The following is a 115343-nucleotide window of genomic DNA, read 5'->3' as shown; positions in this document are numbered from 1 at the left end:
GCAGCCATGTTGATGCCATCGGCATTAAACAGCGTCGCGGTGTGATCCTGAATCACTACCACACGAGCACCCGCCTCATCAAACAGGCGTGCCGCTTCGCTGCCGACGTTACCGAAGCCCTGGACCGCAACGCGTGCGCCTTCAATTTCAATACCTGCACGGCGTGCCACTTCGCGTCCCGTAATAAACACGCCGCGACCGGTGGCTTTTTCACGCCCCAGTGAACCGCCCAGATGAATCGGTTTGCCCGTGACAACGCCGGTAATCGTTGTGCCGTGGTTCATGGAGTAGGTATCCATCATCCACGCCATCACTTTGCTGTTGGTCCCGACGTCTGGCGCAGGAATATCTTTTTGCGGCCCGATGATGATGCCGATCTCGCTGGTGTAACGGCGGGTCAGTCGCTCAAGTTCACCGTCGGACAGTTTGAACGGATCAACGCGGATACCGCCCTTAGCGCCGCCATAAGGCAGGTTAACCGCCGCACATTTGATGGTCATCCATGCGGAGAGCGCCATCACTTCATTAAGGTCGACATCCGGATGGTAGCGAATACCGCCTTTTCCTGGGCCGCGCGAAAGGTTGTGCTGAACGCGATAGCCTTCGAAATGGCGAATTGAGCCATCATCCATCTGGAGAGGAATATCAACAATCAACGCACGTTTTGGATGACGCAAAGTATCTATCCAACGTGAAAGATCGCCCAGATAGGGCGCAACCCGGTCGATTTGCTGTAAATAGGTGGACCAGGCAGATGTGCTGCTTTCAGACGCATAAGATAACTTATCCATAAAAAACCTTTCTTAATGAAGTTATTTATTGTGTGGAGCCGTGGATGGAGAGCGCATTGCATTGCGCCGACATAATCTAACACTACTGAAACAAATAAGATGTGGCATCAGCCATGACACAACGCAGTAATGCCCTGTTTTGGGGCAGGGTAAGTGAATAGATTAGTATTGCTGGCCCCTTACAGACGAATAAAGATGCGCGTGGAGTGCGTAATTTCTGCATAAGACAGGAAATATCGCTATCTTTCAAATCTTTGAGGGCGTTCAAAAAGTTAAATAATTGATCGTAACCATGTTGACTTTACTGCACCAATTAAGTGCATGAGAATAAGTAATCAAAGGATTACATAAAGTAATGGATTGGACGTTAATAGCGCAGGCTAATCAGGTATTTAGAAAGGAGAGAGGGTCAGGGCTGGGGAAGGGAGAATAACGGGCCAGCGCAGTGGCTGGCCAGAATGAGTTTTACTGATGCAGAGCCTGCTCGGCTTCTTTCAGTTCCTGGCGAGCGTCAGCCAGTTTATCTTCGCGCTTCTGGATCTTGCTGGCGCTGCGGCCTTCAGCTTTCGCTTTAGCCAGTTCCTGTTCGCGTTCCTGTACCTTCAACTTTTTCTCTGCCACTTTTTCCTGACGCTGCTTTAGCAGACTGCTTTCGGTACAGTTCTGATTTACTTCGCTCAGCGCTTTTTCAAGGCCGGCAACCTGATGGGTATTATTGTGCTGGCGGGCAAAAGAGAGCTGAGTCTCAATCTCCTGCTTTTTGGCTGCACAACCGGTCAGGTCAGAGGCCGCGTGAGCAGCAGTAAAAGTGAGTGGTAACAGGAGAAGGCTGAAGGTCAGTAAGGTCTTTTTCATCTTAGTCTCGTCAATGAGTCAGGGTTGTGGCACCAGTATACGGAACCACCTTAAGAGATTCTTAACGAAAAAAAATATTTACTGGCGCGGAAAAACGGGGGTAAAGAAGGCGCTGCCTGCTGTCAGGCAGCGCTGGAGGCGTTGGATTGAGCAAATTGCAGGTTACAATCAGGTCCACTGAGCATTACCGGATGGCCATCCAGACTCTGCTGTTCAAAATAGTCCTGCATCTGCTGGCTGATGCCGGCACCACACCACATCACATGATGCTGATGAAGGTCGGTTTTAACGGCTGGCAGCCCGGTTGCACGCGAGTCAACCTCGACATTAAAGCCCATCGCAGTAAGACGAATGGCTTCAAGCCAGATTTCGGTTTTATCAAGTACGCTCACCGCTTCCAGAAACAGAGGAATAGAAGATTCATTGCGCGATGAGGCGCGCATGACTTTATCCGCCTGCTGCTGCACGGTTTGCTCAAAACGGTTGAGGCGACGTGACGCTCCCCGACGGAGATCGGCGTAAAGCCAGGCGCTCAGCGGCCGCAGGAGATTAATGACGAAATCATCACCGCTATAGTGGCTGGACATCGTGTGCATCTGGCGTGAAAGCGACAGCGGTGTGCCAAATTCCAGTTGCCAGAGCAGGTCGCCTTTGCGCGCCGCCCAGCCATAGGTGGTGACCGTCGAAGCAGCCTGCTGACCTTGCCAGATTTCGTCGAGTGTCGCGCCAGTGGCTGTTAAGCCAACCAGGGTCTGGATTTCACTGAGGTGATGATCACTCCAGCGTTCCTGATACTGCTGCGGCGTCAGTAATCCCTGCTTCATCCAGCTCTTCAGGTTAGCGGGATGGGTGCCGGTTAGGGCGCAAACAGTATCGGTGGTATAAGAATGCATATCGTGCCCTCTGTAGAGGGGAAGGCCGCCGGGATTAACCGGGGATGAACCACTACTATGAACCTTATAACAGCCAATTAACAGAGGCAGAGTTAAGGCAAATCGGCGCTATGTGCCTGTGACGCTACGCTTATTCGTTGTTATTCTCCGATTAAATTTATGCTGATCAGCAGGTTAAAAGCGATGCGATCAGGCAATAAAAATACTGTGTATTTATTCAGTAAATATTCTTTACGCAAATATACCGGGAAATCGGTACTTTTAAGCCTCTTTTAAGAGCATGCCGACTCTTATCCCCCTTACATCCTCCCGCTAAATTGCTAAAATAGCGGGTTCTGATGATCAGGAGAAAGAGTGCCCAATGCGTTATCGTTTTAGTCTCGCCGTTGTAACGGTTGCTGCTGTACTGACTGGCTGTGCAAAACATGCCGCCAGCGATGCGCCAGATGAATTTGCTGCTGGCCCGACGCAGATTGATGTCTCACACATCAAGACCCGCGCAGATGATGGCTCCAGTGTATTCCTGACTGTAGATGGTAAAGACGCCGGCAGATTGCCTAACGGCGAAAGCATGCTGCTGCATGTTCCGGCCGGAAAACACCAGGTCGGTGGCTATGTACCCACTCTGTTTGGTATGGGTCGGGTGACCATTGCACCGGTAGAAGTGACCACGTCACCGGAAGATGTTAAAAAAGTGGCTTATACGGTCACACGCAACAAAGCGACCTTTGTTGAGAACAAGGACGAGCAGGGCTGAGTGGATGACGGCGGAGAGCTGCGCTCTCCGCTGGAAGGGCTGGCACTATAAGCCCAGTTCGCTCAGTGAAGCATGGTCGTCAGGGCGTCGGCCCTGCGGCCAGTGAAACAGCCGCTGTTCTTCACTGATTTTCAGATCGTTGATGCTGGCATAACGCTGCTGCATTAAACCCTGCTCATCAAAGGCCCAGTTCTCGTTGCCATATGAGCGATACCACTGCCGTTGCTCGTCATGCCATTCATAGGCGAACCGCACCGCAATCCGGTTCTGGTCAAAACTCCACAACTCTTTAATCAGCCGATACTGCTGCTCCCGCTGCCATTTTTGCTGAAGGAAGGCGATGATTTCTGCCCGGCCGGTCAGAAAGGTATCGCGATTGCGCCATTTACTGTCCGCTGAATAGGCCAGAGCGACTCGCTCCGCATCCCGGCTATTCCAGCCATCCTCAGCCAGCCGGACTTTTTCAATCGCCTGTGCAGCCAGGGTAAATGGCGGTAGAGGCGGACGTGTATTTTCCAACTTTCTCTCCTTAACAGCGCAGGCAAACGCATTGTCAGCATTCGTTACAGTCGTATCAGAGTTCCAGGGCGTGAATCTGGCAGACGGCTCGCGCCGCTTCCTGACCTTTTTTCACGAAGTGCTGAGTATAGAAGTCGATAAACTCGGCCGATGGCTGGAAATTATGCGGCGTGAGTGACACCGAGAAGACGGGCACATTGGTTGCCAGCTGTGCCTGCATCAGACCACTTACCACAGCCTGCGCGACGAAATCATGGCGATAGATGCCGCCATCCACCACCAGTGCTGCACAGACAATCGCATCGTAGTTGCCGGTCTGCGCCAGGCGTTGCGCCAGCAGCGGCATTTCAAAAGCGCCCGGCACATCCCATGTTTTAATCTCATATGAGGTACCGCGGCTTTCCAGTTCCTGTTCGAATCCTGTCAGAACCTGAGAAACGATTTCGCTGTGCCAGTTAGCTTTAATAAAGGCGACTTTCAACGGCTGCATGACTTACTCCAGTAAAAGGTGACATCCAGTGGTAACGGGCCAGATTGCGCCCCTGCACCCCGAATCAAAAATAGTGCGCCCGGCAGGCCAGTAACCTGCTGACAGCCTTCACTATACTGTAATGTAAAGAGTCTGTGTCCATCATTGTGATTATATGTAAATAACTGAGCGATGGATTACCCGCTTATGCTGCAGGAAAAGCCTGCAACGTCTCCTGCAAAGCATTCAACACGCACGCTTCAGCCCGCCAAACCGCCTCACACCCTGTTGTTTGCGTAACAGCTTCCAGTTACGTTATTGCTTAAATAAAATACTGGATATTTGAACAGGTGTTTGTATAATTAATCGACTGCCCGCCGGGTATTGGTAGCGTTAGCGAGGGGTGAACCCATGATGATTTCAACTGAAAGCCTCAAATCTCTGGAACAATCGGTCACAATGAGCAGTCGTGAACTGGCTCAGATGACCGGTATTACACACGGAGAAGTGAAGCGGTTAATCAAAAGTCTGGAGACGGCTCAGCGTCTCTCCCAGCCGCTCAGCGTGAATGAGTATGAGCGGGAAGGGGAAGTGCGTCAGGAGTACAGTCTGTGCAAGCGTGACTCGCTGCTGGCCGTGGCACGCCTGTCGCCAGGCTTCACTGCAGAAGTGCTGGATCGCTGGCAGGATCGCGAGAAGACGACCCATCTGCCTGACTTTACCAATCCGGCTGAAGCCGCTCGCGCCTGGGCTGAGCAGTTTGAACAGCGTCAGGCGGCGGAGCAGCAACTGGCTCTCTCGGCACCCAAGGCGGCGTTCTTTGATAACTTCGTTGAGGTTGATGACTCGCTGGGCTTTCGGCAGCTCTGCAAAATGCTGAAAGTGAAAGAACCGGAGTTTCGCCAGTTTCTGCTGGAGCGCAACATTATGTATCGCGCAAAAGGCACCCTGACGCCGCAGCACTACCATATGCAGGCCGGCTACTTTACGCTGCATACCGGCACGGGCGAAAATCAGCACGCTTTCTCTCAGGCACGTTTTACGTCTAAAGGGGTGAAATGGGTCGCCAGTCTGTGGGCAGGGCATCTCTCTGCTCAGCCAAAAGGCGCAGCTGCGTAACCGTTCCTGTGATCTTGCGGGCTGGCACGGATGTATAAGTGCTGGCAGATGTGCAGGTAGTAGATGTGCAGAAAAGTGCAGATATAAAAAAGGCCGCAACAGAGTGCGGCCTTTTTTGATCGTTAATGATCGATTATCGGGCAACTCACCAGCCTTTAATCGCATCACCCTTGTAAACTTCTTCGGCTTTGGCCGCCACCTCCGGTGACTGCAGCGCTGACTTCAGCTTCTGAATTTTATCGCTGTCTTTATTATCTTCACGTGATACCAGCGCATTGACGTAAGGCGATGAGGCACTTTCCATAAATAAGCCATCGCGGTGCGCTGATAATCCAGCCTGAGCCGAGAAATTAGTATTAATGATCGACAGGGTCACGTTGGGATCGTCTAAGGTGCGGGTCAGCTGTGGGGTGTCCACTTCAACCAGCTTCAGATTTTTTGGATTTTCGATGATATCCAGTGAGGTCGGTAAATAACCCACATCCGGTTTAAGTTTAATCAGACCCTGCGCCTGCAGCAGCAGCAGGCTGCGTCCCAGCGTGGTGGCTTCGTTAGAGATGGTGATAGTGGCACCATTCTGCAGCTCACTGATGTTCTTGATTTTGTGCGAATAGGCAGCAATCGGGAAGACGAACGTTTTACCCACTACCGCAAACTTATAGCCGCGCTCTTTAGACTGTGATTCCAGATAAGGCAGGCTCTGGAAAGCGTTAGCATCAACTTCTTTGTTATTCAGCGCTTCATTTGGCAGCACATAGTCATTGAAGTTAAGCACTTCGACATCCAGCTTGTATTTATCTTTCGCCACCTGCTTTACCACCTGCCAGATTGCTTCATCAGGCCCGGTATTAATCGCTACTTTAACTTTGTTATCGTCATCTTTTGAGCAGGCGGATAATAGTAGAACAGAACTGGCGAGTAATGCCGTAAACAGACCTTTCATTATCAGAAATCCCTCAGGTGGTTGATGGCTTCAAAGATAATACAGAACTCACAGGTTGCGTACTGACTGAGGAATATATCTTATAACCACAACGCGAATATTGAACATTAATTAATCAGCAATTCAGCCAGTCCGCTAATGGCCGGTTTTCATCCCTCTGTTCGCTGGCGGAAAATTCCTGTTAACAGGCTTATTAAAACGCAGGCGGGCATCAACACAGTTTTCTTCTAAGCTTACTTATTGGTCACTACTGGCATTCTATTGATTATTAACAGGGATTAACCATGTCGAAGCAAGATAACGAAATTAACGCGGTTGAAGTGATGCGCAGCAGCCAGGCCTGGAACGGTGACGTTCTTGAGGCCTATCCCACCGGCGAACCTGAGCTGACTGTTATGCGGCTCTCACTGCCTGCCCATACGTCATTGCCCTGGCATACCCATCCAATGCCGAATGCGGCGTTTATTCTTTCCGGCACCCTGATTGTTGAGGATAAAGAGAGCGGCGAACAGCGTACCTTCCATGCGGGTGAAGCCCTCAATGAGACGGTCAACAGCGCGCATCGCGGTTACACCCTGGATGAGCCAGCCGAACTGGTGATTACCTATGCCGGTGTAAAGGGGCAGGAACTGACCGAGCCACTGCCGGGCGAGCCGGAAGAGTTTTAAGCGCACTTACTTCATGACGCACCACGGTAGTGTCGCCCGCTGCCGTTTAAAAACCCTGCTCAGACTTGATTCGGATCAGTAAAGGGTGCGCCTGCACAGACCAGGATTAAACGCTCTCTGCTTCATCCACACCAATTAAAAAGGAATTTTCATGGATAAGAATGTTGCTCTGCTGCTTGCCCCTGGCTTTGAAGAAGCTGAGGCTATTATCACTCTCGACATCCTCTCACGCCTGGGCGTTCAGGTTACAACCCTGGCCTGTCAGCCCTATCGCGAAGTGAACAGTTATCATCATGTGAAGGTTGTCGCCGATGAGCTGCTGGAGGCGAATCGGGACAGGCTGTTTGATGCGGTGATTGTGCCGGGTGGTCCTGACGGCAGCAAAAATCTGGCGGCAAATGCGGCAGTGATAGATTTTATTCGCCGCCATGATGAGGCGGGCCGCCTGGTCTGCCCAATCTGCTCCGCAGCGGCCAGAGTGCTGGCGCCACAGGGTCTTTTAAGGGGGCGTCGCTATGTCAGTTCTGGTACGTCATCAGAAGGTGTCACCGATGGCGTTTACGTTAATGCCTCGGTAGTGAAAGATGGCAATTTGCTGAGTGGACAGGATCTGGGCGCGGCGTTTGATTTCGCCTTCGCGATCGCTTTTATCCTGACTGGCGAGGCTGATAGTGCCACCGAGCAGGCTGAACATATCAGTCACAAGCTTAAGGTGGATTTCGCTAAGCTTTAATGAGCGGTGTTTCGCGCCCTTAAAGCGAGATGCTGGCAGGGCGCAAAGTCATCCGCGACAGAAAAGGCATTTACTCCCCGCCAAACCCCGCTTCCCGCAGTACCTTTTTTGCCTGCTCCGATTCTAAAAAATCCGCCAGCCGACGCGCCTCGGGTGTAATGACTGCACAGGCGTAGCGCGCAACAGAATTGAAAGCCGCAGGGATATCAACAACTTTCAGTCCGGCAATCTGGCTCAGGGCAGCCCGATGGCTGGCATAACCGATAAACAGATCCGCCTGATCCTCCAGGATAATCCATTCTGCCGCCAGCCTGCCTGCGGGAATCGGTGCAGAGTCACGCCCACCCACCAGTGCCTTTGCGCGCTGGCGCACCGCTTCACCGGCTTTGCCCATCCGGGTGAAAAGGGCCTGCGCGTAGTCGCCAGAGGGATCGGCTGTGGGCGTAGAGGTTGCGATCCGCAGTGTGTCGCGGGTCACTAGCTGATACCAGTCGTCTCCCGCCTGTAGCCGATCGCTGCGAACCGTGATGCAGAGTTTATTAGTCGTGAACGGTATGACTGCCAGCGCTCGCCCAGCGTTCAGCAATTTTTGCGGATGCTCCTCACTGGCTGAAGCAAAGAGATCGCAGGGCTCACCGGCTTCAATCCGTTCGCGAAGCAGACCGGCGGGGCCAAACCGGGTTTCAACTGGCTCAGGAAAGTACGCCATCAGCGCGGGCCAGACCGCTTTCAGGCTGCCCGCCGCCAGTACGCGCATCACTCTGTTCCCTGATAAGCGGTGCGATAGAAGCGCTGATACCACTTATTGGCCAGCTTATTCATGTCCACATCCTGAAATTTCTGCGGATAGAGTTTTTTCGCCATCCACAATTCTCCAATCCCCATCGCTTCCGGCATTGGATAACCCCATGCTTTGGCGTAGTCCGGCATCAGCCAGACGCGATGATTTTTTACCGCGTCGATAGCCTGCCACTGTGGTGAACTGTTGATTTCATTCACGACGGAGGGATAACGCTCCTGCACAAAAATCACCTGCGGATCCCAGGCGATGACCTGCTCCATCGACACGGTTTTGAATCCCTTTACAGTCGCTGCGGCGACGTTGACCGCGCCCGCATGCAGCATCATCAGGCCGGTATATTTTCCTGAGCCGTAGGTGGTCAGTTCCGGGTTCGCCATATAGGCGCGAATGCGTTTTTCCGCCGGAACATCCTTCAGGCGATCGCTGACGATTTTGTGGCCCTCATCGGTGGCCGTAATCAGCGCTTTTGCTTCTGCCGGTTTATTGATGATCTCGCCGATAAGCGAAATCCCTTCACGTAGTCCTTTGTCATAGGCCATTTCCTCATCGCGGATAGACGGGTTCATTTTTGCCTTTTCACCCGGCTCGTCATGACGCAGTGAGATAGCCACCACCGGAATGCCCAGCACGGTAATGCTGTCGATCATTTCATGCGGCGCATAGTTGGTTACAAACACCACCTGCGGATGCAGCGCCACCAGTTTTTCGGGATCAACATGCGTCAGATCCCCCAGTGTCGCTTTCTGATTCAGCTCAGGAGCCAGGCGGGCATAGCTGTCGCCAAGTTGCTGCTTCCAGTTCGCCATCACACCGACGATTTTATCGGTCGCGTTCATCTGCACCAGCAGGTTAAGCGTCTGATGCTGAAGCACCACAATACGATCAACACGGTCAGGAATCGTGACCTGACGGCCTGTCTGATCGGTTATCTGGCGCGATGCCTGGGAAAAGAGCGGAAGGAGTATCAGTAAACCGAGTGTGCATGCCTGCCAGAAGCGCTTCATTAACTATCCTCAAAATACGTTATGCATTGGATTATATAGCGATAAGTGATGGGCGTCACGGTCCGGGTCTGCATTCCGGCATAGATGTGAGTACGAAAAGAGACTGACTGAGGGTTCTGATATCTCTTGCCTGTCCGGCACTGATAATGTGCAACGCCCGTTACTGACTCACCATCCCGGTGCCTTCTGGATTATGCTCTCTCTATTTCTCTGATTTTACGTAAGTTAATTTCTGGCACGCCATTTGCTGAAGTCTGAACAGTAAGCAGCGTTCGACACAATTGATAGCAAATAGCTGGCTAGGGTTCCGGTTCACGCAGGTGAATGTCTGGTCCGAGAGCTGGCGACCTCTGCGAGGTTACACGGCGGGACAAAAGCCCGGGAGACAGCGGCACCAAGTGGTGTCTTGCGCTGCTCCCGTTTTTTTGTGCCAACCAGAGGTCAACCATGAAGAAATCACCCCTCCTGACGCTTATTCTGTCGCTGACGCTGCTGGTCAGCGCGCCATCTTTCGCCGCGGTCAAAAAAGAGTTCAATATCTGCTGGACCATCTATGCGGGCTGGATGCCGTGGGGCACCATCAGCAACGAGAAAATCATCGATAAATGGGCCAGCAAATACGGCATCAAAATTCATATCACCCAGCTCAATGACTATATCGAGTCGATCAACCAGTACACCGCGGGTCAGTTCGACGGCTGCACCATGACCAACATGGATGCCCTGACCATACCTGCGGCGGGCGGCATTGATTCCACGGCGCTGATCACCGGCAGCTTCTCCGATGGCAATGACGGTGTGGTGCTGAAAGGCGCAAACAAAAAACTCAGCGACCTGAAAGGGATGTCAGTCTATCTTCCTGCGCTGTCGGTTTCGCACTACCTGCTGGTTCGCGGTCTGGAGAAGGCCGGTTTACAGGAAAAAGACGTTAAGGTCGTGAACACCTCCGATGCCGATATCGTCTCCGCCTTTGGTACCAGCGGCGTGCAGGCGGCGGTTGCCTGGAATCCGCAGCTTTCAGTGATCAAGAAAACCCCACAGACCACAGAAGTGTTCAGCTCTTCGGCCGTGCCGGGCGAACTGATTGACATGATGGTGGTGAACACCGAGACCCTGAAAGATAACCCCGCGCTGGGTAAGGCACTGACCGGAGCCTGGTTTGAGATGATGGCGAAAATGCAGGCCGGAGATGCGCAGGCGCTGAGCGCGATGGCTGCCGATTCCGGTACTGACCTCGCCGGATACAAGGCGCAGCTGAAAACCACCCACCTGTTCTGGACCCCAGCCGAAACCCAGGCATTTGTTTCTTCCCCCGATCTGGCGAAAACCATGCAGCGCGTCGCCGCGTTCTCCTTTGATAAGGGATTACTGGGCGAGGGCGCACAAAGCGCTGACTTCATCGGTATGAGCTTCCCTGGCAACATCACCGTCGGTGATACAGCGAACATCAAACTGCGCTTTGACGACAGCTATCTGAAGATGGCCGCTGCGGGCAAGCTGTAATCACCGATCTCAGGAGTATTTGCCATGCGCCACATCAACCGCTATCCCCGGCAGGGAATGCGCCTGACGCTGATGCTATTACCTTTTGTGCTGCTGATCGCCGTCTGGTTTATCAGTTCGGCGGTGCGTCTTGAAGCCAACCCACACGACAAACTGCTGCCCGGCCTGTCACAGATGATCGCCGCCATTGATCGGATGGCCTTCACACCGGACAAGCGCAGCGGCGAATATCTGCTGTGGGCGGATACGTGGATTAGCTTAAGCCGTCTGCTGACTGGCCTGGCGATCTCTTCACTGATTGGTCTCTGCATCGGTGTTGCTGCGGGCGTCTTCCCGATGAGTCGCGCGGCGCTGTCACCCTTTATGACCGTGGTGTCGATGATCCCACCGCTGGCGCTCCTGCCGATGCTGTTTATCGTCTTCGGGCTGGATGAGCTGTCAAAAGTGATGCTGATTGTTATCGGGATTACGCCGATGCTGGCGCGCGACCTTGAACATCGGGCGCGGGAAATCCCCGCAGAGCTGTTTATCAAAGCACAAACTCTGGGGGCGAACAGCTGGACGGTGGTGCTGCGGGTTGTGCTGCCGCAGCTCTTGTCGCGGCTGATCACCTCGCTGCGCCTGTTGCTGGGATCCGCATGGCTCTTTCTGATCTCCGCCGAAGCCATTTCCGCAACCGCCGGACTGGGCTATCGCATTTTCCTGGTTCGTCGCTATATGGCGATGGATGTGATCATTCCCTATGTCATCTGGATCACGCTGCTGGCGTGGCTGATGGATCTCGCGCTGCGTCAATTGCACAAAGCCTGTTTCCCCTGGGCGGAAGGAGGCCGGGAATGAGTTTTATCGATATCAAAAATATCTGGCAGGAGTATGGCGACCACGTGGTGCTGGAACGCATCAATCTGCAGGTCAAAGAAGGTGAATTCTGCTCGCTGGTGGGGGCGTCCGGCTGTGGTAAGTCGACGTTTTTACGCCTGCTGCTGGGTCAGGAAAAGCCGACACGGGGATCGATCACGCTGGATGGCGAACAGCTGCGCGCGGAACCCGATCGCAGCCGTGGCGTGGTGTTTCAGCGTTATTCGGTTTTTCCTCATCTCAACGTGCTGGATAACGTCGCCATTGGCCTCGAACTTCCGGCTTCACCGTTTACTGGCCGGCTGTTTGGCACCCGAAAACGCCATGCCCGTGAGCAGGCAAAACAGATGCTGGAGAAAGTCGGGCTGGGCCATTCTCTCGATAAATATCCGGCGCAGCTTTCGGGCGGGATGCAGCAGCGGCTGGCGATTGCGCAGGCTTTTGTCATGCAGCCGCGCGTACTGCTGCTGGATGAGCCCTTCGGCGCGCTGGACCCCGGCATCCGCAAAGATATGCATGCGCTGCTGCTCCAGCTCTGGAGCGAAACCCGCATGACGGTGTTTATGGTCACTCACGACCTTGCCGAAGGCTTCAATCTTGGCACCCGGCTGCTGGTTTTCGACAAAGTGCGCATCGATCCTCAGGCCCCCAATGCCTGGGGCGCGCGTATCACTTACGACATCCCGCTTAATGAAACGCGGCTGTCGCAGCTGGCAACCGGCAGTAAAAACAACATTTATCCCCTCAAGGAGACCGCTCAATGACCGCACTTTTTCATTCAGCTCCGAGCCTGCGCGAAGAGCAGCTGCCTGGCGGAGGGCACACCTCGCTGATTCTGCGCAAAGGGCAAATCCTGCGCCTGACCGACATCGAGGGCGGCGCGAACGTCAGCATGATGATGCTCAATCCCCACGAGAAAAGTGAACGCCTGAATCTGCCGGATACCCTGAAAGGCCAGCATACGGCTCGCCTGACCACCGGGCACTGTTTCTACTCCGACATGGGACGCGTACTGGCCGCGATTGTGGCGGATAGCTGCGGCTGGCACGACCCGTTTGGCGGCGTACTCAACGCGGCGGAAACGCACGATAAGTATGGAGCCGGACGCTATCAGGAGCTGCGCAACGGCTTCTACCGCAACGGCACCGATAACCTGCTGGTTGAGATGGGCAAATGGGATCTGGGTCTGGAAGATCTGCTGATGGTCGTCAACTTTTTCAGCATGGTCACGGTTGATGAGAAGGGCCGCTTCCGGTTCAGCGCGGGCAACAGCTGCGCCGGCGATTTCACTGAACTGTACGCACCCATGGACGTGCTGATGGTGCTGACCGCGCTGCCACATCCGCAGGATCCCGCCGCTGACTATCTCCCGCGTCCGGTCCAGCTGAGCTGGTATCAGGCCGACGATATGCAGGCCGTCAGCGAAGCGATGGTCACGCGTGGTGAAAACCAGCGCGCGCTTCATAACACCCAACTTTTTGCCCTGTAAGGAGGCTGCGATGACCCTTATCAACTCTGATCGTCGTCCTGAAGATGCCGTCTATCGCCACGTGATACCGGCAGGCGAACCCTGGCTGTTCGAAGTGAAAAAAGGGCAGACGCTGCGCCTGCTCGACCTCGAAGGGAATCAGGCAATTGATACCCTGTTCTATAACAGCGATAACCCGCGGGAACGCTACGATCCTCAGCGCACGCTGCGTCGTCAGGGAAACGTCTATCTGACCACCGGCAGCGTGCTCTATTCGAATCTGGGCAATCCGCTGCTGACTATCGTCGCCGACACCTGCGGTCGTCACGATACCCTGGGCGGAGCCTGCTCGCAGGAGAGCAACACCGTGCGCTATGCCCAGGATAAGCGCTACATGCACAGCTGCCGGGATAACTTTCTCTGTGCCTGCCTGCACGATGGCCGCCTTCACAAACGTGATATCGGTGCCAACATCAATTTTTTCATGAACGTTCCGGTCACGCCAGGAGGCGGTCTGACCTTTGAAGATGGGCTATCGGCACCCGGCAAATACGTTGAGCTGGTAGCCGAATGCAATGTGATGGTGCTGATCTCCAACTGCCCGCAGCTGAATAACCCCTGTAACGGCTGGAACCCGACGCCCGCCGAAGTGCTGGTGTGGAACTGAGTCAGCGTTGCCATGGCGACAAGCGGGACTGAGTTTCTCAGCCTTTTGCGTCAGACCTCTCAACACACCACCGGCGTACGCCTGTTACGTGCCGGTCAGCCCCGGGGACGGCCCCAGGGAATATCGAATTTTGCGGGACGACCCGCATCCCTGAGAGTTCGCTTATGTTTGATACCTTACTGATTGCTAATCGCGGTGCTATCGCCTGTCGCATCCTGCGCACGCTGCGTGTCATGCAGGTGAAAGGGGTCGCCGTTTACTCTGAAGCCGACCTGAGCAGTTTACATATCCGCGAGGCGGATGTGGCGCTAAGCCTTGGCGAAGGCCCGGCTGCACAAACCTATCTGGTGACGGAAAAGATCATCGCCGCCGCGCAGCAGAGCGGGGCGAAAGCGATTCATCCTGGCTACGGTTTCCTTTCGGAAAACGCCGCCTTTGCTGAGGCGTGCGAGGCTGCCGGTCTGATTTTTGTCGGCCCCACACCGCAGCAGTTGCGGACTTTTGGCCTGAAACACACGGCCCGCGCGCTGGCCGAAGCCGAAGGGGTGCCGTTGCTGGAAGGCAGTGAACTGCTGGCGGATATCAGCGAAGCCCGCCGCGCCGCAGAGAGGGTCGGCTATCCGGTGATGCTCAAAAGCACCGCGGGCGGCGGTGGCATCGGTATGCGTGTCTGTCGTGATGCGAATGCGCTGTCAGAGGCGTTTGAAACGGTCCAGCGCCTCGGCCAGAACAACTTCAGCGATGCCGGGGTATTTCTCGAAAAATATATCGAACGCGCCCGACATCTTGAAGTGCAGATTTTCGGTGACGGAAAGGGCGAGGTAATCGCGCTGGGCGTACGCGACTGCTCGGTACAGCGGCGTAACCAGAAAGTGATCGAAGAGACGCCAGCGCCGAATCTGCCCGCAGGTATGGCGGAGGCTTTATGCGCGGCGGCTATCGCGCTGGGAAAAGCGGTGAACTATCGCAGCGCCGGAACGGTTGAGTTTGTCTATGACAGCGCGGCGCAGCAGTTCTATTTCCTTGAAGTGAATACCCGGCTGCAGGTTGAACATGGCGTCACGGAGCAGGTGTGGGGTGTTGACCTGGTGCAGTGGATGATTGAGCTGGCAGCAGGCGATCTTCCTCCGCTTCATGCGTTAGCCGCCACGCTGAATCCTCAGGGCCATGCTGTGCAGGCGCGAATTTATGCGGAAGATCCGGGGCGGCAGTTCCAGCCTTCGCCCGGGCTGTTAACCGAAGTCCTCTTTCCGGCAGCCGACGGTAAAACCCTGCGTATTGACCGCTGGGTGGAAGCCGGCTGTGAAGTCCCGCCATTCTTCGACCCGATGCTGGCAAAAGTTATCACCTGGCGCCCCACTCGCGAGGAAGCCATCGCCACCCTGGCACAGGCGCTGGCGGAGACCCGTTTCTATGGCGTAGAAACCAATCGCCTCTATCTGTTGCAGATTCTGGCCTTCTCGCTCTTCACGGCTGGCGAACCCTGGACCCGCTGCCTGGAGCAGCTCGCCTATCAGGCGGCAACGGTTGAAGTGGTGAGTGCCGGAACCCAGACCAGCGTTCAGGATTATCCCGGACGTCTGGGATACTGGGCGGTGGGCGTGCCGCCGTCGGGGCCGATGGACGATCGCGCACTGCGTCTGGGCAACCGTCTGCTGGGCAATGAGGAGGGTGACGCCGCGCTGGAAATCACCCTGAATGGACCCACCCTGAAATTTAACACTGAGATTCAGGCGGTGATCTCTGGCGCGCCGCTCACTGTCACACTGGATGGCGTCGGGCAGTCAATGAATTCTGTATTTACCATTCCGGCCGGGACAACACTGAAGCTGGGCGCGATAAGTGGCGCTGGCGTCAGAAGTTATCTCTGTCTGAGCGGCGGCATTCAGGTGCCGGACTATTTAGGCAGCAAAAGCACCTTCACCCTTGGTCAGTTTGGCGGACATGCCGGACGGGCACTGCGTAGCGGTGACGTGCTGCATCTCGCTCCGCGTTCTGCGAGCGCAACCGGATCGGAACTGCCCGTCGGACTGCACACAGAGCTTGCTACGGTGCGCACGCTGCGCGTCATTTATGGTCCGCACGGTGCGCCTGAGTTTTTTGCGCTGAAGTATATCGAGACGTTTTTTGCCACAGAATGGGAAGTGCATTTTAACTCCAGCCGGACCGGCGTTCGCCTGATCGGGCCAAAGCCAATCTGGACCCGCGACAGCGGCGGTGAAGCAGGGCTGCACCCCTCAAACATCCATGACAACCCGTACGCGATCGGCGCGGTCGATTTTACAGGTGATATGCCGGTGATTCTGGGGCCGGATGGCCCGAGCCTTGGCGGGTTCGTCTGCCCGGTGACGGTAATCGAGGCTGACCTCTGGCAACTGGGACAGCTCAAAGCCGGTGACAAAGTGCAGTTTGTCGCGGTGGATATTCCTACCGCCCGCCGACTGGCAGAGGGCCGACGCACCGAGCTGACCACGCTCCAGCCACAGGAAACAGACTGGCAGCCTGCGCCGCTGATTTCTCCCATCGTGATGACCTGCGGCGCAGCGGATAAACGCCTGGTGGCGCGCCTCTCTGGTGATACGCATCTGCTGCTGGAGGCTGGCGAGCCGGAACTGGATCTGGTGTTACGTTTTCGCATTCATGCGTTGATGCAGGCGCTGGAAGCGCAATCCCGCAACGGTATTATTGATATCACGCCGGGGATCCGCTCGCTGCAAATCCACTTTCAGCCGGAGACGCTGACGCCCGACGTGCTGCTGATGTGGGTGCGCGGTGAGTGGGAGAGGGTCTGCATGAGTGATGACCTTCAGGTTCCCACACGCGTGGTGCATCTGCCGCTCTCCTGGGACGATCCGGCCTGTCAGAAGGCCATCGAAAAATATATGACCACCGTGCGGCAGGATGCGCCGTGGTGCCCGAGTAATCTTGAATTTATCCGCCGTATAAACGATCTGCCGGATGAGCAGGCTGTCTGGAACACGGTCTTTGAAGCCAGCTATCTGGTGATGGGGCTGGGCGATGTCTACCTCGGCGCGCCGGTCGCCACGCCGCTGGATCCCCGTCATCGGCTGGTGACGACAAAATATAATCCGGCCCGCACCTGGACGGCGGAAAACTCGGTTGGCATCGGCGGTGCCTATCTGTGTGTGTATGGCATGGAGGGGCCAGGCGGCTATCAGTTTGTCGGCCGCACGCTGCAGATGTGGAACCGGTATCATGAAGTCGCTGATTTTGGCGGTAAACCCTGGCTGCTGCGCTTTTTCGATCAGATTCGTTTTTATCCGGTCCCGGCCAGTGAGCTGTTGCAGATTCGCCGCGATTTTCCCCTCGGTCGCTATCCGCTGCGCATCGAGCACAGCACGCTGCGGCTGGCGGAATATCAGGATTTCCTCGCCCGTGAAGCGCAGAGTATCGGTCGGTTTCGCGATCACCAGCAAGCCGCATTCAATGCGGAACGTGACCGCTGGATCGCCAGCGGGCAGGCCCATTTCGACAGCCAGGAAAGTGTGGCCGATGAAGGCGGCGACGCGCCGCTGCAGCCGGGCGAGCAGGGGGTTGAAAGCCCGGTTTCCGGCAATTTATGGCAGGTGCAGGCGACGGCGGGCAGCCGGGTGCGGGAAGGCGATACACTGGTGGTGCTGGAGTCGATGAAGATGGAGATCCCTCTTCTGGCGCCGTGCGACGGCATTGTTCAGCAGGTCAGCGTGCAGCCAGGCAGCGCTGTACGTGCAGGGCAACGCGTGGCGGTGATTGTTGAGGATAATGCGGAAAGATGATGACACCTGATCGCCTGGTGGCGCAGTGATAATCTGACCCTGTGCCCGCTGATGGTTTCAGACTGGCGGACGCAGGCGAGTCCGATCACGGCGAAGGGCTATTCGCAGCTCGCGCCCAGTTGGCTTAACCAGCTGATCATCGCCTCACTGCCTGGCTGGCTCAGGGTGCGTTGCGGCCAGACAAGGTAATAGGGTTTGCTCAGCGGCAGGCAAAGATCATCCACTACCACCAGATCGCCCCGTGCCAGTTCCGCCGCGATAAGGCGTCGCTGCCCCAGCAGCACACCAGCTCCCGCGACAGCCGCATCAATCGCCAGCGAGGTCAGATTAAAGCTGAACGCGGGCTGCGGCAGAGGTTCGTCCATGCCTTTAGCCTGAAACCAGCTTCGCCAGTCCGGCAGAAAGCGGCCTTCATTACCCCAGTCGAGGTGGATCAGCGGCGCCTGGCTTAAGATTGTTTCCGGCGTAAAGCGATGTAACAGAGCAGGACTGGCCACCGGCAGCACGTCATCATGAAACAACTTCAGCTTATCTGACTGCGGGTAACGATCCTCACCAAAGCAGATCACAAAATCGGCGGGCATCGCGGTGAAATCGACCTGAGAATGCGTACCGTGTAACGAGAGATCGATATTCGGGCAATGGTCGCGCCAGCTCGCCAGCTGGGGCAACAGCCATTTGGACGCCAGCGCCGGTAATGTGTAAACGGTGAGTTTTGGCGCACTGGCCGCATGGCGGATGTTTTGCTGACCGAGATGCAGAATATCAAACGCCTCGGTTACATAGCGCAGATACTGTTTGCCGATTTCGGTCAGCATCACGCCGCTCTGCGTACGTAAAAACAGGGCGCTGCCGAGTTGCTCCTCCAGCTGGCGAATCTGCTGACTGACTGCCGCCGGGGTTAAGGCAAGTTGAGCGGCCGCTTTTGCCAGGCTGCCCAGTTCGGCAGCCACTTTAAATGACTGTATGACGCTGATCTTTGGCAACCTTGGCAATTGGGCAGGCATTAACACTTCCTTATCAGGGCATTAAGTTTTTATCGTTACGCAGCGTTGCAGGCGACCGGTAGAGTAACATCACACCTGCTCATCATGAGAATTGTTGCTATGTCTGGTTCCCTTGTCCGTCTCGATCTTCATCCACTGGCCGATCATGGCTGGCGTCAACGTTGTCGTGAGCAGTTAAACCAGTCCGGCGCGCTGGTACTGCGTCAGTTTTTAAAACCACACGCTTTAGAGGCGATCATCGAAGAGGGCAATGCACAACGTCACCAGGCTTATCACACCCGCAGCAAGCACAATGTCTATCTGATGAAACCTGATGACGCTTTCAGTGCTGAGCATCCGCGTAACAGGGATGTGATCAGCACCAAAGGCTGCATCACTGATGATGTTATCGCTGCTGACTCGCCGCTGCGTCAGCTTTATAATGATGAGTTGTTCAAACATTTCCTGTGCGATGTACTGGGTGAAAAAGCGCTCTATCCCTATGCTGACCCGCTTTCCTCGATCAACCTGCACTATGCATCACACGGTCAGGAGCTGGGCTGGCACTTCGACAACTCCTCATTTGCCATCACCTTACTGGTACAGAAACCGCTGGCGGGCGGCGTGTTTCAGTATGTGAAAGATCTGCGGGATGCTGATGCCGGTGAGATGAACTTTGCCGGTGTCGACGCAGTGCTGGAAGAACGCCAGACCGTTGACGCGCTGGAGATAGATGCCGGGGATCTGGTGCTGTTTCGTGGCCGTAATTCCCTGCACCGTGTGACCCCAACTGAAGGCGAGGTCACCCGTATGCTGGCCGTGCTGGCTTACAATACGCAGCCGGATATTGCGTTGTCAGAAACCGCGCGTATGACCTTTTACGGCAGACTATGACATCATGGCGTGTCTGCAAGGGCACGCCAGCCGCGCAGAAAGATTTGCTGCGTGCGGAAAGCCACCAATGCACGCCAGTCCGCATCTTCTGGCCAGAACCCCTCGACCAGTTGCTGCTTTATCACATGGCCGCCCGCACTGGCAGGATCGCCATAGAGGTGCAGCCAGTGATCTTCACGCACCCGCTGATGCATATCCTGACCCTCGTAAGTCCCGCATTCCACCACCAGAGGCAAAATCCGGGTGTCAGCCAGCGACGTCAGCAGATAGTGCGACAGATAGCCGGTTGCCGTTGCTGTGATTCCAGTTACACTGTCACGTCCGGCACCAGTAAACAATAAGGTCAGCCACTCACCGTAAATGACTTTGCCCCAGTCATGCGCCGGATAACGCTGCTCCGCAATAGAGAGCAGCATCGGATGCCCCCATGCGCCAGCCCCGGTATGAAGGTCAAAGCTGATGATGGTTTTCGCTACAGAAAGATGCTGGTCAACGATCGCCGCCATCGTAAGGTGTGACCAGCAGGGCTTCTCACCGCCGAAAAAAAAGCCGTCAGCAAAACTATACTGTCCGGCTTCTGTGACACGTTTAACCGCCTGCCAGCCTGCGCCCTCGAGTGCGTCGGCCAGTTGCCGATCGGCGCTTGCACGGTCGCCATGATAAATACCGTGCCACTGTGCATAATCCGGGTTAGCAGGAGGTGGCTGACTGAAATCGATAAAGTTACGGTTCAGATCAATATTGTCTTCGTTCACGCGCCGTAAATGCGCCGCGCCCCATGGATTGAGCAGATGAATCAGCAACAGCGCGGTATCAGCGGGCAACGCTTTTTCATCCAGCGTCTCGAGCCAGGCTATCTGGCAATCGGAACCATAATAGCCTTCAACGCCGTGAGTGCCGGAAACGACCAGCATCAGACGTGATGCGCTGGCCGGTCCTATCCGTGCCACGTCTGTATACAGAGCTTCTCCCAGAGGACCAGGCAGAGGATGCGGATAAGAGGTCGTCTCAGCACCTTTGCTCTGCGTCGCTGCCATAAAGCGCGCGCGCTGAACGTGGTATTCGGGCAACGCCATAGTCTTCATACTCCTGCGATTCTTCACGTTGTGCGGATCAGGGATAAACATTGAATTTAAAATATTTTTTGGTGAGCTGGTCATAAGTCCCGTTTTTATGCATCTCCGCCAGTGCCGTGTTAATCATCTTCAGGTTTGCCTCATCTCCTTTGCGTAGCGCGATACCCACGCCATCACCAAAAATGACTTTATCCACCAGGGTCCCTTTGATGGCGTACGGCTTGCCTTCGGCTGAGGTCAGGAATCCCTGTTCAGCAGAGACCGCATTGGCCAGGCTGCCATCAAGACGCCCGGCGACCAGATCCGGATAAACTTCCATCTGGTTAGGATAGGAGATGACTTTAACGCCCTCCGGCTCCCATTTGGTTTTGGCATAGGTTTCCTGGATGGTGCCCTGTGCCACACCGATCGTCTTACCGCGCAATGAGGCAACATCGGTCGTCAGCGTGCTGGCAGCCGGTGCCAGTAAAGCACTGGGCGTGTTGTACAACATATCGCTGAAAGCCACCTGCTGACGACGCTTATCGGTCATCGACATCGCTGACAGGATGGCATCAAATTTCTTCGCCTGAAGGGCAGGGATGCTGCTATCAAAACCCATTTGCACCCACTGGCACTTCACCTTTGCCTGAACGCAGATGGCATTGCCCAGATCAACATCAAAGCCCTGCAATGATCCATCAGCCGCCTTGAATTCAAACGGTGGGAACGTAGGGTCAACGCCAAAGCGCAGGGTCTGCTGCGCCAGTGCCGCGTGACTAACTGTTGTGAGCGAAAACAGTAATGCGAGGGATAAGCTCTTTTTCATGTTTTAATTCCCGGATGCAAATGAATTTAAGCGCGACATTCAAATTTAATAACATGCGACCTGTTTTCCTGCCAGCGAATAAACCACAATCATCCAGATTAAAATCTTATGTTATTAAGTGACTGTGCGAATTATTTATACGGAGTTAATTTTTACTTAATGCTGTGCATTAAATGTCTGAGCCACACCAGGGTGTGGCTCAGGTCCGGGCCTGCAGCCGCAGGCGCTGGGATAACAAGACAAGCCCCAGCGCCAGTTTTACAGGTTATCGCGCAGCAGTGATTTATCAGGACAGGGAATTAATTAATGCGCCTGCGTTAAACTGAATTGTCATTAGCCAGACAGTAAATATTTACCTTCCCGCGCTGCATAAAATAAAGTTTATGGGATTTAAATCAGTTCAGATAAATTAACGGTTAGCCCATCAGAATAATGTCATGGATGCGCTTATTTTCTGCTGGAGTGCGCTAAACGTTCATGCAGGAAATCTATAAACGCGCGTACTTTTTCTGGCACATGACGCGTATTAGGGTAGAGCGCGTAAATTCCCTGACGGGGGAATTGATGATCGGGCAGTAGCCGTACTAATCCACCTTTTTCAATCTCATCCTGTACCAGCCAGGCGGGCAGAATCGCCACGCCAGCACCGGCTAAAGTAAAAGCGAGCAAAGAAGAGGCACTGTCAGCCGTGATCATGGCAGGCTGAAATGCGCTCATCAGCACAGACTCGCCTTCGGGCGTGATCACCTGCCAGCTGAGTGGAGTCGATAAACGGCTATGCGCAATCCATTTTGCTGACGCGAGATGTGAAAGATCCCGGATAGACGCTTCATTCAGGCTGTTGAGATAACAAGGTGCAGCGACCGCCAGGATATCAAACTGATCGATAAGGCGGGCGTGATGACTGGAATCGGCAAGATGCCCAAGTCGTATCGCCACATCGAAGCGGCCGGCAATCAGGTCGTCATTTTTTGATGAAGAGACGTGATGTATGCGTAACTGCGGGTGTTGGGCTGCAAAGTCAGCAAGGGCAGGGACGATCACACGAGCGCCATATTCCAGAGTGGTTGTGATCCGGAGTGTCCCGCTTAATCCAGCGTGATCACTTCTCACATCCTCTAATACGCTTTCCGCATCCTGTAGAAGCTGAAGGCAACGATGATAAAATCTTTCACCCGTATCCGTGGCTGAAACGCGTCTGGTGCTCCTGATAAGGAGCGAGACACCCAGCTCCTCTTCGAGATGTTTAATATTGAAACTCACAACGGCTTTAGTTAACCCGAGTGTCTGAGCTGCACCTGTAAAACTGCCTGCCTCGACAACTGCGACAAAGATCCCCAGCCGTTGCATATTGATCATCCTGAACTCCGTTAGCGACATCTCATTGTCAAAATATCTTTGACAGTGTAACAACAGAAAGTGAATTTATCCCGATAATTTAAGCACCTATACTGCGCGCCTTACGCTGATCTGTCTGGGAAAAAAATGAGCTATCGTGTGCGCGTAGCCAGTGTCTATTTGCTGGGATTTTTTATTGATCTGGTCAACATGTTTATCGCCAATGTTGCTTATCCAGAGATTGGCAGACATTTTGATGCCCCCGTTAGCCAGCTGGCATGGATCAGTAATGGCTACATCTTAGGCCTGACGCTGGTCATACCGCTCAGTAGCTGGCTGGTACGGCGCATGGGCGCAAAACGTCTGTTCATGCTCTCACTGCTTATTTTCATTGCGGGCACCTGTGGTGTGGGGGCATCAGCGTCAGTTTCTCAGCTCATCGCCTTCCGATGGATACAGGGCATCGGCGGCGGACTGTTGATACCCATCGGTCAGACGATGACCTATGCGTTATACAGGAGCAATGAACGTGCGAAGTTATCGTCAGTCGTGATGTTAATTGCATTGCTGGCACCCGCCTTTTCGCCAGCTATTGGTGGAATAGTGGTTGAGAGCCTTAGCTGGCGCTGGGTTTTTCTTGTGAGCCTGCCGCTCGCGGTTGCGGCATTGCTGCTGGCGGGATGCTGGCTCAAAGCAGACAAACCGGCGAACTCATCTGAACCACTGGACCTGGTGGGTTTAGTCAGTGGTTGTGCCGCGCTCACGCTGATCCTTCTCGGACTGACATACCTGGGCGATGCTGACAGGCTTTATCAGGGGGCGATGATGCTGCTTGCTGGCGTCCTTACTCTGGCGGGCTATGTGTGGGACGCACTTCGAAAAAGCCATCCACTCATTAACCTGCATCTGATAAAGGATCCGCTCTTACACACCGCAATGCTGATCTATCAGTTTATACCAGGCGTGTTCACCGGCGTCAGTATGATCACTATGCTATACCTGCAAAATCAATTAGGTATGCATGCCAGCATTGTCGGCGCGCTCATGCTGCCATGGTCTCTGGCTTCCTTTGCGGCAATTAGTCTGACAGGTAAGACGTTCAACCTCTGGGGACCACGCCCGCTATTTATCACCGGCTGTCTGTTTCAGGCGCTGGGTATTGGCCTGCTGGCGCTGACTGGCCAGACATCGGACACCTTAGTCTTTGTACTTGCTTTCGCCTTGATGGGATTTGGCGGCAGCCTGTGCAGCAGCACGGCCCAGAGTTCTGCTTTTATTCACATCACCGACAGCGAACTTGCTGATGCCAGCGCACTCTGGAATATCAATCGCCAGCTCAGTTTTTGTCTCGGCGTTACGCTGGTCAGCCTGCTGTTCAATCTGATTGCGAATAGCGGCATGCCTGAAGAACACGCTTATCACCTCTGTTTTGTTATAGCGGCATTCAGCGCTGTGATTCCGCTTCTGTGCTGTTTACGCATTTCAAATCAGAAGGTTATTTCTATGCTTAAAAGGGACCAAAAATGAACCGTTATTTTAAGGAAGTACTGGACGCCCACGAATTGATTCGCAACTGGCTGGGTAACAAAGAAGCACATGATGAGGTTTGTGAGGAACTTTTAGCGCGTTTTAGTCCTGCATATTCCATGGTGACACCGGGCGGTGCCTTACTGGATTTCACGACACTAAATGGGTTTTTCCGCACTCAGCGCGGTGCACGTCCGGGTTTAGCGATTGATATCTGCGACATGCAGATGGTTGCTGAGAGTGAAGGAAATGCCACTGTGGTATATAAGGAGTTGCAGCAGCTTCCGGGTCAGGAGGTCACGCTGCGGTTTTCTACGGTTGTGTTCGAGGTAAATGATGCTGGCAAGGTTTTGTGGCGACATCTGCACGAGACTTCGTTACCTAAGCCATAGATGCTGTCGATTCGCAGTGTGTAAGGGCGCGACGGGTTGAGAGCAACAGCGTGCAGGCTGAACCGCGTTTCTTGAACCAGCGATGATCGCCGCTGTCTATGCTGAACCGATCGCCGTGAGAAATACAGCGGTGGTGAGGCGACGGCTTTATTGATCGCGAAAATTCATCACCAGAGGCCGTCATACTCATACAAGGGGCTTCAGCAGGTTGTCTGAAGCGCCCGGATAAGGTTAGATTAGAGCTTTAGCCTCTATGTTACCGCCGCGCCTTAAGTGCGCATAATCTATCTTATGTTAAATTACATATCGCACATGTCTTAAGTAAGCTCAATTCACCCCCCTTCGGGTTTTCACTTTAGACACTGGAGGATGTATCGCTACTAATCTGCAAGATTATTTATTGGATGATTACTACGGACGGCACGCTCTGACGTGTACGGGAGCATCCTGCTCAGCGAGAGCTTCCCGGCGCCTCCTGTTCAGAGAACAGCGTGATAATATCCCGCGAACCATGTAGCAGCCTCTCTATACGGACTTCGGTGTCCAGCACCCTGAACACGATGAGATAGCGCCCGTAAGTACAACTTCTGACGCTCTGTCCCAGTTCCGGTCTTTCTTTGTAGATAACCGGCGACTCGGCTATCAGCAAGCATTGCTGGTATAGTTCTTCCGTAAAGCTCACCGCGCGCACCGGGTTATCCTGCGCGATATAATCACCGATGGCCTCCATATCCTGTTCTGCCAGAGGCGAAATACCCAGTTTCATTACGCTTTACCACCTTCGGCCTGCCGCCGATATTTTTGCGACAGGCGACCAAATACCTCTTCCGCGTTTTTGCTTTCGCCGCTGTTTATACCTGCGCTGACCGCTGTTTGCAGAGCATCAAGTTTCATCTGCTGCTCCCGTTCTTCCAGTGCCCTGAGGCCCGCACGGATCACTTCACTGGTGTTGTTATATCGCCCGCTTTCAATCTGTTCGCGGATGAACGCTTCGAAATAAGGACTGAGTGCTACGCTGGTTGGCATGATTCCTCTCCCACTGAAATACTATCAGTTATTAACTGTTAGTATTTCAGAGTTACTCTTCTCTATCAACTTTCGGCTTAACACCCTTCCACAGGTTTGCCGGATGTTTACCTGCGTGTAACTTTGCGTTGACCAACCCCGCGACCTTATAGCATCGCCAGTATCCTGCGCAGATCTTTGCCTCTTTCCCGCATTTGTGTTGTCATCCCGTGACGGAACGCTGACCTGTAAAGTAAAAACCCCAACAATTTAGCTGGGGTTATGATGGGTCGTTACTCTTTCGCTATCGGCGTCTCGCTTACATCAATCTTAGTTTCGCCCTGAATGCCCTTAATGCGTTTCTCAACGTCATTAACCTGCTCGCTGCTGTGCAGCAAGGTGTACGTCAGATCAAATGTTGTGCTCGCACCCGGCTGCAGCTGCTTCACACGTTTTTGTTCACGTTCAATGGTGACCGGATAGGCGTAACTGGTACCAGGTTCGATGCCGGTCACGTAGCCCTGTTTCAGAGTGTCGGTATTTTTCCATAAGGTCAGCATCGGGAGCTGACGCGTATCGAACTGAATGGATGCGCCGCTGTTGCCCGCTTTATTTATCACCGCAGCGACGGTCTGATGATTGCTGTCTGAAAGTGGCTTGATGTTGAACACCATCTCATCGAAGTCTTTGGTCGGACCTTTATAGGTCTGCCACTCTTTTAACCCGGCTTTCGCGTAGTCATTGAATGGGCTGATGCCGGATATCGGCGCCAGGAAGCGTGCGCCCTCTTCCAGAATAGGTTTGCCGAAGTTGCTGTGATAGATGATCTGGTAATCGTGCGGATAGTCGGCGTGGTTGGTTAACACATCATGCAGGCTGAAACTGTTGCTGCCTGGCACGTAACGCAGCTCGGTCATGGTCTGCAAATCAGCTTTCTTAAAGGTGCTCTCTTTAATCAGGCCGCGAATACGAATTTCGTGTGGTGCCGCATCGGCCACTTCAACTTCCAGCTGAGAAACCGGCGTATTACCCGCTTTACCGTGCAGCGTATAGATTCGGCCTTCATCGGTGACCGGATGGCCGGTCCATTCGTAGCCGCAACGCACCATCATCTCGTTGAAACCATCCAGCCAGCCCAGACCGTTGCGGCTCTCAAGATTGATGTAGGCAGGATTGACGACCTCTTTAACTGGTGAATCCCAGCCCATGCGGGTGCCAAAGCCTTCAACACGCAGTAAGTTCATGCCACGTGTCGGGCTTAGCGTAATCGTCAGGCCATCCTCACTGCGGATCGTCAGAATTTTACTGCCTTCCTGCTTGCCGCCATGCAGGACTTTCTGCTCGATGCTGAACGGTTTGCCCTGAAACTTCAGCTCACTGCTGGAAATCTTCCAGTTTCCTTGCTCAGTGCCCTGTTCAGCACTCGTCAGCACCCAGGTTTTCGCCGCTGCAGAGCCTGAAACCAGCACTGCCAGTACCGTTAACGCCAGTTTAATCTTCATAAGTCATCCCATTTGCTGAATCGTTTTTTCATTCCGTAAGGGAAATTTACTTAATGGGACTGAAGATAAACGTGATGATGCTCACCTGTTGAGAAAAGGCAGTGAGTTAGCCCTATTATTGTGGGCCAAATCACAGTGATTACGGCCAGAGAGGAATAACTACAGCGAACCAGGTGAAATTTGCTGACATTAGCTTTATACGATTCAGCTCAAAATGAGGGTTCTGATAAAGGACGGCTGGTGAAGCACCATAAAAAAAACACGAAAAAAATTCCTCAACCGCGCAACTTTTTCCATTTTTAAACGAACCTGTTATCAGGGACGTCAGACAACTCCGTCTGTTCGTCAATGGAGAGAGTAAAGCCAATGAAAAACACCCTGAAAACCCTGGCCGTCGCTACGCTGCTGGCACTGAGTGTTCCGGCAACATCTGCTTTTGCAGCGTTACAGGTCGGTGAAAAAGCGCCGGACTTTAAACTGGAAGCCGCGCTGGCCGGTAAATCGACCACCTTCTCATTGCAACAGGCGCTGCAGAAAGGCCCGGTTGTTCTCTACTTCTTCCCAGCTGCTTTCAGTGCAGGCTGTACGCTGGAAGCACACGATTTTGCTGAAGCGACCGATGAATTTAAAAAGCAGGGTGCGACCGTCATTGGCGTGACCGCGGGCAATACCGATCAGATTGCGAAATTCTCGCAGCTTGAATGCCGTGACAAATTTACCGTCGCAGCCGATCCCGGTGCCAAAGTGGCGGCAGAATATAAGAGCACCATGGAGATGAAAGGTCAGAAACTCTCAGACCGTACCTCTTACGTGATTGCGCCCGATGGCAAAATCCTGCTGAGCTTCACCGATAAAAATCCTGATACGCATATCCAGAAAGCGATGGATGCCGTTAAAAAATACCGTCAGGCCAATCCGGCATAACTTCATCTTCAGAGCAGGTACATCATGCTGACTGCGATTGCAGCCGCCTTCCTGGGCGGCATTATTCTGAACCTCATGCCCTGCGTGTTTCCGGTGATCTCGCTGAAAGCACTGAGCCTGATCCGCCATCACGAATCACCTTCCCACGCCAGAGCCGAAGGCCTGGCCTTTCTGCTGGGCGTAGTCGTGACGATGGTCGCTCTGACCGCAGTTCTGTTGCTGGCCAGGGCGGGCGGTGCATCGGTGGGCTGGGGATTCCAGCTGCAATCGCCGCTGGTTATCGCCGCGCTGATTCTGGTGATGCTTGGGTCGGCACTGAACCTGCTCGGTCTGTTTGAAGTAGGATTATCGGTTCAGCGGGTTGGCGAAGTGGGAGGCGATCGCGGTGGTTTAGTCGGTTCAGCTCTGACTGGCGCGCTGGCCATCATTGTCGCCACTCCCTGCAGCGCGCCCTTTATGGCCAGCGCGGTAGGCTATGCGCTTACCCAGCCTCCGCTAATCAGTCTGGTGATCTTTATTTCACTGGCGCTGGGCTTTGCTGCGCCCTTCACCCTCATCTCATTCTTCCCGGTGCTGGCGCGAATTTTGCCAAAACCGGGTGCCTGGATGATCACGTTAAAGCAGGGGCTGGCGTTTCCCATGCTGGGCGCGGTGGGCTGGCTGATCTGGGTACTTGAACGTCAGGCGGGATCGGCGGCGCTGGCTGCCATTCTGGCCTGCTGTTTACTGTTTAGTTTCGCCGCCTGGCTGTATGGCATGGCGCAGAAACGCCGTATGATGGGACAGCGTCATTGGGTGCTGCATGTGGCGACCGCATTCTTCCTGGCGCTGGTCGTGGTGCCGTTACTGAACCTGAACAGGTTTGCCGAAGCTCCGGCTGAAACGGCAACCGCCTCACAGGTTGCCGCCGCTGTGGCGTGGTCGCCCCAGAACGTTGATGCCATCAAAGGTCAGGGCAAGCCAATACTGGTGAACTTTACCGCATCATGGTGTATTACCTGCCAGGTTAACGATCGTACTTCGCTTTCGACGCAGGCGGTAAAAGCGGCGATGGCGCGAACCAACACCATTTATATGGTCGCGGATTCCACCAAATACAATCCCGATGTTGAACAGGCGCTGAGCGATTTCGGACGCGGTGGATTACCGCTCTACGTGGTCTATCCGGCTGACGGCGGTAAACCTGAGGTACTGCCCCAGGTGCTGACGCCTGGCATTGTGATTTCAGCGCTGAATCAGGCAACAGAAAAAGGAAATAAATCCTGAGATTACTGATGAAACGATTGCCTGGCGCGTGGCCAGGGCGCGGCGACAGCATGCTGAACTGCTGATGATCGATGCCAGAAACTGATCAACGCGCACAGCAGTGGCCAGCATTAATGGCCCGGGCGCAGGCGGGTGACAGAGCTGCCTATAACCAGTTACTGAAAGCGATGGTTCCTGCCATCCGGGCATTGGTATGCAAAAAAATCCGTGATGAGGGACTGGTTGAGGATGTCATTCAGGAGACGCTGCTGGCGATTCATCGGGTGCGGCATACCTACGATCCGCAGCGTCCGATACTCCCCTGGGTTGCTGCCATCGCCTCTGCCCGGGCCATAGATGCGCTGCGCCATCGCGGCCGTCGCCAGGAAGTACAGGATGAGGAAGAGCTGCAACGGCAACCCGCTGCAAGTGCAGAGTCCTCAGCCGATACGGATATCCTCTCCGGTTATCTGGATAACCTTCCGCTGCGCCAGCGAGAGATCGTCGAATCCGTGCATCTGCGCGAGCAGAGCCTGGCGCAGACAGCAGCTGAAACCAATCAGTCGCTCTCTGCGGTTAAATCTCTGTTGCATCGCGCAATGGTCAACCTTCGTAAATATGGACGGGGTCATCATGAGAAATCATGACCAGTTAATTAATCAGCTCAGCGCGTCTGCCCAGCCGGTGCAGCGCGTCTGGCCCACAGCCTGGCGCGTTGCGGGCTGGATTGCCCTTGCCCTGCCCTGTGGCGCGCTGACCAGCTGGGCATTTCACAGCCGTTTCACTGACTGGTCGCAGCCTGGCGCGTTTTTCGCGCTGGTTGCCCTGCTGCTGTCACTCATCATCGCGGGCAGCACGCTGGCGGCAGCCTTTACGCTGAGTATTGCAGGCAGAAAACCGATCAGCCTGCGCTGGCCGCTGCTGATGGCGATGATGTGGCTGGTTCTGAATCTGATCAATATGTCATCTTCAGCACCGCCATCGGGCGCGAACCGGTTGGGTGAAGGGATGCACTGCTATCTGTTTATGCTGTCGGCCAGTGTACCGATGATGCTGATGTCCGTGTTCGCCCTGCAGCGCACCCGATCCCTCTATCCGGCGCGCAGTCTGGCGCTGAGCGGCTGCGGCAGTGCGTTTACCTCATCGATGCTGCTGTCGTTGTGCCACGATACCCATCTGCACGCCATCGATTTTTCTATGCATCTGGCTGCGGGCATCACCATCGTGGCGCTGACGGTGCTGGCAGGCCGCCGCTGGGTCAGGCTGGGAGAGTAATGGCACGCCGCTTCCGTTCCTCCTGAAGATGACTCCGCGCCCCGTTCAATGAAATTCTGTCAGGAGCGCGGACTGGGTAATTTTATGCATTTTCCCCCGCGCGGCTACGGCCCAGATCCAGGGTCAGAGAGACCGCACCGACAACCAGCATCAGCGCCATAATCAGTGAAAACGAGAAAGCGAGATGCGTGTAATGCGCCACATAGCCAATCACGGCTGGCCCGCTCAGTACCCCCAGGTAACCCAGAGTAGTAATGGCAGGCACGGCGACCGCCTGCGGCATCACCGTCTGACGCCCAGCGGCGGAGAACATTACCGGCACGATATTGGCGCAGCCTGCGCCGACCAGGGTGTAGCCCAGCAACGCCAGCGGCCAGGAGGCGATAAAGGTCACCATCGCCATGCCAGCGGCGGCAATCAGTGCGCCGCCCAGCACAACCGGTAAACGTCCCAGCGATGAGATAATCCGATCCCCGGTCAGACGCGCCACGGTCATCGCAATGGCAAAGCAGGTATAGCCCAGTCCGCCCAGTGATGCCGGAATGGCCCGGACGTCGGTCAGATAGACAGCACTCCAGTCCAGCACGGTGCCTTCGGTCAGGAAGACGGCAAAGCAGATGATGCCGATAATCAGTACGCTGCCGCGCGGAACAGCAAACACCGGGCCTTCAGCGGGGTTCGCGTAGGTCAGTAAGCCCGATGCGCTGACCAGCGTCATGATAATCACCGCCGCGACCGCCAGCAAACAGCCGGTCAGCACGCTAAATCCCATCGCCAGCAGCAGCGTCATAAAGCCCGCCCCGGCAATGCCGCCCACGCTATACATGCCGTGAAAGCCTGACATGACTGGCTTTTCCGCCTGCTTCTCCACCAGGATCGCCTGGATGTTCATGGCGCAGTCGGTTACTCCGATGCCGACGCCAAAAACCAGCAACGCCAGCGCCAGCAACAGCGGGTTGCTCAGCACCGACAGCCATGGCGTACTGATGATGACCAGCGCGACAGCGACCAGAATCACCCGGCGGCAGCCAAAGCGGCTGGTCAGCCAGCCCGTCACCGGCATCGCAATCAGCGCGCCGACGCCAAGACAAAGCAGCAAGGTGCCGAGTTGCGCCTCATTAACGCCGGTATTGCCGCGGGCGAAAGGCACAATCACCGCCCAGGTCGCGGTGATAAATCCGGCTATAAAAAAGATGATGCGTGTTGCCAGTGTGGAAGAGACGTTATTAGCCATTGCATTCCTTTGAGGGATGTCGTGAAGAGCTGACAGGACCGAGAGATCGCTATTGACTCCCTGCCCGGCAGTGAACGATTATGCTCACTATAGCTCGATTGTGAATATTTTGAGGTTTATATGCTCGATTATGCAGCTTTCCCACAGCAGCGACAAGCGCTGATTCGTGAGATATTGCAGGACAAAGGACGGGTGGTCTGCGCTGACCTGGCACGGCAATTGGCTGTATCAGAGCACACTATCCGCCGCGATCTCCATGAACTCAGTAAAGAGGGTTTATGTAAAAAGGTCTATGGCGGTGCGGTGTTACAGCTTCAGGAGGCGGGCAGCTTTGTCAGCCGGAAAGCTCACGATCACGCAGCAAAAGCCCTGATCGCGCAGCGCTGTGCCAGCCTGGTGAAAGCCAATAGCTGCATCTTTATTGATGCCGGTACAACCAATCTGGCGCTGGCACAGGCGCTATCACCAGATTTGAATATCACCGTCGTCACCAATGCACCCGATATTGCTGTGCTACTGATCAACCATCCTGCTGCGGAGGTGATTATGCTGGGCGGGCAGATACAGAAGAGCACCGGCGGCGCGGTCGGGCAAACCGCGATCAACCAGATCCAGGGGATTCTGTTTGATCAGGCGTTTATTGGCGGCTGTGCCATGAGTCCGGAGGCCGGTCTGACCGGTTTTAACTATGCGGATTGCGAATTCAAGAAAGTTGCCATGGCGCAAAGCAATCAGGTCATTGTCGGGCTGACAGCGGATAAAATCCCTGCCGTAGCGCGATTCAGCGTGGCGAAATGCCGTGAAATTTCAACGCTCGTCGTGGAAGAGAAGCTCGATAAAGAACTGCTTGAGGCGTTTGAAGCGGAAGAGATAACGCTTATTACTGTCTGATACGGGGTGATGAAATAAATCGTGTCGCAGACGAACCCGATCAACGCACCCTGCCCTGCCTGTACTAATAGTCGACAAATCCGCACCCGGTGCTGCCAAATCCCAGGCTTTGGCGTAGGCTGAAAGCTGGTTGGTTTCACTACACAGGAGATCACGATGCAAAATGAAATGACAGCACAATGCCACTGTGGCGCGGTGGCGTACCGGGTGACGCTAAAGGATGGATTTAATACGGTGCGCCGCTGCAACTGCTCGTTTTGCCGGATGCGCGGCGCGGTGGTGGTATTTGCGACAAAGGTGGAGCTGACCCGGGGTGAAGCGCAGCTCACAGAGTATCGTTTCAACAGCAAAGAGGTGGGCCACTACTTCTGTTCCGTTTGCGGCATTTACACCTTTCATCAGAGCCGCTCACAGCCCGATCAGTTCGGGGTGAATGTCGCCTGCCTTGAGGGGGGTTCGCCGTTTGATTTCACCGATGTCCCTGTCTCCGATGGTATCAATCATCCAAAAGATGGCGGCGCGGGCGGTGTAGCCGGTCATCTGATCTACACCCCCACGCAATCCTGAACGATCGCAGGCTGAACTACTCCCGTGTGGGCTTGCCACTGAAGCGAGTAATCGGCTTCTGCTCTTCACGGTCAATCTGTTGTGAGAAGACTTCAAGCGCCGCGAATATGGGGCGCAGTCCGCGCCACAGATCCTCATCATTGAGTAACCGGATAATGCCGCGGATGCCCGGCGCGGCTTTTTCCTGACGGGCCTCATCGCGCGCCGGTTTAACGGCCATCGCGGCATCGCGAACGGCCAACAGCAGATGATTAAACCGTTCTGGCGGCACGCTGCCCAGCGTCATCATCAGTAGCGAGAGATTCTGTAGCGCGTTCTGCGTACCCGGCTGATTAAGGCCCGAAACCAGGATTTTCCCCACCTCGCTGTTTGATTTAACCAGGTCGTTCGCCAGCCGCAGAAAACCGTGCTGGTGAAGATTTTCGATTAGCTCATCCATCGCCTCCCGGGCGGTCGGCTCAGTGCGTGTTGGCGGGACCTGATATTTCATCCGTTCTGCCATTAGAATTTCTCCGGTTTTTCGACATGTTCAGGCGGTTCCCGATAGCCTGCCTGCTGCCATTTTTGCTCTATCGGCAGGTGATCCAGCGGCGTACGACTGCCGTGACGGAAGTTGTGTAGTGGCACCGGATTAGGCTGCGACCGGCGATCAACGCGCTTCATATTTACGGCAATCTCTTTATAAGCTGGTGTGTTGACGTCGGGATCGTGATGTTCGCCGGTCAGGGCGTTGACGCCATCTTTGCCATGATGAATCGGCATAAACAGCACGTTGCCTGCCACTCGCTCAGTGATCACAACAGGCACATCCAGCGATCCGCGCCGCGAGGTAATGCGCACCCACTCTCCTTCGTTCAGCGCGCGCTCGGCGGCCAGCTCCGGTGAGATCTCAACAAAGGCATTAGGCGACAGCGACATCATGCGGCCACCCTGCCCGGTCTGATTCATCGACTGGAAATGCTCCAGCATCCGGCCATTATTCAGCAGCAGATTATACTGTGAATCCTCCTGCTCGGCGGGCGGCTGCCAGCTCAGCGGATAGAGTCGCGCTTTGCCATCCGGGAAATTAAACCGTTCCGTGTAGAGTCGCGGCGTGCTTTCGCCTGCGGCGCTGACGGGCCAGAACTGGGACTGCCAGCCGACCAGTTGCTCATAGCTGACACCCGCGAAAATCTCTGCGATGCCTGCCGCTTCCGCCATAATCGCGCCTGGGTTCGGGTAATGCCACGGATGACCGAGACGGGCGGCGAGATCGGTAAAGATCTCCCAGTCGGGCCGACAATCACCCAGCGGCTTCATGGCGGGTGAAAAGTGCTGTATCCGCCGCTCGGTGTTCACAAACGTGCCCTCTTTCTCCACGCTGGGCGCACCGGGCAGCACCACATCGGCAAATTCGGCAGTGCGTGACATGAAAATGTCCTGTACCACCATAAATTCCAGCTTGCTGAAGGCGGCATGCACCGAAGTGGCATCGGCATCCGCAAACGCCGTCTCTTCACCGGTGATATACATCGCGCGAATTTTGCCTTCACCGGCCTGCTGCACCATTTTGAAATTATCAGCACCAGGCTGATCGGAAAGCGCTTCAGGTGAGACGCCCCAGGCACGCGCCCATTTTTCGCGCACCGCTGGGTCAGTGACTTTTTCATAGCCGGGATAGAGATTACTGAGGCAGCCAAAGTCGCTGGCGCCCTGTACGTTGTTGTGTCCGCGCATCGGATAACCGCCGGTGCCAGGCCGGCCATAGTTACCGGTGACCAGCAGCAGGTTTGACAGCGCCGTACTGGTGTCTGCCCCGTAGCTGTGCTGGGTAATTCCCATCGCCCACAACACACAGGCGCTGCCCGCCTGGCCGATCATTTCCGCTGCTTCAATCAGTTCTGATTCACTCAGTCCACATGTCTCACTGGCAAAGGCCAGCGTAAAGGGAGCGAGTGACGCGCGGTACTCATCAACCTGGTTGACCCGCTGGGCCAGAAAAGCCTCATCCGCATAACCGTGATCGAACATATATTTTGCCATCGCCGAGGCCCAGACCAGGTCAGTACCCGGTCGGATGCGCAGATAACAGTCAGCACGTTCCGCCATTTCATGACGGCGCGGATCAACGACCAGCAGTTTCTGACCGCGATGTTTGTGGCTCTGTTTGATGTGTGAAGCAATCACCGGATGGTTCTCGGCCAGGTTGCTACCGACCAGCACGATCAAATCGGTCTGTTGCAGATCCTCAATCGTCCCGGCATCTCCGCCGTAGCCCACCGTGCGGAACAGTCCTTCTGTGGCCGGGTTCTGACAATAACGCGAGGAGTTATCAACGTTGTTGGTGCCGAAAATTAAACGGGCGATTTTTTGGGTCAGATAGGCTTCTTCATTGCTGGCCTTGCTGGAGCCGATAAAGCCAATCGCATCGCCTCCATAATTCTGAGCGATACCCTGTAATCCTTCGGCAACCCGTTGTAGTGCTTCATCCCAGCTGGCAGGCCGGAAGTGGCCATTCTCGCGGATCAACGGCGTAGTCAGGCGCTCCGGGCTGTTGACGAAGTCCCAGCCGAACTTACCTTTAACGCAGGTCGAGATGCCGTTGGCCGGGGCTTTGGCGACCGGCTGAACTTTCAGGATATGGCGGTCACGGGTCCAGATTTCAAAGCTGCAGCCTACACCGCAATAGGTGCAAACGGTTTTGGTGCGTTTGATCTCCGACTGGCGCAGCGCCACATCGATTTTCGAAACGCCGGTAATCGGCTCCATGCCGATACTATTTTCCAGCGTTTTAACAAAGTCGATCAGCGGACGCTTCAGCCCTTCATCCATCGCGGTAAAGGGGCCTGCGTCTGGCTGCATGGTTTTTTCCAGCAGCGCATTGCACGGGCAAACTGTGACGCAATGTCCGCAGCTTACACAGCTGGAACCGGCGATTTCCGTTCCACCATCCCAGAGCACGCGAGGATGCGCCTGGGTGTAGTCAATCGACAGCGTCTCATTGACCTCGACATTCTGACACGCTTCGACACAGCGACCGCATAAGATGCACTGGTCAGGATCGTAGGTGTAAAACGGATTGGAATGATCTTTTGCGTAGGGCTTGGGCTCATGAGGATAGTACTGAATCGGAATGTGCATATCAGCCACGGCATTATGCAGCGTGCAGTCACCGGTGTTGTGCTCACAGACGGTACAGTAAAGCTCATGACGGTTGAGCAGCCGATCCATTCCCTCCTGCTGCGCGGCCTTAAGCGCACTGCCTTCACTCTGCACCTCCAGCCCCTCTTCAGTGCGGAGCGTGCAGCCGCGAACCCGCTCGCCGTTGGCATCTACCCAGCAGACATCACAACTTTGCAGCGGCGGCAACGCCGGGTGGTAACAGACATGAGGTAGTTTTTTCCCTTGAGCATCCAGAAAATCGATTAGCGGTTGATCAGCTAACCCTTTTAACCGTTCACCATTGTAGATAATGGTGCAGTAATTTTGACTCATATAAGCCTCATGACGACATTGCGACGAGCTACCGAATGGAAAATCTCCCTCTATTTAAAGGGTTGCTTCACAAGCTTAGTGAGGATTAACAGCCGCGCCATGAATACCGCTACGCTTATCAAGGTTACTTGCTGATAGTTAAGGCTTTTTTAAATGTAATGAGTTCTTACCGGGTAAAAACGGGTCAGGTTTTACCCGGCTGGTCGTCAGAATCTGGCACCAGAGGCTTCGCGTTGATAAGCATTGGCCGCACAATGGTGAAGTTAAGGGTTAATAACTAAACATAATGTATGTTGTAACTATATAATTAATTATCTTATTTCGCTATAAGACGCAGGGTAAAGATCGGTACGCTTATCAATCCGTCGTTTTGCCCTCAGGCAAATTAATTATCAGGACCGCCGCGAGTTAACAGACTACTTGTGAATTAATTACGTACCGCCACTAACTTATTCCAGTACATATCAGGCTGAAACGATTTAATCTGGATAACGGGTTTATGGATTATTTTAGCTATTAAACGGGACTATTCTCCTGCCCGTGAGTGAGCGAACAATTTATGGCATAGCTATGTCGATCAAATGACAGTTATCAGCATTGACGCCCAGAACAGTGGCGCTCCACCCCAGTGTTGACGCTCACATTTTAGTCATACCTATCAGCCATTTATCTTAATTTTAACAAGCTGATAATTATGAGATGATAATGATAACTGTTATGGTAATATCCTGTTAACCCTGCCCGACACTTTCTCATCAGGGCCTCTTTACGCGTCATGCTTAATTAAATTATCAGTAAATACCTGGCTGAAATGAGGTCCCTATGAATCCCATCGTTTATATCGTTGACGACGACGCTGCTGTGACTGCTGCACTGCGTAATCTGCTCACTGCCGACGATTACACGGTTATCTCTTTTTCTTCGGCTAATGATTTCCTGGCTCACGCTTTTACTCCCCTTCCCTGTTGCCTGATTCTGGATATTAATCTGCCTGGCGCAGATGGATTTGATGTCGCACAGGCATTGATCGATCGTGGCTACGCCATTCCCACTATTTTCTTAACCGGCTTCGGGACTATTCCGGTCACGGTGCGGGCGATGAAAACCGGTGCTTATGAGTTTCTGACTAAACCTGTCGATCCCGATCGTATTTTGCAGGCGGTTGCAGAAGCCTTACAGATCGCCGGGCAGAATATGGCCTCTTCCGAGGAGCGAAGGGAGATACTGGAGCGACATCAGACCCTGACACCGCGTGAAAGCGAGGTCATGCTGCTGGCGATTAGCGGCCTGCTGAATAAGCAGATCGCCGCCGAAATGGGCGTTAGTGAGATCACGGCTAAAGTCCACAAGCGGCGGGTGATGGAGAAGATGAAGGCGCGGTCATTAACCGATTTGGTGCGGGCGGCAGAGCGGCTCAATATTGATCATACCCGACGCCGCTAAGGCCAGGCAGACACCTGGCCTCAATACGATTATCCCAGTGGCAGAGTGAACCAGAAACGGCTGCCGCCTTCCGCCCGGTTCTCTGCGCCTAATTCACCACAATGCTTTTTGATAATCCCTTTGCTGATGGTTAATCCCATGCCCATGCCACTTTTCTTCGTGGTGTAGAACGACTCAAAAATCCGTTCACGCACCCCATCCGGCAAGCCGCAGCCGCTATCCAGAACCTCAAAACGCAGCGTGTCCGGCGTCGGGTTCTCTGACGTCAGCCGCAAAAGCGCCGCGCGCGGTAAATCGTCGGACATGGCATCAATGGCATTGATTACCAGATTCAGCAGCACCTGCTGAATCTGAACGCGGTCGCAATAGATATCCGCCTTTCCGGCCCTCAGTTTCAGCTCCAGCGAAATTCCGCGTCGCTCCAGCTCCACTCGGGAGAGCGCCAGGATATCGCGGGCGATCAGATGGAGGTTTTCCGAGGCAAAGCTCGATTCATGATTGCGGGTCAGCGCCTGCAGGCCACGAATTATCTCTCCGGCACGTTTTCCCTCTTTGATAATTTCATCCAGACTACTGCTGGCATTCTCCAGCATCACCGGTTCACGCTTTAACCAGCGCAGGCTGGCACCGGCATTGGCCACGATCGACATCAGTGGCTGGTTAATTTCGTGCGCGATTGAGGCAGTCAGTTGCCCGACTGTGGTGGCGCGGGTTACACGGGCCAGATCCGCCTGTGCCATGCGCGCGGCATCTTCTGCCTGGCGCTGCGAGGTGATATCAGAAATGGTGCCGAAGTACTCTTTCACCTCGGGGAAGTTTTCTACCGGCTCTCCGATACCTTTGATATAACGGCATTCCCCATCCGGCCTGAGCACACGGAACTCAGCCTGCATACTACGTCCCTGACTGACGCTGTGGGTCACCAGTTCGCTGATGCACTCATAATCATCGGGATGAACGCGGGTCAGAAAATCTGCCATCGACAACCCTTTTTGATGGGCTGGCAGGCCCAGAATACGGCCATACTCTTCAGACACCATCATCATGTCCTCTGCCACTTCCCAGCGCCAGGTGCCGGTATGGCTGATCTTTTCGCCGAGCATCAGCGAGGTTTTGCTGGCGCGCAGCTGCTTTTCAACCCGTCGCCGATGGTTGTTCTCCTCCAGCAGTTCAGCGTAGAGGCGCGCCGTCTCCAGCGAAACTGCCGCCTGAGCACTCAACGTTTTAATAATGTGGGAGTGCTCAGCCGTGAACGCATCGGGCATCAGGCGATTCTCAAGATAGAGCACCCCAACCATATTGGCCTGCCTGAACATCGGAACACATAACACCGCAGCGCCCGAGGCCACCAGGTAAGGATCCTGACTGAACGGACTGAACTCTTCCGGCTTGCCAGTACGTATCTCCTGACCGGTACGGATCACCGCGGCCAGTACCGATAGCGGCAGGTCAGTTGCGACGGGGCGCTCTTTGACAATCTGCACCCGCACGCCATCAGCCGTGCTTTCTGCCCAGGCCTGCGTTTCCGGAAGCGTACCATCCAGAATCCGGATAAGCCGACAGCGCTGGGCACCGGCCCGCTCCAGCAGGATGCGCATCAGGGTATGAATCAACCGATCAAGGTTGATCTCCTCCGTCAGGGCGCGCACGGCGGTCAGCACACTCTCCAGGTCGTAGAACGAGGCATCCTGCGTAAAGGGAATGGTCGCCACTGCACTGTTTTGCATCGGCGTGGTCAGATGCGGATAGTGCTGCTCAAGCTGGCGCACCATCGCCAGCGCGCCCCAGCTCTCCCAGCTTCTCATCGACGCTTTAACGTAGGCATCGGCGGCGGTATCTAGCTGTAATGCTTTGCAGTAGCGGCCAGCCAGCTGATTCGCCAGCGCATGAATGTGCAGATATCCCCCCTGGCGGGAGAGACAGATCGCATTTTCATACTGTTTCAGCACCTCGCCCGTGTTGCCCGCAAGACGGGCACACTCTGCCCTGAGCAGGGCATATTTATCAGCAAAGAGTCCGGGATTGAGGTCGGCCCAGCCCGCAAATTTGTCCAGATCGCAGCGCAGCGTGTTGCTGTCAGCCGCACCGGGCTGCAGGCTCAGCGATAGTGCGCTGTAAAAATGCATATCCATCAGGTAGATGTAAGCGGGCACTGCGCTGGTCAGCGGACGAATTTCTGCAAAACAGCGCAGCGCCTCCCGATATTCTGCCGCAAAGAAATGCGCCATTCCCCGATACAACCCCGCCCAGAACAGCACCATCGCTTTTGGGCCAGAGATCACGCCCGGCTCGCTGCCCGCCACCATCGGCAAAGCCCCATCGCGATCGCCTGCCCTGAACCCGTTGCTGTTCCGCAGTTGCATCACCAGCTGCTTCTGCATGACCAGCACGTTCTCAACATCGGGATAAAAGGTTTTGCGGGTAAAAGCGAGTCCGCGCTCAATGGAGGTCATGACCGACTCCAGGTGATCGCCGCGTGTCAGCGTGTTCATGATCTGATGACGCAACGAGAGGCAGGCAAAGGATCGGTCACCGTGCATCACCGCGACGCGAAAACTTTCACGGGCACTCTCTACGGCGACATCCAGCGGCTGCGTCCAGATCCCCAGTTGATCCAGAGGCAGCAGCGTGCGGGCTTTATAGCGGGTAAAGTCATGCCGCTCCACCAGCTCACGGGCCACCCGACCACAGGCATAGCCAAAATGCCAGGCCTGATAGCGTTCGCTGATCAGCACGCTGAACCAGGCGAGACCAAACGCAGAAGCACCGGTCACGCCGTGATCCAGCGTCATCTCCAGCATCCGGCAGACCAGCAACAGATGCAGCTGCGGGCAGTCGTAGGCGGAGACAAAGATGGTGCTGGCCATCAGGTTCAGCACCGACTCAGTTTCCTGATCGGTGTTGCGTGGCAGGTGGGAAAAAGCCGCTTGCGGGGAATCGCCGATCCGCGCCCTGATCGCCTGCCAAGCGGCGTCAATCTCCGCGTCGTCCGGATCACGCCTGAGATGCACACCAAAGACAGCCAGCCAGGCGAGCGCAGTTTCCAGCGCCAGATGGTTGTCGGACTGACGCATATGAATTTCAGCAGAGAGACAGGCTGCCATCGATTTTTCACTGAGCGTGCCTGGCTCACTCAGCAGTCGGGTACAGAGCTTTTGCGCGGTCGTGAGATTACCGTGCAGAAATTCGCACTCCGCCTCATCGATGCCCAGCATAAAGTCATTGCCGGTCACCATCCGCTGGCTGAGTTGCTGGGCGCTGCGCAGATAGCGCAGCGCCGAGAGATAATCTCCGGCACGTTTCGCTCCCTGCGCAGCACGTAAACAGAGGGGATAATAGCGTTCACGATCTGCGACACTTAGCGGCAGTTCAGCAATCATGCCGATGTGATAAGCCGCGCGGAACAGCGTCTCACTGTAATCGGCATTTACAACCGCGGCCGACAGCCATGCCGCCGCCTGCTGATGAAGAGAGTGTTGCTGCAGGAGGTCGAGCAGTAAAAACGCTGCGTTATGCACGCGGTCGTGGGTAAAGGCGTAGTTCCCGCCAGTCAGGGTTATAAAACGGCCGCTGACGGCAGGCTCAAGCTGCTGCTGAATCCGCGATACGGACGTCGCGTTGATATGACTTAACAGCGACAGTTCACCGCTGGCCCCCAGACAGGCCAGCGAACCCAGCAGCTGGCGTGTAGCCTCCGGCATCCGCGCCAGCTGATTTAATACCAGCGTCGCCACATTGTCGGTGTACTGACGCGCAATCAGCGCCTGGCTGTCGTAATGCCACTTCAGCGGGTTCTGACGATAGACAATCACCCCATCATCCACCGCCTGACGGAAGAACTCCTGCATCGAGAGCGGATTACCGCCGGTTTTCTCAAAGATAATCTGTGCCAGCTCACGATTGCCGCCGGGACGGGTATGCAGCATTCCCGCCAGCCAGCGGGTGATGCTTTTAACACTGAGCGGCTGCGGCGTCAGCGCCACGACACGTGCCGCTGATGCTCTGAGGCGCAGCAGAAACCCGGCAATCATCGGACAGGGCATCGACTCACCCTCCCGGAAGGCGAGCACCAGCATAAAAGGCAGATGCTCATTACGGGTAATCAGATTTTCCAGCAGTTGCAGCGTGGCATTGTCTGCCCAGTGAACATCATCAATCAGCATCACCAGCGGACGGCCCGGCGTGGCAAAGGCCTGGATAAGCGCAGACGCCATCTGATTAAACTGCTCGCGGGCGTCCGGAGCATGGCGCACCACCGGCTGCACTGTCCGGATATTCAGCAGCTGTTTTAGTTCAGGCACCAGTTCAATGGCTAAATCGGTATAGCCACCCAGCAAGCGCAACAGGCGAACCCGCCATTTGCTTAGCTCCAGGGCTGACAATCCCAGCAGATAAAGCGTGACTGTGCGAAACGCTGAGGCGACTGCGGCATAAGGTGCGGCAGGCGAATGTTGATCGGCCTTGCTGGCGGCCAGCAGAATCTGTCGGTGCTGCAGGGTTTTCAGGGCGGAAGCGATAATGGCGGACTTACCCGAGCCGGGCGCACCGCTCAGCATCACCAGGCTCTGCGTGCCGGTACGGTTGACCGCATCCAGCGTCGTCAGCAGCACGCGAGCCTGCGGATGTTGCGTGAACAGTGTCTCGGGCCGGAAACTGGTGCTGAACCGCTCCTGCAGACCGGGCGTGAACGGCGCAATGGTGTTTTCTGCGGTCAGCGTCGCCTGACAGCGGCGTAAATCAGCCATCAGCCCCTGCACGGTCTGATACCCGTCAGCAGGTGACTTTGCCAGCAGACGCAGCAGAATCACAGAGAGCATCGGCGGCACATCCTCTCTGACCTGTCCGGCTGGCCGGGGTGCGCTGGCGATGTGATGATGAATCCACTCCGCCTCCCCCGCATCCGGTGAGCCAAACGGCAACTTACCGGTGAGATACTCATACAGCACGACACCCAGACTGTAGAGATCGCTGAGGCTGCTGACCGGATGCGGTGTGCGGCCGGTATGTTCAGGTGACATATAGGCCAGCGTACCGCCTGAGACGCGCAGGCTGTTTTTTTCCGCCGATTGTGCCGCCAGCGAGGCGAGACCAAACCCGCCCAGCCGGAACCGGCCATCGTCGCTGATAAAAAAATGGCCCGGCTTGATATCCCCATGCACGATGCCCTGATGATGCGCCTGGCCGAGCGTGTAGCAAAGCTGCAATGCAACCTGCAGGAAGTCAGCGATTTTATCGGGAGGGGTCGCGAGGTTATTCGCCAGGCTGCGAAACGGAAACGTGGGGTAGATCAGCGCATAGCGGTTGAGGTAACGGGTGGTGCCCGTCGCGGTGATGGCCCAGCGGGGCGAAAGATAAGCGGCCAGCGCTCGCTCATTTTTCAGCCGCTGCGTCGCCTGAAACGTGACGTCATCACTCTGTCCGGTGGCGATTATCAGCGACTCACCTGAGTGACGGCGCGCCAGCATCCAGAGCAGGCAGCCATCCTGCGCCAGCGGCGTCAGCGTGTCGAAATCTTCAATCGCGATCCCTGCGTCGTCACTCTCCTGAAAATTAACCGAAAGCATGCTCATCAGCGCACTTTTCCCTGAGATAACTCGCTACGGATCAGTGTCAGCAGCGTATCAACATCAATCGGCTTTCGCAAAAAAGTCACGGCACCCAAGGCAATGGCATACCACAGGGTGGTCTCTTCCAGATCTGCTGAGATAAAAATCACCGGTGGCAGACCTGCCCGCTGTTTCAGAATAGTGAACAGCTCAAAGCCGGACATGCCCTTGAGTCCGACATCGATGATCAGCATGCCCACCTCTGAAAGCGCATCGTCATCGCTCAGCAGCGCCTCACCTGACTCAAATAGTCGGGTCGAATAGCCGTCTGAATGCAACAGATTGCTAAGTCCACTGCGGACCGCGCGTTCATCGTCCACAATGACAATACGCTGTGAAAGCGCCATGCAGTTATCCTCTGAAACGCCTCATCGTACGGCACGCGAGGACTTAAGGGTGGTCATCGCCATCGGGTGGCGGTGTCCCACTGATTTTTGGCACACACTCATGGCGAAACCACTTCAGCGTCACCGGCTGACGGCGGAACAGACGCGTAACCAGCGGAATCAACTGCTCACCCACCAGCATGCCAAACAGCCCCACTAAAGCAATAACCGGCGGTGCCGGAGAGTTCACGTTGATCAGGGCATAGATTACCCCGGCAAGCAGCCCCACCGTGAGAGAAATAATGTAGGATTTCAACATGTTCAGCTTACCCGCGAAACAGGTGTAACAAACGGCGCATCGGATTGCTGCAGGGTGGTCGCATGCTCTGCGGGCAAGACTGCGTGCACCAGCGCCCCACCCAGCAACATCCCCAGCAACCCCACCAGCGCAATCGCGGGCGGAGCCGGTGAACGCACCTTTAGCAGGCCGTAAAGCAGGCCAATCAATACCCCTGCAGCCAGAGAAAGCAGTAAAGGATTCATAACCGGACTCCTGTTATGCCTGCTGACCGGCAGAAGAAAGCCGATCAGCAGGACGTCCCTTAGCGGACCGGTGCGTGAACCGGTGCCAGGGTACGGTGTTCACTTTTCTGACGTGACGGCGCTTTGTGTACCATGGTGTAGGCATAATCCACACCAATGCCATAGGCACCTGAATGCTCTTTGGCGATGTTCATCACCGCATCGTAAGTGTCACGGTTGGCCCAGTCACGCTGCCACTCCAGCATGACCTGCTGCCAGGTGACCGGCACCACACCCGCCTGAATCATGCGCTGCATCGCGTAGTCGTGCGCTTCTTTGGTGGTGCCGCCTGACGCATCCGCCACCATATAAATCTCGTAATCCCCTTCCAGCATTGCGCACAGCGCAAAGCTGTTGTTACACACTTCCGTCCAGAGACCGGACACCACCACTTTTTTCTTGCCGTTCGCGGCCAGCGCATCACGCACTTTCTGGTCATCCCAGGAGTTCATTGAGCTGCGCTCCAGAATGTCCTGACCCGGAAACACATCCAGCAGTTCAGGATAGGTGTGGCCCGAGAAGCTTTCGGTTTCGACAGTGGTAATGATGGTGGGGATATTGAAGACTTTCGCCGCCTTCGCCAGCGCAACGGTGTTGTTTTTCAGCACCTGGCGGTCAATCGACTGCACGCCAAAGGCCATCTGCGGCTGCTGGTCGATGAAAATAATCTGGCTGTTATGTGGCGTGAGGACTTCAAGCTTAGCGTTGGACATGCGTTCACCCATAGAGGTTATGTAACGGAATTTTCGCCAATTGGCGCGGAGCAAAAGGACGGTCAGTGCAGGTTTAACGTCCTGCTGCTGGCTGTCTGGTCGCAGTGTAGGGCGACGGGCGAAGGCAAACTATTATCTCTGCGTATAACTATACGAAGGTATAGGTATCCCTCTGTATAACTAGACGACGCATTAACCCGCTCACCATAATCCGGCTTATTCGTGCCCTGTTATCTGCGGCACTTCCTGTCCCGCACTACGTCGGACAACCCCGTTGAGGAGGATCTATGGTTACGCTGGGTAAAGCAGAACTGATACTGACCCATGGCAAATTTCATACTGTTGACCGCAGCAATCCGGTGGCAGAAGCGGTTGCGATTCGTGATGGCAAATTCGTTGCGGTAGGCACACTGGCGGAGGCGATGGAGTATCACTGCGACGGCACTAAAGTGATCGATCTGAAAGGTCACACCGCCGTGCCGGGCCTGAACGATTCCCACCTGCACCTGATACGTGGTGGTCTGAACTACAACCTTGAGCTGCGCTGGGAAGGGGTTCCGTCGGTTGCCGATGCGCTGCGGATGCTGAAAGAGCAGGCGCTGCGCACGCCGTCACCGCAGTGGGTGCGTGTGGTAGGCGGCTGGACCGAGTTCCAGTTTGCCGAGCGCCGGATGCCGACGCTGGATGAGATCAACGAGGCGGCCCCCGATACGCCAGTCTTCGTGCTGCATCTTTATGACCGCGCCCTGCTCAACCGCGCAGCGCTGAAAGTCGTCGGCTACACCAAAGAGACACCGAACCCGCCGGGTGGCGAAATCCAGCGCGACAGCAACGGCAATCCCACCGGCCTGCTGATCGCCCGTCCCAATGCGATGATCCTCTACGCCACCCTGGCCAAAGGACCGAAACTGCCGCTGGAACAGCAGATCAACTCGACCCGTCAGTTTATGCGCGAGCTGAATCGACTGGGTCTGACCAGCGCCATTGATGCGGGCGGCGGCTTCCAGAACTATCCCGAAGATTACGAAGTGATCGCTGAACTGCATCAGAAAAAGCAGATGACGCTGCGTATCGCCTACAACCTCTTCACTCAGCGTCCGGGTCATGAACTGGAAGATTTTGAGAAGTGGACAGACATGCTGACGCCAGGTCAGGGCAGCGACTATTTCCGTCACAACGGCGCAGGCGAAATGCTGGTGTTCTCGGCCGCCGACTTCGAAGATTTTCTGGAGCCACGTCCGGACTTAGCGCCTGGCATGGAGGATGAACTGGAGCGCGTGGTGCGTCATCTGGTGGAACATCGCTGGCCTTTCCGGCTGCATGCAACCTATGACGAGTCGATCAGCCGGATGCTGGATGTCTTTGAGAAGGTCAACCGCGATATCCCGTTTAATGGTCTGCACTGGTTCTTTGACCACGCGGAAACCGTTACTCAGCGCAATATCGATCGTATCAAAGAGCTGGGCGGTGGTATTGCAGTGCAGCATCGCATGGCATTCCAGGGCGAATACTTTGCCGAACGCTACGGTATTGAAGCCACCCGCCATACCCCACCGGTTCAGAAAATGCTGGAAACCGGCGTCCCGGTCGGACTCGGCACCGATGCAACCCGCGTCGCCAGTTATAACCCCTGGACCGCGCTCTACTGGCTGGTTTCCGGTCGCACCGTGGGCGGCATGCAGATGTATGACGTCAATGCCCGCCTTGACCGTGAAACGGCGCTGATGCTCTGGACACAGGGCAGCGCCTGGTTCTCCAGCGAACAAAATAAAAAAGGTCGGATTCAGGTAGGTCTTCTGGCGGATCTGGCCGTGCTGAGCAAAGACTTCTTCAGCGTGCCGGAAGAGGAAATTAAAGGCATTGAGTCAGTGCTGACGGTGGTGGATGGCAATATTGTCTATGCCGCCGGATCGTTCAGCGCGGATGCACCGCCCGCTATTCCGGTTCTGCCTGAGTGGTCACCGGTGGTGAATGTGCCAGGTCACTATCGCAGCGCTCCGCCGGTTGCGCAGAGCCGTGCGGGTATGATGCCCACCGTGCACCACTGCAGTGGCCCCTGCGGTGTTCATCGCCACTCGCATGAGATCGCCCGTGGTTCCAGCGTTCCGGTTGCCGAAGATAACGCCTTCTGGGGCGCGCTCGGCTGCAGCTGCTTCGCGTTTTAATCATGAATAACGCTATCACTCAATCGCCCCGCATCAACGCGGGGCTGTTCTTCCTGCGCCTGACCGGCAGCCTGCTGCTGTTAAAGGTGCATGGACTGCCGAAAATTCTGCATTTCAGCGAAGAACTGACGCGTATAGAAGACCCGTTTGGTCTGGGACCGATGATGAGCCTGCTGCCAGCGATAGTGGCAGAAGTCATCTGCCCGATCTTTATTATTCTCGGCTGGGGTACCCGGATTGCCTGCCTGCCGATCATCGCGGTGCTGCTGGTCGCGATGCTGGTGGTACACCCTGGCTGGTCACTGGCGGAAGGCCAGTTCGGCTGGCTGCTGCTGATTATCTTTACCACGCTGGCGCTGACCGGGCCTGGCGGCTGGCGAATCGGCGCGGTGAAACATCAGGGGGTTCGTCATGGCGCAGGTTAATGATATCCACCAGCTGGAGCAGGAGCAGCATGAGGTCCAGGCCGCTGGCGAGATTTCGCCGTTACAGCCGCTACGCAGGCCGGTGTTCCGCATGCTGTGGATCGCCACCGTCGTCTCCAATATCGGTTCATGGATGAACGATGTGGGTGTGAACTGGAGCATGCTGACGCTGAGTGCCGATCCGCTGGCCGTGGCGCTGGTGCAGGCGGCCAGCAGCCTGCCGATGTTCCTGTTCGCGCTGCCATCAGGCGTGATGGCGGATATCGTTGACCGCCGCAAATATCTGCTGTTTTCCCAGCTATGGACCTTTATCGCCGCCTGTGGACTGACGGTGCTCGCCTGGACCGGCCATGTCACTCCCGAGGTGCTGCTGGTGGCAGCCTTCTTGCTGAGCGCCGGTGCCGCCATGAGTTCACCGCCATTTCAGGCGGTGGTGCCGGATCTGGTGTCGAAACCGGAGCTGGGCGCGGCCATTGCCCTTAACTCACTCGGTATTAATATCAGTCGTGCCATCGGCCCGGCGCTGGGTGGCCTGATCCTCTCGTTCACTGGTCCCTGGATGGTCTTCCTGCTCAATGCGCTATCAGTGCTGGGCGTCACCTGGGTGCTCTGGCGCTGGAAGGCGGAGCCGAGCGTGCAGCGCCTCCCGCCTGAGCACTTCTTTCCGGCGGTGCGTGCCGGACTGCGCTACGTTCACGCGGCACCGGTGTTGCGTAATGTGCTGGTGCGAACCTTTGCCTTCTTCCTGTTTGGCAGTGCGGGCTGGGCATTGCTGCCGCTGGTGGCGCGTCGTGAACTCGGCCTGGGCCCTGGCGGCTACGGCATCATGCTGGCCTGTATCGGTGTTGGCGCGATTACCGGCGCGGTGCTGTTGCCACGCCTGCGTCGTCGCCTGAGCTCCGATCGCCTGATGGTACTCGCCAGTCTTGTTTTCGCCCTGACCATGCTGGCGCTGGCTTTTGTACGCCACTTCTGGCTACTGAATGCGTTTGAATTTTTTACCGGATTTGCCTGGATTGCCGTGCTCTCGACGCTGAATCTCGGCGCACAGCGCAGCGCCGCGAAATGGGTAAAAGCCCGCGCGCTGGCGGTCTATCTGACGGTGTTCTTCGGCTCCATGACCGCTGGCAGCGCACTCTGGGGACAGCTCGCCTCGCACTTCAGCATTCCGCTGTCGCTCTGCATCGCCGCACTGGGCATGGTGCTGGCCAGCAGCACCGTCTGGCGCTGGCGTCTCGACCAGGATCCCGACCTCAATCTCGATATGATTGGTGATGGCGTTAACGCGCCCGCACTGGATATTCGTCACGAACGCGGCCCGGTGATGGTGAATTACGAATACCGTATTACTATTGATGATGCACATGCCTTTACCGTCTGCATGCAGGATATGCGTCGGGTCAGGCGTCGCGGTGGCGCCATCAACTGGTCACTGTATGAAGATATTCTGCAGCCCGGCATTTTCGTTGAGACCTTTGTCGTCGGCTCCTGGGTTGAGCATCTGCGTCAGAAAGAGCGCTACACCATCAACGACAAAAAGATAGAGCGACGGGTTTTCGCTTTTCATCAGGGTGAACATTCACCCGAGGTTCGCTATCTGGTGGCGCCAGCGTGACTGGCACACCATCTTTTCATCCATCACGTCATACAGAGGGCAATACCATGAGCACCTTTAAAACGACCGACGGCACACAGATCTACTTTAAAGACTGGGGCACCGGTAAGCCGGTTCTGTTCAGCCACGGCTGGCCGCTGGATGCCGATATGTGGGACAGCCAGATGAACTTCCTGGCGGAGCACGGTTATCGGGTTATCGCCTTTGACCGTCGTGGATTTGGTCGTTCTGATCAGCCCTGGACCGGTAATAACTACGATACCTTTGCTTCTGACATCAACGATTTAATCACCCATCTCGACCTGCAGAATGTGACGCTGGTGGGTTTCTCAATGGGTGGCGGCGACGTCACACGCTATATCGGCAGCTATGGCAGCGATCGCGTCGCGGCACTGGTGCTGCTGGGTGCCGTCACGCCAATCTTTGGCAAAACGGCAGACTACCCGCAGGGTGTCGATATGTCGGTGTTTGAAGGGATTCGTGATGGCCTGCTTAAGGATCGCGCGCAGTTTATCAAAGAATTCGCTACGCCGTTTTATGGTACCAATGCCGGACAGACCGTTTCTGATGGCGTCATGACGCAGACGCTGAACATCGCGCTGCTCGCTTCGCTGAAGAGCACTGTTGATTGCGTCACCGCTTTTGCTGAGACCGATTTCCGTGCTGACGTAGCGAAAGTGAATGTGCCGACGCTGGTGATTCATGGCAGCAACGACCAGATCGTTCCGTTTGAATCCACCGGCAAAGTGGCGGCGGAGATGATTGAGGGTGCTGAACTCAAGGTTTATGACAATGCGCCGCACGGTTTTGCGGTGACGCATCAGGATCAACTGAATCAGGATCTGCTGGCGTTTCTTAACGCACAGTGATGCAAAAAAAACTGCGCGGTGGAAGCCGCGCAGTTTTCGCCTTAACGGGTTGGATGATTCACTTCGTTGGGACGCAGATCGAATAACAACACCTCCGCTCCTTCACCGTGACTGAACGACAGGGTTTTCTCATTGCGAACCCGCGCACCGTCACCGGCATTAAATTGCAGGCCATTTACCCTGACACTGCCGCGCGCCACATGAATATACGCATAGCGGTCGTCCGGCAGAGTGATTGTCTGCTGCTCATCCCCCTGGAACAGTCCCGCATAGATGCGAATATCCTGGCGCACCCGCAATGCCCCGTTTTCACCTTCCGGCGAAATAATCAGTCGCAGATTACCGCGTTTATTCGCTTCGCTAACGGAGACCTGCTGGTAGCCTGGCGGACTATTTTTCTCTGCCGGCACCACCCAGATTTGCAGAAAGTGAACATCCTCGGTACCCGAGTGGTTGAACTCACTGTGAGTCACACCGCTACCGGCACTCATCAGCTGCACATCCCCGGGAACAATCACAGAGCCGGTGCCCATAGAGTCTTTATGCTCCAGCGCGCCCTCCAGGACATAGGAGATAATCTCCATGTTGCTGTGAGGATGGGCGCCAAAACCGCGACCTTTGGCTACCCGATCATCATTGATCACCAGCAGATCTGAAAAGCCCGCCTGCTTTGGATCCCAGTAATTTGCAAAAGAGAAGGTGTGACGTGAATTCAGCCAGCCGTGATCGCCCACGCCGCGTTGCTCTGACAATCTTTGCTCAATCATATTCTGCCCCTTCGTTGATTCGGGAAGTGCGAATGCCCTTCGATGGAAACAGCATATAAGTAAACCAGGTAGTCACACAATGGCGTGAACTGGCAATGACTGTCGCATTTTAGTAGACAATAAAGACGAGGTTATAGCGGGGCCAGGTTTTGCGGATTAATCCTTCAGCTACTGGCTCGTACCACCAGCTCACCCTGCATGATCACACATTGTGGCGGAGAGTCTGGCCGGATGATTTTTTGCAGCACCAGCTCACAGGCACGACGGCCAATCTCCCGGGAGGGCTGAGCCAGAGTCGTCAGCGGCGGCGATACCATGTCGGCCAGTTCACTGCCGTCAAAACCCACCACGGCAATCTCCTGAGGTATCCGCAGACCCGCCTGCTGTATCGCCGCCATGGCACCCGCTGCCAGCGTATCGGAAACCGCAAACACGGCGTCCGGTCGTGTCTCGCCCGCCAGCAGCTGATTCATCGCGGCTTTTCCGGCGCTGAAGCTTAACTCACTGGCGTAAGCGATGGCCTGCCATGCCAGTTGTTGCTCTTTGAGTTGATGTGCGTAGCCCTGCTGACGCAGGCGGGCATATCGGTAGCGGAGGTCGTGATTGATCAGCGCAATGCGCTGACGTCCCTGTCCGGCCAGATAGTGCACCACTGACTGCGCAGCGACGTCATCATCAATCCCGACGCAGGAGATCTGGCCATTATCATCATGTTCGGCGCACTGAACCCAGGGTGCCCTGCCTATCAGCTGGCTCAGCTCCGGCAGCTTGCTGAATGCATCCATGGTGATAATGCCATCCACCATCTTGCCGGAGAGCAGTTGCAGGCTGGATCGCGAACGGGCAATATCGGCGCCCGAGTTACACAACAGGATGCGATAGCCATTTCTCTCCGCCTGCTCCTCAATGCCTTTGACCACCTCTGCGCAGAATGGGTTAGAGATATCGGAAACCAGTACCAGAATCATCGAGCTGCGCGCCGTACGCAGCTGGCGCGCCAGCAGGTTAGGCTGATAGTTGCTCTCTTCGATTGCCTCAAGGACTTTCTGCCGGTTAGCCGGTTTTACGCTGTCGCTGTTATTCAACACACGGGAAACGGTGGCAACCGAAACACCCGCCATCCGAGCGATTTTCTGAATAGACATAGCGATCCCTCTTTTTTAAAACTCACCCACAGAAAACCTTTGAATCCATGCCGCCTCAGACGTCGCGATCCAGACCCAGCTGATGGCGCACCGAAGGGGCGTTCTCTGATAAAGCAAAATCATCAAAAGCGCGGTCAGCCACCGGGATAATATGCCGGCGGATAAATTCCGCCCCTTCACGCGCCCCGGTCTCGCCATCCTTCAGACAGCACTCCCACTCCAGCACCGCCCAGCCGTCATAGTCGTACTGGGCAAGTTTGCTGAAAATGCGGCTGAAGTCGATCTGGCCATCGCCCGGCGAGCGAAAGCGTCCGGCGCGCGCCAGCCACGGCTGATAACCGCCATACACTCCGCTGCGTCCATTTAACTGGTACTCCGCATCCTTAACGTGAAAAGCTTTGATACGCGGATGATAGAGGTCCATGAACTGCAGATAGTCGATGTGTTGCAGAAGAAGATGGCTGGGATCGAACAGGATATTGCAGCGCGGGTGGTGATTCACTTGCGTCAGAAATCGCTCAAACGTGACACCGTCATGCAGGTCTTCGCCGGGATGAATCTCATAGCAGAGGTCCACACCGTGATGGTCAAAGCTGTCCAGCACCGGCAGCCAGCGGCGCGCCAGCTCAGCAAACGCCTCATTAAACAGCGCTTCATGGTGCGGCGGCCAGGGATAAAACCAGGGCCAGGCGAGCGAGCCGGAAAAAGTGGCATGTGCGCGCAGGCCGAGTTTTTCAGAAGCAGCAGCCGCACGCTTTAGCGTAGCGATGGCCCAGTCGGTGCGCCGGGCGGGATCGCCTCGCAGCGCGGCAGGCGCAAAATTATCAAAAGCGAGATCGTATGCGGGGTTCACGGCAACCAGTTGCCCTTCCAGATGCGTTGAAAGCTCACTGATCTCCAGCCCGAAACCGGCCAGTATTCCCCGCACCTCGTCGCAGTAAGTCTGGCTGACCGCTGCCTGCTTAAGGTTGAAAATAGCGGGCTGGTGGCAGGGGATCTGCAGTGCCCGGTATCCCAGCCCGGCGGCCCACTCCGCAAGCCCCGTCAGCGAGTTGAAAGGCGGCTGGGTGGTAATGAATTGAGACAAGAAGATGCCGGGTCCCTTAACTGTTTTCATCTGTGACTCCTGAGTTCAGTTACCGCTTAATCACGGTATTTGAATGAGAAGAAGAAAATAATCGCAATCACCGCAGCCGCCACGGCAGGGATCCACCAGAATATCGCCCAGCTCTCTGCGCTGGCGTTACCCGCCACCAGCTGATTGTAGAGCGCACCTGAGATTTGCGATCCCAGCAGCATGCCGATGCCGTAGGTGAACATCACCACCATGCTCTGCGCCTGCCCCTTGACCTTTTCACCGGCGATCCGATCGGTGTAGATGAATCCCACCACAAAGAAGAAGTCATAGCAGACGCCATGCAGCAGAATGCCCAGATAAATCAGCGTGCGCGTCTCATCACTCATGCCCAGCGCAAACAGTGCATAGCGGACAAACCACGCTGTCATCCCAATCAGCAGCATGACTTTCACGCCAAGACGGCGGAACAGCAGTGGAATGATCAGCATGAAAACAATTTCAGACATCTGACCCAGTGACATCAGGGTGCTGACTTCCCGGATACCGGCATCCGCCAGCCAGGAGGCGGTAAAAGCGTAGTAGGTGCCGAGCGGAATAGAGATCAGGGTGGCACATACAGCGAAGACCAGGAAATGACGCAGTCGCAGCAGTGCGAAGGCATCGGCGCAGAAGAGATCGCGAACTTTTAACGGCAATCCTTTGGCCGGAGCCGGCGTATGTGGCAGCGTCAGGCTGTAGATCGCCAGCAGTACCGAACAGAGCGCCGCCAGCTGGAACACTGCCACGCTGTCAGCAATGCCCGTTACACCGATAAAGATCCCCGCCACGATCCAGCCGATGGTGCCGAAGACTCTGACGATGGGAAAGCTTTTCTCGCTGCTGGCGAGGCTGTGAAAGGCGATATTATTTGAAAGCGCCAGCGTCGGCATAAAGCAGAGCGTATAGCCAAACAACAGTGCGATCAGCTGCGCCCCATTCTCCGCGATTAGCGCCTGGGGCACGAACCAGAGAATCGCTGCGCCCGCAAGGTTCATCACCGCCATCACTTTCTGCGAGGGAAAAAAGCGATCTACCAGCATGCCGAGCACAAACGGCGAGAGAATTGAGGCGATAGGTCCGGCCGAAAACGCATCCCCAATCAACAACGGCATGTTGTGACGAGTCATTACCAGCCCCAGCGTCACCGACCAGCTGCCCCAGATAAAGAACTGCATAAACATCATCAGAGAGAGGCGCGGCACCAGCAGCTTATGCTGCACCTGCTGGCCTGCTCTCTCCTGCACTGTTGCAATCATGGGAACCTCACGAATAAGTAATCGATTACATTCTGATTGCTCACAACGTAAACGAATGCAGCCCTCGGTTCCTTCGCCGCGATCACAAATTATTAACTCTGCGTTATCACTCTGGAAATAACAAGACGATGCCGGACGGGCCGATCAACGACTGGCATTAACTACCCGCGCTTTACGGAAGCGGTAACGCTCATACAGCACCGAGTAAAGGCCGCCTGCCACCACCAGAATCGCACCCATTACCGTAGTGGAGGTTGGCAGATTGCCGAGCAGCAGATAACCCACCGCCACTGACCAGATTAAGGTGGTGTAGTCGAACGGGGCCAGCAACGACGCTTCAGCATAGCGCAGGCTCAGAGTCATCAGAATCTGAGTAATACCGCCCAGCAGCCCACATCCCACCAGTAACGCCAGCTGATTGCCATGCGGCACTTCCCAGCCGCCTGGCAGCGTGACCAGCGATGTTAAGGCCGTGGTGATAGCGAACCAGAAAGCGATGGCGCCCGGCTTCTCTTTGCCGTTAAGAAAGCGGATCTGCACCAGCGCACAGGCGGTACAGAAGGCCGCCATCAACGCCAGCAGAATACCCGCCGATGCAGAAAGGGAAAATGTTGCCTGGCGTGTCAGTGTGAGATGCCCGGAGAACATCACCAGAATGCCACTGAAACCGGTAAAGACCGCGACCCAGCGATAGTGACGCACTTTTTCGCGCAGAAATAGCGCCGCCAGCAGCACGGTAAACAGCGGCGCGGCATAGTTGATAGCCGTGGCGTCGGTCAGAGAAATGTAGAGCAGCGACAGATAACTGAAATAGAGTCCACCGGTTCCGGCCAGCCCGCGCACAAAATGCCCCCGGATATTGCGGGTGCGAATGCCATCCAGCACGCTGCCCTGCAAGCGCAACCAGATTAACAGCGGCACCAGTGCCAGCAGCGAGCGGAAAAATATTACTTCGCCGACCGGTATCGCCCCATCGAGTTCTTTTACACAGGCCAGCATCAGCGTGCTACTTAATGCAGCGGTGATCTTCATCGCTATGCCAGCGGAAGCGTTCATACGATTTTTGTTCTCTCAAAAGGGAAAATAAGCAGGGGAATCAGCACACTCCTTATCCATATTGTCATAATGTCGTACACCAATCTGCCGCGATTACCCTTCAGACGGCATTTTATCTTTTTTTGCCGCAGCATCACGGCATGAAGAGGCATGTAGTCCCGTTTCCCGGCTGGTACACTCTGCCTTCTGCCCTGCTTTATGGGCCTCTTCTCTTAAGGAACGGGAGTCACCGATGTCCACGCTGCGTTTACTGTTATCTGAATCCAACGATCCCTGGTTTAACCTGGCGGTAGAAGAGTGCATTTTCCGCCAGATGCCGGCCACCCAGCGGGTGCTGTTTTTGTGGCGTAATGCGGAGACGGTGGTGATAGGGCGGGCACAGAATCCGTGGAAAGAGTGCAACACCCGACGCATGGCCGAAGATGGCATCCGGCTGGCGCGTCGCAGCAGCGGCGGTGGCGCGGTATTTCACGATCTCGGCAATTGCTGTTTTACCTTTATGGCCGGCAAGCCAGAGTATGATAAAAGCGTCTCGACTGAGATCATCCTGCGCGCACTGACTTCGCTTGGCGTACCCGCGGAGGCCTCTGGCCGTAACGACTTAGTGGTGAACACCGCTGACGGACTGCGCAAAATATCCGGTTCAGCCTACCGTGAAACGCCGGATCGCGGTTTCCATCACGGCACTATTCTGATGGATGCCGACCTCTCTCGCCTGGCGGATTACCTTAATCCGGATGTGAAGAAATTGCAGGCGAAAGGGATAACCTCAGTGCGCGCCAGAGTGACCAATCTGGCGGAATTAACGCCGGGTATCAGCTATCAGGCGATCTGCTCCGCGGTGACGGACGCATTTTTCAACTATTACGGTGAGCGCTGTGAGCCAGAGAGGATCTCTCCCGACGCCCTGCCCGATCTGCCGGGTTTCAGAGAGCAGTTCGCAAAGCAGAGTAGCTGGGAGTGGAATTTCGGTCAGGCACCCGATTTCTCGCATCTGCTGGACCAGCGTTTTGTCTGGGGTGGTGTGGAGATTCATTTCGATGTAGAACGCGGCGTGATCAGCCGCTGTCAGATTTTCAGCGACAGCCTCAACCCTGCGCCGCTGGAAGCGCTGGCGCAGCGGTTGCAGGGTGTGACCTATCGGCCCGATGCCCTTGAACCGGTGCTGAATCAGCTTATTGCGGATTTTCCGGAGCAACGCGCGGAGCTGACAGAATTGCAGCAATGGCTGGTCGCCAGCGTGCGCTGAACATTTTTTTACTGGCCCGCGCGGATATCTGGCGCGGGCAAAAAACATCGCGTAAGCATCTGGCAAACCATAAACGCAAAAAACCCGCACAAGGCGGGTTTTAATTAATTATCAATATCAGGCTTATCTGCTGAGGCTGTTGCCATCACGCGTTGATAAGCACTATTGATAATTAAGGCTTACATAGGGACAACGTTTGCCGCTGAAGGACCTTTAGCGCCGTTTTCAATAGTGAATTCGACCTGCTGACCTTCGTCCAGAGTTTTATAATCGTTGCTCTGAATTGCAGAGAAATGTACGAATACATCTTTGCTGCCATCCTGAGGAGAGATAAAACCGAAACCTTTACCAGCGTCAAACCATTTTACTAAACCAGTCATTTTATTAGACATCGATAATTCCTTAATTTATGAGCCACTAAGTGGCGAAGATGGCCTGTCTTTCAGAAGGTAACTTACCAGGCTTTTAGGAGGAGACTCATGAATAAGGGTATCTTGTGATATCGCTTGCACTGAGGACTGCTTTACTAAAACTGCTTTGATAAGGTCTGTGTTCCAAACCGATGACGCTATTAAGCCACGCCTCACCGACATTAGCAAACATTATTTTAATTTACTTTTAACATCCAGACGTCCGGAGCGCCCTTGTTGATTTTCCGAGCATTTTGAAATATCAGGGCTGACAGAATGATAATTTTCGCTGAACGGTCAGAGAGTAAATAATAATGCGGTTAATTATTGCTGAAAAATAATACGGCGGCCCTGTACTAATAAAGCGCAGCGATAAACATTATCGCTGCGCCCTGCTTTATAGAACTCAGGCCAGTTGAGTCTGCTGACGGGCAGCATGTCGCGCCGTGAGCACAAAGACCATCAGACCGGCCACGCCCAGCGCAACACCCACCCACGCGGTGGAGATCCAGCCATAGCCCAGCGACACCGTCAGGCCCCCAAGATACGCGCCCATCGCATTGGCAATGTTCAGCGCCGAGTGATTCATCGCAGCCGCCAGGGTTTGCGACTCATTGGCGACATCCATCAGGCGAATCTGCAATGACGGCAGCAGCACTGAGCAGGTGCCGATCAGGAATGTGGCCAGCAGGCCAGTTGCCACATGCTGAACCAGCACCGGGAAGGCCAGCATCACCAGCACGTTCCATAACAGCGTCCAGCCAATAATATTCAGCACCGGGCCATCAGCCAGACGGCCCCCCACCAGATTACCGATGATCATTCCCAGCCCAAACGCCACCATCGCCCAGGGGATCAGCGAGGGGGAGATGCCAGCAATGTTAATCAGTGTCGGCGCGATATAACTGAAGATAGCGAACATCCCGCCAAATCCTACCGCCCCCACCAGCAGGGTCAGCAGCACCTGCGCGTTTTTCAGCGCGCCCAGTTCCCGCAGCGGATGCGCATCCACATCGCCAGGCGTGTAAGGAACATAGCGGCCAATCAGCAGGCAGGTCAGCAGTCCAATTGCGCCCACAAAGGTGAACACCACGTGCCAGCTAAATAACTGCCCTATCCAGGAGCCCAGCGGTACACCAATCAGGGTCGCTACCGTCAGTCCCAGCATCAGTGACGCCAGCGCGCGGCCACGACGTTCAATCGGCACCAGCGAAGCGGCCACCAGCGACGCCACACCAAAGTAGGCGCCATGAGGCAGCCCGGTCAGAAAACGCGCCACGAGCAGGCCGTGATAGCTGTCGGCCATCGCGCTGGCAACATTACCGATACTGAACAGCGCCATCAGGATCAGCAGCAGCGATTTACGTGCCATTCGCGCCGCCAGCACCGCAATAAACGGCGCACCGACCACCACGCCCAGTGCGTAACTGGCGATGGCGTTGCCCGCCTGCGGCTCGGTAATCGCAAGGGAGCGTGAAACATCTGGCAGCAGGCCCATCATGATGAACTCACCGGTACCGATGCCAAAGCCGCCCAGCGCGAGGGCCAGTAATGCCCAGCGGACAAAACCGGCATCGTCGGTTTTATGATTTTTTCTTAACAAAATTGATTCCCAATGGCCAGAACTGAAAAAACTGAAGTGAGGCGGAGAGATAAAGCAGAGCGTGTTCCCGTCCGGTTTAAGCGGGCAGACTATAAAAAGTCAGGCTGCGCTTAGCAACCCATTTATGTGATCTGGCGCACAGTGAAGGCTGCGGTAACATGGGTCTTTATCCGTGCCACTCTGGCGCATAGCGACCTGTTTAAGATCACAATCCGGAAAGCTACGCAGGCCTGAGTCGTGAATCTCTGTTTAACTGACCTCTCAGCGCTTCTTTTGCATAACAGGAATCAGCAGATGACGACCAGAGTTATCCTTCTTACCGGTGCCAGCGGGCGAATCGGGCGCACTTTCTTTGCGGCCAGCCAGAACAACTACCGTTTTATCCTGACCGATTTACGTGAGCCGGATTACACGATACCCGCACCCCATCGTTTTATTGTGGCGGATCTGTCACAACCTGGTGCGGCGGAGAAATTACTGGCTGAAGAGCCTGTCGATACCGTCATCCACCTCGCCGGTATCCCGGATGCGCAGGCCAGTTTCGACGATCTGCTGCCCGCCAATATTCTCTCTACGACCTGGATACTCAAGGCAGCAGCTGAGCACCGCTGTCGTCGTCTGGTCTTTGCCAGCAGTGCGCAGACCATTGAGGGCTACCCGGCGGATGTCCAGATACATCCTGGCATGGCTGTCTCTCCCGCGAATCTGTATGGCGTCACCAAATGTTATGGTGAAGCACTTTGCGCCTTCTATGCCAGCCAGCACGGCTTGAGCTGTGTGGCATTAAGAATCGGGGCGTTTGAACCTGCACTGGATAACAGCCTGCATAATGCACGGGATTACAGCGCATGGCTGAGTCCGGAAGATGCCGTCAGATTGCTGACTGGCGCTGTCGAGGCAGAGAAGATCACCTTCTTTATTGGCTACGGCATTTCCGATAACCGCTTTAAGCGCTTTGATCTGACACAGACGCGAGAAGTGCTGGGCTATACGCCATCTGATAACGCATTCAGAGCATTTGCGCCAGGTGAGCTGGATTATTAGCCCCTCCCCTGAGCCGTGATCGCTTTCGGTCCCGAGTCGGCTCGTTATTCTTCACCTCCGTTGCCGCCGGTCCCTTCGGCGGCTGCTTGAGCCCTCAACTGAGACAACGCCCAAAAGAAGGCAGCGCATGAATCGGCCAAATCAGTGCGTGCCGGTATTTACCCGGCGACCTATGTCTTTCAGCTGGGAATATTTTTCCAGCAGCTGTGGGCCATCATCCAGGCTCATGGCAAACATCCACATATAGGTCATCACCGAATAGATGTGACCCGCATTGGTCCCGCCACGGTTCGACATTACCGCAATGGTGACAGCAAATAGCAGCGCTGCCACGCTACCGATGGCCAGATAACCCCAGGCTTCCCGATCGGAGAGACGGATCCGCAGGCTGGCCAGCACGCCATAATGACGGTCCAGTGACGCAGCGTTAGCGTTGCTGACAAAGCTCACCTCTTTCTCCAGCCGGTTATTCAGACGACCAAACAGCACATCGTTTTTGCGGGTAAATCCCGGCAGGAAACAGGCGAAGAACTGCAGGATCGCCAGACAGCCCGCGCCGGTCCAGAACTCGATAGCCAGCAGCATCACCGCGGCGCCGGTCATAGAGGCCAGCGAGGTAATCAGCACCGGCAGATGTTTCTCAAAAAAGTCGACAAACTCGCGTGACAAGGCCACCCGCGCGGCAATGGTGGAAGCGCTCTGGTTTTCGTTACGCTGTGCCACAATCACCGGCACGGCCAGCCCGGCGTAAATACGGGCAAAGGTGCGGGTATCGACGCTGCGTCGTGCCGCTCCGATGGCCCACATGGTAAACACCATCACCGCATAGAGCACCGCATGCCAGGTCCTGCCGGAGAGAATCGCATTAATAGCGAAGCCCGCCAGCAGCGGATAGAGGAGATACATGACATTTTCAGCCACCACCAGCAGCAGCGTGAGGAACAGCTTGCGGCTATGGCGACGGCCGAGCATTTTTAATGTCAGAATAGCGCTGCGGGGTTTTGCTACCGGCAGGATCGTTTTTGAGGAATGCATAGTTTCTGTTTCTGATATCATGAGTCTTGAGCGGTTGCTCAAGAACGAAAAGCAGTCTATTTGAGCAGTTGCTCAAAGTCAACGTGACACTCATTGAGAGAGAGATGAAAGAGTCAGCTGAAGCACTGAGAACCAAAATCCTGGATGCCGCGATAGTGTTATTTATCGAGAAAGGGATCGAAAAAGTGACCACTCGGGAACTCACTGAGTCGGTGGGCATTTCACGCAGTCATATTTATCACTATTTCAGCAACTGGCAGACGCTCTGCCTGGCAGCGCTTGAACGCTTTATGCACGTGGATTTAGAAAATTTTGCTGACTCCCTGACTCTACTCACACCCCGCCAGAGGTTGCTGACGCTGTTCGAAAGTCATCTGCCGAGCGCACCGGATGCAACCTGGCAACTTTATGCTTCATTCTGGCAGATGGCTGCGCATCACGAAGCCTATGCCGCGCTGGCAGAACAAATGACGGCAGCGTGGCAGGCGCTGGTGGAGGAGATAATTCGTGACGGCGTCACAGATGGAACGCTGCGTTGTGCCGATATACCGCGCACCGCCCGGCAAATCAGTGCGATGCTTAACGGCTATGCCGATTTGCTGACCATCAATCCGTCGGAGAAAAAGGCAAGCGAAGGGATGGCTGACTTAACGCAGTTTATTGATCATCTCCTGTCGTAACGTGGATCTGACGCGTTATAAAGGCTTTAACAACGCCAGATTTTAATTAAATGTTAATAAAAGGTTTATTATTTTAATTAGTCTGCGCTTTTAACCCGCTATAAATGCAGCTTCTTCAGTCAAACTGACTTATGCTTTTTCCATCTGAAAAGGCCCCTTTTTGATAGCGTTTTGCCCCGGAAACAGCTATTTACACAGATTATTATCATTGACTTAGCACGCTCCGCGCCGGGTAAGCTGGTGTTTTTACGCCACTTATTAACAACGGACTAGCGAAGCGGCAATAATGTATACGTTCAAAAACTCACCAAATGATTGATTCCTATAGCAAAGCATCTGTTATCTGCCGATAAAATTAAACGTTGAGTCGGACCTTAAAAACACCTATATTGGCCGCGCTTAAAACACATACCCCAATTTAAATACATTTATTCAACTGCGACGCTACGCCCGTCCCGGTTGTAGGAGAGATATGATGACGGATAAAGTCCGTATTGATAGTTTGAATGCACAGAACTTAAACGCAACCAATGAAACCTATTTAGCCCGTCAGGCTGAATTTGAATCAAACGTTCGAAGTTATCCTCGCAAATTGCCGTTCGCGATTGCGAAAGCACAGGGTGTCTGGATCACAGACGTCGAGAATAATCAGTATCTCGACTGTCTTGCAGGTGCCGGAACGCTGGCATTGGGTCATAACCATCCAGACGTTCTGCAGAGCATTCAAAATGTCATTACCAGCGGCTTGCCGTTACATACTCTTGATTTAACCACGCCGTTAAAAGATGCGTTTTCTGAGTACCTGCTCTCGTTATTACCGGGTCAGGGCAAAGAGTACTGCCTGCAGTTTACCGGCCCGTCGGGCGCGGATGCCGTTGAAGCTGCGCTGAAACTGGCGAAAAAACATACCGGTCGTTCCGGCATCATCAGCTTCTCTGGTGCGTATCACGGCATGACCCACGGCGCGCTGTCTGTTACCGGCAACCTGTCACCGAAAGAAGCCGTCGACGGCTTGATGCCGGAAGTGCAGTTCATGCCTTATCCGCACCTCTACCGCTGCCCGCTGGGCATTGGCGGTGAAGCGGGCGTGAAAGCGCTGACCTACTACTTCGAAAACCTGATCAACGACGTTGAGAGCGGCGTTCGCAAACCGGCAGCCGTCATTCTGGAAGCAGTTCAGGGCGAAGGCGGTGTTAACCCGGCTCCGGCTGAGTGGCTGCAGCGCATCCGTAAAGTGACCAAAGAGCATGGCATTCTGCTGATCATCGACGAAGTGCAGGCGGGCATTGCCCGTACCGGTAAATTCTTCGCCTTTGAGCACGCCGGTATTGAGCCGGACATCATCGTGATGTCAAAAGCGGTCGGCGGCGGTCTGCCACTGGCGGTACTTGGCATTAAGAAAGAGTTCGACGCCTGGTCTCCTGGCCACCACACCGGCACCTTCCGTGGCAACCAGCTCGCAATGGCGACCGGCCTGACTACGCTGAAACTGCTGAAAGATAACAACATCGCTGACAAAGTCGCTGCACAGGGCGAATGGCTGAAAGGCAAACTGGGCGAGCTGCAGCAGCGCTACCCGGTGATCGGCAACGTGCGTGGTCTGGGTCTGATGATCGGCATTGAGCTGGTGAAACCTGACGAAGCCGCTGATCACATGGGCAGCTTCCCGGCAGACGGCGAGCTCTCCGCGCTGGTACAGAAAAAATGTTTTGAGAACGGCCTGATTCTGGAGCGTGGCGGACGTCACGGCAGCGTATTACGTCTGCTGCCGTCCCTGCTGATCACAGATGCAGAACTGGACGTGTTTATGGATAAATTTGAAAACGCCCTGCTCTCAGCTGGCGTGAAACCAGTTTGAGTGGAGTGAATGCAATGTCCCGGTTAAACCCGATTCTGGCGGCCTCAGCACAGAGTACCGAGGCCTACCAGCAGGCGATTGCCCAGAGTAGCGCGGCCGTCGTGAAGTGGCTGGAACAACCTGAGATGTATCAGGGAAAAACCGTCGCAGAGCTGCGCGAGCGCATTAAGCTGGACTTCAATCCTCTGGGCCTGGGCAACCAGGCCGCGATTGAACGCGCCATTGAGTACTTCCTCAAAGACAGCCTGTCGGTTCATCACCCGCAGTGTGTGGCGCATCTGCACTGCCCGAGCCTGGTTATCAGCCAGGCGGCGGAAGTCCTGATTAATGCCACCAACCAGAGTATGGATTCGTGGGACCAGGCACCTTCAGCCACCCTGATTGAGATGAAGCTGATCGAGTGGCTGCGCATCCAGGTCGGTTATCAGTCCGGCGACGCAGGTGTCTTTACCAGCGGCGGCACCCAGAGCAACCTGATGGGTCTGATGCTGGCGCGTGACGCCTGGTTTGCCCGTCAGGGTCATTCTGTTCAGCAGGATGGTTTAACCGGCGATCTGAAGAAGATTAAAGTCTTCTGTTCAGAGAATGCGCACTTCTCGGTTCAGAAGAATATGGCGCTGCTGGGTCTGGGCTATCAATCCGTGACGCAGGTGAAATGCGATCGCTTTGCCCGCATGGATATGGATGACCTGCGCCACAAACTGGCAGCCTCCAAAGCCAACGGTGAAAACATTCTGGCGATTGTTGCCACGGCGGGTACTACCGATGCTGGTGCGATCGATCCCCTGCGCGAAATCGCGGCGCTGGCGGCCGAAGAGAACATCTGGGTGCACGTCGATGCGGCCTGGGGCGGCGCGCTGCTGCTCTCAGAAAAGTATCGTGACTATCTGGATGGCATTGAGCTGGTCGATTCTATTACCCTGGACTTCCACAAGCAGTTCTTCCAGACCATCAGCTGTGGTGCTTTCCTGCTGAAGGAAGCGCGCCACTATGAGCTGATGCGCTACCAGGCGGCCTATCTGAACTCTGAGTTTGATGAAGCGCAGGGTGTGCCGAATCTGGTATCCAAATCCCTTCAGACCACCCGCCGTTTCGATGCACTGAAACTGTGGATGGGCCTGGAAGCGCTGGGTCAGAAACAGTATGCCGAAATCATCGATCACGGTGTGACGCTGGCACAGCAGGTTGCACAGTACGTTGATGAGCAGCCTGCGCTGGAGCTGGTGATGAAACCGCAACTGGCCAGCGTGCTGTTCCGCTATCGTCCGGCGCATCTGGCGCACTTCAGCAGTGCAGATATCGCGCTGCTGAATCAGCGTATCGGTGATGCCCTGCTGGAATCGGGCCGCGCCAACGTTGGCGTGACCGAGTTCGATGGCGTGACCTGCCTGAAGATGACCCTGCTGAATCCGACAGTGACGCTGGAAGATATCAAAGTGTTGCTGACATTGGTGGAAACCACGGCACAGCAGCTGGTGTAAATAGTGGCGTCAGGATCACTATCAGAGGCGCCTCCGGGCGCCTTTTCTTTTTATGTTTTTATCCCTTTCATTCATCGGTGAGGCCACAGCGCCTGTGCGCTGGTTTGCCGGACACCTCCGCCTCTGCCCCTTTTGTGTAGCCCCTAGCCGATCTTGTATTGACTTACCCATTCAGCACAAAAATCCAGATACGCGAGTGTGATGGCTGAAGGATGTTTGTGCCGGACATAGACCAGATGTAAGGGCATCGAGTGAGTCGGATAACTGGGCAGCAGCCGCACCAGCTTCCCGCTCTCCACATCAGGTTTCACTAAAAAATCAAACAACAGCGATACCCCGGCACCGCTCAGTGCATAGTGGCGCAGGCCCTGCGTGTTGTTAGAGGAAAAAAACGGCTCAAACTTTACCTTCTCGTCTCCGGATACCCACTCAAAGGAACCACTGTTAAGCCCTTCCCAGCTGGCTATCGGACACGTCGCCAGCGCCGCCAGCGTCTGCGGATGTCCAAAGCGTTCAGCCAGTTCAGGCGTGGCAACAAACCATGCCTCGACATTCATAACCGGTTTCGCAATTACATCCTCGGTATGCAACTCGCCCAGCCTGAGTGCCACGTCAATGCCATCTTCAAACAGATCCACCACTCTTTCCCCTGAGTGGCAAAACACTTTGATATCAGGATAGCGTTGCTGAAATACATGCAGCAACTCCCACCAGATGGTGAAGTCAGGCGGCACCGATATTCGCAGCTTGCCCGCCAGTTTGTGCGCAGACCTGACCGTTTTGGTGGCCTCTTCCAGCAATTCAAGGCCAGGTCGCGATTGCTCAAAGAACTGTTGTCCTTTATAGGTCGGCCTGACCCCTTTCTTTGATCGCTCCAGCAACTGTACACCCAGTGCCCGCTCCAGCTCGTTCACTTTCCGCACCAGCGTAGAGATGGGGATAGCTGTTCTCTCGCTTGCCGCTGAAAAGCTGCCTGCCTGAACGACTGCAATAAAGAGTTTTGTCGCGTTGAGATCCATTATCTTTCCATATCTGGCAAACATGTACCCAATTCTGACCATTTACTTCTTATTTTCAACTATTAAACTCCCTGTTTTGGCTAAGAGAATAAAAATAAAACGGCCTGTAAAAAAATTCTTATTTTAACGAATAAGTCTGGCTACACCGTATCCGGATAAGGAAAAAGCGATGAAAAACCGTGTGACAGAAATTCTGAATATTCGCTATCCCATTATTCAGGCACCCATGTACTTTCTGACCAATGCAACGTTTGTTGCCGCAGTATCCAACGCAGGCGGATTAGGCATAATTGGCCCCAACGCCGGGCAGGATACATTGCCGGACTCTCGTTTCATGGCGCTGGAGCGCATGCGTGAGCAAATCAGAAAAACCAAACAGCTGACCGATAAACCTTTTGGAGCAACTCTGATCAATGGGCCGGATATGAGTTTCTGGCGACCCACCGCTGAAATGTTTGTTGAAGAGAAGGTGGAGGTCGTTTTAGTTAATGAAGTGCTTGATGCCGAAATATTCGATTTTCTGAAACAACATCGCATCAAAATCCTTTTTCGTGCGCTGACGCCTGACGTAGCGAATTCTCAGCAGGCTGAAAAGCTTGGCGCCGATATCATTGTCGCAACCGGATTTGATGAAGGCGGCACCGTGCCATCACGCATTATCGGAACGTTCAGCATCGTGCCTATGATCGCTGACAGTGTGAAAATTCCGGTGCTGGCGGCAGGCGGCATTGGGGATGTGCGTGGCGTGCGTGCAGCCATGGCGTTAGGTGCAGAAGGCGTCTGGATAGGCAGCCTGTTTTTAACCGCGCAGGAGAACCCGGCGGATGAGAAGGTTAAGCAGCTGATTGTTTCATCGAGCGCAGAAGATTTGCTACTTTTCCGCACCCTGCCCGCTTATTACCGTACATTGCCCACGCCGCTCAGCCCCAGGCTGGCAGAACTTGATGCGCACGGCGCTGACCGTGAAACCCTGTTCACTGCAATGAATGGCTACCACTCTTTATGGCAGGCGATGCGACTGGGCAATTTTGACAAAGGCGTCGTTTCGACAGGCACCGGCATCTCGATGATCAAATCGGTGCGAACCGTTGCAGCCATCGTCGCCGATCTGGCACAGGATTTCATCACTCAGCCGGAGAAACAGAAATCTGACGACACCGTTCTCAGTCTGTAATCTGTTTAAAGTTAGTGATGACTGCCGCCACCCTCGGGATCCGGTTGTCGGATGAGTCCGGACCGGGTCCAGCGTGCTGCCCGCAGTGTTCAACTGTGGGCCGTTATTCAGCTTTTTATCTTCGCAGCCTGCTGCCATACAGATTCAACCCTTTTCAGTCAAACAGACACAAGATAAAATAACAGCTTTTATTCCCTCATTTAGATTTCGTTTATTTTATAATTTGCATGACGCCTTTATTTCAGCAGAGTCTGGAAAACCGCATCGCGATCAATATATAAAGATGTTACTTCAGCCATAATTAATCAACACTCACGTTAAGTCACTGATAAAAGTGAATAACATATTACAGATAAGAATAGTTTAATTTCACAGGAATTAACGCTTATGCTCCTGCGTAAAATAGTTATCATTCTTCTCGGTATGATTATGGCTGCTGTCATCATTATTGCCGACAACCATGCTCATAAAGTTAATTGCCGTGATCAGGTTTTCAGTTTGCCATCATCGCAAAGTGAATGACCTTGTCTGAATCCTTCTCTCCAGCATCCTCTTTGGCTTCAGACCTGTTGGCGGTGTTGATGACGCGAGAAGGTCAGTGACGTTGATCCGGCTGAATCGCTTACGGAATAAAACCCTGTTACATCGGCCTGAACAGAGCGGCACGTTACGCCAGTGATATTACAGCTGCATTTCTGATAAGCAGGCTTGTTTGTTGCCCTTCCCGGCAGACCTGTCAGTAAAAAAGGCTGCATAACACTTATGCAGCCTGAATTTCCCGCTCAGCTTGCTTGCCGACACTTAGCGCGACGGTGGCTCATCCAGTAGCCGCAGATGATCATCTTTGTTCAGGGTCATCAACGCAACAATACTGACCAGCGCAGTCGCCATCACATACCAGGCGGGGATATCGGGATTACCGGTCTGTTTAATCAACCCGGTGATGATCAATCCGGCACAGCCAGAAAACACCGCGTTAGAAAGCGAATAGGCCAGACCCAGTCCGGTATAACGCACCCGCGTCGGGAACATCTCTGCCAGCATTGCAGGCCCCGGTCCGGCCAGCAACCCGACTACTCCGCCCGCGATAAACACCACCAGCGCTTTAAGCAGCAGCCCGGTGCTCTCTGCCTGAAGTATGTTAAGCAGCGGCAGAGAGAGCACCAGCAGCAATACCGCCGCTGTCACCATCACCGCACGGCGGCCAATCCTGTCACTCAGCATGCCGGCCGGGATGATGGTGGCAGCAAAGCCCAGGTTCGATATCACCGCAATCAGCAACGCCTGGTTAAAACCGGTGTGCAGCGATGCCTGCAGGTACGTCGGCATAATCACCAGCCAGGTGTAACCGGCCGCCGACCAGACCATCAGCCGACAGATACCGAGCAGGATCGTTTTCAGCGTATCGCCCAAGCTGGCGTCAACTTTTACAACGGGTTTTGCCTGCTGCTGAATAAACGCCGGGGTCTCCTCCATCTGAACCCGCAGCCAGAGCGCGATGACACCCAGCGGCAGGGCAAGGAAGAACGGGATGCGCCAGCCCCAGCTCAGCATCTGCTCCGGCGACAGCAGCAGTGAGAGCAGCGCTACGATGCCCGCGCCAGCCAGTAATCCCAGCGCCACAGTAAAAGATTGCCACGCCCCATAAAGTCCCCGCTTACCGCGTGGTGCAAACTCGGTCATCAGCGATACCGCCCCGCCATACTCACCCCCCGCGAACAGGCCCTGCAGAATGCGCAGACCGGTCACGATCAGCGGCGCCAGGATGCCCAACTGGGCATAGGTGGGCACCAGGCCGATAGCCGCCGTCGCCAGCGTCATCATGATCAACACAAATATCAGCGTGGGTTTGCGCCCGATACGGTCACCCATCCGGCCGAAAATGATTGCACCGAGTGGACGGAAGAAAAAGGCGATGGCGAATGACGCATAGGTCAGCAGAAGCCCGGTCAGCGCTGACTCCCCATCCAGCCGGAAAAAGTTCTGCGCTATCACGGTGGCTAGAAAGCCATAGACGGCAAACTCATACCATTCAATGAAATTACCTACCGAACCGGCAATCAGAGCACGTTTACGGCTGGCGGAGCTGAGCAGATTATCGACGGGCACAGACATGGCAGGAGATCCTTTTTGAGCATCATCAGTCGCTTATGATTAGCACAATCGCCGCACGCCTGCGCACTCTTCTGCCTGTCACGTTAACTCAGACACATAAATCTGCGCTTAACGCGCCACGGCATGCCCTTTTTCACCTTCACGCCTTGCACAACGGCTTTACGATTGTCAGGATGTGCGGCATTGAATGAATCAGGCGGATAGATGATGAACGCACAAACCTCAAAAGATCCTCTGCATGGCGTAACGCTGGAGATGCAGATAAACAGTTTAGTCGCGCAGTATGGCTGGGCGGAGCTGGGAAAACGGATCAACATTAACTGCTTTAAAAGCGATCCGAGTGTTAAATCAAGCCTGAAGTTTTTGCGGCGCACGCCCTGGGCGCGGGCTGAAGTCGAAGCGCTTTATCTCGCCTCGTTAAAAGAGGAACCGGCCTCCCGCGAAGCAACGTCTGAAGAGGCGGATCAAGCACCCGCAGAAGATCCGTGGGGCAACTGGCGCGGTAACCAGCCGGAGTAACGGGCAGACAACGCGGCAATAAAAAAGCCCGCGCAGGATAACCTGTGCGGGCTTTTTTTTACGTCAGGTCGCTGTTACAGCGCCATGTCGTGCTTCGCTGAAGGCGCTGCCTGCTCAGGCTGTGCTGCTGGCGCCTCGGCTGCTTTGCCATCCATGTTGATAACCGGCGGCGTGGTCAGTTGCAGAGTCGCAGCGGTGTCATTCCATACCTGCTGCAGCATCGGCACGTTGTCATTCAGTTTCTGACCGTAGCCTGGGATCATCTTGTGGATCTTAGCCTGCCATTCCGCTGACTTAAACTCTTCCGGGAACAGTTTCTGCATCACGCTTAACGCGATAGGCGCAGCGGTCGATGCACCAGGAGAAGCACCCAGCAGTGCCGCCACGGTTTTCTGCTGATCGGTCACAATTTCTGTACCCAGTTTCAGCACGCCACCTTTGTCAGCATCTTTCTTGATGATCTGTACGCGCTGACCGGCCTGAATCAGTTTCCAGTCCTCTTTCTTCGCGTCCGGGTAGTACTCTTTCAGCGCTTCGAAGCGATCTTCTTCTGTCAGCATCACCTGGCCAACCAGGTATTTCACCAGGTCGAAGTTATCCATACCCACGTCGGTCATTGGCACGATGTTATGAGTAGTGGTGGTGCTCAGCAGGTCAAACAGTGAACCATTTTTCAGGAACTTGGTTGAGAAGGTCGCGAACGGTCCAAACAGCACGACGCGTTTGCCATCCAGATAACGGGTATCCAGATGCGGAACGGACATCGGTGGTGCACCGGTAGACGCCTGACCGTAGACTTTCGCCAGGTGACGATCGGCAATCGCCTTGTTTTCGGTTACCAGGAATGAACCGCCGACCGGGAAGCCTGCATAGTTTTCCGCTTCCGGGATGCCGGTTTTCTGCAGTAATTTCAGCGCGCCGCCGCCAGCACCAATAAAGACATATTTCGCGTCAACTGCACGCTCGTTGCCGTTTTTGGCATCTTTAATGGTGACGTGCCATGAGTTATCACCGTTACGTTTGAAATCGGTGACTTCAGACGAGGTTTCCAGACGGAAGTTGTCATTCTTCTTCAGGCTGCCGATTAGCTGACGGGTAATTTCACCGTAGTTTACGTCGGTGCCAACTGGCGTCCAGGTTGCGGCCACTTTCTGCTGTGGATCACGACCTTCCATCACCAGCGGTGCCCACTGCTCGATCTGCTTGTGATCGGTAGAGAACTTCATGCCCTGGAACAGCGCGGTTTTCTGTAACGCCGCATAGCGTTTAGTCAGGAAGTCGACGTTGTCGCCCCAGACGAAGCTCATGTGTGGCGTTGAGTTGATGAAAGAGCGCGGATCGTGCATCACGCCCTCTTTGATCTGCGAACTCCAGAACTGTCGTGAAACCATGAAGGCTTCGTTGATTTCCAGCGCTTTCGTCACGTCGATCGAGCCGTCTTTACGCTCAGGCGTATAGTTCAGCTCCATATTGGCAGAGTGACCGGTACCGGCGTTGTTCCAGCCGTTAGAGGATTCCAGTGCCACACCATCCAGCTTCTCAACCATGATCTGTTTCCAGCCAGGCTGCAGCTCTTCCAGCATGGTGCCCATTGAGGCGCTCATGATGCCGCCACCAATTAACAGGACGTCGGTTTTTTCTGGTGAAGTTTCAGCATGCAGTGCTGAAGAAACTAACAAGGCCGCGAGGGAAAGAGTGGGAATAACTTTCTTTGAATTCATCATTTTAATCTACAGCTCAGACGGTACTGGTTAAAAAAAGTCCTTAAAGTTTAAAATAATGTTATTTGTGAGTTAATGTGAAAATAGTTATAAAATTAAAAATAGCAATTTAGCCTTAATTTAATTACAAAAGGCTTACCGAATTGCTCACATATTTTAACCACACATTAAGGGTGTCCTTTGAATTATACAATCCCCTAACACAAATATTGTTCTCCGGCGATTGCCCGCGCGAAGACCGCTAAAACTGTACTGATGCGGTCAGTTAGCGTATGTTTCCGGGCGATCTCCCACCCGTGCTGAACGCCAATGACAAGCCAACCACAGAACCGACATGCCGTGACTAAACGACCCATGAAACTCAGTACCCTGACCACCCTGATGATGACCGCGGTTATCGTCACCGTGCTGCTCGCTGTCCATCTGCTCTATTTTGTGCAGATCGATAACTTTGCTCAGTCGCATCTTAAAGATAAGGCGATGGCAGTGGCACGCACTCTGGCAGACAGCCCTGAAGTGCAGCGTGGGTTACTGTTACCGGACGGCAGCAGCCAGATTCAGCCACTGGCTGAAGCCGCGCGCAAACGCAACGGCCTGCTGTTTGTGGTGGTGACGGATATGCGTGGCATTCGCTTTTCACACCCGAACGCGGCGGTGATTGGCAAACATTTTGTCGGCAACGATATCTATCCGGCCCTCAGCGGGCGGGAAAATGTGGCGGTAAATCACGGCGTGCTGGTAGAGGCACTGCGGGTATTTACCCCGGTCTATAACGCAGAGCATCAGCAGATTGGTGTGGTGGCGATCGGTATTGCGCTGAATGATGTGGCGGCGCAGATTGCCAAAAGCCGCTGGAACATTGTCTGGACTGTCTTATTTGGCGGCCTGGTGGGTCTGCTGGGGATTCTTATTCTGGTCAGGCGCCTGAAGAGCATATTGCTCGGGCTGGAGCCGCACGAAATTTCCAGCCTGTTCGAGCAGCGTCAGGCGATCCTCAATTCTATTAAAGAGGGTGTGATTGCGGTAGATGATGAGTCACGCGTCAGCCTGATTAACCACGCGGCGCAGCAGCTGCTGCATGAGACCACCCGCAAGATGCCATTAAGCGGCGATCTGATTGCTGAAGAGAGCGTAATGCACCGCCATCAGCAGGATGCGCTGCATGCGGGCAAAGCCTGGCACGATCAGGAGCTGACGCTGGGTAATCGCATCCTGATCAGCAATACCGTGCCGGTTCGCAGTCGTGACCGCATTATCGGCGCGGTGACCACCTTCAGGGACAAGACCGAGATCAGCCAGCTGATGCAGCGTCTGGACGGCATGGTAAACTATGTAGACGCGTTACGTGAACGGTCCCATGAGTTCATGAACAAGCTGCATGTCATTCTGGGCCTGCTGCATATGAAAAACTATGCGCAGATGGAAGAGTACATCCTGAAAACCGCCAACGCCTATCAGACGGAGATTGGTTCGCTGCTGCAAAAGATCAAATCGCCCATCATTGCGGGTTTCCTGCTCAGCAAAATCAACCGGGTGACCGATGAAGGCCATCAGCTGATTATCGATGAGGCGAGTTTTCTGCCCGACTGCGGCAGCGAGGAGCAGAGCGCGGTACTGATTACGGTGCTGGGCAATTTAATTGAAAATGCGCTTGAGGCGCTGGACCCTGAAACCGAAGGGGAGATCCACCTCATGCTGCATTATCAGAATGGCTGGTTAGCCTGTGAAGTGAGTGATGACGGACCCGGGATCGGCGGTACGCAGCTCAGCGCCATTTTTGAGCGTGGCGTCTCGTCAAAAGGCGAAGATCGCGGTGTCGGATTGTTTCTGGTGAAGCAGCAGACCGAAAGCCTGGGCGGCAGTGTCAGTGTCGAGTCGGAACCGGGTGTATTCACCCAATTCTTAGTACAACTTCCGTGGGAGAGAGGAATGATTACCCAATGATCAATGTGTTAGTTGTCGATGATGACGCCATGGTAGCCGAGCTGAATCGCTGTTATATCGGGCAGATCCCAGGCTTTACCTGCTGCGGCACCGCCTCAACCTTACAGCAGGCCAAAGAGCGGCTGGCGCAGGCCGAACCTCAGGTTGATCTGATCCTGCTGGATATCTATATGCAGCAGGAGAACGGTCTCGACCTGTTGCCGGAACTGCGCAGCGCAGGACGTCCGGTTGACGTGATTATTATCTCGTCAGCAGCAGATGCCGCCACCATCAAAACCTCACTCAACTACGGTGTGGTGGATTATCTGATCAAGCCTTTCCAGTTTGCCCGCTTTGAAGAGGCGCTGACTGGCTGGCGACAGAAAAAATCGCTGATGGATAATCATCAGTTCTATCAGCAGTCGGACGTTGATCAGTTGTTGCATGGCAATCCGCCGGGGGCCAGCGAGCAGAAGCGACTGCCGAAAGGATTAACACCGCAGACCCTGCGCACCCTGTGTCTGTGGATCGACGCCCACCCGGGTACCGAGTTCTCCACCGACGAACTGGCAACCGAGGTGAATATCTCCCGCGTCTCCTGCCGCAAGTACCTGATCTGGCTGGCGCAGATTAATATCCTGTTCACCAGCATTCATTATGGGGTCACGGGCCGTCCGGTTTATCGCTATCGCCTGCAGCCGGAGTATCACACTTTACTCAAACAATATTGTCAGTGAACCAGCCGGTAATCGGTGTCCAGTAACTGAAAAGAAAAGTGACGTTGTGACGAGCAGATCACCTGCCTGTCACGGGTCACAAATATCGCTTCAATGCCCAGTTGCTCTGCCAGGCAGGCAATGCCCTGTTCAACGCCGAGGCCGTAAAGCAGTGTGGTGTAGATGTCGCCATCCAGTGACCGGTCAGAGATCACAGTGACGCTCAGCAGGTCATTATCCAGCGGATAACCGCTACGCGGGTCGAGGATGTGGTGATAACAGACGCCATCCAGCTCGAAATAACGCTCATAGATACCGGATGTCACCACCGAGCGATTATTCACCCCGATCACCCCGATCAGCTCATCGGCCTCACCAAACGGTTTTTTCAGGCCGATTGCCCAGCCCGCCTCTTCTGGCGGCGCACCCACTGTCTGCACATTTCCGCCCAGATTAATCAGCGCACTGCTGACCTGCTGCTGGCGCAAGAATGCCTGCACAACATCGGCGATATAGCCTTTGGCGATGGCGCCCAGGTCAATCTCCATCCCCGGCCGGGCCAGCATGACACTGCGGCTTGCGTCATCAAGAATAACGTCATGCGGATTCGTCAGCGCCATGCGCGCCTGAAGTTCTGTCTCTGATGGAACACGGTGGCCCTGAAAGCCGATTTTCCAGCACTTCACCAGCGGGCCGATAGCCAGATTAAACAGGCTGTCGGGCAGCAGGCTCACCGCATGCGCGCAGGCGATCAGGTCAAACACCGGCTGACTGACGACCACCGGATGCTGCCCTGCCGCGTGATTAATCGCCATCACTTCCGACGCCGCGCGGTTAACCGTGAAGAGATTCTCCTGCTGTTTAATCAGGCGGAAGACCTGTCCGGCCAGGGTCTGATTATCGTCGAAGAGTTTGAGCAGGATGGGTGAACCCATTAAGACAGCGGAGTAAGCATAGACACGCGCATCAGTTAACATAGGCGACTCTGCTTTAAAAAGAAAAGAGCGGCATCCGCAGAGCGCGGATGCCGGAGACGACCCTTAACGTAGGGCGTAAGCGGCGGCGTTACCACCGGCCAGAATGCCGAAGATAATGATATCGGCGACTGCGTTACCGCCGATGCGGTTCGCGCCGTGAATGCCGCCAACCACCTCGCCACAGGCCCAGGCGCCGTTAATCACCTGTTTCTGGCTGTCCAGCACCGCGGTGGTGGTGTCGATGGTGACGCCGCCCATGGTGTGGTGTACGCCCGGTGCAACACGAATCGCGTAGAACGGTGCTTCACTCAGAGGATGACGCAGCGCGGTCTGACGACCGAAGTCTTCATCTTTCTGCATGATAACGAAGTTGTTGTAACGGGCCAGCGTGGCTTCCAGCGTATGATGCTCACTCATGTTGAGTTTCACCGCCAGTTCTGCCACGGTTGGCGCGCTGACCACAAAGCCTTTGGCGATATATTCGTCAGCCGCTTTGTTATTCATCCGCACCTGCTCGTCAAACACAATCCAGGCACTCTTCTCTGGCAAGGCGATAATCTGCGCCGAGACTTTATCGCGGGTTTCCATTTCGTTGTAGAAGCGCTCACCCGCCTGACTGACCAGGATAGCACCGCCGCCACGAATGGATTCGGAGACCAGATAAGAGGTGGTCTGTTCAACCGTTGGGTGAATCTGGATTTCGCCCATATCCACGGTACCGGCACCAATTTTTTCCAGCATGGCAATACCGCTGCCGGTGGCGCCTTTGTGGTTGGTGGTGACAAAGCCATCGAGTTCAGGGCGATATTTCACTACCAGTTCACGGTTCGCACTGAATCCGCCAGTCGCCACAATCACGCTTTTCGCGTTCAGGATACGGCTGTCGTTGTACTCATCGACCACTCTCACACCCGCTACCGCACCGTTCTCATAAAGGATTTCTGAGACTGAGGTTTCCAGCAGGACTTCGATGTTGCGGCTGTTGATGTTTTTAACCAGACCGCTGATCAGGAAGCCACCCACCGCTGAACGATCCGCCGGACGGTGGGTACGATCGATGCTCATCCCGCCGGTAATGGTGATGTCGTTAAGCTCAATGCCGTGATTCGCCAGCCACTCGATAGCCTCCGGCGCCAGCTCTACAAACTCACGTAGCAGCACCGGATTATTTTTAAACTGACCGCCTTTCAGCGTCTCCTCGTAGAACAGCTCTTTGCTGTCTTCGATGCCTTTGAGTTTCTGGAAACGGGTTTCCGCGGCGTTCATGCCCACTGAAGCTTTAATGGTGTTACCGCCGATGGTCGGCATCTTCTCGATGATGACCACGCGCGCACCTTCATCGTGCGCCTGAATCGCCGCCGCAAGACCGGCGCCGCCGCTGCCCACAATCACCACATCGTAATTCTGCGGTGCGTTAGGGTTGCCGCCCTCTTCAATCACATGCTCTTTGCTGGAGGTGGTCAGCGCGCGTGAAACCGCTTTTTTCAGCGCCTCACTCTGGGTAGTCGCACCGGTAATTGCATCGACGTGTGGGCTGTTGGCCACCAGGATGCGGCTACGCAGGCTTTCAAAGGTGGTGGTGAAGTCCACATCCAGGGTGTCATCCGGCACCAGCGAGATGTCAGTGATACGGTCAGTATCCAGCGTAACGTTGATTTTCAGTTTCAGCGCTTCGGCTTCGACTTTTTCCTGATAGACGCCCGCTTTGTATTTACGGCCCGATTCACTCATGTCGCGGATCATCGCATCGACCAGGGAGAAGCGCCACAGCGGTTCCGGGATCTGCAGCTCTTCGCGTTTGTTGCTGTCGATGTAGAGATCGAGGTGTTCGTTATTAATGATGCGGTCAGCCCAGTTCGGGTAAGCGATGCAGGCTTTACCAATCGCCACCAGATCGTAGCCTTTCTCCAGCGCCAGCTCGGCATCGGCTTTATTGACGACGCCGCCAACGCCAATCACCGGCACTTTTGCCAGCACAGGCGAACGCATCGCGACGAACTTCTCAATCAGCGGCGTCGGATCCTGGGTATCGACAATGGACGGACGCAGCAGCTGACCTACCGAGAAATGGACGTAATCGAGTCCACGCGCCGCCAGTTTTTCCAGCAGATAGAGCGTGTCGTCAAAGCGAATGCCGGGCACTTCGATCTCTTCCGGCGAGAAGCGATAGCCGATGATGAAAGAGTTATGGGCGAAGCGCTCAGCCATCTTGTGGGTGATTTCCAGCACTTCCAGCGGGAAGCGTGCGCGGTTATCGCGGCTGCCGCCCCACTTGTCATCGCGCTGGTTAGAGTTCGGTGAATAGAACTGCTGAATCAGGTAGGTGTTAGCACCATGAATTTCGACGCCATCGAAACCGGCCTTGATAGCGCGGTTCACCGCATCACCAAATTTGGTGATCATGGTTTCGACTTCTTCGGCGCTCAGCGCCAGGGGTTTGGTTGCCCCTTCACGCGGTGCCGCGATGGCGCTTGGCGCAACCGGCGTTTTGCCACCAATCAGCTCCGGTTCCACCATACGGCCGCCGTGATAGATCTGCAAAATGGCCGTAGAGCCTTCAGATTTAATCGCGTCCGCAATGCGTTTCAGACCAGGGATTTTGTTGTCGCTGTCGATAGCAATGGCACCCGGAAATGCCGGGCCACGGTTGTCAATGAAGCAGCATTCAACGATCACGGTTCCGATGCTGCCTGCACGTGCGCGATAGTACTCGACCAGCTCACTGGTGACCGTACCGTCATAAAAGCCGGTACAGGTGGTCATCGGTGCCATTACCAGTCGGTTTTTCAACACAGCGCCATTAGGCAGGGTCAGTGGATTAAGGATAGGGGTGAGAGATTTCATTGCGATAAACTCCAAGATTTAAAAGTCTGGAAATTTTTTAGCGGACGCAAATTATCGCTTAATTAAGTGGTCCGATGTCATGAGACTAATATACCCTTTTCTTTGCTTTCATAAGCGATAAATTTACTTTTTTAACTTTTAAATGATTTAGAGTTTTTATTTGCCGAATGCATAAAGTGAAGTTATATTAATTGTTAATCATGGGTAACCAAAAATCAACCATTCGTTTACATAAAAAATAAATCGTTTATCATCATGTGGTTAAAGCAAGGCATTCAGTTTGCGTGAGCTGGTGATTTGTCGACCAGCTTCACAGAACCGTCAAAATGTCGATGCCGTAAATATAAATAAAAAATAAATGTTAAAAATGGGGAATAATGAATTAATTTCTTTGATCTGGATCAAAATCTATATTTGCAAAAATCGCATCATATTTACATGGATTTAAAAATGCAGCTCAATAGCTAAGCAGTCGATTAAAAAATCAGTGCATCGCGGTTTATTCACACTATTAAGAATAAGAAAGAAAGTCATCAGTGAAGGTCCGGGGCGCAAATCGCATTCTTCTTAACTTGCAGATAAAATACTATGAAACCACTCTCAGCTGTAACTGAACCCCCAAAAGTCGCACCTGCGGCGCCGGGTAAAAAGAAAGCTATCATGCTTGCTCTGCCGGTGCTCGTTGCCGTGTTGCTGTTGCTGGTGCCCACACCAGCCGGACTCGAACCCTACGCCTGGCACTTCTTCGCCATCTTCGTCGGCGTGATTGTCGGATTGATCTTTGAACCCCTGCCAGGCGCGGTGATCGGCCTGACCGGCGTGGTAGTCATCGCGCTGTTCAGCCAGTTTCTGCTCTTCAGCCCGGCTGAACTGGCTAACCCGAAATTCAAAGTCGCCAGTGAGTCGTTCAAATGGGCGGTAAGTGGGTTCGGCAACTCCACGGTCTGGCTGATCTTCGGTGCCTTTATGTTCGCCGCAGGTTATGACAAAACGCAGTTTGGTCGCCGCCTGGCCCTGATTCTGGTGAAGTATCTGGGTCGCCGCAGTCTGACGCTGGGTTATGCCATTACCTTTGCTGACCTGCTTCTTGCGCCCTTTACGCCGTCAAACACCGCGCGCAGTGGCGGTACCATCTACCCGATTATTGCCAACCTGCCACCGCTTTACGGCTCTAAACCTAACGACCCGAGCGCCCGTAAAATCGGTTCCTATCTGATGTGGGTAGCGATTACCGCGGCCTGTATTACCAGCTCCATGTTCCTCTCTGCGCTGGCACCCAACCTGCTGGCACTGGCACTGGTAAAAAGCATCGTCGGTTTTGATATCTCATGGGGCATGTGGTTCCTGGCCTTCCTGCCGCTGGGTGTGCTGCTGATTCTGACCATGCCGCTGCTGGCTTACTGGTTCTACCCACCTGAAGTTAAAATCAATGATGAAGTGCCGAAATGGGCCATCGCTGAACTGGAAAAACTGGGCAGACTGACCCGCAATGAAATCCTGCTGCTGGTGTTTGTGGTCTGCGCCCTGCTGATGTGGATTTTCGCCACCTCGTGGATCGAACCGGCCATGGCGGCGCTGCTGGTGGTCGTTCTGATGCTGTGGACCGGCGTACTGACCTGGAATGACATCACCAGTAATAAACCGGCCTGGAACACCTTTGCCTGGTTCGCCACCCTGGTGGCACTGGCCGATGGTCTGGCCCGCGTCGGCTTTATTACCTGGTTAGGTAAAGAGGGTGGCATGCTGCTGCAGGGTTATGACCCACAGGTTTCGGCCGTGGTGCTGTTAATCGCCTTCTTCCTGCTGCACTACCTGTTTGCCAGTACCACCGCACACACCACCGCGCTGTTACCGGCCATGCTGACCATTGCAGCCTCCATTCCGGGCATCAATATGCCGGTCTTCTGCCTGATGTTGTGTACCTCTCTGGGTGTGATGGGCATCATCACGCCATACGGTACTGGTCCAAGCCCGATTTACTACGGCAGCGGTTATCTGCCTACCAAAGACTACTGGCGTCTGGGAACCATCTTCGGTGCCATCTTCTTAGGCTCCATGATGCTGATTGCCTATCCGTGGATGGTGTGGTTGTTCTGACGGATACAACATGCAGATCAACGCGTTATAAGATACCATTCCTGCACTTCCCCACCGCACCCGCGGTGGGGAAGCATAATAAACAATTAATTCGCCTATGATGTTGCACCCCGCAGCCTGTCCGCGGAGGTTCAGCCGGTCATTAAGTGAGAAAAAATGTCGAACAAGCCTTTTGTCTATCAGAACCCTTTCCCGCTGTCCCACGAAGATACCGAATACTATCTGCTGAGTCGTGAGCATGTCTCCGTCTCCGAGTTTGAGGGTCAGGAGATCCTTAAAGTCGATCCACAGGCACTGACGTTACTGAGCCAGCAGGCGTTCCACGACGCCTCTTTTATGCTGCGTCCGGCCCACCAGCAGCAGGTCGCCTCCATCCTTGATGACCCGGAAGCCAGCGACAATGATAAATATGTCGCCCTGCAGTTTTTAAGGAACTCTGAAATTGCCGCTAAAGGCGTGCTGCCAACCTGTCAGGATACCGGCACCGCGATCATCATGGGCAAAAAGGGCCAGCGCGTCTGGACCGGCGGCGGTGATGAAGCTGCGCTGTCACAGGGTATCTACAACACCTATATCGAAGATAACCTGCGCTATTCGCAGAATGCCGCTCTGGATATGTATAAAGAGGTGAATACCGGCACTAACCTGCCAGCGCAGATCGACCTCTACAGCGTGGATGGCGATGAGTACAAGTTCCTCTGTATCGCCAAAGGTGGCGGTTCCGCCAATAAAACCTATCTCTATCAGGAAACCAAAGCGCTGCTGAGCCCGGGCAAGCTGAAAAATTACCTGGTAGATAAGATGCGTACCCTCGGCACCGCAGCCTGTCCGCCCTACCATATTGCGTTTGTCATCGGCGGCACCTCGGCAGAAAGCACCCTGAAAACCGTGAAGCTCGCCTCAACTCACTATTACGACGGGCTGCCCACTGAAGGCAACGAGCACGGTCAGGCGTTCCGCGACGTTCAGCTGGAGCAGGAACTGCTGGAAGCGGCGCAGCAGCTCGGTCTGGGTGCGCAGTTTGGCGGCAAATATTTTGCACATGATATCCGCGTGGTGCGTCTGCCACGTCACGGCGCCTCCTGCCCGATCGGCATGGGCGTCTCCTGCTCGGCTGACCGTAACATCAAAGCGAAGATTAACCGTGAAGGTATCTGGATTGAGAAACTGGAAGCCAACCCAGGCCGCCTGATCCCGGAAACACTGCGCCAGCAGGGCGAAGGTGAAGCGTTGCAGGTTGATCTCAACCGCCCAATGGAAGAAATTCTGGCGCAACTGTCCTCTTATCCGGTTTCAACCCGCCTGTCACTGACCGGCACTATTATCGTGGCGCGCGATATTGCACATGCAAAACTCAAAGAGCGCATCGATAACGGCGAAGGATTACCGCAGTACATCAAAGATCATCCGGTCTATTACGCTGGCCCGGCGAAGACGCCTGAAGGTTATGCTTCTGGTTCACTCGGCCCGACCACTGCCGGTCGTATGGATTCTTACGTGGATCTGCTGCAGGCGCACGGCGGAAGTAAGATCATGCTGGCCAAGGGCAATCGCAGCCAGCAGGTGACGGATGCCTGTCATAAACATGGCGGCTTCTATCTCGGCAGCATTGGTGGTCCGGCAGCGGTGCTGGCGCAGCAGAGCATCAAAAGTCTGGAATGCGTGGAGTATCCCGAGCTGGGAATGGAAGCGATCTGGAAAATCGAGGTGGAGAATTTCCCTGCCTTTATCCTGGTCGATGACAAAGGTAACGATTTCTTCCAGCACATTGAGCGCGCGCACTGCGCGAAATGCGTTAAGTAACGAAAAAGACCTTTAATCGAACTGCCTCCGAAAGGCAGGACGCAGGAGATTTTAAAAATTTCCCCGGCTAATCAGTTTAAGGTTGGCCGGGGAACTCAACATAAATTCGCAACTCTTTTATCTGACAACTTTTCCCGGGATGGCTAACCCCCCTTCAGAACTCACGGGAAAGTGTCAAATATCCGTTGAATCGGACAGAGCACTCATCGTTATTTAGTATGCTGGAGACAATATATACATTTTTTGCGCCTTTCACATTGGTATAGGTGTATTTAACCGTCAGGTTCATTGCGCCGTTATTGTGGTAAATATCGAAGTAATCTTTGAGCAAGAGACCTTTACCTGTTATAGCGTCTTTCTGCGCAAACTGATGCGCTAACGCATCGGAAACGAGGGAAAGATTTAGCACTTCAACTATTGTTTTATCTCGCTCAATCCCATTAACACCTTCTTTGGTTATAGCAGATAAGAGCATCTCCTCGGCATAATGCCCCCGAGCGGCGCATTCACTGCCAGATGTATCTGCTGTGTAACCAGCGAACGGTAACAGAGCCAGGGCCAGACTCAGCACATAATGATTAATCACCGCACCACCTCCAGAATTGCGCCGTAATCTTTACTAACCAGTAAGCGTGTTGATGGTCCCATAATTATGCAGCCAGCAGAGGCAAAACCTCTGATGCCGTGGCGTTTGTCTCCGTGCATCCTGAATGTACCCATATCACGCTCATAAGCGTTGACGCTGAGCGGAACCAGGGTAATTGTGAGCGGGCCTTTGCTGGTTCCGGTACTGCCGATTCTCCAGGTTCCTCGCGGGATTGGACCCATACCACGAACCTGCTCGCGATCAGGATTATTTTTGTTTGTAAGAATACCAGAGTAGCCTGTTTCAATTAACTTGCCATCGCGATATAACTCACCCGTACTTTGTTTATAAATCCATTTAGCCATTGTGATTTCCTTATGCTGTTTTCTGCTCTTCCAGGCTATCGGTGTGTTTAATATTGCCATCTGTATAATGCCAAGCTATTTGTTCATAACGCAGCCCGACATGCTCTACGTGACCGTGCCTTTCAAAATCCGGGTCTTTGGTATCGAACATAACCGTCACGACGTGACAAACCTTCACACACTCGAGTTTCGTTACGAAATACTCCTCTTCCTGACCGTTGTAATTGATGCGGTAGAAGCTGAACACTGCTTTTGCTAGCGTTTCCCCTGTTGTTAGCGCTTTATACAATTGCGGCGATGCGCTATCAATAGTTTTTTCAAAAGTATAAGCCTCATGTTGCCGCGCGCCTGTCACTGCACCTGTTGTGTCGTCCGTGGGAATAAATAAATTATGCTGCATCCCAGTTACCTCAATGCTTCCTTCGCGTTCAGTGACATCGACAGAGCCTTTTATTAACTTCCCTTCTTCATCGTAAAGCCACAGATATACTGGTATAGCCATTTAACACACTCCTTTGTCATATGAAGAGTGATAGTATCCTCCGCCTGCACTCCCATTATGAAATGCTGAATGATATTTAATTAATGGCAATCAATAAAAACGCATATATTTCTCCCTTTTCGGTCTGCTCACGCATCCTATCTTTGCCCTCAGGACACCCTCTTTTACTGTAATCTGAACTTAACCGGGCTGAAGCTATTGAGACGCAGGCTGATGCGTTCAGAGTTATAGTGAGGATCCCAGTGTCTATGACCTTTCTCTGCACAACTAATTCTATCTGACTCCTCCAGAATGAAGTCCTGGGATTGAAGCGTGACGAAAAATCTTTTAGCTATCGCGTTATTAAAGCAGTTTCACTTACCCTAAGGACTCTGCACCACATCTGCTGCCCGAAGCTTTTAATGATAATTTGTGATCTGGATCTGCAACCGCAGTTTGATATGAAGCACGGGTGAATCAGCCGCTGATAGCCGCGTAAATGCCTTGACTGACATTTATTAACTCGCGCCGTGGCGGGATTTTCTGAACGACATTCGGACATGACTTCAGTACTGAAGGGGTAAATTATCGGAGAGAGTTAACGCTTTTCGCCGCAAACATAAAATACAGCTACCTCATTGCCCTCTTTTGATTAACGCTGCCACCGGTGCAGTCACGCTGTAAAATACTTACGACCGGCCATTTTCATGAGCGATATTTTCAGACGGGATAACTACATGGCGTATCATCGGCGTTCAGCCTTCAATTTGGTATTTGGCAGTTTTTCAGATAAATAATTGATGAGTAACGGCGTGGGTTTAACAGGCTAATTAATAATGAGCAGAGATTCGGCGACCAACAACCTTGCGCCAACGCCATAACGGGCAGCAGTTTCACGTTAGCCATCCCTCTTATTCCGGGTAATGTCTGACTACCGTAAACTGTAATACAGGAAAAGAGCCTGGACTCTTCCCTGAACTGCGTCTGATTAAGTTGAGTTTCCAACTTTTTGAGGCGGTTTTTTAGCCCCGCAGCAATCGCTGCAACGCCACATCAATCTGCACATCACCTTTGGTGAGTTCGATGATCTGATACTTAATTGCCGGATTTTCGATCAGGCCGACCAGTGTCGCCGCCACATCTTCGCGCGGGATCTCACCATACGGAATCGCCAGATCGGCATGAACCCGACCGGTACCCGCTTCATCGGTCAGCGTACCCGGTCGCAGGATTACCCACTCCAGCTTACTCGCCACCAGCTCCGCATCCGCCAGACGCTTCACCCGCATGTAATTCTCAAATCCCTCTGAGGGTGTTTTGCCGCGACCCGCATCCGGGAAAGCGGAAACCAGCATAAAGCGTGATACTCCCGCCTGCTCTGCTGCGGCAACCGCCAGCTTCAGTCCTTCTCCGTCGATGGCATTGGTCAGCTCGATCCCGGCACCGCCCGCACCCGCCGTGAAGACAGCCACATCGTGACCGGTCATCAGATCTGCCAGTGCCATCACGCTCAGCTGCTGAATATCGCCAGCCACCGGTTTAGCACCAGCGGCATGCAGCGTCTCTGCCTGCTCCGGTTTGCGGTGCAGCGCCGTCACTGTATGGCCTTTACTGCTCAGCTGACGAGTCAGCTTTTGGCCCACTTTGCCCGCTGCGCCGATAATGAAACATGTCGCCATAGGATCCAATCCTCCATTTACTGATTGAGTGCCAGAGTATAGTTATCAGTCAGAAACAAAACAGGCGCCTGATGCGGCGCCTGCTGGGTTATTGCGGGATCACTTTTTCTGCTTTCAGCTTATCAAACAGCTGAGTAAAGGAGTCGAGCGTGCTGCGATAGCCGGTGAAGCCCGCTTTACGGCTCTTACTCATATCGGTAAAGGCTTCCATCGGACGTCCCAGGTCGGCATCGGTATGCCACCAGGAAGCCAGTCTGTTGACATCCGATTCACGCAACTGATGCTGCTCTGCAATCGCCTGCCATGCACTGGCGGCTTCCTGCATGCGATCTTCCAGCGGCATCATCTGCGCCGGGTATTCCGCTGCTTCAATGCCGAAATAGTCAGCCAGTTTTGGCCACATCCAGTTCCAGCGGAACACATCGCCGTTTACCGCATTGAAATCCTGATTAGCGGCATTAGGTGAGGTCGCCGCCCAGTGCAGCTGCTCAGCCAGCAGGCCCGCATCGGTCATATCAACGACACCGTTCCACTGCTCAGGTGAGCCAGGGAAGATAAACGGCCAGCCCTTCTCTTTACACAGCGTTGCGTAGACCGCCAGTGTCTGACCCATATTCATCGCATTGCCCACGGCATAACCGATGATGGTGTGCGGGCGATGCACACTCCAGCGGTAGTCAAACTTCTCTGCACCAGCGAACACTTCATCTTCCTGCGCGTAGTAGAAGTTATCGACCGGCTGACGGCCCTGCTCTTCACGGAACGGCGTGACTGGCACAGCGCCTTTGCCGTAAGCTTCAAACGGACCCAGGTAGTGCTTCAGTCCGGTTACCAGCGCCACGTGCGAACCCTGTAAGCGGTCGCCGAGTGCTTCAATCACATTTCGCACCATGCCGCCGTTAACGCGGATATTCTCTTTTTCATTTTCCTGACGCGCCCAGACGCTAAAGAACAGCGCATCCGGTTTCACTGTTTTCAGCGCGTCCCGGACGGCATCCGCATCGGTCAGATCGGCCGTCAGGCTGGTGACACCTTCAGGTACCGCGCCACGTCCGCGTGACAGACCGCTGACCTGCCAGCCTTCCTTCTGTAATTTATCTGCCAGTCCGCGACCAATAACGCCACTGATGCCCACAATCAAAGCATGCTTTTTCATTTGATTTCTCCTCATTTTGCGTAATGCTAAGCCTAATAGAGAATTCAGTTCTTATCTCTGGCATTTATTCACAGCATTCTCAACCTGAGTTCATTAATCGATGCACGATCATCGCCTCAAAGATATTCTGCCGTTTGTTGCCAGCGTAGAGTGTGGCAGTTTTACCGCCGCTGCGGAGCGTCTGCACGTGACCGGATCGGCGATCAGTAAAAGCGTCAGCCGCCTGGAGACACGATTAGGCTCGCGACTGCTGGAGCGCACCACACGGAGCCTGCACCTAACCGACGCGGGCAGCGCCTATTACCAGACCTGCCTGCGTATTCTGGAGGATCTGGCCGAAGCCGAAGCGGTGCTGGCGGCACAGCGAACGATTCCTTCAGGTCGCCTGCGCCTGGCGGTGCCCACCACCTATGGCCGCCTCAATGTGATGCCGCTGCTGATGCCCTTTTGTCAGCAACACCCGGAACTGGCTCTGAGCCTGAGTTTCTCTGACCGCTTTGTTGACCTGTTTGAAGAGGGCGTGGATGTGGCGGTACGGATCGGCGGCGCGCCCGACCTGCCTGCTTCGCTTGGCTGGCGTAATATGGGCCGCGAGCAGATGCAGTTCTGTGCCTCACCCGCTTATCTGGCACGTGAAGGACGACCTGAAGATGAGGCGGCGCTGCTGAACCACCGCGCCATCCTTTATGAGCGTGTAGATGGCAGCACCAAACCCTGGCTGTTCACCACCGAAGATGGTCAGCCGCACTGGCGCGAGGTGCCATACCGGCTGGCACTGGGCGACGTTGATGCCCAGCTGCAGGCTGTCATCGCCGGGCTGGGTGTGGCACAAATGCCCTCGTGGCTGATTCAGCATGCCGTGAAACAGGGCGATCTGGAGATAATTTTGCCGCAGTTGCAGCCCGAGGGGCTGACGCTGAGCGTGGTGTGGCCACGCCGTAAACAGTTCCTGCCTAAGGTCGATGCACTGTTATCGGCGCTCACCGCGCTGGAAATCCGCTAACCCACCCTGCTATCTGTTTATCGCGGTTGGGATGTTTCATCCTGACTGCGATCATTTAATCTTTCTACACGCTGATTTCCCCCTGTTCTGCCCTGCCTGAACCGCCAGTAACTTATCAATCTCCCCTATAACCCGCTTAAATTTAATGTTTTTATTTTCGCCTTGATGGAATCCCATCAAAATAAAAATGGCGGAAGGGTTGAGCTCACATAATGAAAACTAAGTTTCAAATATAATTTAACCCGAAATAAAAATATCAGTAGGGTGATGTCTTCTTCATGTTCTGACGTTTTGTCTTTGCCGTTATTACCAGGAGTATTCATGGAAAAAGAACTTTATATCTCGTCGAACCCGGCATCCGGTCCAAATAGCACCACCCGCACCGAGCCTTTTGTGAAGATTATTGCGCTGGTCGCCACCCTGGGTGGATTGCTGTTTGGTTATGACACCGGTGTGGTCTCAGGCGCGTTGCTGTTTATGCGCGGCGATCTGCATCTCACCCCATTTACTACCGGGCTGGTCACCAGTTCCCTGCTGTTTGGTGCAGCCTTCGGCGCGCTGGCAGCCGGTCATCTGGCTGATGGCCTCGGCAGACGACGCATTATCATTGCGCTGGCGCTTATCTTCGCTTTTGGCGCTGTCGGCTCGGCGCTGGCGCCTGATGTCACCTGGATGATCGCTTCTCGCCTGTTCCTGGGCTTTGCCGTGGGGGGTGCTGCCGCGACCGTGCCGGTCTACATCGCAGAAATCGCCCCCGCCAATAAACGTGGCCAGCTGGTCACCCTGCAGGAACTGATGATCGTCAGCGGTCAGCTGCTGGCGTACATCTCCAACGCCACCTTTAACGATATCTGGGGCGGCGAAAATACCTGGCGCTGGATGCTGGCGCTGTCGATTGTCCCCGCTGTTCTGCTCTGGATCGGCATGATTTTTATGCCTGAAACCCCGCGCTGGCACGTAATGAAAGGCCGCAGTCAGGCAGCGCGCGAGGTCCTGGAAAAAACCCGTGCCGCCGAAGATGTCGAGTGGGAGCTGGAAGAGATTGAGGAAACCATTGAAGAGAACCGTCAGCGTGGCAAAGGCCGCCTGCGCGATCTCGCCACACCCTGGCTGATGAAAATCTTCCTGCTGGGCGTGGGTATTGCCGCAATCCAGCAGCTGACCGGGGTGAATACCATTATGTATTACGCCCCCACCATGCTGACCGCCGCCGGACTGAGCAACGATGCCGCGCTGTTCGCCACCATCGCCAATGGCGTGATTTCAGTGGTGATGACGCTGGCGGGCATCTGGTTAATCGGCAAAGTGGGACGCCGTCCGCTGGTGTTAATCGGACAGATGGGCTGCACCTGCTGCCTGTTCTTTATCGGGCTGGTCTGCTGGCTGATGCCGGAATACCTCAACGGCACGGTCAACCTGCTGCGGGCTTATCTGGTGCTGGCGGGCATGCTGATGTTTCTCTGCTTCCAGCAGGGCGCATTGTCACCCGTTACCTGGCTGCTGCTGTCGGAAATCTTCCCCGCCCGGATGCGTGGCATCTGTATGGGTGGCGCTGTCTTCTCACTGTGGATCGCCAACTTCGCCATCTCCATGGCCTTCCCGCTGTTATTAGCCGCATTTGGTCTGGCCGGAGCCTTCTTTATATTCGCGGCTATCGGCATCGGCGGTTCTGTTTTTGTTGTGAAGTTTATTCCCGAGACCCGGGGAAGAAGTCTTGAGCAGGTCGAGCACTATTTCTATGCGCTTTATAACGGCAACGGCAAAAAATAGTGCCTGAAACGTCTGTATTGAATAATCCACGGCCCGCGTCATTACGCTGACTACCCGATTGCTATTAACACTGTACCCCTACATTCAAGGAAATTGTTATGAGCCTGAATATTCCCAACGCGCGCTTTTGCATCAACCGTAAAATTGCGCCCAGCCTCACCCTTCCGCAGTTTTTTAAACTGGTCAGCCAGCTCGGTATCCATAATGTCGAACTGCGTAATGATATGCCCAGTGGCCGCGTCACCGACGATCTCAGCGGCGACGAGGTAAAAGCCCTGGCGCGTGAGTCAGGCATCCGGATTGTGACCATCAATGCGCTTTATCCCTTTAATCAGCTGAATGAAGAGGTGCTGCAACGCACCCGCCAGCTGTTAAGTGATGCGCAGGCGGTCGGCGCTGAATCGCTGGTGCTCTGCCCGCTTAATGACGGCACGCCGATCAGCGCTGCCGACACTGTCACTGCGCTGAAAACCCTGGCCCCGCTGTTCGCTGAGGCAGGTATTCAGGGGCTGGTGGAGCCGCTGGGCTTTCCGCAAAGCTCGCTGCGTTCGGCTACTCAGGCTCAGACGCTGATCCATGAAGCGGGTGTGCCATTCAGATTGCTGATCGATACCTTCCATCATCATCTGTTTGAAGATGCGGAACAGACTTTCGAACAGGAGATCGATATTCAGCAGATCGGTCTGGTTCACCTTTCCGGCGTCACCGACCCGCGCCCGGTTAATCAGCTAACCGACGAAGAGCGCATCATGCTCAGCGCGGAAGACCGCTTGCGCAGTAAGCAGCAGGTCGAGCGACTGGAGAAGATGGGTTACACCGGCCTTTACGCCTTTGAGCCGTTCTCCTCAGTGATGAACAGCTGGCAGGAAGCGGACATTGCCCGCGAAATCCGCGACAGCATCCAGCTGTTAAACCACTCAGCTTAAGGAATTATCATGACTATTAATATTGGCGTCATCGGCACCGGCGCAATCGGTCGCGAACACATCCGCCGTTGCAGCACCGTGTTACAGAATGCGCGCGTGGTGGCGCTTAACGATATCAACCGTGAAAACTGCCAGCAAATCGTTAACGAGCTGACGCCGGAAGCGCGTATTTATGACAATGCGATTGATCTGATTAACGATCCGCAGGTCAATGCCGTGCTGGTCACCTCCTGGGGCCCGACGCATGAAGCCTTTGTGCTGGCCTGCATTGAGGCGGGTAAAGCGGTGTTCTGCGAAAAACCGCTGGCGGTTACCGCGCAGGGCTGCATGAACATTGTGGAAGCAGAAATTAAGGCAGGACGTCAGCTGGTGCAGGTCGGGTTTATGCGCCCTTATGACAGCGGCTATCGCGCACTAAAAGCGGTGATCGACAGCGGCGAAATTGGTGAGCCTTTGATGCTGCACTGCGCACACCGCAACCCGGAAGTGGGCGACAGCTATACCACCGACATGGCGATCACCGACACCCTGATCCACGAACTCGATGTGCTGCGCTGGCTGCTGGATGATGATTATGCCAGCGTGCAGGTGATCTTCCCGCGTAAAACCCGTAAGGCGTCGTCACATCTGCGCGATCCGCAAATCGTGCTGCTTGAGACCACCAAAGGGGCGCGCATTGATGTCGAAATCTTCGTGAACTGTGAATATGGTTACGACATTCAGTGTGAAGTGGTGGGTGAAAGCGGCATTGCTCGTCTGCCGGAGCCGGTCTCTGTGCAGCTTCGCAGCGCGGCTAAGCTCTCCACCACCATTCTGACTGACTGGAAAAAGCGCTTTATCGATGCGTATGACGTGGAGTTACAGGCATTTATCAACAACGTCATCAGCGGTGAGATGACCGGTCCCTCAGCCTGGGATGGCTACGCCGCCGCGGTGGCCGCTGATGCCTGCGTCGCGGCCCAGACTTCCGGTGAGATTGTGCCGGTCACTATGCCAGCAAGACCGGCTTTTTATCGCTGATAGCAACGCTGCACGGCGGGTTCCGCCGTGCATTTCCCCCTCCGTTTCATCTTTTCCAGCGGCTCTTCACGCATCATCGGTAACCGAATAAAGCCGCCAGGCAGGACATTGAGTCATACCGGCCTGAGCGCGCAGCACAGCCCACTGTTAACTCATTATCACGGCGCAGTTATCACAATTGCCACACGCCGATTTTGCGCGCGTCCCTGTGCACTATTGTTACTGGTAACCGGTGCACTCATGCCTAATCCACGTGTGATAATATTTTCGCGCGGTATAGCAGCCCCTTCCGCCCACTGTGCCGCGACTGCGTTAGCTCTTTTTAGCGACAGCTGTTGGTTATAATCCGGTTTGCCGTAATTATCGGTGTGCCCGTCAATTCGCACATGCTTAATACCGGTCGACGCCAGGTTTTTTGCCATCCCCTGAATGTTACTTTTGCTGGAGGGTGTAAGTTCTGATTCGTTTACACCAAACAGGATCTTATCTGATAAGCCTAATCCCCAGCCTTCCCTATTTTGAGTGAATCCCGCACGCTTCATCGCTGCGATCTGCGCCTCACTAAAACGTTCTTTAGACTGACAACCGACCAGCGCCAAAATAAGCAGCATCAGGGAAATATTTTTTTTCATCTTTAAGCCTTATTTGTTCGCTTATTTTTGTACATATTCATGTCAGCGCGTTCGAGAATAGACTCAACCGTATCGCCGTGTTGTGACCAGGCGTAGCCAATGGTAACCGAGGTATTTATCGGCGTACCTTCTGCAAGGATGATTTTTTCCATGATGAGGTCATGGATGTCCTGCATGAGTTGCTGTAATTGCTCCTCACTGACCTGACTGCTCACCAGCATGGCAAATTCATCCCCACCTAACCGGGCGACTAGATCCTGTTCAGATGCCAGTGATAACAGCCGTGCTGCTATCGCTTTTAATACCTCATCCCCGGCGGCATGGCCCCAGTTATCATTGATACTTTTAAAGCGATCGCCATCAAGAAAGAGTAAGGCAAAACGCTCCTCAGCATATTGCTGGTCGAGAAGCCGGGAAAGGTGAGCAGCAAACGCGCTGCGGTTTGCAAGACCGGTTAACGGGTCCTCCAGCGCTTTGGCTGCCAGCGAGCGATTATCTCGGATAAGCGAAGCCTTCAGCGATTGCATTTCCCTCAGCAACGAATTGAGATCATCTGAAAATAGCTGAAACTCACTCGTCGTGCTCTCCGGTATACGCAAGGAAAAATCACCGGAATGAATCACATAGTGAATCGAGCTGGTAATGTTGCGCAGTGTAGCGAGCATACCCCGATGCAGAAATTCACTCAGCAAAAGGGAGATAATCAGTACACATAGCATACCGCTGGTCAGAATCATGAAGGAGTATCGAATGAAACTCACCGCGCCGGTCACGGTGCCTTCCAGCGTTAATGTACCGACAGCAACGTCAGAGTGAATGATACTGACGTTAAGCGGTTTAAGATAAATCCACTCACGTAATAACCGCGAATACCAGCCCGTCTGCTCCTGCTGAGCATGCCAGTTGACCAGAACAATGTGATCTTTAGTGACCAGTTTCGCAGACGCGTACATCCCTTCATTGCCGAGCCGTGCAATTTTATTGTGCGCATCGTAACTGTCGGAAAAAACGGTCGCAGCGGTTAGCGTGGTGCTGAGGGTTGCGCCGATTAATTCAAGGTTTCGCTTCTCGTAATTTTTAATAAATAGCAGCGACGTCGAAGAGAGCAACAGCCAGCACAACAGTAATATCACCGCAGCGTTGATGGTGCTTATTTTTCGCAGTTTATTGCGTATCGATGATTTGTCATTTCTTAATTTATCGAATTTCATTTTATTCGCTTCTCTCGCGGGACAGCAAAAGCACGTCCGGACTCACCCTGACACCGCTTCTGGCAAGCGAATCAAGGTTAACGGAAAAAAGCGTGTGGCCCGGATGAAAAATCAGGCAAAACGCGGCGCCCCGCGTGCAATCCGCATTGTTCTCCGCGAGGGTAAGGACGGCTCTGCCCTTAAACTGCTGAATCAGGTCCACCTGCTGTTGTGACGTCTGATCGCCGAAATAGACGGCGTCGCATCTGTGCGACGGCAGGTCGCCTGCGCTGGCAAGATAAACAACGGTGAATGTGGCTGCCGCAGAGGAGGCATTGTCCGGCAAGGAGAGATGCCGGGCTGAAGAAAAAATACATAATTGAGGCGGTTGTTTTAAGCCCGTCCACTGGGTGAAGCTGATAATACCACTGACGATATCATTGGCTTTGCCATCTTTTATTTCGGCACTGGCAATATGAGGAATAAGCAGCAGCAAAATAAGTCCCGTATAAACGAGTTTGCAGATGTGGCGTATGAAAAGCAGCACATCGACGTCATGATGAATTTGATATTTATCGATCATACTGCGTTCCCAAAAATTCTACGCATGGCAGGACGCCTTAATAAGCGCGGAAATATTAGCATAGCGGTGATTAAATTTGTACTTCTGGTTTGGTTTGCCACATACCCTGTTGTTGTACTTTTATCTGGCGTAAGAATCACTGTGCTATCAGTCAAAATAAGGTTTTAAAATTTCTTCGGTCCAGTGCATAAAGGCTCTGACACGCCGCGACAGATTTCGTCGGTGCGCGACAACAAAAGAGGCACTGAGCGGCTCAGGACACAGATCGGTAAGGACTTCAACCAGCGCACCGCGCTCAATATAGGGCGCCAGCGTGGAGTAACCGCCCTGAATCAAGCCCAGCCCGGCCAGTCCCGCCTCATGATAGGCCGGTACGCTATTTACCCTTATGGCGCCGGGTAACATCAGCAATTGATAGCCGTCATCCGCCGGATACTCCCAGCCATCTGGCTTCGAACCAAAGCTCCGCTGGTAATGGACCATCTGGTGTCCCTGACTGAGAAGGTCATCAATCGTCTGCGGTATCCCAAAGCGCGCCAGATAGCTGGGACTGGCGGCATTAATCATGCGTAGTTTCCCCAGCGGGCGAGCAATAAGCGTGTCATCAACGATTGGCCCCAGACGAATAACACAATCAAACCCTTCATGAACTAAATCAACGCGCCGATCGGTACTTGAAAGCTCGATCTCCAGTTCAGGGTGTGCCTCCAGCAACTGAGGCAGCGCGGGGATTACCACGCATTGTGCCAGCACGGCAGGCATATCAACGCGTATCCTGCCCCGCAGTGACATCCCCTCGTGAGAGAACATGGACTGTAATTCTTCGGCTTCCGATAACAGATCGCGGGCGCGTGAGTAAAAAGCCCGTCCATCTTCCGTTAACTGCACTGTTCGCGTGGTGCGATGCAGAAGTGTCGCGCCTGTCTCCCTTTCGAGTTCGCGCACCACTAGTGAGGCGCGTCCTTTCTGAATACCCAGGCTTTCAGCTGCCTGAGTAAAACTCTTCATTTCCGCCACGCGTGCAAAAATAATCAGCGCCTCAAGGTTTTTCATTCATTGTTCCCCTTCAGAGTAACAGTGCGTTATTTCTTACGTTATTTATCACCATATTAATGGGTAATAGACTGCTTTCACACCGCGGATATTACAGAACGCGATCTGAACGTTATGAAGGTGAACCGTCTTTCTGAAAGGCTCAACGCCGTTGCGAACTGCCATGCAGATTTGTGTACATAAGCACTGTCTCAGAACACTGCCGGTTCCGCGGCAAACATGGCTCAGGGTATCGGGAAGCACTCAGTGAAAAGGTGGTTACTCACCACTCAATCCGTTAACCCGAAGGAAGAGTTGAAAACTTAGCCCCCATTCCGGATTTGGTGCACGCCAGTCGCGCTGCCTTACGCTGGATTTTACCCCCTGTCAGGAAGGAAAAGAGAAATGAACAAAGGTTATTTAATCGCTCACGTGACCGTATCGGACCCTGTCGCATACGCTGACTATGCCAGAGCTGCAGGCGAAGCCATGCAGGCGTTTAATCCGAAGATCGTTGCCTGGTCAGGGCAGTATGAAAATCTGGAGGGAGAGGCGCATGAACGGCATGTGGTATTTGAGTTCGAATCTTTTGCCGAAGCCAAAGGTTTTTATGAAAGCCCTGCGTATCAGGCTGCCAGGCTGTTGCGTGCAGGGGCTGCGCACGGGACGTTTGTGCTGGTTGAAGGGGCAAGCCTTTAAACACTTCACCGTCATGTGCCGATGCTGACTCCAGCGAACCAGGCTCCCGCAGGATGTCATCAGCATGCAAAGTGGTGCCTGAATTAACCGGAGAACGCGGCGTTTAATGTTCTGTGAATTGATGCTATGCCGGTAAGGTAACGTGCAACAGGCAAGGGGGTGGCTGTGTCTGACTTTATGACTTCCGCAGATCGCTTCCATCCTCTTCTGCTTTCATTAAAGCAGCACGGATGAGGTTTTTCTTACAGACGCTCACTTTCGGGGCAGGCGCAGGCCAAAGATATTGTGCCCGTTCTCATGCCGGTAGTAAGCACTTCCGCCATGTAAAGCGGCGATGGCGCGTACCAGCGACAGTCCCAGCCCGGTTCCGACCGTATGACGGACGTTATCGCCCCGCCAGAAGCGTTCAAATAATTTTTCAGGCTCCTCCAGCGCTTCGCCCGCGTTCAACACCTCAATCTCAACGTAGTCAGCGTGATGACAGGTACTGACCTGAATCGTGTCTTTTTCTGGCGAATAACGAATGGCATTGATCAACAGATTACTCATCGCACGCTGGAACAGCATTTTATCCGCGGTGAGGCTGCCTTCGGCGCTCAGCTCAATGAGCTTCTCCTGCTCTTCCGCAACCGGTTCAAGAAAGTCGATCAGCGATTCCAGCGCGTCCTGCAGCAGGAAGTCCTGTTTATTGAGTCTGATATTGTGGTGCGTGGCGCGAGCCAGGAAGAGAATGTTTTCAGTGAGACGCGACAGACTCTCAAGCTCTTCAATGTTGCCTTCGAGCAGCGTCTGATATTCAGCGGCTGAGCGTTCATGACCCAGCGCGACCTGATTCTGGCCCAGTAACACATTAATGGGCGTGCGGATTTCGTGGGCCAGATCGTCGGCAAACTGGGTCAGACGGATAAAGTCCGTGGATAAGCGCTGACGCATAGCGTTAAGTGCATTGCCAATCGGTAGCAGCTCCTGCGGGATAGCCTGAAGCGGCACGGGCTGATTTAACCGGTCACTGGCCGTTTCTGCCACGATCTTACTTAACCGGCCGATCGCCCTTAGCCCTCTGCGAATCAACAGCGGACTGACTGCGGCGCACAGCAATATGGCCGCCAGTGAAACCAGAATGCTTTGCTGGCGATAACGCTCCAGCATCAGTGCTCGCTCCCGCGCGACCCGGGCAAGCGTAATAGTTACCGGCCCGAGCGAGGAGTTTGCCTGCAGGCTTAACGCCGACGCTTCCGTCTTATCCGCATTGATCCAGCGGTGCAGCTGTTTCTCACTGGGTGGCGTACTGACCGGCGTGGGCGAGATCGCGGGCAACGTTATCCCGGTATGATTAATACTGACGTTTTGCTCATGCTGCGAGCGGATGCTGAGAATGTCCTGATGGATATCGACCATCCGATTGAAGTAGAGCGGCAGCGAGCTGGGATGGGCACCATCTTCAAGCAGTTGTCTTAACTGCGCCGCCCGATTAATCAGCGTTTGATCGTCCCGCCAGACCAGTTCACTGCGTAAAGCTTTATACAGAATCAGGCTGATGCCGCCACAGGCCATCGCCATGATAAGCGTAAAAATCGCGGTCAGCCGCAGCGTCAGAGAAGGGCTAGTCACCCTCGCCTCCTTTTTCTGACAGGCAATATCCCATGCCCCTTACCGTAGTGATGAGCTTTTGAGGAAAGGGATCGTCGACTTTACGGCGCAGGCGGCGGATAGCAACATCGACGATATTGGTTTCACTGTCGAAATTAACGCCCCATATTTCGCTGGCCAGCAGCGTCCGCGGCAGAATCTCACCGTGACGGCTGGCGAGCAGCCATAACAGCATGAACTCTTTGCGCGTCAGTGCAAGAGTGACACCGTCACGTAGAACCTGAAAGCGCGCTGAGTCCAGCACCAGATCGCCCACCCTTAGTACGCTACTGTGCGGCTGCTGCTGCCGGAGCTGATTCCTTACCCGAGCCAGCAACTCCGCAAAAGAGAACGGCTTAACCAGGTAATCATTGGCCCCCAGTTCCAGCCCTTTCACCCGATCATCCACCGAGTCTCTGGCAGTCAGGCAAATTACCGGAATCTGACTGGCGGTACGCAGGGTTTTCAGCACCTGCCACCCATCCATCCCCGGCAGCATAATATCCAGTATCACCAGGCTGTAGGGATGTGACAGCCCCAGATGCAGGCCATCCCGGCCGTCTGCGGCGTAATCCACGATATAGCCCGCTTCTTCCAGCCCCTTACGCACCCAGGCGCTCGCCTTCTGGTTATCTTCAATCAGTAATAGTTTCATCGGCGCAGTTTGCCATGAAATTTATGACCGCCACAGTGTTTCAGCGCCAGATGACAATATGGTCATCTTTCTGACAGGCAGAACGAACAACCGTACAGGTATAACAGCGGGGTGATTAACACCGGAGTATCAAAAAATGAAAAAGAGTCTCACTGCCCTGGCCCTCACTACGCTGCTTGCCGTTCCCGCGGTCACCTTCGCGGCCAGTAAAAATCCGCTGAGCGTTCACGTGCTGAACCAGCAGACCGGGCTGCCGGCCTCAGAGGTTGAGGTAATGCTTGAGCAGAAACAGGGAGAAAGCTGGAAAGTACTGAATACCGCCAATACTAATCAGCAGGGTCGGATTGATGCCCTTTGGCCAGCAAAGCCCTTTGAGGCGGGAGACTATCGGGTGATTTTTAAAACCGGTCACTATTTTGCGGCACATCAACAGCAGAGTTTCTTCCCCGAAATCCCGGTGGAGTTCCATATCACCAATACCACGACCACCTATCACATTCCGTTGCTGCTGAGCCAGTACGGATATTCCACCTATCGCGGGAGCTGAGATAAATGAAACGTTTACTGCTGGCATTGATGCTGACAACCGGACCTGCCGTGGCGCTCGCTGCTGAGCCAGCCTCCGTCTATGACATGACGCAGGCGCTGAGTAATCAACTGGCAACGGAGGCCTTGTCCGCCTGCCATAATATGAATCGTCAAGGCGTAGTCGCCGTGGTAGATCGGGGTGGAAATCTGGTCACGCTGATGCGGGATGACAACGTGGGGCCGCACAACACTCAGGCGGCATGGCGTAAAGCGTTTACTGCGCTCTCCACCAAAACGCCAACCAGACAACTGACCATAAAGGCGCAATCCTCACCGGAAAGCGTCAACCTGAATACGGTTAATGAGCTATTGCTGCTTGGCGGCGGCGTGCCGGTGCAATATCGCGGCCAGTGGATCGGCGCTATCGGCATGGCGGGCACCGGCGGCGCGGAATCCGACGATCAATGTGGGACCGAAGCGATTAACAAAGTGCTGGGTAACAGCAAGCAACCGTAATCATGATGAACGCGCGGCGGGTATATTCCTGCCATACATGGGGAATAAACTGTTCCCCGTGTTGTTTAGATAAGTCGCCGCAAGAACGACTGCTTTGTGCCAGGAACGGACATTGTATATTTGAATACTGCGATAAATTTTTGATAATTATGCATATGCATTAAAAAGACAATTATCGGAGTGGCCTGTTAACAGTTCTTATGCAGATTACGATAGCCTCCTGGCGTTCTTCCGATATGACGTTTGAAGGCCAGAGAAAAAGAGGGAACAGATTTATATCCGGTTAATCTGGCTATCTCAGTAATACTTAAGTGATGCTTTCTGAGTTCAGCGCATGCCAGCTCCATTCGCCATGACGTCAGATAATTCCCGGGCGTTGAACCGGTAAGCTGATGAAACCTACTGGCGAACGCACTGCGGGACATAGCCGATTTTGCAGACAGACTTGCCAGCGTCCAGTCTGCAGATGGAGAAGAATGTATCAGTGTCAGTGCGGGTCCTATTTTCCTGTCACCGAGGGCATTCAGCCAGGATGTCCCTTTCTGATTAATCTCTAAGTATTCCCTCAGCATCTGCACCAGAACAAGTATTGCCATGCTACTGGCCACAATGTCGTGTCCGGGACGAAGCGCTGATGTTTCATGCGAAAGCAAAGTGATAAGGGCGGTGAGTGCAGGAGAAGAACTTTCCTCTCGTCGTGAAACCAGCACCTGAGGCAGATGTTTTAAAAGCAGCGGGCTGGAAGCCTCCTCAAATACGAATCTCCCCCCAATCCCCTCACTGATAAGTTCTCCCTGTCCGTAGCGGACCACACCATCCGCTTCACGGTGAGAAGAGAAAATCTGCCGTCCGTCACTTACCATCAATGCCGGACTTGAGCCACAGCAGTAAGCGTCACCCGAAGTCAGAAGATAGAAGTCCCCTTTTTCAAGCAGCAGAGGCTGCATTCCGTCCATCCAAAGCCAGAATTTCCCCTCAAGCACAGTGCCGAACTTAATGTGTTTATAAGAGGGAAACCGCATTGCCCAGGGGCCACGTGCTTCCATACGGGCCGTAAGGATGGCCTCTGCCTTCAGAAGTGAAAGAATATCAGACAACGGATCCATAACTTCCTGGACGAATGAATAATAAAAAAGGGATTTCTATAATAAAAGAAAGCGTTTGTCTGCGTCATTATCATTTGAAGCTTAACGGAGAAAACAAAATGAAATACGCAGAACTGGGTAAAACTGGGATTTATGTTTCACGCATTTGTCTCGGGACGATGACATTTGGCGGGGCGGATAATGCCGCCGGTAATGCCATCGGCCGCCTGACGGGCAAAGAGGCGGACATTATCGTTGGTGAGGCGCTGGACGCCGGCATCAATTTTATTGATACCGCGGATATCTACGGTATGGGGGGCTCTGAAAGCGTGCTGGGCGAAGTGCTGGCACAGCGACGCAGTCAGGTTTTTCTTGCAACAAAAGCGCACAGCAGAATGAATGCGGGCGCAAACGATGCAGGGCAGTCGCGCTATCACCTTATGCAGGCGCTGGAAGCCAGCCTTAAAAGGCTTAAGACCGATCACATTGACCTTTATCAGGTCCACAATTTTGATACCGTAACACCGATTGAAGAGGTTCTGCGGACACTGGACGACATGGTGCGTCAGGGCAAGGTTCGCTATATAGGCTGTTCGAATTATGCCGGCTGGCAGATTGCCAAAGCTTTGGGTATTTCAGGTGAACATAAGCTGGAGAAATTTGCCAGCGTACAGTCTTTTTATTCACTGGCCTGCCGCGACATTGAACATGAACTCCTTCCGGCAATTAAGGATAGCCAAACCGGACTGTTATGCTGGAGCCCTCTTGCAGGAGGCCTGCTTTCAGGCAAATTTGACCGCAGTGGTAGTCATGAGGCCTCTGCAAGACGCGCAAAAATTGAATTTCCACCCGTTGATAAAAGCCTGGCATGGGACATCGTGGATGTTATCAAAACAATTTCTGAAAAACACCGCACTACTCCTGCCAGCATCGCAATAGGCTGGCTGCTGTCTTCTAAGCAGGTGACGAGCGTCATAGCAGGTGTGCGCAATGTGCATCAGCTCAGAGATAACCTTAGCGCGCTGTCTGTTAATCTCAGCGAGGAGGAAAAAGAAATGCTGGACAAGGTCAGTCATCCGGGTACACGTTATCCCGGATGGATTCAGTCATATAATGCCGCGAGCCGCTATCCGGCAGGCTTTCCTGATACCGGGCCTAACTGGATATTAGGTGAATCCCCTGTTTAACACGGGCTCAGAGCTATAAAAATAACTAAGCTTTTAATAACTTTGCTGAGTCCGGGTTCCTGACGGGCTCTGCTGACTCAGGCAGTGAACATTATGGTTAGCATCTATTGCTGTTAACATCTTCAATTTAACTCACTCATGCTGTTAGTTCCTTACGCCGGCTGAAAACTTTCGTAGAGAGTAAAATTTTATCCTATCAAACTATTATTAAGTATAATCTAATATAAAAGCTGATTGACATGGTAAGGCTGAATATTAATGTTCTTCATATGCATCTATTTGTTGCATGAAAAAAGGGTCTATATTTAAATCGCGTCAAAAATCCAGAGTAAATAATACTTTAAATATTGCCATTATTTATTGTGGCAAATAATTCTACTCATTGTTTAATGATATGATTCTGTTAAAAATTAAATGCCATTTTGGTCAAACTTAGAGTCGGCTGATTTGTTCGTAAGGAACGCGATGTCTCGCAGCGTTGCTTTTGAAAAAGTTCTATAAGTTCAAGTTAATTTTTATGCGAGTAAGTTTTATGTATTTCTTAAAGTAGAGTTTTGTTGGAGTGTTACTCTTAATTTTAAGTGAAATTTATTTGTCTTTTATGTGAAAAGAATATAAATTGAAGTTAAGATTGTAACGCTGGCAGTGTTGTAGATTACTTACTATAGTTTGATAGTGACGAAACCTGTTAAAGTAAATACGATAAAATATGAAAAAATTAACTATTACTGAGTTTGCAAAGAAAATAGGTGTAGGTGTTGCAACAGTTGATCGGGTGCTTAATGATCGGGGTGGAGTATCGCCGGCCATGGAGAATCTAATACTCAAGGCCGCCCGTGATGCGGGACTTAAGCGTATTCTGCCGGAAAAGCATAGACCCTCCTGGCAGCTTGAGGTCCTATTGAGCAGTAATAAATCTTTTTTTTTCGAACAGCTTGCTAAAGATTTTTCCATGCTGGCGGATAACTTAGGCTATCGCAGAATAACACTTCATAAAACTTTATTCTCTGAAGCTTCTCCGGAAAAAATGGCAAAACACATTGAAGCCAGCAGTAAAAAAATGGACGCTTTGATTATATTTGCACATGAGAGCCCACTTATTTATGAAATGCTGACCCTGTGTAAATCTCGCGGTGTCCCGGTAATAACCCTTGTGGCAGATTTACCAGGATCTGATAGATTGTGCCACGTAGGAATTGATCAATATAGCGCAGGCCGTACATCAGGCTTTGTACTTGGTGGTATGCTACCATCACATGGGGACGTGGTGATAATTAGCGGCCGTACGCAATACGCAGTCCATCGTCAGCGTGTCGATGGCTTTATTTCAGTAATGCAGAAATTTTATCCTAAAATCAATGTGCGCGAACCTATTTACAGTCAGGATGAACGGGAGCTTATCAGTCTTTTATTAAACCGAACCCTTGCATCTGATAAAGATATTGTCGGAATTTATAATACAGGCATGGGTAACACTCAGGTTAGTGAGATTTTGAATGATTATAATCTTAGAGGTAAAGTAGTTTACGTCACTCATGAACTTTACAATACAACACGGCAATTACTCGAACAACGAGTGCTGACATTGACCATAGATCAAAATACGTTGAGGCATGCTCAGCTGGCAATAACACTGGCGCTACATTATCTTGAAATGGGTGAGCAGCCTGATGAATATAAGTCAGGAAAGGTTGATTTTATGCTGTACACTCCTGAAAATTATAGGTGATATAAAATTGGTTACGATTGATTCAGAATAATGGCCCCCTCATTAATACTCTTAATCTTCCGCTGGTTGGTAAAACCCCTATAACTCTGAATGTCGGACCGCAACGAGCTGTCGCAGATACAATATGTTGTAGTTTTCTAAGCTACTATCGATACTACACATAGTAGATTCAAGATAAGCGGCAAGCCAACACCAGGCCAGGGATTCAGGAGTTTTCAGCCACTGCACGTCTTCGGCCCCCTGCGGTTTTTTTTTGCCTAAAGCGGGTTATTTATCCTGCAGATACCGTGGGATCCGTCCGGAACGCTGCCCGAGATACGCTTGCTATCTTGCCGATGCCTTTTATCATTAAGCTCAAACGGCGGCTGCTCCGGCCGGCCACGATAAGAGCAAAAGCCACTGAATACCTCTTTGAACCGCCTGCACGGCGGTTTTTTTATTCTTCTCTCGGCGTTACGTGATCGGCAGCACATGGTTTGTGCCGTTCGCTTTTTTTTTAGCAAGGCTTACAGGTGACAGCGTTCGCTGAACGCCGGATTTTCCGGGATGCATAACCTTTTCTGCCCGGCTGCTTCCGCAGCTGACCCACTCAGATGGCGGTTTTTTGCCTGTCGCCTGCATGTGCGATAGGTATGTTATGTCTATTTTGGCAAAACTACACTGTCATCGTACATTTGACGGCCGCTTTTCGCTCAAAGCGGACCTTGCAGCACGTATGTCCGCTTTGTGCCAAAGTTACGTAAGGAAGGAATTAAGCCATCCCGTAGGATGGCTTATGAGATACTGTTACTGAGATGACAGACCTCAGAAATGCGCCGACAGCACGCCGTTTACAGACATATAAAAGAAGCACTTAAAGGAAATTTTAACCAGCGTTTGTGCGGAACACGCTAACAGCGTCCCTCAGATTAGCGGCTCGACTTGCAAGTTCATCAGCAGACGATGCTGACTCTTCAACGAGCACGGCATTCTGCTGTGTGACCTGATCCATCTGAGTAACGGCAATATTTATCTGCGATACCCCTGCACTTTGCTCTTCTGAAGAAGATGAAATTTCTCTCACCAGCTGTGCTGTCTGTTCAATCGCATCCATACTCTCCTTCACTTTTTCACCTGCATCCCGGGCCATCGAAATGCCCTGCTCAGCATTCTCCACAGACTTTTCGATCAGTCCTTTAATTTCTTTCGCCGCGCCAGCCGAGCGCTGTGCCAGCGACCTGACTTCCGCCGCAACAACGGCAAAGCCTTTACCGTGCTCACCGGCCCGGGCAGCTTCAACAGCCGCGTTTAACGCGAGAATATTCGTCTGAAACGCAATCCCATCAATGACAGAAATGATTTCCTTAATCTGCCCTGCACTGCTGCTGATTTTCTCCATGGAACCCAGCACTGATTCCATTGCCTGACCGCCACGCAATGCCGCGCTGGTAGCCGAGCTGGCCATTTCTGCAGCATGGCGGGTGTTTTCAGCATTGTTGCCGATGATCGAAGAGAGCTGTTCCATACTGGCGGCTGTTTCAGCCAGTGATGCAGCCTGTTCTTCCGTCCTCGCAGAAAGATCGCCGTTACCGCGGGCAATCTCCTCAGATGAGGTGGCAATGGTGACGGCATTAGATTTAATGTTTTCTACCGTCACCGTCAGGCGCTGACTCATCTGCAGTAATGCCTTAAGCAGACCGGCTGTTTCATTGCGTCCTGTCACGGAAAAAGATGCTGTCAGATCGCCTTCTGCTACTTCAAGCGCAAGCTTTGACGCGGCACCGATAGGTCGTGTAACAGAACGGATAATGATCAATGCGAAAAAGACAGAAAGCAGGACCATAAAGAGAAGAACGCTCAGCAAACCATACTGTGCATTCCGGTGGTCCGTAATCTGCTGGTTCAGCATGTCATTCAGTTCATTACCGCCCGCAATCGCGTAGGTGCTGAATCTGTTAATCGCGCTGGTAAAAATTGCGGCATAGTCCTGAGGATTCTGATTCGTCATACTGCGGCTAATAAATAACGCCCCTGCAGTTTTCAGGGCATTTTGGGCTTCCTGCACGGCCGCGTCTGCATCGGCACTGAATTTCTGCTTCAGCCCTGTATCAGACGAAAAAAGCTTCTCTGAGTCCTGAGCAAACATATCCAGATTATAGGCACCCGTGCTGATTAATGATTCCATACGGACAGAGTCAGCCTCACTAACGGCTTCTTTCCTGGCAAGCAGTGAAGTCCCGAACGCACGAATTTTACCCAGACTTTCGGTAAGCTCAGGCAATGATGAGAAATTGCTGATAATCAGGCGGTACGTACTGATATCTGAATCAAGCGACAAACCGTAAAAATCCAGCACGTCGCGGTTTGTGTTAAGAAGTTTGCGGATGAGTTGCGCATGTGCGTCAAGACTGGTCGTTTGATTCAGTTTCGAAGCATCAATGTCCTGCTGCAGCGCGTCCCACTGTGCACGCACCCCATTGATTTTTTCGATTAAACCCGCACTGCCTTCTGTCTGCGCCATCTCTTTCTTGATGGCATCGGTGATAGTAACAATGTCATCTCTAACACTTAGACGCGATGAGGTGGCAGGATTTTTTTGCGCAATAGCGAGGGCTGTTTCAGCGCGATGGCGCTGTATCAGATTCAACAGGGCAAGGATTTTGTTTTCAGCAGGCACTCCTGTTACTTCTTTCTGCTTGTCCTGAATATATTTATTACCTTCTGACACAAAAAGCACGGTAGGAACTGAAAAAAGAACAAGGCAAAACAAGCCCAGAATTGCAAACTTAGCGGTAAGATTAATATTGTTAAGAATATTACTCATTTTTACACCCTGCTGAATTAATTTTTATAAGAACACAAATAATGCAGATTAAAAGCATCTTAATCATCATTATCGGTTAACTATTCATTAACTTTATAGCAGGCGTAAGAAAGAGAATATTTAGGTTGAATCGCAACAAGGTCTAACCTGTTACCCAGTAATTAGACAATACTGATGTTAACAATTACCTCATAAGAGGTAGGAAAGATTGTTAATATCAACTTCTCTCTTAACGAATTTTATACATGATTCATGTCCACTTTATGCCAGGAGCGGACGTTCATGATTTTAAAATAAGCATAAAAGTGCATACGATTTCAGAAAGCATTAACTGCCTGGTACAGATTACAGAGACAGGCCGGACTCACCAATAAAATCGACAAAGCAGCGTATTCTCGGTGAGAGATACCGGCTGGCTGGCCAGAGTGCCGAGAAAACCCCCTGCCTGGTACAGCTACCTGGCAATACCTCTTTCAGTTGCCCCGTGTTCAAAGATTCGCGAACGACAAAACCGGGCACATAGCAAATCCCCATACCTGACAGGCTCAGGCGAACAGAAGCCTCTATATTATTTACGGTCAGTACAGGGGCTGTCCTCAAGTCAGTACCCGGGCACATACCGCGCAGTTCCCAGGGCTGGAGCAGCCCAGTTGAAGGAAAACGAAAAGAAATGCACCTGTGCATCGTTAAATCCGCTGGCGAGCCGGGCACGCCATACTCATTCAAATAGTCAGGGCTGGCGCAGAGCACAAAACGAAAATCACCAACCTTTTTAGATTTCAGTCGGGAGTCCGTCAGTTCACCGCTTCGTATGGCTATATCAAATCCTTCATCAATGATGTTTACCAGCCGGTCGCTGAAATCGAGATCGAGTTCTACATGAGGATAACGGCGGGAAAAGTCCGGCAGAAGAGGAAGGATCAACCTGTAGCCAATGACAGGAAGTGAAACCCTGAGCCTCCCGGCAGGCTGCGCTAAGCTGCTCGTCAGTTCTGACTCCGCCTCCTGTAATTGCTCAAGGATATGCTGGCAGCGGATTAATAAAGCAGCCCCCTCCGCTGTCAGACTCACGTTTCTTGTACTGCGGTATAAGAGACGTACGCCCAGTTTATGCTCAAGTCTGGCGACATTCTTCCCGACCGCTGAGGCAGAAATCCCAAGCAGCCTTGCGGCCTGTACAAAACTCAGCGTCTCCGCTGTCCGGACAAACGAAGTAAGAGAGGTCAGACTGTCCATTGATTATAAACTTAATGTCCATTAAGAAGAGATTTTCAGTGTATTTATTCACTCTGATGTCTGCAATAACATTACTGAAGTTTGTTAACCCATCCGCTTTTCGGAAACATAAGGTCACCCAATGGCAACTTCAGCCAGAACACCCAGTTCAATGGCCAGGAATATGGCAGCCTTTTCTGTCTATCTGGCGGCTATATTGCTGCCGTTAAGCTTTACCGGTGGTGTAATCTCCACGCCGGCAATACAACAGGCTCTTGGCGGCTCGCCTGCCGCGCTGTCATGGCTGACGAATGGATTTATGCTGACTTTCGGCAGTTTTTTGTTGTCAGCCGGTGTTGCTGCGGATGTTACTGGCAGAAAGCGCATTTTTACCGCAGGCTCAGCCCTGTTTTGCCTGAGCAGCGTTATGATCTGCCTGACACAGGATATCTTTATGGCTGGGTTGTTCAGGTCACTGCAGGGTCTTGCGGCGGCCTTGATATTGGCCAGCGGCAGCGCCGCACTGGCCCGTCTCTATGAAGGTCCGGACAGGACACGGGCCTTCAGCATACTTGGCACTATGTTTGGCGTGGGCCTGGCGTTCGGCCCTGTGTTGATGGGTTTCATTACGGATGCTTTGGGCTGGAGATGGTTGTATGCCATGTTAGCTCTGCTTTCAGGCATTGTACTTTTGACCGGTGCTGCGTTTCTGCCAGCATCAGAAGAGAGCGGACATCAGAAACCAGACGGCACAGGATTAATCATGTTTACTGCAGCCCTGATGTTATTTACATCAGCGGTGATGCTTATACCTGCCTTTGGGTTTTTATCGTTTCCCACACTCGCCCTTTTCATTTCCGCCATGCTGCTTTTCAGCGGGTTTGTAGTGCGTTGCCTGGGGGTTGAAAATCCTGTTCTGGATATCTCTCTGCTGCTGCGCCCGCGCTTTGCCGGCGTTCTGCTACTGCCGATAGCAACATGCTATTGCTATGTTGTGCTGCTGATTATTATTCCGCTGCATTTTATGGGCGGTGACGGGATGAGTGAGTCCCGGAGCGCTTTTTATCTTATGGCGCTGACGTCTCCAATGCTGGTTTTCCCTTCCATTGCCGCACTGCTGACAAGGTGGTTTTCTCCAGGAACCGTTTCAGCTGCAGGACTTATTATTGCATCAGTCGGGCTGCTTTTCCTCGGATACGCACTACCGGGTAACAGCAGTAATTTTCTTGTGCTTTCACTGATTATGACCGGTACCGGCGCTGCGCTTCCATGGGGACTGATGGATGGTCTGGCACTTTCAGCTGTATCTGTGGAGAAAGCGGGCATGGCCGCAGGCCTCTTTAATACCGTTCGCGTTGCCGGAGAAGGGATCGCTCTGGCGATGGCGTCAGCATTTTTAAAAGAAATGAATGATTTGAATCTGAAAAACACCGTTCACGGGTATGCGCCAGAGGTCATTCACCAGGCTGCCGCATGGCTGGGGGGCGGCAGTACTGAGCAGGCCGCTGCGATGTTACCCGGTATTTCACGATTATTGCTTCAGGACAGTTATGACACTGCGTATACGTTTCTTTTTAGAGTTCTGGCTGCTGTCACGCTGATTTGCGCGCTGATGGTCTGGATCACGCTGGGTCGGCAGAGGCAAGGCTGTGCTGCAGGCAATACGCTGGCCAGAGATGAGTGAAAAATCGTGATCGAATAAGGTCGTAAGCGTTCATTTCATCGCATCCGCTTTTCGCTCATAGCGCGCATTATCCGATGTCAGACCACTCTATGCCAGGAGCGGACGTTGTTGAGTTCACACAGCATGAATTCATGAAAACAGGAACGTCATATTTTGTCTTGATTAACGCGGGATGAAAGCTCCTCATGGCTCTCTTTTCGTTCACTGTAGCGATCGGCAAGGTAACCGGTCTGTCCCTTGAGTATAAGGGTGATTTTAAACAACTCTTCGGCGACATCGACGATACGATCATACCAGGACGAGGGTTTCATTCTCCCGTTCTCATCAAATTCCTGCCATGCTTTGGCCACTGAAGACTGGTTGGGGATCGTAAACATCCGCATCCAACGTCCCAGAATTCGCATCTGGTTCACGGCATTGAAAGATTGCGAACCGCCGCATACCTGCATGACCGCCAGAGTTTTTCCCTGGGATGGGCGAACGGCCCCTTCGCTTAAGGGAATCCAGTCGATTTGTGCCTTCATCACGGCACTCATTGCCCCATGCCGCTCCGGGGAACTCCACACCATCCCGTCACACCACCTGACCAACCCGCGCAACTCGGTGACTTTTGGGTGCGTATCCGGGGCGTCGTCCGGCAGGGGTAAACCTGAAGGGTTAAACAGTCTGACCTCCGCTCCCATCGCCTCCAGCAGGCGACCTGCTTCCTCTGCTGTAAAACGACTGTAAGAACGCTCTCTTACCGAGCCATACAGAATCAGAATGCGTGGCGGCTCATGGAGCTGCAGACGTTCAGCAATATGATGATCGAAGCAATCAGCGTTCAGGGCAGGAAAGTGCTCCATTTTTTCTCCTTCGGGTGGCTCTGGTGATTTCAAATTAAACACATATGATTTAACATATATGTATTCTAAAGGGAATGGAGTAATAAATGCTACAGCCTGTTCAGCTTTTTAAGATCCTGTCGGATGAAACCCGGCTCGCAATTGTCATGCTTCTCCGGGAATCGGGCGAACTGTGCGTATGCGATATATGTGCGGCTACCACTGAATCACAGCCTAAAATTTCCCGTCACATGGCTATCCTGCGTGAGGCTGAACTGGTACTGGACCGTCGGGAAGGGAAATGGATTCACTACCGTCTCTCACCCCACATGCCCGCATGGGCCGGCGAGACGATAACGACGGCATGGCACTGCCTGCGCGATGATGTGCGTGAACGACTGGAAAAATCCGCATGTACTTCCTGCTGACAAGCTTAATCACATACACATAAGCATATATAAAGGAGTCGGAAAATGTTTCTGGCAGGAAGTATCTTTATACTCACGCTGGTCCTGGTCATCTGGCAGCCCAGAGGCCTCAGCATTGGCTGGAGCGCAAGTATCGGAGCCGTGCTGGCGCTGGGAATGGGAGTCATCCACTTTGAAGATATCCCTGTCGTCTGGAATATCGTCTGGAATGCAACAGCGGCGTTCATTGCGGTAATCGTCATCAGCCTGCTGCTTGATGAGTCTGGGTTCTTTGAATGGGCCGCACTGCATGTTTCCCGCTGGGGTAACGGGCGCGGTCGCCTGTTGTTTACGTGGATAGTACTGCTTGGCGCTGCTGTTGCTGCGCTGTTTGCTAACGACGGTGCAGCACTGATACTGACACCGATTGTGATTGCGATGCTGCTCGCTCTGGGGTTCAGCCAGGGAACGACACTGGCATTTGTCATGGCTGCAGGATTCATCGCTGATACCGCCAGCCTGCCGCTGATTGTCTCTAACCTGGTAAATATTGTCTCGGCGGATTTCTTTGGCCTGGGCTTTACGCAGTACGCCTCCGTGATGGTTCCTGTGAATCTGGCAGCCGTTGCTGCCACGCTGGTCATGCTGCATCTCTTCTTCCGCCGCGATATCCCTGCCAGATATGACGTCTCACTGCTGAAGATTCCTGGCAGTGCGATTAAGGATCCTGCGACGTTCAGGGCTGGCTGGATTGTTCTGCTGTTCCTGCTGGTCGGTTTCTTTGTTCTTGAGCCGCTGGGGATCCCTGTCAGCGCTATAGCAGCAGTTGGCGCAGCGGTGCTGTTCGTGGTGGCAAAGAGGGGCCAGGCCATTAATACCGGGAAAGTGCTTCGCGGTGCGCCCTGGCAGATCGTGATTTTCTCGCTGGGTATGTATCTGGTCGTCTATGGCCTGCGTAATGCCGGACTCACTGAGTATCTTTCTGCCGTACTCAATATGCTGGCAGACAACGGTTTATGGGCTGCCACGTTCGGCACCGGCTTCCTGACTGCCTTCATGTCGTCGGTGATGAACAATATGCCGACGGTGCTGATTGGTGCGCTGTCCATTGAAGGGAGCACTGCGACTGGCGTCGTCAGAGAAGCAATGATTTACGCCAATGTGATTGGCTGCGATTTAGGTCCCAAAATTACCCCAATCGGGAGTCTGGCAACCCTGCTGTGGCTGCATGTACTGGCACAGAAAAACATGAGCATTACCTGGGGATATTACTTCCGGACAGGCATAATTATGACCCTGCCCGTGCTGTTCGTTACTCTGGCCGCGCTGGTATGGCGGCTCTCTGTCACTTTGTAATGAGATACTGATATGAGCAATATTACCATCTATCATAACCCGGCCTGTGGCACCTCACGTAACACGCTGGAGATGATCCGTAACAGCGGCAACGAACCAACAATTATTTATTATCTCGATACGCCACCGACACGAGAAGAGCTTACCAGGCTGATTTCAGAAATGGGGATTTCTGTACGTGCATTGCTGCGTAAGAATGTTGAGCCTTATGAGCGATTGGGTCTGGATGAAGATAAATTTTCTGATGCGCAGTTGATCGATTTTATGCTTCAGCACCCGATCCTGATTAACAGGCCGGTAGTAGTGTCACCATTAGGGACACGACTTTGCCGTCCCTCAGAAATTGTGCTGGATATTCTCCCTGAAGGTCAGAAAGATTCTTTCACCAAAGAGGATGGAGAAAAGGTGACTGATGAGGCAGGGAGACGGTTTAAGTAACCTGGCGAGTTCACATTAGCGGACACCGGGCGTCCGCTTCCCGCTCATAGCGGCCCTTCCAGAGCGCAGGTCTTCTGCGTGCAAAAGCGGAACTCGATGAGAGATGAAGAAGATCAACTATCACGTTGCTTTTCTAACCGGATGAAAGTGCCATCCAGATTTGCTTTATTACCCCAGCCGAGTTGCATGTAAAATTTTGCCGCACGGCTGTTTTCATCGGTTTCCAGCCAGGCAATTTCGTGATGTCTGAATAACTCCTGTTCCGCAAGCATAGTGAGTCTGCGACCTATACCTCTGCTTTCGTATTCAGGAAGAACAAAAAGACCATAAAGGCAGCCTTTATCCTTTAAAATCATTGAAAAACCGATAATTTCGTCATTATCACAGGCAACCCATGCACAATGGTCGTTTTTGATCATATCGCCCACGACGCTTTCTGTGATCCCCATTCTTCGCATTTCTTCGCGGCTCAGATGATTCTCCGTAACAGATGTTCGGACTGAGAAAATTCCATCAACATCAGAAAGTTGTGCTGGCCTTATACCTATACTCATAAGACTTACTCCATGTATGACAAAGCTAAATCCTGATGATAATGAATTCAGATCCTCTTAGGAGCCACAGAACCGTCAATGAGATGCCTGCTATTTATTTTCCGTTCCTCGCTCAAAACGCATTTTAACCAGCTTCTGCAGTTAACCCGCCCCTTTGCCAACAGACTCAGCCAGCAGGCCCGGAACGCTGTGCGGTCCGGGGATGTTAAGCTGTTCGATTGAGGTGTCCCAACATATTAAAATGCCACTGAAATTATATGCTTTGCGTTCCTTCAGCTGATGGCGAGACCCTGACCCGGAATGCAATAACCAGCGCGGCAGTAAGCATGATACAGGCAGCTGTAATGAATACCCCCGTCACCCCGTTGAGGCCATATATCAGGCCACCTATTGCTGCACCCGCGGCAATGGAGGATTGGACGGCGGCGACCACCATACCCCCTGCGCTCTCGGCCTCATCGGGAAGAGTCCGGGCGACCCAACCTGACCACGCCACCGGTATGCCACCAAATGCCAGCCCCCACAGCATTACCAGCGCTGTAAGCCCGGCGATTGATAACGGCAGAGTGATCATACCCAGTGCCGCTGCTCCAACCAGAGCAGGCATAATAATCAGCGTAAAACGCAGGCTGCGTTCCATCAGCCACCCTGCCGACAGTGTCCCGATAAAGTTAGCAACGCCAAACACCAGAAGTATTAATGCCAGCCCTTTTGCGTCTATGTGTGCGAGTCCTTCCAGCGCAGGCCGTATATAGGTAAACAGCGCATACTGGCCGGTGTGTGCAAGCACGCACCCCAGCATGCCCACGCTCACGCCCGGCCTCTGGAGCAGAGAAAATACGGATGCCGTCCTGGTCTTGACTACCGGCGGCATTCCGGGCAGCGTCAGCCACTGAAAAATAAAAGAGAGTGCGCCAACCGCAGCAGCGGCAATAAACGCGCTACGCCAGCCAGACATCTCGCCCAGATAACTTCCCAGCGGTACGGCAACAACAGTACCTACCGCGATTCCACTAAAAATGATCGACAGCGCCCGCGGTACCAGCCTCTCCGGCACTAGCCTCATCGCAACCGCCGCTGCCATACTCCAGAATCCACCCAACGCGATACCCAGCAGGATGCGCATTGCCAGCAGCATGACAATACCTGAAGAGAGCGCCACGAGCAGATTTGAGAAGATCATAAGGGCGGTAAAGCTCAACAACACGACGCGCCGGTCCAGCGCACGCGTTAATCGCGGTATCAGTAATCCGGCAAATAACGCAATCACCGCCGTCACTGTTACGGCCTGTCCTGCAAGAGATTCTGACACACCCAAATCCCGTGCAATAGGCGTTAATAAGCTGGCAGGCAGGTACTCTGCGGTGAGCAGGCCAAAAACACCCATGGTTAACGAAAAAACCGCAAGCCAGGCTGGCTGGATTTTCTCATCTCTTTGCACTCTTTCTTTGTGAACCCTGATAGAAGTTTCATCCGTCATTTCTAAGTCTCCTGGAAAGTCGTTTCAGGAGAAGAAGTCTATTCAGGCGCAGCTGGATGATCTATGCTCTAAAACCCTCACTTTTTTACCCAAAACCCGAAAAGGCATATGACTTCATCCTTCGCTCTGTCATCAGAACTCATCAGCGAGCTGCTTTCCGGTCTACGGCTATACGGCGTGCGATATCAGCGTATCCAGACGGGAGATACGTTTGGCCTGAACTTCGCAAGCAGGCCCGGTCATGCTTATCTGCACTACGTCGCTGTAGGGGAGATGGTGCTTCATAGTGCAAACGGCGAAGTTCTTACGCTTTCAGCCGGAGAGGCTGTATTTCTTCCCCACGGCGAACGGCATCAGCTTTTGTCGGCAACAGCCGCCGACGTGCTGGATATCGACAATATTGAAACGGCACCACTCGATGAAAAAGTGAGTGGGATTGATACCTGCCCGAGTACTCAGGAAACGCCAGGTGCTGTGCTGTTTTTTGGTTGTATGAAAATCGATCTGGGAAGCATGCAGCGGCTGGCGGATGTGCTGCCTGAAATTATGCATGCCGATGCAAAGGGGATTCAGTGGCCGGGACTCATGCATATCCTTGATGCGATGAAGCGTGAGATATGCTCCGGACGCGTGGGCTATGCAGGTATTCTCGCCAGGCTTGCCGATGTGGCTGGAGCGATGTTTATCAGAGGATGGGTGGAAGACGGTTGCGGCAATAGCCCTGGCCTGGCTGCAGCACTGCGCGATCCGCGTCTGGCTCAGGCCATCCTGGCGATTCATCGCGAACCGGGCCGCGACTGGAGCGTGGCAGAACTCGCCGCCGAATCGCATATATCCCGCTCCGCATTCGCCGAAAGGTTTCAGACCACCATCGGCGTCCCACCGCTACGGTATGTAACGGAAGTAAAGATGCATCTCGCTGTCCGCTGGCTGTCGTCAGAAAACATTACTGTCGACACCGCATCGCAACGGTTAGGATACTCCTCTCAGGCTGCTTTCAGCCGGGCTTTTAAGCGTGTAACGGGCAAGTCTCCAGGCGCGGTTCGTTTGCTTAGCTAATGGTGTTTTATCCCTGGCGGGGCTAGCAGTAATCGCAACGTAGCCTGACTTCCTTTGTGCTCCAGCAAAGGCAGCATCAAATAAATAAATCACATTAAAAACAGTATCCGCTTTTGGCATATACCGGTCATCAGCCCGATGACAGTTTACTTTGTGACAGGAGCAGACGTCAGTTCCAATTAATATAGTCAGCGCAATGCCTTTGAGAAACAGATAGCTTCTGTCCTGCCTATATATGGGCCGTAATTCTCAATAGGGACATAACCATTTTTCATGTAGAAATTTACAGCACGATAGTTGATGTGGCGGGTTTCCAGCCTAACTTCGATATATCCCATCTCTTTTGCTGATTTTTCAAGGAAAGTGAGTAAAGCACCACCAATCCCTGACTCACTTCGGTCTGAAAACATTCTTTTAAGCTCGGCTATATTTTGGGTAAAAGGCCGTATAGCACCGCATCCCACAGCTCTGCCTTGAGAATTCTTTGCTAATGCCCATAAAGCTTTGTCATCACTCATTGCTTGGGTGGTGAAATTGCTTTTGCCGTTATCACCAGTAATAGCGGCAAGTTCTGCTGATAGCATTTCGATTAAACGATGGGTTTCTGAAGAGAATGGATCAGATTTTTCTACTTTTATCATGGTTATACCCTGCAGGATGAGTGTGACCAACATAAAGCATCCTGCTAAGAAAAGCATCAGCTCAAAACGGGTAAAGGGATATCACTTATTCAAACCATCCCTGGGGTCATGGCTG

103 protein-coding genes and 1 riboswitch (1 of these 104 running past the window's edge) are annotated in these 115343 nt (G+C 53.7%); of the genes, 49 read left to right on the top strand and 54 right to left on the bottom strand.

Features of this window, described 5'->3' with window-relative positions; all coding sequences use genetic code 11:
- The 3 genes from LC417_RS12485 to LC417_RS12475 all read right to left on the bottom strand — a co-directional run.
- Positions 1 to 791, bottom strand: the 5' portion of a protein-coding gene (locus LC417_RS12485; RefSeq protein WP_010247095.1) for a Glu/Leu/Phe/Val dehydrogenase. It extends 484 nt beyond the left edge of the window; only the first 791 of its 1275 coding nucleotides appear in the window; its start codon is at positions 789 to 791; its stop codon lies off the left edge, out of view.
- Between the two features lie 465 nt (positions 792 to 1256).
- Positions 1257 to 1646: a DUF1090 domain-containing protein gene (locus LC417_RS12480; protein WP_050679344.1), complete on the bottom strand. Its 390-nt coding sequence runs from the start codon at positions 1644 to 1646 to the stop codon at positions 1257 to 1259.
- Positions 1647 to 1768: 122 nt separating this feature from the next.
- Entirely contained in the window at positions 1769 to 2539 is a 771-nt protein-coding gene (locus tag LC417_RS12475; protein ID WP_163641354.1) for a MerR family transcriptional regulator, read from the bottom strand.
- 361 nt (positions 2540 to 2900) lie between these two features.
- Between LC417_RS12475 and LC417_RS12470 the strand changes: the two genes are divergently transcribed.
- Positions 2901 to 3296, top strand: coding sequence for a hypothetical protein (locus LC417_RS12470; RefSeq protein WP_010247102.1), 396 nt, complete (start codon positions 2901 to 2903; stop codon positions 3294 to 3296).
- A gap of 45 nt (positions 3297 to 3341) precedes the next feature.
- Here the strand turns inward: LC417_RS12470 and LC417_RS12465 are convergent, their stop codons facing one another.
- Together LC417_RS12465 and LC417_RS12460 are read right to left on the bottom strand one after the other, a co-directional pair.
- Positions 3342 to 3815 (bottom strand): nuclear transport factor 2 family protein, encoded by a 474-nt coding sequence (locus LC417_RS12465; protein WP_022624329.1) that lies wholly within the window; start codon positions 3813 to 3815, stop codon positions 3342 to 3344.
- Positions 3816 to 3870: 55 nt separating this feature from the next.
- Complete coding sequence (locus LC417_RS12460) at positions 3871 to 4305, bottom strand: 6,7-dimethyl-8-ribityllumazine synthase (protein WP_010247107.1); 435 nt, start codon at positions 4303 to 4305, stop codon at positions 3871 to 3873.
- Between the two features lie 390 nt (positions 4306 to 4695).
- On the opposite strand from LC417_RS12460, the gene LC417_RS12455 reads away from it, so the two are divergent.
- Positions 4696 to 5403 (top strand): phage antirepressor KilAC domain-containing protein, encoded by a 708-nt coding sequence (locus tag LC417_RS12455; RefSeq protein WP_064690785.1) that lies wholly within the window; start codon positions 4696 to 4698, stop codon positions 5401 to 5403.
- A 145-nt stretch (positions 5404 to 5548) separates the two neighbouring features.
- Here the strand turns inward: LC417_RS12455 and LC417_RS12450 are convergent, their stop codons facing one another.
- Positions 5549 to 6346 carry a MetQ/NlpA family ABC transporter substrate-binding protein gene (locus LC417_RS12450; protein ID WP_010247110.1) on the bottom strand — a complete coding sequence of 266 codons (798 nt, stop codon included), beginning with the start codon at positions 6344 to 6346 and terminating at the stop codon, positions 5549 to 5551.
- A 284-nt stretch (positions 6347 to 6630) separates the two neighbouring features.
- On the opposite strand from LC417_RS12450, the gene LC417_RS12445 reads away from it, so the two are divergent.
- Complete coding sequence (locus LC417_RS12445; RefSeq protein ID WP_010670360.1) at positions 6631 to 7014, top strand: cupin domain-containing protein; 384 nt, start codon at positions 6631 to 6633, stop codon at positions 7012 to 7014.
- A 151-nt stretch (positions 7015 to 7165) separates the two neighbouring features.
- Entirely contained in the window at positions 7166 to 7747 is a 582-nt protein-coding gene (locus LC417_RS12440) for a DJ-1/PfpI family protein (RefSeq protein WP_010670359.1), read from the top strand.
- Between the two features lie 70 nt (positions 7748 to 7817).
- Here LC417_RS12440 and LC417_RS12435 read toward each other — a convergent pair whose 3' ends face one another.
- Together LC417_RS12435 and LC417_RS12430 are read right to left on the bottom strand one after the other, a co-directional pair.
- The gene (locus LC417_RS12435; protein WP_223565923.1) at positions 7818 to 8504 is read right to left on the bottom strand and encodes a molybdate ABC transporter substrate-binding protein; all 687 of its coding nucleotides are present in this window, start codon (positions 8502 to 8504) and stop codon (positions 7818 to 7820) included.
- A complete protein-coding gene (locus LC417_RS12430) occupies positions 8504 to 9553 on the bottom strand; it encodes an ABC transporter substrate-binding protein (RefSeq protein WP_223565922.1) in 1050 nt (349 codons plus the stop codon). The genes LC417_RS12435 and LC417_RS12430 overlap by 1 nt, the downstream gene beginning before the upstream one ends.
- 288 nt (positions 9554 to 9841) lie before the next feature.
- Positions 9842 to 9940: riboswitch (guanidine-I (ykkC/yxkD leader) on the top strand.
- A 60-nt stretch (positions 9941 to 10000) separates the two neighbouring features.
- Between LC417_RS12430 and LC417_RS12425 the strand changes: the two genes are divergently transcribed.
- From LC417_RS12425 to uca, 6 genes are all read left to right on the top strand, one after another.
- Entirely contained in the window at positions 10001 to 11056 is a 1056-nt protein-coding gene (locus LC417_RS12425; RefSeq protein ID WP_223565921.1) for a putative urea ABC transporter substrate-binding protein, read from the top strand.
- Positions 11057 to 11080: 24 nt separating this feature from the next.
- Positions 11081 to 11896 carry an ABC transporter permease gene (locus tag LC417_RS12420; protein WP_010247123.1) on the top strand — a complete coding sequence of 272 codons (816 nt, stop codon included), beginning with the start codon at positions 11081 to 11083 and terminating at the stop codon, positions 11894 to 11896.
- Complete coding sequence (locus tag LC417_RS12415) at positions 11893 to 12678, top strand: ABC transporter ATP-binding protein (protein WP_223565920.1); 786 nt, start codon at positions 11893 to 11895, stop codon at positions 12676 to 12678. The genes LC417_RS12420 and LC417_RS12415 overlap by 4 nt, the downstream gene beginning before the upstream one ends.
- Positions 12675 to 13403: an urea amidolyase associated protein UAAP1 gene (locus tag LC417_RS12410; protein WP_223565919.1), complete on the top strand. Its 729-nt coding sequence runs from the start codon at positions 12675 to 12677 to the stop codon at positions 13401 to 13403. Before LC417_RS12415 ends, LC417_RS12410 begins: the two co-directional genes overlap by 4 nt.
- A 10-nt stretch (positions 13404 to 13413) precedes the next feature.
- Positions 13414 to 14049, top strand: a complete 636-nt coding sequence (locus LC417_RS12405; RefSeq protein ID WP_223565918.1) for an urea amidolyase associated protein UAAP2 — start codon at positions 13414 to 13416, stop codon at positions 14047 to 14049.
- Between the two features lie 164 nt (positions 14050 to 14213).
- Positions 14214 to 17825: an urea carboxylase gene (uca, locus tag LC417_RS12400; RefSeq protein ID WP_223565917.1), complete on the top strand. Its 3612-nt coding sequence runs from the start codon at positions 14214 to 14216 to the stop codon at positions 17823 to 17825.
- Positions 17826 to 17923: 98 nt separating this feature from the next.
- Here the strand turns inward: uca and LC417_RS12395 are convergent, their stop codons facing one another.
- A complete protein-coding gene (locus LC417_RS12395; protein ID WP_223565916.1) occupies positions 17924 to 18832 on the bottom strand; it encodes a LysR substrate-binding domain-containing protein in 909 nt (302 codons plus the stop codon).
- A gap of 99 nt (positions 18833 to 18931) precedes the next feature.
- Here LC417_RS12395 and LC417_RS12390 point away from each other — a divergent pair, with 99 nt between their 5' ends.
- A complete protein-coding gene (locus LC417_RS12390) occupies positions 18932 to 19705 on the top strand; it encodes a 2OG-Fe(II) oxygenase family protein (protein WP_022624319.1) in 774 nt (257 codons plus the stop codon).
- Positions 19706 to 19707: 2 nt separating this feature from the next.
- Here the strand turns inward: LC417_RS12390 and LC417_RS12385 are convergent, their stop codons facing one another.
- The 3 genes from LC417_RS12385 to LC417_RS12375 form a co-directional block, all read right to left on the bottom strand.
- Positions 19708 to 20781 carry a DUF2817 domain-containing protein gene (locus LC417_RS12385; RefSeq protein ID WP_187496354.1) on the bottom strand — a complete coding sequence of 358 codons (1074 nt, stop codon included), beginning with the start codon at positions 20779 to 20781 and terminating at the stop codon, positions 19708 to 19710.
- A 37-nt stretch (positions 20782 to 20818) separates the two neighbouring features.
- On the bottom strand, positions 20819 to 21589 hold the full coding sequence (locus tag LC417_RS12380; protein WP_187493469.1) for a transporter substrate-binding domain-containing protein: 771 nt from the start codon (positions 21587 to 21589) through the stop codon (positions 20819 to 20821).
- Positions 21590 to 22036: 447 nt separating this feature from the next.
- Positions 22037 to 22948, bottom strand: coding sequence for a LysR family transcriptional regulator (locus LC417_RS12375; protein ID WP_223565915.1), 912 nt, complete (start codon positions 22946 to 22948; stop codon positions 22037 to 22039).
- A 126-nt stretch (positions 22949 to 23074) separates the two neighbouring features.
- On the opposite strand from LC417_RS12375, the gene LC417_RS12370 reads away from it, so the two are divergent.
- Both LC417_RS12370 and LC417_RS12365 read left to right on the top strand, forming a co-directional pair.
- Positions 23075 to 24454 carry an MFS transporter gene (locus LC417_RS12370; protein WP_223565914.1) on the top strand — a complete coding sequence of 460 codons (1380 nt, stop codon included), beginning with the start codon at positions 23075 to 23077 and terminating at the stop codon, positions 24452 to 24454.
- Positions 24451 to 24846, top strand: coding sequence for a hypothetical protein (locus LC417_RS12365; RefSeq protein WP_031590667.1), 396 nt, complete (start codon positions 24451 to 24453; stop codon positions 24844 to 24846). Before LC417_RS12370 ends, LC417_RS12365 begins: the two co-directional genes overlap by 4 nt.
- A gap of 451 nt (positions 24847 to 25297) precedes the next feature.
- On the opposite strand, the gene LC417_RS12360 is transcribed toward LC417_RS12365, so the two are convergent.
- The 3 genes from LC417_RS12360 to LC417_RS12350 form a co-directional block, all read right to left on the bottom strand.
- Positions 25298 to 25612 (bottom strand): type II toxin-antitoxin system RelE/ParE family toxin, encoded by a 315-nt coding sequence (locus tag LC417_RS12360; RefSeq protein ID WP_060679152.1) that lies wholly within the window; start codon positions 25610 to 25612, stop codon positions 25298 to 25300.
- Entirely contained in the window at positions 25612 to 25872 is a 261-nt protein-coding gene (locus tag LC417_RS12355) for a type II toxin-antitoxin system ParD family antitoxin (RefSeq protein WP_010670343.1), read from the bottom strand. Before LC417_RS12355 ends, LC417_RS12360 begins: the two co-directional genes overlap by 1 nt.
- 272 nt (positions 25873 to 26144) lie before the next feature.
- Positions 26145 to 27353 carry an aldose 1-epimerase family protein gene (locus LC417_RS12350; protein ID WP_223565913.1) on the bottom strand — a complete coding sequence of 403 codons (1209 nt, stop codon included), beginning with the start codon at positions 27351 to 27353 and terminating at the stop codon, positions 26145 to 26147.
- Positions 27354 to 27719: 366 nt separating this feature from the next.
- On the opposite strand from LC417_RS12350, the gene LC417_RS12345 reads away from it, so the two are divergent.
- The 4 genes from LC417_RS12345 (at position 27720) to LC417_RS12330 (ending at position 30797) form a co-directional block, all read left to right on the top strand.
- Positions 27720 to 28277 (top strand): peroxiredoxin, encoded by a 558-nt coding sequence (locus tag LC417_RS12345; RefSeq protein ID WP_010670341.1) that lies wholly within the window; start codon positions 27720 to 27722, stop codon positions 28275 to 28277.
- 24 nt (positions 28278 to 28301) lie between these two features.
- The gene (locus LC417_RS12340; protein ID WP_223565912.1) at positions 28302 to 29543 is read left to right on the top strand and encodes a protein-disulfide reductase DsbD; all 1242 of its coding nucleotides are present in this window, start codon (positions 28302 to 28304) and stop codon (positions 29541 to 29543) included.
- 71 nt (positions 29544 to 29614) lie between these two features.
- Positions 29615 to 30169: a sigma-70 family RNA polymerase sigma factor gene (locus tag LC417_RS12335; protein WP_223565911.1), complete on the top strand. Its 555-nt coding sequence runs from the start codon at positions 29615 to 29617 to the stop codon at positions 30167 to 30169.
- Positions 30156 to 30797: an NrsF family protein gene (locus LC417_RS12330; RefSeq protein WP_010247152.1), complete on the top strand. Its 642-nt coding sequence runs from the start codon at positions 30156 to 30158 to the stop codon at positions 30795 to 30797. Before LC417_RS12335 ends, LC417_RS12330 begins: the two co-directional genes overlap by 14 nt.
- Positions 30798 to 30879: 82 nt before the next feature.
- On the opposite strand, the gene LC417_RS12325 is transcribed toward LC417_RS12330, so the two are convergent.
- A complete protein-coding gene (locus LC417_RS12325) occupies positions 30880 to 32031 on the bottom strand; it encodes an MFS transporter (protein ID WP_223565910.1) in 1152 nt (383 codons plus the stop codon).
- Positions 32032 to 32151: 120 nt separating this feature from the next.
- Here LC417_RS12325 and LC417_RS12320 point away from each other — a divergent pair, with 120 nt between their 5' ends.
- Positions 32152 to 32922 carry a DeoR/GlpR family DNA-binding transcription regulator gene (locus LC417_RS12320; protein ID WP_223565909.1) on the top strand — a complete coding sequence of 257 codons (771 nt, stop codon included), beginning with the start codon at positions 32152 to 32154 and terminating at the stop codon, positions 32920 to 32922.
- Positions 32923 to 33078: 156 nt separating this feature from the next.
- A complete protein-coding gene (locus LC417_RS12315) occupies positions 33079 to 33489 on the top strand; it encodes a GFA family protein (RefSeq protein ID WP_223565908.1) in 411 nt (136 codons plus the stop codon).
- Positions 33490 to 33505: 16 nt separating this feature from the next.
- Here the strand turns inward: LC417_RS12315 and LC417_RS12310 are convergent, their stop codons facing one another.
- Positions 33506 to 33991, bottom strand: a complete 486-nt coding sequence (locus LC417_RS12310) for a DUF1641 domain-containing protein (protein ID WP_033773931.1) — start codon at positions 33989 to 33991, stop codon at positions 33506 to 33508.
- Positions 33991 to 36963: a formate dehydrogenase subunit alpha gene (gene fdhF, locus LC417_RS12305; RefSeq protein ID WP_223565907.1), complete on the bottom strand. Its 2973-nt coding sequence runs from the start codon at positions 36961 to 36963 to the stop codon at positions 33991 to 33993. The genes LC417_RS12310 and fdhF overlap by 1 nt, the downstream gene beginning before the upstream one ends.
- Before the next feature lie 822 nt (positions 36964 to 37785).
- Between fdhF and LC417_RS12300 the strand changes: the two genes are divergently transcribed.
- Entirely contained in the window at positions 37786 to 38406 is a 621-nt protein-coding gene (locus LC417_RS12300; RefSeq protein ID WP_132499041.1) for a response regulator transcription factor, read from the top strand.
- A 29-nt stretch (positions 38407 to 38435) separates the two neighbouring features.
- Here the strand turns inward: LC417_RS12300 and LC417_RS12295 are convergent, their stop codons facing one another.
- From LC417_RS12295 to LC417_RS12275, 5 genes are read right to left on the bottom strand one after another with little or no spacing between them, the layout of a single operon-like run.
- Entirely contained in the window at positions 38436 to 43976 is a 5541-nt protein-coding gene (locus LC417_RS12295) for an AAA family ATPase (RefSeq protein WP_223565906.1), read from the bottom strand.
- Positions 43976 to 44359: a response regulator transcription factor gene (locus LC417_RS12290; RefSeq protein WP_050679365.1), complete on the bottom strand. Its 384-nt coding sequence runs from the start codon at positions 44357 to 44359 to the stop codon at positions 43976 to 43978. Before LC417_RS12290 ends, LC417_RS12295 begins: the two co-directional genes overlap by 1 nt.
- A 43-nt stretch (positions 44360 to 44402) precedes the next feature.
- Positions 44403 to 44657 (bottom strand): XapX domain-containing protein, encoded by a 255-nt coding sequence (locus LC417_RS12285; protein ID WP_223565905.1) that lies wholly within the window; start codon positions 44655 to 44657, stop codon positions 44403 to 44405.
- Positions 44658 to 44659: 2 nt separating this feature from the next.
- Positions 44660 to 44881 carry a XapX domain-containing protein gene (locus LC417_RS12280; RefSeq protein ID WP_022624301.1) on the bottom strand — a complete coding sequence of 74 codons (222 nt, stop codon included), beginning with the start codon at positions 44879 to 44881 and terminating at the stop codon, positions 44660 to 44662.
- Between the two features lie 59 nt (positions 44882 to 44940).
- On the bottom strand, positions 44941 to 45633 hold the full coding sequence (locus LC417_RS12275; protein ID WP_010670331.1) for a hydrolase: 693 nt from the start codon (positions 45631 to 45633) through the stop codon (positions 44941 to 44943).
- Between the two features lie 287 nt (positions 45634 to 45920).
- Here LC417_RS12275 and LC417_RS12270 point away from each other — a divergent pair, with 287 nt between their 5' ends.
- Genes LC417_RS12270 through LC417_RS12255 form a run of 4 tightly spaced genes read left to right on the top strand, consistent with a single transcriptional unit; the run spans position 45921 to position 50707 of the window.
- Positions 45921 to 47798 (top strand): amidohydrolase, encoded by a 1878-nt coding sequence (locus LC417_RS12270; RefSeq protein ID WP_060679136.1) that lies wholly within the window; start codon positions 45921 to 45923, stop codon positions 47796 to 47798.
- 2 nt (positions 47799 to 47800) lie between these two features.
- Positions 47801 to 48223 carry a DoxX family protein gene (locus LC417_RS12265; RefSeq protein WP_223565904.1) on the top strand — a complete coding sequence of 141 codons (423 nt, stop codon included), beginning with the start codon at positions 47801 to 47803 and terminating at the stop codon, positions 48221 to 48223.
- Positions 48210 to 49838 (top strand): MFS transporter, encoded by a 1629-nt coding sequence (locus LC417_RS12260; protein ID WP_223565903.1) that lies wholly within the window; start codon positions 48210 to 48212, stop codon positions 49836 to 49838. The genes LC417_RS12265 and LC417_RS12260 overlap by 14 nt, the downstream gene beginning before the upstream one ends.
- Before the next feature lie 47 nt (positions 49839 to 49885).
- Entirely contained in the window at positions 49886 to 50707 is an 822-nt protein-coding gene (locus LC417_RS12255; protein ID WP_010247190.1) for an alpha/beta fold hydrolase, read from the top strand.
- 41 nt (positions 50708 to 50748) lie between these two features.
- Here the strand turns inward: LC417_RS12255 and LC417_RS12250 are convergent, their stop codons facing one another.
- The 5 genes from LC417_RS12250 to LC417_RS12230 form a co-directional block, all read right to left on the bottom strand.
- Positions 50749 to 51474, bottom strand: a complete 726-nt coding sequence (locus tag LC417_RS12250) for a pirin family protein (protein WP_223565902.1) — start codon at positions 51472 to 51474, stop codon at positions 50749 to 50751.
- Positions 51475 to 51638: 164 nt separating this feature from the next.
- Positions 51639 to 52619, bottom strand: a complete 981-nt coding sequence (locus LC417_RS12245; protein WP_223565901.1) for a LacI family DNA-binding transcriptional regulator — start codon at positions 52617 to 52619, stop codon at positions 51639 to 51641.
- A 55-nt stretch (positions 52620 to 52674) separates the two neighbouring features.
- Positions 52675 to 53736, bottom strand: a complete 1062-nt coding sequence (locus LC417_RS12240) for a sugar phosphate isomerase/epimerase (RefSeq protein ID WP_223565900.1) — start codon at positions 53734 to 53736, stop codon at positions 52675 to 52677.
- A gap of 26 nt (positions 53737 to 53762) precedes the next feature.
- On the bottom strand, positions 53763 to 54992 hold the full coding sequence (locus LC417_RS12235) for an MFS transporter (protein WP_122459824.1): 1230 nt from the start codon (positions 54990 to 54992) through the stop codon (positions 53763 to 53765).
- A gap of 144 nt (positions 54993 to 55136) precedes the next feature.
- On the bottom strand, positions 55137 to 56048 hold the full coding sequence (locus LC417_RS12230) for a DMT family transporter (RefSeq protein WP_223565899.1): 912 nt from the start codon (positions 56046 to 56048) through the stop codon (positions 55137 to 55139).
- A gap of 232 nt (positions 56049 to 56280) precedes the next feature.
- Here LC417_RS12230 and LC417_RS12225 point away from each other — a divergent pair, with 232 nt between their 5' ends.
- Entirely contained in the window at positions 56281 to 57297 is a 1017-nt protein-coding gene (locus LC417_RS12225; RefSeq protein WP_010247208.1) for a lipoate--protein ligase A, read from the top strand.
- 179 nt (positions 57298 to 57476) lie between these two features.
- On the opposite strand, the gene cspA is transcribed toward LC417_RS12225, so the two are convergent.
- Together cspA and LC417_RS12215 are read right to left on the bottom strand one after the other, a co-directional pair.
- Positions 57477 to 57689, bottom strand: coding sequence for an RNA chaperone/antiterminator CspA (gene cspA, locus LC417_RS12220; RefSeq protein WP_003855207.1), 213 nt, complete (start codon positions 57687 to 57689; stop codon positions 57477 to 57479).
- Between the two features lie 424 nt (positions 57690 to 58113).
- Complete coding sequence (locus LC417_RS12215) at positions 58114 to 59310, bottom strand: MFS transporter (protein ID WP_033760352.1); 1197 nt, start codon at positions 59308 to 59310, stop codon at positions 58114 to 58116.
- A 294-nt stretch (positions 59311 to 59604) separates the two neighbouring features.
- Here LC417_RS12215 and LC417_RS12210 point away from each other — a divergent pair, with 294 nt between their 5' ends.
- A complete protein-coding gene (locus LC417_RS12210; RefSeq protein WP_052271581.1) occupies positions 59605 to 60354 on the top strand; it encodes an NAD(P)-dependent oxidoreductase in 750 nt (249 codons plus the stop codon).
- A gap of 141 nt (positions 60355 to 60495) precedes the next feature.
- Here LC417_RS12210 and LC417_RS12205 read toward each other — a convergent pair whose 3' ends face one another.
- Positions 60496 to 61389, bottom strand: a complete 894-nt coding sequence (locus LC417_RS12205; RefSeq protein ID WP_223565898.1) for an ABC transporter six-transmembrane domain-containing protein — start codon at positions 61387 to 61389, stop codon at positions 60496 to 60498.
- Between the two features lie 104 nt (positions 61390 to 61493).
- Between LC417_RS12205 and LC417_RS12200 the strand changes: the two genes are divergently transcribed.
- From LC417_RS12200 to LC417_RS12190, 3 genes are all read left to right on the top strand, one after another.
- The gene (locus LC417_RS12200; protein WP_010670320.1) at positions 61494 to 62069 is read left to right on the top strand and encodes a TetR/AcrR family transcriptional regulator; all 576 of its coding nucleotides are present in this window, start codon (positions 61494 to 61496) and stop codon (positions 62067 to 62069) included.
- Between the two features lie 472 nt (positions 62070 to 62541).
- Positions 62542 to 63927 carry a diaminobutyrate--2-oxoglutarate transaminase gene (locus LC417_RS12195; RefSeq protein ID WP_022624771.1) on the top strand — a complete coding sequence of 462 codons (1386 nt, stop codon included), beginning with the start codon at positions 62542 to 62544 and terminating at the stop codon, positions 63925 to 63927.
- A gap of 14 nt (positions 63928 to 63941) precedes the next feature.
- Positions 63942 to 65408, top strand: coding sequence for an aspartate aminotransferase family protein (locus tag LC417_RS12190; protein ID WP_033786964.1), 1467 nt, complete (start codon positions 63942 to 63944; stop codon positions 65406 to 65408).
- A 143-nt stretch (positions 65409 to 65551) separates the two neighbouring features.
- Here the strand turns inward: LC417_RS12190 and LC417_RS12185 are convergent, their stop codons facing one another.
- Positions 65552 to 66427: a LysR family transcriptional regulator gene (locus LC417_RS12185; RefSeq protein WP_223565897.1), complete on the bottom strand. Its 876-nt coding sequence runs from the start codon at positions 66425 to 66427 to the stop codon at positions 65552 to 65554.
- Between the two features lie 169 nt (positions 66428 to 66596).
- Here LC417_RS12185 and LC417_RS12180 point away from each other — a divergent pair, with 169 nt between their 5' ends.
- Positions 66597 to 67601, top strand: a complete 1005-nt coding sequence (locus LC417_RS12180; RefSeq protein ID WP_159226787.1) for a nitronate monooxygenase family protein — start codon at positions 66597 to 66599, stop codon at positions 67599 to 67601.
- An 801-nt stretch (positions 67602 to 68402) separates the two neighbouring features.
- On the opposite strand, the gene LC417_RS12175 is transcribed toward LC417_RS12180, so the two are convergent.
- Positions 68403 to 69716 (bottom strand): MFS transporter, encoded by a 1314-nt coding sequence (locus tag LC417_RS12175; protein WP_223565896.1) that lies wholly within the window; start codon positions 69714 to 69716, stop codon positions 68403 to 68405.
- Between the two features lie 207 nt (positions 69717 to 69923).
- Between LC417_RS12175 and LC417_RS12170 the strand changes: the two genes are divergently transcribed.
- Positions 69924 to 70235, top strand: a complete 312-nt coding sequence (locus LC417_RS12170) for a VF530 family DNA-binding protein (protein ID WP_223566039.1) — start codon at positions 69924 to 69926, stop codon at positions 70233 to 70235.
- A gap of 74 nt (positions 70236 to 70309) precedes the next feature.
- On the opposite strand, the gene mqo is transcribed toward LC417_RS12170, so the two are convergent.
- Complete coding sequence (mqo, locus tag LC417_RS12165) at positions 70310 to 71959, bottom strand: malate dehydrogenase (quinone) (protein ID WP_029519609.1); 1650 nt, start codon at positions 71957 to 71959, stop codon at positions 70310 to 70312.
- A gap of 351 nt (positions 71960 to 72310) precedes the next feature.
- Here mqo and dcuS point away from each other — a divergent pair, with 351 nt between their 5' ends.
- Both dcuS and dcuR read left to right on the top strand, forming a co-directional pair.
- A complete protein-coding gene (gene dcuS / locus LC417_RS12160) occupies positions 72311 to 73900 on the top strand; it encodes a DcuS/MalK family sensor histidine kinase (protein WP_052271588.1) in 1590 nt (529 codons plus the stop codon).
- Positions 73897 to 74616 (top strand): two-component system response regulator DcuR, encoded by a 720-nt coding sequence (gene dcuR, locus LC417_RS12155; RefSeq protein ID WP_009093030.1) that lies wholly within the window; start codon positions 73897 to 73899, stop codon positions 74614 to 74616. The genes dcuS and dcuR overlap by 4 nt, the downstream gene beginning before the upstream one ends.
- Here the strand turns inward: dcuR and LC417_RS12150 are convergent.
- Entirely contained in the window at positions 74610 to 75572 is a 963-nt protein-coding gene (locus LC417_RS12150) for an FAD:protein FMN transferase (protein WP_187491863.1), read from the bottom strand. The two genes, dcuR and LC417_RS12150, sit on opposite strands and share 7 nt — an antisense overlap.
- Positions 75573 to 75635: 63 nt before the next feature.
- A complete protein-coding gene (locus LC417_RS12145) occupies positions 75636 to 78416 on the bottom strand; it encodes a flavocytochrome c (RefSeq protein ID WP_223565895.1) in 2781 nt (926 codons plus the stop codon).
- Between the two features lie 588 nt (positions 78417 to 79004).
- Between LC417_RS12145 and LC417_RS12140 the strand changes: the two genes are divergently transcribed.
- Together LC417_RS12140 and fumA are read left to right on the top strand one after the other, a co-directional pair.
- Complete coding sequence (locus LC417_RS12140) at positions 79005 to 80513, top strand: anion permease (RefSeq protein ID WP_010247273.1); 1509 nt, start codon at positions 79005 to 79007, stop codon at positions 80511 to 80513.
- Positions 80514 to 80669: 156 nt separating this feature from the next.
- A complete protein-coding gene (gene fumA, locus LC417_RS12135; protein WP_187515538.1) occupies positions 80670 to 82316 on the top strand; it encodes a class I fumarate hydratase FumA in 1647 nt (548 codons plus the stop codon).
- Positions 82317 to 82470: 154 nt separating this feature from the next.
- On the opposite strand, the gene LC417_RS12130 is transcribed toward fumA, so the two are convergent.
- From LC417_RS12130 to LC417_RS12110, 5 genes are all read right to left on the bottom strand, one after another.
- On the bottom strand, positions 82471 to 82902 hold the full coding sequence (locus LC417_RS12130; RefSeq protein WP_062759227.1) for a hypothetical protein: 432 nt from the start codon (positions 82900 to 82902) through the stop codon (positions 82471 to 82473).
- Complete coding sequence (locus LC417_RS12125) at positions 82899 to 83267, bottom strand: DUF2778 domain-containing protein (RefSeq protein ID WP_062759225.1); 369 nt, start codon at positions 83265 to 83267, stop codon at positions 82899 to 82901. Before LC417_RS12125 ends, LC417_RS12130 begins: the two co-directional genes overlap by 4 nt.
- A gap of 10 nt (positions 83268 to 83277) precedes the next feature.
- Entirely contained in the window at positions 83278 to 83769 is a 492-nt protein-coding gene (gene tssD / locus LC417_RS12120; RefSeq protein ID WP_033760320.1) for a type VI secretion system tube protein TssD, read from the bottom strand.
- A gap of 1001 nt (positions 83770 to 84770) precedes the next feature.
- On the bottom strand, positions 84771 to 85427 hold the full coding sequence (locus tag LC417_RS12115; protein ID WP_062759223.1) for an SDR family oxidoreductase: 657 nt from the start codon (positions 85425 to 85427) through the stop codon (positions 84771 to 84773).
- An 88-nt stretch (positions 85428 to 85515) separates the two neighbouring features.
- Positions 85516 to 86583 (bottom strand): SDR family oxidoreductase, encoded by a 1068-nt coding sequence (locus LC417_RS12110; RefSeq protein ID WP_158132293.1) that lies wholly within the window; start codon positions 86581 to 86583, stop codon positions 85516 to 85518.
- Between the two features lie 100 nt (positions 86584 to 86683).
- Here LC417_RS12110 and LC417_RS12105 point away from each other — a divergent pair, with 100 nt between their 5' ends.
- The 4 genes from LC417_RS12105 to LC417_RS12090 all read left to right on the top strand — a co-directional run bounded on the left by LC417_RS12105 (position 86684) and on the right by LC417_RS12090 (position 91302).
- Positions 86684 to 87586 (top strand): LysR family transcriptional regulator, encoded by a 903-nt coding sequence (locus tag LC417_RS12105; protein WP_010247278.1) that lies wholly within the window; start codon positions 86684 to 86686, stop codon positions 87584 to 87586.
- 321 nt (positions 87587 to 87907) lie between these two features.
- Entirely contained in the window at positions 87908 to 89356 is a 1449-nt protein-coding gene (locus LC417_RS12100) for a sugar porter family MFS transporter (RefSeq protein ID WP_010670306.1), read from the top strand.
- A 98-nt stretch (positions 89357 to 89454) separates the two neighbouring features.
- Positions 89455 to 90282 (top strand): TIM barrel protein, encoded by an 828-nt coding sequence (locus LC417_RS12095; protein ID WP_022624757.1) that lies wholly within the window; start codon positions 89455 to 89457, stop codon positions 90280 to 90282.
- 9 nt (positions 90283 to 90291) lie between these two features.
- Positions 90292 to 91302, top strand: a complete 1011-nt coding sequence (locus tag LC417_RS12090; RefSeq protein WP_010670304.1) for a Gfo/Idh/MocA family protein — start codon at positions 90292 to 90294, stop codon at positions 91300 to 91302.
- Positions 91303 to 91460: 158 nt separating this feature from the next.
- On the opposite strand, the gene LC417_RS12085 is transcribed toward LC417_RS12090, so the two are convergent.
- The 4 genes from LC417_RS12085 to LC417_RS12070 form a co-directional block, all read right to left on the bottom strand.
- Positions 91461 to 91934: an OmpA family protein gene (locus tag LC417_RS12085; protein WP_109651757.1), complete on the bottom strand. Its 474-nt coding sequence runs from the start codon at positions 91932 to 91934 to the stop codon at positions 91461 to 91463.
- A 2-nt stretch (positions 91935 to 91936) separates the two neighbouring features.
- On the bottom strand, positions 91937 to 93145 hold the full coding sequence (locus LC417_RS12080) for a diguanylate cyclase domain-containing protein (RefSeq protein ID WP_060679096.1): 1209 nt from the start codon (positions 93143 to 93145) through the stop codon (positions 91937 to 91939).
- Position 93146: 1 nt separating this feature from the next.
- Complete coding sequence (locus LC417_RS12075) at positions 93147 to 93707, bottom strand: YfiR family protein (protein WP_010670301.1); 561 nt, start codon at positions 93705 to 93707, stop codon at positions 93147 to 93149.
- 147 nt (positions 93708 to 93854) lie between these two features.
- Complete coding sequence (locus LC417_RS12070; protein ID WP_061703439.1) at positions 93855 to 94760, bottom strand: LysR family transcriptional regulator; 906 nt, start codon at positions 94758 to 94760, stop codon at positions 93855 to 93857.
- Between the two features lie 384 nt (positions 94761 to 95144).
- Between LC417_RS12070 and LC417_RS12065 the strand changes: the two genes are divergently transcribed.
- Complete coding sequence (locus tag LC417_RS12065) at positions 95145 to 95438, top strand: DUF1330 domain-containing protein (protein ID WP_010670299.1); 294 nt, start codon at positions 95145 to 95147, stop codon at positions 95436 to 95438.
- 252 nt (positions 95439 to 95690) lie between these two features.
- On the opposite strand, the gene LC417_RS12060 is transcribed toward LC417_RS12065, so the two are convergent.
- On the bottom strand, positions 95691 to 97049 hold the full coding sequence (locus LC417_RS12060) for a heavy metal sensor histidine kinase (protein ID WP_223565894.1): 1359 nt from the start codon (positions 97047 to 97049) through the stop codon (positions 95691 to 95693).
- Positions 97042 to 97722, bottom strand: coding sequence for a response regulator transcription factor HprR (hprR, locus tag LC417_RS12055; RefSeq protein WP_033773881.1), 681 nt, complete (start codon positions 97720 to 97722; stop codon positions 97042 to 97044). Before hprR ends, LC417_RS12060 begins: the two co-directional genes overlap by 8 nt.
- Before the next feature lie 136 nt (positions 97723 to 97858).
- Between hprR and uraH the strand changes: the two genes are divergently transcribed.
- Both uraH and LC417_RS12045 read left to right on the top strand, forming a co-directional pair.
- Positions 97859 to 98269: a hydroxyisourate hydrolase gene (gene uraH / locus LC417_RS12050; protein ID WP_010247303.1), complete on the top strand. Its 411-nt coding sequence runs from the start codon at positions 97859 to 97861 to the stop codon at positions 98267 to 98269.
- Between the two features lie 5 nt (positions 98270 to 98274).
- Positions 98275 to 98766, top strand: a complete 492-nt coding sequence (locus tag LC417_RS12045) for a heme-binding protein (protein ID WP_010247306.1) — start codon at positions 98275 to 98277, stop codon at positions 98764 to 98766.
- 188 nt (positions 98767 to 98954) lie between these two features.
- Here LC417_RS12045 and LC417_RS12040 read toward each other — a convergent pair whose 3' ends face one another.
- Positions 98955 to 99872 carry an AraC family transcriptional regulator gene (locus tag LC417_RS12040; protein ID WP_010247307.1) on the bottom strand — a complete coding sequence of 306 codons (918 nt, stop codon included), beginning with the start codon at positions 99870 to 99872 and terminating at the stop codon, positions 98955 to 98957.
- 98 nt (positions 99873 to 99970) lie between these two features.
- On the opposite strand from LC417_RS12040, the gene LC417_RS12035 reads away from it, so the two are divergent.
- Positions 99971 to 101038, top strand: a complete 1068-nt coding sequence (locus LC417_RS12035) for an aldo/keto reductase (RefSeq protein WP_223566038.1) — start codon at positions 99971 to 99973, stop codon at positions 101036 to 101038.
- A 709-nt stretch (positions 101039 to 101747) separates the two neighbouring features.
- Positions 101748 to 102767, top strand: a complete 1020-nt coding sequence (locus LC417_RS12030; RefSeq protein ID WP_033760284.1) for a LacI family DNA-binding transcriptional regulator — start codon at positions 101748 to 101750, stop codon at positions 102765 to 102767.
- Positions 102768 to 103632: 865 nt separating this feature from the next.
- Here the strand turns inward: LC417_RS12030 and LC417_RS12025 are convergent.
- Positions 103633 to 105570 carry a methyl-accepting chemotaxis protein gene (locus LC417_RS12025; protein ID WP_033760282.1) on the bottom strand — a complete coding sequence of 646 codons (1938 nt, stop codon included), beginning with the start codon at positions 105568 to 105570 and terminating at the stop codon, positions 103633 to 103635.
- 345 nt (positions 105571 to 105915) lie between these two features.
- On the bottom strand, positions 105916 to 106806 hold the full coding sequence (locus LC417_RS12020; protein WP_033786930.1) for a LysR family transcriptional regulator: 891 nt from the start codon (positions 106804 to 106806) through the stop codon (positions 105916 to 105918).
- Positions 106807 to 106927: 121 nt separating this feature from the next.
- On the opposite strand from LC417_RS12020, the gene LC417_RS12015 reads away from it, so the two are divergent.
- Positions 106928 to 108469 (top strand): MFS transporter, encoded by a 1542-nt coding sequence (locus LC417_RS12015; protein WP_182504960.1) that lies wholly within the window; start codon positions 106928 to 106930, stop codon positions 108467 to 108469.
- A gap of 146 nt (positions 108470 to 108615) precedes the next feature.
- Here LC417_RS12015 and arsH read toward each other — a convergent pair whose 3' ends face one another.
- Positions 108616 to 109314: an arsenical resistance protein ArsH gene (gene arsH, locus LC417_RS12010; protein ID WP_033760278.1), complete on the bottom strand. Its 699-nt coding sequence runs from the start codon at positions 109312 to 109314 to the stop codon at positions 108616 to 108618.
- Positions 109315 to 109400: 86 nt separating this feature from the next.
- Between arsH and LC417_RS12005 the strand changes: the two genes are divergently transcribed.
- The 3 genes from LC417_RS12005 to arsC are packed head-to-tail and all read left to right on the top strand — an operon-like array spanning position 109401 to position 111494.
- Positions 109401 to 109721: a transcriptional regulator gene (locus LC417_RS12005; RefSeq protein WP_022624488.1), complete on the top strand. Its 321-nt coding sequence runs from the start codon at positions 109401 to 109403 to the stop codon at positions 109719 to 109721.
- A 45-nt stretch (positions 109722 to 109766) separates the two neighbouring features.
- On the top strand, positions 109767 to 111056 hold the full coding sequence (locus LC417_RS12000) for an arsenic transporter (protein ID WP_033786925.1): 1290 nt from the start codon (positions 109767 to 109769) through the stop codon (positions 111054 to 111056).
- A gap of 12 nt (positions 111057 to 111068) precedes the next feature.
- Positions 111069 to 111494 (top strand): glutaredoxin-dependent arsenate reductase, encoded by a 426-nt coding sequence (gene arsC / locus LC417_RS11995; protein ID WP_033786923.1) that lies wholly within the window; start codon positions 111069 to 111071, stop codon positions 111492 to 111494.
- Between the two features lie 113 nt (positions 111495 to 111607).
- Here the strand turns inward: arsC and LC417_RS11990 are convergent, their stop codons facing one another.
- Positions 111608 to 112048, bottom strand: coding sequence for a GNAT family N-acetyltransferase (locus tag LC417_RS11990; RefSeq protein WP_033760268.1), 441 nt, complete (start codon positions 112046 to 112048; stop codon positions 111608 to 111610).
- A gap of 253 nt (positions 112049 to 112301) precedes the next feature.
- Positions 112302 to 113528, bottom strand: coding sequence for an MFS transporter (locus LC417_RS11985; protein ID WP_223565893.1), 1227 nt, complete (start codon positions 113526 to 113528; stop codon positions 112302 to 112304).
- Between the two features lie 108 nt (positions 113529 to 113636).
- Here LC417_RS11985 and LC417_RS11980 point away from each other — a divergent pair, with 108 nt between their 5' ends.
- A complete protein-coding gene (locus tag LC417_RS11980) occupies positions 113637 to 114587 on the top strand; it encodes an AraC family transcriptional regulator (RefSeq protein WP_022624746.1) in 951 nt (316 codons plus the stop codon).
- 188 nt (positions 114588 to 114775) lie between these two features.
- Here LC417_RS11980 and LC417_RS11975 read toward each other — a convergent pair whose 3' ends face one another.
- On the bottom strand, positions 114776 to 115261 hold the full coding sequence (locus LC417_RS11975) for a GNAT family N-acetyltransferase (RefSeq protein ID WP_223565892.1): 486 nt from the start codon (positions 115259 to 115261) through the stop codon (positions 114776 to 114778).
- Positions 115262 to 115343: the final 82 nt, after the last annotated feature.

This window comes from Pantoea sp. OVA07A, from assembly GCF_019969975.1.
In the GTDB taxonomy this organism is placed as follows: Bacteria; Pseudomonadota; Gammaproteobacteria; order Enterobacterales; family Enterobacteriaceae; genus Pantoea; species Pantoea agglomerans.
This window is presented reverse-complemented; position numbering and strand designations above follow the sequence as displayed.

Bases quoted from the DNA above. Each gene is read 5' to 3' on its own strand.
- LC417_RS12480 (WP_050679344.1), bottom strand. From the start codon at position 1,646: ATGAAAAAGACCTTACTGACCTTCAGCCTTCTCCTGTTACCACTCACT.
- LC417_RS12475 (WP_163641354.1), bottom strand. From the start codon at position 2,539: ATGCATTCTTATACCACCGATACTGTTTGCGCCCTAACCGGCACCCAT.
- LC417_RS12470 (WP_010247102.1), top strand. From the start codon at position 2,901: ATGCGTTATCGTTTTAGTCTCGCCGTTGTAACGGTTGCTGCTGTACTG.
- LC417_RS12460 (WP_010247107.1), bottom strand. From the start codon at position 4,305: ATGCAGCCGTTGAAAGTCGCCTTTATTAAAGCTAACTGGCACAGCGAA.
- LC417_RS12455 (WP_064690785.1), top strand. From the start codon at position 4,696: ATGATGATTTCAACTGAAAGCCTCAAATCTCTGGAACAATCGGTCACA.
- LC417_RS12450 (WP_010247110.1), bottom strand. From the start codon at position 6,346: ATGAAAGGTCTGTTTACGGCATTACTCGCCAGTTCTGTTCTACTATTA.
- LC417_RS12445 (WP_010670360.1), top strand. From the start codon at position 6,631: ATGTCGAAGCAAGATAACGAAATTAACGCGGTTGAAGTGATGCGCAGC.
- LC417_RS12440 (WP_010670359.1), top strand. From the start codon at position 7,166: ATGGATAAGAATGTTGCTCTGCTGCTTGCCCCTGGCTTTGAAGAAGCT.
- LC417_RS12435 (WP_223565923.1), bottom strand. From the start codon at position 8,504: ATGCGCGTACTGGCGGCGGGCAGCCTGAAAGCGGTCTGGCCCGCGCTG.
- LC417_RS12430 (WP_223565922.1), bottom strand. From the start codon at position 9,553: ATGAAGCGCTTCTGGCAGGCATGCACACTCGGTTTACTGATACTCCTT.
- LC417_RS12425 (WP_223565921.1), top strand. From the start codon at position 10,001: ATGAAGAAATCACCCCTCCTGACGCTTATTCTGTCGCTGACGCTGCTG.
- LC417_RS12420 (WP_010247123.1), top strand. From the start codon at position 11,081: ATGCGCCACATCAACCGCTATCCCCGGCAGGGAATGCGCCTGACGCTG.
- LC417_RS12415 (WP_223565920.1), top strand. From the start codon at position 11,893: ATGAGTTTTATCGATATCAAAAATATCTGGCAGGAGTATGGCGACCAC.
- LC417_RS12410 (WP_223565919.1), top strand. From the start codon at position 12,675: ATGACCGCACTTTTTCATTCAGCTCCGAGCCTGCGCGAAGAGCAGCTG.
- LC417_RS12405 (WP_223565918.1), top strand. From the start codon at position 13,414: ATGACCCTTATCAACTCTGATCGTCGTCCTGAAGATGCCGTCTATCGC.
- uca (WP_223565917.1), top strand. From the start codon at position 14,214: ATGTTTGATACCTTACTGATTGCTAATCGCGGTGCTATCGCCTGTCGC.
- LC417_RS12395 (WP_223565916.1), bottom strand. From the start codon at position 18,832: ATGCCTGCCCAATTGCCAAGGTTGCCAAAGATCAGCGTCATACAGTCA.
- LC417_RS12390 (WP_022624319.1), top strand. From the start codon at position 18,932: ATGTCTGGTTCCCTTGTCCGTCTCGATCTTCATCCACTGGCCGATCAT.
- LC417_RS12385 (WP_187496354.1), bottom strand. From the start codon at position 20,781: ATGGCGTTGCCCGAATACCACGTTCAGCGCGCGCGCTTTATGGCAGCG.
- LC417_RS12380 (WP_187493469.1), bottom strand. From the start codon at position 21,589: ATGAAAAAGAGCTTATCCCTCGCATTACTGTTTTCGCTCACAACAGTT.
- LC417_RS12375 (WP_223565915.1), bottom strand. From the start codon at position 22,948: ATGATCAATATGCAACGGCTGGGGATCTTTGTCGCAGTTGTCGAGGCA.
- LC417_RS12370 (WP_223565914.1), top strand. From the start codon at position 23,075: ATGAGCTATCGTGTGCGCGTAGCCAGTGTCTATTTGCTGGGATTTTTT.
- LC417_RS12365 (WP_031590667.1), top strand. From the start codon at position 24,451: ATGAACCGTTATTTTAAGGAAGTACTGGACGCCCACGAATTGATTCGC.
- LC417_RS12360 (WP_060679152.1), bottom strand. From the start codon at position 25,612: ATGAAACTGGGTATTTCGCCTCTGGCAGAACAGGATATGGAGGCCATC.
- LC417_RS12355 (WP_010670343.1), bottom strand. From the start codon at position 25,872: ATGCCAACCAGCGTAGCACTCAGTCCTTATTTCGAAGCGTTCATCCGC.
- LC417_RS12350 (WP_223565913.1), bottom strand. From the start codon at position 27,353: ATGAAGATTAAACTGGCGTTAACGGTACTGGCAGTGCTGGTTTCAGGC.
- LC417_RS12345 (WP_010670341.1), top strand. From the start codon at position 27,720: ATGAAAAACACCCTGAAAACCCTGGCCGTCGCTACGCTGCTGGCACTG.
- LC417_RS12340 (WP_223565912.1), top strand. From the start codon at position 28,302: ATGCTGACTGCGATTGCAGCCGCCTTCCTGGGCGGCATTATTCTGAAC.
- LC417_RS12335 (WP_223565911.1), top strand. From the start codon at position 29,615: ATGCCAGAAACTGATCAACGCGCACAGCAGTGGCCAGCATTAATGGCC.
- LC417_RS12330 (WP_010247152.1), top strand. From the start codon at position 30,156: ATGAGAAATCATGACCAGTTAATTAATCAGCTCAGCGCGTCTGCCCAG.
- LC417_RS12325 (WP_223565910.1), bottom strand. From the start codon at position 32,031: ATGGCTAATAACGTCTCTTCCACACTGGCAACACGCATCATCTTTTTT.
- LC417_RS12320 (WP_223565909.1), top strand. From the start codon at position 32,152: ATGCTCGATTATGCAGCTTTCCCACAGCAGCGACAAGCGCTGATTCGT.
- LC417_RS12315 (WP_223565908.1), top strand. From the start codon at position 33,079: ATGCAAAATGAAATGACAGCACAATGCCACTGTGGCGCGGTGGCGTAC.
- LC417_RS12310 (WP_033773931.1), bottom strand. From the start codon at position 33,991: ATGGCAGAACGGATGAAATATCAGGTCCCGCCAACACGCACTGAGCCG.
- fdhF (WP_223565907.1), bottom strand. From the start codon at position 36,963: ATGAGTCAAAATTACTGCACCATTATCTACAATGGTGAACGGTTAAAA.
- LC417_RS12300 (WP_132499041.1), top strand. From the start codon at position 37,786: ATGAATCCCATCGTTTATATCGTTGACGACGACGCTGCTGTGACTGCT.
- LC417_RS12295 (WP_223565906.1), bottom strand. From the start codon at position 43,976: ATGAGCATGCTTTCGGTTAATTTTCAGGAGAGTGACGACGCAGGGATC.
- LC417_RS12290 (WP_050679365.1), bottom strand. From the start codon at position 44,359: ATGGCGCTTTCACAGCGTATTGTCATTGTGGACGATGAACGCGCGGTC.
- LC417_RS12285 (WP_223565905.1), bottom strand. From the start codon at position 44,657: ATGTTGAAATCCTACATTATTTCTCTCACGGTGGGGCTGCTTGCCGGG.
- LC417_RS12280 (WP_022624301.1), bottom strand. From the start codon at position 44,881: ATGAATCCTTTACTGCTTTCTCTGGCTGCAGGGGTATTGATTGGCCTG.
- LC417_RS12275 (WP_010670331.1), bottom strand. From the start codon at position 45,633: ATGTCCAACGCTAAGCTTGAAGTCCTCACGCCACATAACAGCCAGATT.
- LC417_RS12270 (WP_060679136.1), top strand. From the start codon at position 45,921: ATGGTTACGCTGGGTAAAGCAGAACTGATACTGACCCATGGCAAATTT.
- LC417_RS12265 (WP_223565904.1), top strand. From the start codon at position 47,801: ATGAATAACGCTATCACTCAATCGCCCCGCATCAACGCGGGGCTGTTC.
- LC417_RS12260 (WP_223565903.1), top strand. From the start codon at position 48,210: ATGGCGCAGGTTAATGATATCCACCAGCTGGAGCAGGAGCAGCATGAG.
- LC417_RS12255 (WP_010247190.1), top strand. From the start codon at position 49,886: ATGAGCACCTTTAAAACGACCGACGGCACACAGATCTACTTTAAAGAC.
- LC417_RS12250 (WP_223565902.1), bottom strand. From the start codon at position 51,474: ATGATTGAGCAAAGATTGTCAGAGCAACGCGGCGTGGGCGATCACGGC.
- LC417_RS12245 (WP_223565901.1), bottom strand. From the start codon at position 52,619: ATGTCTATTCAGAAAATCGCTCGGATGGCGGGTGTTTCGGTTGCCACC.
- LC417_RS12240 (WP_223565900.1), bottom strand. From the start codon at position 53,736: ATGAAAACAGTTAAGGGACCCGGCATCTTCTTGTCTCAATTCATTACC.
- LC417_RS12235 (WP_122459824.1), bottom strand. From the start codon at position 54,992: ATGATTGCAACAGTGCAGGAGAGAGCAGGCCAGCAGGTGCAGCATAAG.
- LC417_RS12230 (WP_223565899.1), bottom strand. From the start codon at position 56,048: ATGAACGCTTCCGCTGGCATAGCGATGAAGATCACCGCTGCATTAAGT.
- LC417_RS12225 (WP_010247208.1), top strand. From the start codon at position 56,281: ATGTCCACGCTGCGTTTACTGTTATCTGAATCCAACGATCCCTGGTTT.
- cspA (WP_003855207.1), bottom strand. From the start codon at position 57,689: ATGTCTAATAAAATGACTGGTTTAGTAAAATGGTTTGACGCTGGTAAA.
- LC417_RS12210 (WP_052271581.1), top strand. From the start codon at position 59,605: ATGACGACCAGAGTTATCCTTCTTACCGGTGCCAGCGGGCGAATCGGG.
- LC417_RS12205 (WP_223565898.1), bottom strand. From the start codon at position 61,389: ATGCATTCCTCAAAAACGATCCTGCCGGTAGCAAAACCCCGCAGCGCT.
- LC417_RS12200 (WP_010670320.1), top strand. From the start codon at position 61,494: ATGAAAGAGTCAGCTGAAGCACTGAGAACCAAAATCCTGGATGCCGCG.
- LC417_RS12195 (WP_022624771.1), top strand. From the start codon at position 62,542: ATGATGACGGATAAAGTCCGTATTGATAGTTTGAATGCACAGAACTTA.
- LC417_RS12190 (WP_033786964.1), top strand. From the start codon at position 63,942: ATGTCCCGGTTAAACCCGATTCTGGCGGCCTCAGCACAGAGTACCGAG.
- LC417_RS12185 (WP_223565897.1), bottom strand. From the start codon at position 66,427: ATGGATCTCAACGCGACAAAACTCTTTATTGCAGTCGTTCAGGCAGGC.
- LC417_RS12180 (WP_159226787.1), top strand. From the start codon at position 66,597: ATGAAAAACCGTGTGACAGAAATTCTGAATATTCGCTATCCCATTATT.
- LC417_RS12175 (WP_223565896.1), bottom strand. From the start codon at position 69,716: ATGTCTGTGCCCGTCGATAATCTGCTCAGCTCCGCCAGCCGTAAACGT.
- LC417_RS12170 (WP_223566039.1), top strand. From the start codon at position 69,924: ATGAACGCACAAACCTCAAAAGATCCTCTGCATGGCGTAACGCTGGAG.
- mqo (WP_029519609.1), bottom strand. From the start codon at position 71,959: ATGATGAATTCAAAGAAAGTTATTCCCACTCTTTCCCTCGCGGCCTTG.
- dcuS (WP_052271588.1), top strand. From the start codon at position 72,311: ATGAAACTCAGTACCCTGACCACCCTGATGATGACCGCGGTTATCGTC.
- dcuR (WP_009093030.1), top strand. From the start codon at position 73,897: ATGATCAATGTGTTAGTTGTCGATGATGACGCCATGGTAGCCGAGCTG.
- LC417_RS12150 (WP_187491863.1), bottom strand. From the start codon at position 75,572: ATGTTAACTGATGCGCGTGTCTATGCTTACTCCGCTGTCTTAATGGGT.
- LC417_RS12145 (WP_223565895.1), bottom strand. From the start codon at position 78,416: ATGAAATCTCTCACCCCTATCCTTAATCCACTGACCCTGCCTAATGGC.
- LC417_RS12140 (WP_010247273.1), top strand. From the start codon at position 79,005: ATGAAACCACTCTCAGCTGTAACTGAACCCCCAAAAGTCGCACCTGCG.
- fumA (WP_187515538.1), top strand. From the start codon at position 80,670: ATGTCGAACAAGCCTTTTGTCTATCAGAACCCTTTCCCGCTGTCCCAC.
- LC417_RS12125 (WP_062759225.1), bottom strand. From the start codon at position 83,267: ATGGCTAAATGGATTTATAAACAAAGTACGGGTGAGTTATATCGCGAT.
- tssD (WP_033760320.1), bottom strand. From the start codon at position 83,769: ATGGCTATACCAGTATATCTGTGGCTTTACGATGAAGAAGGGAAGTTA.
- LC417_RS12115 (WP_062759223.1), bottom strand. From the start codon at position 85,427: ATGGCGACATGTTTCATTATCGGCGCAGCGGGCAAAGTGGGCCAAAAG.
- LC417_RS12110 (WP_158132293.1), bottom strand. From the start codon at position 86,583: ATGAAAAAGCATGCTTTGATTGTGGGCATCAGTGGCGTTATTGGTCGC.
- LC417_RS12105 (WP_010247278.1), top strand. From the start codon at position 86,684: ATGCACGATCATCGCCTCAAAGATATTCTGCCGTTTGTTGCCAGCGTA.
- LC417_RS12100 (WP_010670306.1), top strand. From the start codon at position 87,908: ATGGAAAAAGAACTTTATATCTCGTCGAACCCGGCATCCGGTCCAAAT.
- LC417_RS12095 (WP_022624757.1), top strand. From the start codon at position 89,455: ATGAGCCTGAATATTCCCAACGCGCGCTTTTGCATCAACCGTAAAATT.
- LC417_RS12090 (WP_010670304.1), top strand. From the start codon at position 90,292: ATGACTATTAATATTGGCGTCATCGGCACCGGCGCAATCGGTCGCGAA.
- LC417_RS12085 (WP_109651757.1), bottom strand. From the start codon at position 91,934: ATGAAAAAAAATATTTCCCTGATGCTGCTTATTTTGGCGCTGGTCGGT.
- LC417_RS12080 (WP_060679096.1), bottom strand. From the start codon at position 93,145: ATGAAATTCGATAAATTAAGAAATGACAAATCATCGATACGCAATAAA.
- LC417_RS12075 (WP_010670301.1), bottom strand. From the start codon at position 93,707: ATGATCGATAAATATCAAATTCATCATGACGTCGATGTGCTGCTTTTC.
- LC417_RS12070 (WP_061703439.1), bottom strand. From the start codon at position 94,760: ATGAAAAACCTTGAGGCGCTGATTATTTTTGCACGCGTGGCGGAAATG.
- LC417_RS12065 (WP_010670299.1), top strand. From the start codon at position 95,145: ATGAACAAAGGTTATTTAATCGCTCACGTGACCGTATCGGACCCTGTC.
- hprR (WP_033773881.1), bottom strand. From the start codon at position 97,722: ATGAAACTATTACTGATTGAAGATAACCAGAAGGCGAGCGCCTGGGTG.
- uraH (WP_010247303.1), top strand. From the start codon at position 97,859: ATGAAAAAGAGTCTCACTGCCCTGGCCCTCACTACGCTGCTTGCCGTT.
- LC417_RS12045 (WP_010247306.1), top strand. From the start codon at position 98,275: ATGAAACGTTTACTGCTGGCATTGATGCTGACAACCGGACCTGCCGTG.
- LC417_RS12040 (WP_010247307.1), bottom strand. From the start codon at position 99,872: ATGGATCCGTTGTCTGATATTCTTTCACTTCTGAAGGCAGAGGCCATC.
- LC417_RS12035 (WP_223566038.1), top strand. From the start codon at position 99,971: ATGAAATACGCAGAACTGGGTAAAACTGGGATTTATGTTTCACGCATT.
- LC417_RS12030 (WP_033760284.1), top strand. From the start codon at position 101,748: ATGAAAAAATTAACTATTACTGAGTTTGCAAAGAAAATAGGTGTAGGT.
- LC417_RS12025 (WP_033760282.1), bottom strand. From the start codon at position 105,570: ATGAGTAATATTCTTAACAATATTAATCTTACCGCTAAGTTTGCAATT.
- LC417_RS12020 (WP_033786930.1), bottom strand. From the start codon at position 106,806: ATGGACAGTCTGACCTCTCTTACTTCGTTTGTCCGGACAGCGGAGACG.
- LC417_RS12015 (WP_182504960.1), top strand. From the start codon at position 106,928: ATGGCAACTTCAGCCAGAACACCCAGTTCAATGGCCAGGAATATGGCA.
- arsH (WP_033760278.1), bottom strand. From the start codon at position 109,314: ATGGAGCACTTTCCTGCCCTGAACGCTGATTGCTTCGATCATCATATT.
- LC417_RS12005 (WP_022624488.1), top strand. From the start codon at position 109,401: ATGCTACAGCCTGTTCAGCTTTTTAAGATCCTGTCGGATGAAACCCGG.
- LC417_RS12000 (WP_033786925.1), top strand. From the start codon at position 109,767: ATGTTTCTGGCAGGAAGTATCTTTATACTCACGCTGGTCCTGGTCATC.
- arsC (WP_033786923.1), top strand. From the start codon at position 111,069: ATGAGCAATATTACCATCTATCATAACCCGGCCTGTGGCACCTCACGT.
- LC417_RS11990 (WP_033760268.1), bottom strand. From the start codon at position 112,048: ATGAGTATAGGTATAAGGCCAGCACAACTTTCTGATGTTGATGGAATT.
- LC417_RS11985 (WP_223565893.1), bottom strand. From the start codon at position 113,528: ATGACGGATGAAACTTCTATCAGGGTTCACAAAGAAAGAGTGCAAAGA.
- LC417_RS11980 (WP_022624746.1), top strand. From the start codon at position 113,637: ATGACTTCATCCTTCGCTCTGTCATCAGAACTCATCAGCGAGCTGCTT.
- LC417_RS11975 (WP_223565892.1), bottom strand. From the start codon at position 115,261: ATGTTGGTCACACTCATCCTGCAGGGTATAACCATGATAAAAGTAGAA.